General features: G+C 39.0%; 69 protein-coding genes and 3 pseudogenes. 30 read left to right on the top strand and 42 right to left on the bottom strand.

The features are described 5' to 3' along the window. Positions 1–534, bottom strand: a 534-nt coding sequence (locus tag QX565_RS18805; protein ID WP_289293937.1) for a type I glyceraldehyde-3-phosphate dehydrogenase, incomplete at its 3' end; no start/stop codon positions are given. Between the two features lie 137 nt (positions 535–671). Between QX565_RS18805 and mscL the strand changes: the two genes are divergently transcribed. The 4 genes and pseudogenes from mscL to QX565_RS18785 all read left to right on the top strand — a co-directional run. Beyond that, on the top strand, positions 672–1,115 hold the full coding sequence (gene mscL, locus QX565_RS18800) for a large-conductance mechanosensitive channel protein MscL (RefSeq protein ID WP_221650579.1): 444 nt from the start codon (positions 672–674) through the stop codon (positions 1,113–1,115). Between the two features lie 75 nt (positions 1,116–1,190). Next, entirely contained in the window at positions 1,191–2,714 is a 1,524-nt protein-coding gene (gene guaA / locus QX565_RS18795) for a glutamine-hydrolyzing GMP synthase (RefSeq protein WP_221650580.1), read from the top strand. A 717-nt stretch (positions 2,715–3,431) separates the two neighbouring features. Continuing rightward, complete coding sequence (locus QX565_RS18790; protein WP_221650581.1) at positions 3,432–4,118, top strand: DUF4468 domain-containing protein; 687 nt, start codon at positions 3,432–3,434, stop codon at positions 4,116–4,118. Between the two features lie 217 nt (positions 4,119–4,335). Beyond that, a pseudogene (locus QX565_RS18785) lies at positions 4,336–4,610 on the top strand (DDE transposase); the annotation flags it as partial. A 35-nt stretch (positions 4,611–4,645) separates the two neighbouring features. Here QX565_RS18785 and QX565_RS18780 read toward each other — a convergent pair. The 4 genes and pseudogenes from QX565_RS18780 to QX565_RS18770 all read right to left on the bottom strand — a co-directional run bounded on the left by QX565_RS18780 (position 4,646) and on the right by QX565_RS18770 (position 8,078). Continuing rightward, entirely contained in the window at positions 4,646–5,689 is a 1,044-nt protein-coding gene (locus QX565_RS18780) for an alpha-L-fucosidase (protein ID WP_221650582.1), read from the bottom strand. Positions 5,690–6,028: 339 nt separating this feature from the next. After that, a complete protein-coding gene (locus tag QX565_RS18775; protein ID WP_255586027.1) occupies positions 6,029–6,904 on the bottom strand; it encodes an AraC family transcriptional regulator in 876 nt (291 codons plus the stop codon). A 153-nt stretch (positions 6,905–7,057) separates the two neighbouring features. After that, a pseudogene (locus QX565_RS20610) lies at positions 7,058–7,171 on the bottom strand (transposase); the annotation flags it as partial. A 223-nt stretch (positions 7,172–7,394) separates the two neighbouring features. Continuing rightward, a complete protein-coding gene (locus QX565_RS18770; protein ID WP_221650617.1) occupies positions 7,395–8,078 on the bottom strand; it encodes a Crp/Fnr family transcriptional regulator in 684 nt (227 codons plus the stop codon). Between the two features lie 175 nt (positions 8,079–8,253). Between QX565_RS18770 and QX565_RS18765 the strand changes: the two genes are divergently transcribed. After that, a complete protein-coding gene (locus tag QX565_RS18765) occupies positions 8,254–8,859 on the top strand; it encodes a MarC family protein (protein WP_289293933.1) in 606 nt (201 codons plus the stop codon). 141 nt (positions 8,860–9,000) lie between these two features. Here QX565_RS18765 and QX565_RS18760 read toward each other — a convergent pair whose 3' ends face one another. Beyond that, positions 9,001–11,565, bottom strand: coding sequence for a hypothetical protein (locus tag QX565_RS18760; RefSeq protein ID WP_289293931.1), 2,565 nt, complete (start codon positions 11,563–11,565; stop codon positions 9,001–9,003). Between the two features lie 252 nt (positions 11,566–11,817). On the opposite strand from QX565_RS18760, the gene QX565_RS18755 reads away from it, so the two are divergent. From QX565_RS18755 to QX565_RS18695, 13 genes are all read left to right on the top strand, one after another. Then, a complete protein-coding gene (locus QX565_RS18755; protein ID WP_289293940.1) occupies positions 11,818–12,828 on the top strand; it encodes a glycoside hydrolase family 43 protein in 1,011 nt (336 codons plus the stop codon). 801 nt (positions 12,829–13,629) lie between these two features. Continuing rightward, the gene (locus tag QX565_RS18750) at positions 13,630–15,930 is read left to right on the top strand and encodes a GH92 family glycosyl hydrolase (RefSeq protein WP_289293930.1); all 2,301 of its coding nucleotides are present in this window, start codon (positions 13,630–13,632) and stop codon (positions 15,928–15,930) included. Between the two features lie 8 nt (positions 15,931–15,938). Then, positions 15,939–18,161 (top strand): GH92 family glycosyl hydrolase, encoded by a 2,223-nt coding sequence (locus tag QX565_RS18745; protein ID WP_289293928.1) that lies wholly within the window; start codon positions 15,939–15,941, stop codon positions 18,159–18,161. A gap of 80 nt (positions 18,162–18,241) precedes the next feature. Beyond that, entirely contained in the window at positions 18,242–21,319 is a 3,078-nt protein-coding gene (locus QX565_RS18740) for a SusC/RagA family TonB-linked outer membrane protein (RefSeq protein WP_289293927.1), read from the top strand. 11 nt (positions 21,320–21,330) lie between these two features. Next, on the top strand, positions 21,331–23,199 hold the full coding sequence (locus QX565_RS18735) for a RagB/SusD family nutrient uptake outer membrane protein (RefSeq protein ID WP_289293925.1): 1,869 nt from the start codon (positions 21,331–21,333) through the stop codon (positions 23,197–23,199). Between the two features lie 22 nt (positions 23,200–23,221). After that, positions 23,222–23,950 carry a DUF3823 domain-containing protein gene (locus QX565_RS18730; RefSeq protein WP_289293923.1) on the top strand — a complete coding sequence of 243 codons (729 nt, stop codon included), beginning with the start codon at positions 23,222–23,224 and terminating at the stop codon, positions 23,948–23,950. 11 nt (positions 23,951–23,961) lie between these two features. Then, positions 23,962–26,526 (top strand): glycoside hydrolase family 3 protein, encoded by a 2,565-nt coding sequence (locus tag QX565_RS18725; protein WP_289293922.1) that lies wholly within the window; start codon positions 23,962–23,964, stop codon positions 26,524–26,526. Positions 26,527–26,534: 8 nt separating this feature from the next. Next, on the top strand, positions 26,535–29,279 hold the full coding sequence (locus QX565_RS18720) for a carbohydrate-binding protein (protein ID WP_289293921.1): 2,745 nt from the start codon (positions 26,535–26,537) through the stop codon (positions 29,277–29,279). A gap of 33 nt (positions 29,280–29,312) precedes the next feature. After that, positions 29,313–30,998: a T9SS type A sorting domain-containing protein gene (locus tag QX565_RS18715; protein ID WP_251235588.1), complete on the top strand. Its 1,686-nt coding sequence runs from the start codon at positions 29,313–29,315 to the stop codon at positions 30,996–30,998. Between the two features lie 98 nt (positions 30,999–31,096). Then, complete coding sequence (xyl3A, locus tag QX565_RS18710; RefSeq protein ID WP_289293919.1) at positions 31,097–33,688, top strand: xylan 1,4-beta-xylosidase; 2,592 nt, start codon at positions 31,097–31,099, stop codon at positions 33,686–33,688. Between the two features lie 67 nt (positions 33,689–33,755). Then, a complete protein-coding gene (locus QX565_RS18705) occupies positions 33,756–35,642 on the top strand; it encodes a GxGYxYP domain-containing protein (protein WP_289293917.1) in 1,887 nt (628 codons plus the stop codon). A 218-nt stretch (positions 35,643–35,860) separates the two neighbouring features. Beyond that, positions 35,861–37,813, top strand: a complete 1,953-nt coding sequence (locus QX565_RS18700; protein WP_289293916.1) for a GDSL-type esterase/lipase family protein — start codon at positions 35,861–35,863, stop codon at positions 37,811–37,813. Positions 37,814–37,845: 32 nt separating this feature from the next. Next, on the top strand, positions 37,846–41,562 hold the full coding sequence (locus tag QX565_RS18695; RefSeq protein ID WP_289293915.1) for a pectinesterase family protein: 3,717 nt from the start codon (positions 37,846–37,848) through the stop codon (positions 41,560–41,562). A gap of 61 nt (positions 41,563–41,623) precedes the next feature. On the opposite strand, the gene QX565_RS18690 is transcribed toward QX565_RS18695, so the two are convergent. Continuing rightward, positions 41,624–41,788 carry a hypothetical protein gene (locus QX565_RS18690; RefSeq protein ID WP_221650597.1) on the bottom strand — a complete coding sequence of 55 codons (165 nt, stop codon included), beginning with the start codon at positions 41,786–41,788 and terminating at the stop codon, positions 41,624–41,626. Positions 41,789–41,886: 98 nt separating this feature from the next. Here QX565_RS18690 and QX565_RS18685 point away from each other — a divergent pair, with 98 nt between their 5' ends. Beyond that, entirely contained in the window at positions 41,887–46,173 is a 4,287-nt protein-coding gene (locus tag QX565_RS18685; RefSeq protein WP_289293913.1) for a hybrid sensor histidine kinase/response regulator transcription factor, read from the top strand. 82 nt (positions 46,174–46,255) lie between these two features. On the opposite strand, the gene QX565_RS18680 is transcribed toward QX565_RS18685, so the two are convergent. Then, entirely contained in the window at positions 46,256–46,888 is a 633-nt protein-coding gene (locus tag QX565_RS18680) for a rhomboid family intramembrane serine protease (RefSeq protein WP_289293911.1), read from the bottom strand. Between the two features lie 170 nt (positions 46,889–47,058). Between QX565_RS18680 and QX565_RS18675 the strand changes: the two genes are divergently transcribed. From QX565_RS18675 to QX565_RS18665, 3 genes are read left to right on the top strand one after another with little or no spacing between them, the layout of a single operon-like run. Then, positions 47,059–48,999, top strand: a complete 1,941-nt coding sequence (locus QX565_RS18675; protein WP_221650600.1) for a glycogen debranching enzyme N-terminal domain-containing protein — start codon at positions 47,059–47,061, stop codon at positions 48,997–48,999. Positions 49,000–49,013: 14 nt separating this feature from the next. Beyond that, the gene (locus QX565_RS18670) at positions 49,014–50,282 is read left to right on the top strand and encodes a glycosyltransferase (RefSeq protein ID WP_221650601.1); all 1,269 of its coding nucleotides are present in this window, start codon (positions 49,014–49,016) and stop codon (positions 50,280–50,282) included. 15 nt (positions 50,283–50,297) lie between these two features. Further along, complete coding sequence (locus QX565_RS18665; RefSeq protein WP_289293910.1) at positions 50,298–51,695, top strand: glycoside hydrolase family 57 protein; 1,398 nt, start codon at positions 50,298–50,300, stop codon at positions 51,693–51,695. A gap of 270 nt (positions 51,696–51,965) precedes the next feature. On the opposite strand, the gene bamH is transcribed toward QX565_RS18665, so the two are convergent. Together bamH and QX565_RS18655 are read right to left on the bottom strand one after the other, a co-directional pair. Beyond that, the gene (gene bamH / locus QX565_RS18660) at positions 51,966–53,555 is read right to left on the bottom strand and encodes a BamH family beta-barrel-assembly machinery protein (RefSeq protein ID WP_289293909.1); all 1,590 of its coding nucleotides are present in this window, start codon (positions 53,553–53,555) and stop codon (positions 51,966–51,968) included. A 24-nt stretch (positions 53,556–53,579) separates the two neighbouring features. Continuing rightward, positions 53,580–54,404, bottom strand: coding sequence for a glycogen/starch synthase (locus QX565_RS18655; protein ID WP_221650604.1), 825 nt, complete (start codon positions 54,402–54,404; stop codon positions 53,580–53,582). A 246-nt stretch (positions 54,405–54,650) separates the two neighbouring features. On the opposite strand from QX565_RS18655, the gene panC reads away from it, so the two are divergent. After that, positions 54,651–55,499 carry a pantoate--beta-alanine ligase gene (gene panC / locus QX565_RS18650; RefSeq protein WP_289293908.1) on the top strand — a complete coding sequence of 283 codons (849 nt, stop codon included), beginning with the start codon at positions 54,651–54,653 and terminating at the stop codon, positions 55,497–55,499. 22 nt (positions 55,500–55,521) lie between these two features. After that, the gene (gene panD / locus QX565_RS18645) at positions 55,522–55,875 is read left to right on the top strand and encodes an aspartate 1-decarboxylase (protein ID WP_002559520.1); all 354 of its coding nucleotides are present in this window, start codon (positions 55,522–55,524) and stop codon (positions 55,873–55,875) included. Between the two features lie 84 nt (positions 55,876–55,959). On the opposite strand, the gene QX565_RS18640 is transcribed toward panD, so the two are convergent. The 13 genes from QX565_RS18640 to miaA all read right to left on the bottom strand — a co-directional run bounded on the left by QX565_RS18640 (position 55,960) and on the right by miaA (position 71,296). Beyond that, positions 55,960–58,248 (bottom strand): bifunctional dihydroorotate dehydrogenase B NAD binding subunit/NADPH-dependent glutamate synthase, encoded by a 2,289-nt coding sequence (locus tag QX565_RS18640; protein ID WP_221650606.1) that lies wholly within the window; start codon positions 58,246–58,248, stop codon positions 55,960–55,962. 137 nt (positions 58,249–58,385) lie between these two features. Then, positions 58,386–59,660, bottom strand: coding sequence for a serine--tRNA ligase (gene serS, locus QX565_RS18635; protein WP_289293906.1), 1,275 nt, complete (start codon positions 59,658–59,660; stop codon positions 58,386–58,388). Positions 59,661–59,885: 225 nt separating this feature from the next. Further along, a complete protein-coding gene (gene rpmA, locus QX565_RS18630; RefSeq protein ID WP_002559523.1) occupies positions 59,886–60,155 on the bottom strand; it encodes a 50S ribosomal protein L27 in 270 nt (89 codons plus the stop codon). A 21-nt stretch (positions 60,156–60,176) separates the two neighbouring features. Continuing rightward, complete coding sequence (gene rplU / locus QX565_RS18625; RefSeq protein WP_251235571.1) at positions 60,177–60,494, bottom strand: 50S ribosomal protein L21; 318 nt, start codon at positions 60,492–60,494, stop codon at positions 60,177–60,179. A 261-nt stretch (positions 60,495–60,755) separates the two neighbouring features. Then, positions 60,756–61,433: an HAD-IA family hydrolase gene (locus QX565_RS18620; RefSeq protein ID WP_289293903.1), complete on the bottom strand. Its 678-nt coding sequence runs from the start codon at positions 61,431–61,433 to the stop codon at positions 60,756–60,758. A 92-nt stretch (positions 61,434–61,525) separates the two neighbouring features. Then, positions 61,526–62,416 carry a TraB/GumN family protein gene (locus tag QX565_RS18615; RefSeq protein WP_289293901.1) on the bottom strand — a complete coding sequence of 297 codons (891 nt, stop codon included), beginning with the start codon at positions 62,414–62,416 and terminating at the stop codon, positions 61,526–61,528. Between the two features lie 15 nt (positions 62,417–62,431). Further along, positions 62,432–62,944: a C40 family peptidase gene (locus QX565_RS18610; protein ID WP_221650609.1), complete on the bottom strand. Its 513-nt coding sequence runs from the start codon at positions 62,942–62,944 to the stop codon at positions 62,432–62,434. Positions 62,945–62,950: 6 nt separating this feature from the next. Then, positions 62,951–63,724 carry an ABC transporter ATP-binding protein gene (locus tag QX565_RS18605; protein WP_289293899.1) on the bottom strand — a complete coding sequence of 258 codons (774 nt, stop codon included), beginning with the start codon at positions 63,722–63,724 and terminating at the stop codon, positions 62,951–62,953. Positions 63,725–63,858: 134 nt separating this feature from the next. Next, entirely contained in the window at positions 63,859–65,346 is a 1,488-nt protein-coding gene (locus QX565_RS18600; protein ID WP_289293897.1) for a DUF5687 family protein, read from the bottom strand. Continuing rightward, positions 65,343–68,159 carry a M16 family metallopeptidase gene (locus QX565_RS18595; RefSeq protein WP_289293895.1) on the bottom strand — a complete coding sequence of 939 codons (2,817 nt, stop codon included), beginning with the start codon at positions 68,157–68,159 and terminating at the stop codon, positions 65,343–65,345. Before QX565_RS18595 ends, QX565_RS18600 begins: the two co-directional genes overlap by 4 nt. Positions 68,160–68,357: 198 nt before the next feature. Continuing rightward, a complete protein-coding gene (gene kdsA / locus QX565_RS18590; RefSeq protein ID WP_289293894.1) occupies positions 68,358–69,161 on the bottom strand; it encodes a 3-deoxy-8-phosphooctulonate synthase in 804 nt (267 codons plus the stop codon). 112 nt (positions 69,162–69,273) lie between these two features. Next, on the bottom strand, positions 69,274–70,203 hold the full coding sequence (locus tag QX565_RS18585; RefSeq protein WP_007484323.1) for a diacylglycerol/lipid kinase family protein: 930 nt from the start codon (positions 70,201–70,203) through the stop codon (positions 69,274–69,276). Positions 70,204–70,375: 172 nt separating this feature from the next. Continuing rightward, positions 70,376–71,296, bottom strand: a complete 921-nt coding sequence (gene miaA / locus QX565_RS18580) for a tRNA (adenosine(37)-N6)-dimethylallyltransferase MiaA (protein ID WP_289293892.1) — start codon at positions 71,294–71,296, stop codon at positions 70,376–70,378. A gap of 329 nt (positions 71,297–71,625) precedes the next feature. Between miaA and QX565_RS18575 the strand changes: the two genes are divergently transcribed. From QX565_RS18575 to QX565_RS18565, 3 genes are all read left to right on the top strand, one after another. Then, positions 71,626–73,668, top strand: a complete 2,043-nt coding sequence (locus tag QX565_RS18575) for a hypothetical protein (RefSeq protein WP_289293891.1) — start codon at positions 71,626–71,628, stop codon at positions 73,666–73,668. Between the two features lie 392 nt (positions 73,669–74,060). Further along, the gene (locus QX565_RS18570) at positions 74,061–75,479 is read left to right on the top strand and encodes an O-antigen ligase family protein (RefSeq protein WP_279209377.1); all 1,419 of its coding nucleotides are present in this window, start codon (positions 74,061–74,063) and stop codon (positions 75,477–75,479) included. A 51-nt stretch (positions 75,480–75,530) separates the two neighbouring features. Further along, complete coding sequence (locus tag QX565_RS18565) at positions 75,531–76,943, top strand: C39 family peptidase (RefSeq protein WP_195348471.1); 1,413 nt, start codon at positions 75,531–75,533, stop codon at positions 76,941–76,943. A gap of 974 nt (positions 76,944–77,917) precedes the next feature. Here QX565_RS18565 and QX565_RS18560 read toward each other — a convergent pair. From QX565_RS18560 to QX565_RS18485, 16 genes and pseudogenes are all read right to left on the bottom strand, one after another. Then, a pseudogene (locus QX565_RS18560) lies at positions 77,918–78,019 on the bottom strand (tRNA (adenosine(37)-N6)-dimethylallyltransferase MiaA); the annotation flags it as partial. Between the two features lie 54 nt (positions 78,020–78,073). Beyond that, complete coding sequence (locus QX565_RS18555) at positions 78,074–80,728, bottom strand: TonB-dependent receptor plug domain-containing protein (RefSeq protein ID WP_289293887.1); 2,655 nt, start codon at positions 80,726–80,728, stop codon at positions 78,074–78,076. A gap of 30 nt (positions 80,729–80,758) precedes the next feature. Further along, positions 80,759–81,964, bottom strand: coding sequence for a transporter (locus QX565_RS18550; protein WP_289293939.1), 1,206 nt, complete (start codon positions 81,962–81,964; stop codon positions 80,759–80,761). Between the two features lie 11 nt (positions 81,965–81,975). Next, a complete protein-coding gene (locus tag QX565_RS18545; protein WP_289293886.1) occupies positions 81,976–82,620 on the bottom strand; it encodes an ATP-binding cassette domain-containing protein in 645 nt (214 codons plus the stop codon). 10 nt (positions 82,621–82,630) lie between these two features. Further along, positions 82,631–84,187 (bottom strand): DUF4836 family protein, encoded by a 1,557-nt coding sequence (locus QX565_RS18540; RefSeq protein ID WP_289293885.1) that lies wholly within the window; start codon positions 84,185–84,187, stop codon positions 82,631–82,633. 130 nt (positions 84,188–84,317) lie between these two features. Further along, the gene (locus QX565_RS18535; protein WP_289293883.1) at positions 84,318–85,010 is read right to left on the bottom strand and encodes a 16S rRNA (uracil(1498)-N(3))-methyltransferase; all 693 of its coding nucleotides are present in this window, start codon (positions 85,008–85,010) and stop codon (positions 84,318–84,320) included. An 8-nt stretch (positions 85,011–85,018) separates the two neighbouring features. After that, positions 85,019–85,582, bottom strand: a complete 564-nt coding sequence (locus tag QX565_RS18530; protein ID WP_289293882.1) for a bifunctional nuclease family protein — start codon at positions 85,580–85,582, stop codon at positions 85,019–85,021. 2 nt (positions 85,583–85,584) lie between these two features. Next, on the bottom strand, positions 85,585–86,838 hold the full coding sequence (locus QX565_RS18525; RefSeq protein WP_002559541.1) for a nucleoside permease: 1,254 nt from the start codon (positions 86,836–86,838) through the stop codon (positions 85,585–85,587). A gap of 263 nt (positions 86,839–87,101) precedes the next feature. Further along, on the bottom strand, positions 87,102–87,647 hold the full coding sequence (locus QX565_RS18520; protein ID WP_122200931.1) for a hypothetical protein: 546 nt from the start codon (positions 87,645–87,647) through the stop codon (positions 87,102–87,104). Positions 87,648–87,707: 60 nt separating this feature from the next. Next, positions 87,708–88,070, bottom strand: a complete 363-nt coding sequence (locus QX565_RS18515) for a DUF6984 family protein (RefSeq protein ID WP_289293879.1) — start codon at positions 88,068–88,070, stop codon at positions 87,708–87,710. Between the two features lie 58 nt (positions 88,071–88,128). After that, positions 88,129–88,395, bottom strand: a complete 267-nt coding sequence (locus QX565_RS18510; RefSeq protein ID WP_221651544.1) for a hypothetical protein — start codon at positions 88,393–88,395, stop codon at positions 88,129–88,131. An 87-nt stretch (positions 88,396–88,482) separates the two neighbouring features. Further along, positions 88,483–88,989, bottom strand: a complete 507-nt coding sequence (locus QX565_RS18505) for a hypothetical protein (RefSeq protein WP_195448652.1) — start codon at positions 88,987–88,989, stop codon at positions 88,483–88,485. Beyond that, positions 88,979–89,251 (bottom strand): JAB-like toxin 1 domain-containing protein, encoded by a 273-nt coding sequence (locus tag QX565_RS18500; protein WP_289293876.1) that lies wholly within the window; start codon positions 89,249–89,251, stop codon positions 88,979–88,981. The genes QX565_RS18505 and QX565_RS18500 overlap by 11 nt, the downstream gene beginning before the upstream one ends. A gap of 576 nt (positions 89,252–89,827) precedes the next feature. Continuing rightward, the gene (locus tag QX565_RS18495; RefSeq protein WP_002559549.1) at positions 89,828–91,006 is read right to left on the bottom strand and encodes a class I SAM-dependent rRNA methyltransferase; all 1,179 of its coding nucleotides are present in this window, start codon (positions 91,004–91,006) and stop codon (positions 89,828–89,830) included. Positions 91,007–91,050: 44 nt separating this feature from the next. Then, entirely contained in the window at positions 91,051–91,698 is a 648-nt protein-coding gene (locus QX565_RS18490; RefSeq protein ID WP_007484347.1) for a 3'-5' exonuclease, read from the bottom strand. 12 nt (positions 91,699–91,710) lie between these two features. Beyond that, positions 91,711–92,370 (bottom strand): DUF5063 domain-containing protein, encoded by a 660-nt coding sequence (locus QX565_RS18485; RefSeq protein WP_002559551.1) that lies wholly within the window; start codon positions 92,368–92,370, stop codon positions 91,711–91,713. Between the two features lie 167 nt (positions 92,371–92,537). Between QX565_RS18485 and QX565_RS18480 the strand changes: the two genes are divergently transcribed. The 3 genes from QX565_RS18480 (at position 92,538) to trxB (ending at position 96,750) form a co-directional block, all read left to right on the top strand. Further along, on the top strand, positions 92,538–95,030 hold the full coding sequence (locus QX565_RS18480; RefSeq protein ID WP_289293872.1) for an FtsK/SpoIIIE family DNA translocase: 2,493 nt from the start codon (positions 92,538–92,540) through the stop codon (positions 95,028–95,030). Between the two features lie 19 nt (positions 95,031–95,049). Continuing rightward, complete coding sequence (lolA1, locus tag QX565_RS18475) at positions 95,050–95,694, top strand: outer membrane lipoprotein periplasmic chaperone LolA1 (protein WP_002559553.1); 645 nt, start codon at positions 95,050–95,052, stop codon at positions 95,692–95,694. 108 nt (positions 95,695–95,802) lie between these two features. Beyond that, positions 95,803–96,750, top strand: a complete 948-nt coding sequence (trxB, locus tag QX565_RS18470) for a thioredoxin-disulfide reductase (RefSeq protein WP_002559554.1) — start codon at positions 95,803–95,805, stop codon at positions 96,748–96,750. Positions 96,751–96,980: 230 nt separating this feature from the next. Here the strand turns inward: trxB and QX565_RS18465 are convergent, their stop codons facing one another. The 3 genes from QX565_RS18465 to QX565_RS18455 all read right to left on the bottom strand — a co-directional run bounded on the left by QX565_RS18465 (position 96,981) and on the right by QX565_RS18455 (position 102,524). Next, positions 96,981–99,416, bottom strand: coding sequence for a beta-N-acetylhexosaminidase (locus QX565_RS18465; protein WP_289293868.1), 2,436 nt, complete (start codon positions 99,414–99,416; stop codon positions 96,981–96,983). A gap of 42 nt (positions 99,417–99,458) precedes the next feature. Beyond that, positions 99,459–100,160 carry a Crp/Fnr family transcriptional regulator gene (locus tag QX565_RS18460; RefSeq protein ID WP_002559556.1) on the bottom strand — a complete coding sequence of 234 codons (702 nt, stop codon included), beginning with the start codon at positions 100,158–100,160 and terminating at the stop codon, positions 99,459–99,461. A 174-nt stretch (positions 100,161–100,334) separates the two neighbouring features. Beyond that, entirely contained in the window at positions 100,335–102,524 is a 2,190-nt protein-coding gene (locus tag QX565_RS18455) for a glutamine synthetase III family protein (protein WP_289293866.1), read from the bottom strand. Between the last annotated feature and the right edge of the window lie 470 nt (positions 102,525–102,994).

Below are 102,994 nucleotides of genomic sequence, written 5' to 3'. Positions count from 1 at the left end.
GTGAACTGTAGTCATCAAACCTTTAACGATACCGAACTTGTCGTTCAATACTTTAGCGATAGGAGCCAAGCAGTTAGTAGTACAAGAAGCGTTAGAGATAATGTCCTGACCTGCGTAAGTATCGTGGTTAACACCATATACGAACATAGGAGTAGCATCCTTAGAAGGAGCAGACATGATTACTTTCTTAGCACCAGCCTGGATATGTTTGCGAGCTGTTTCGTCAGTCAGGAAGAAACCTGTTGATTCAACAACAACGTCAGCGTCAACTTCGTTCCATTTCAAGTTAGCAGGATCCATCTCTGCAGTCAAACGGATTTTGTTACCGTTTACAATCAAAGCACCGTTTTCTACAGCTACAGTACCATCAAAACGACCGTGTACTGAGTCATACTTCAACATGTATGCCAAATAATCAGCATCCAACAAGTCATTGATACCTACGATTTGAATATCGTTACCAAAGTTCTTAACTGCAGCACGGAACACCATACGTCCGATACGGCCGAAACCGTTAATACCTACTTTAATCATTTTGTTTAAACTTTTAAGGGTTTTATAATATTTGTTCAAATATATTTCTGAACTTGCATTTCTTTTCTAAATGCGGTGCAAAAGTAAGAAAATGTTTTTATATTCGCACATGAAATTAATATTAAATATAAAAAAAGATGGGAAAGAGTACTTTTTTACAGGACTTTAAGGCTTTCGCCATGAAGGGAAATGTGATTGATATGGCCGTCGGTGTTATCATCGGTGGAGCGTTTGGTAAAATAGTGTCATCAGTGGTGGCTGATGTCATAATGCCTCCTCTCGGATTGCTGGTAGGTGGAGTGAACTTTACGGATTTGAAGTGGGTGATGAAGCCTGCTGAGGTGATAGATGGAAAAGAAATTGCTGCTGTGACGTTGAATTATGGAAACTTCTTGCAGGCTACTTTTGATTTTCTGATAATTGCCCTTTCTATATTCTTATTTATACGATTGTTGACCAAACTGACCACAAAGAAAGAAGCTGCTGCTCCTGCAACGCCCCCCGCACCACCGGCTCCTACTAAAGAAGAGGTGTTACTGACTGAAATACGTGACTTGCTAAAGGAGCAAAAAGGAAAATAAATAGACTATTGTTCAAGTAGATTGCATAGTTTTTTATACTTTTGCAGATCATTTATTCAAAATCCAACCATTTATATGCAGGAAAAAATAATAATCCTTGATTTCGGATCGCAGACTACGCAGCTTATTGGACGTCGTGTACGCGAGCTGGATACGTATTGTGAAATTGTTCCTTATAACAAGTTCCCCAAAGGAGATGAAAGTGTAAAAGGTGTTATCCTTTCCGGAAGCCCTTTCTCAGTATATGATGAAAGCGCATTCAAGGTAGACTTGAGCGAGATACGGGGTAAATATCCTATTTTGGGCATTTGCTATGGTGCACAGTTCATGGCTTATACGAATGGCGGAAAAGTGGAACCGGCAGGTACGCGTGAGTACGGTCGTGCCCACTTAGCTTCTTTCTGTAAGGACAACGTGTTGTTCAAAGGGGTGAAAGAAGGTACCCAGGTGTGGATGAGCCACGGAGATACCATTACAGCTATTCCTTCCAACTTCAGGAAAATAGCTTCTACTGATAAAGTAGAAATAGCTGCTTATCAGATTGAGGGAGAACAGGTATGGGGTGTACAATTTCATCCGGAAGTGTTTCATAGTGAAGACGGAACACAGATGTTGAAGAACTTTGTGGTAGATGTTTGTGGTTGTAAGCAAGATTGGTCTCCGGCTTCGTTTATTGAAAGTACAGTAGCCGAACTGAAAGCTCAGTTGGGTGATGATAAGGTAGTGCTTGGTTTAAGTGGCGGCGTTGATTCATCAGTGGCTGCCGTATTATTGAATAGAGCTATTGGTAAGAATCTTACTTGTATCTTTGTTGATCACGGTATGCTTCGTAAGAATGAATTTAAAAACGTAATGCATGATTATGAATGCCTTGGTCTCAATGTGATTGGTGTGGACGCCAGTGCTAAGTTCTTTGCAGAGCTGGAGGGCGTAACTGAACCAGAGCGTAAACGGAAGATCATAGGTAAAGGCTTTATCGATGTATTTGATGAAGAAGCACATAAGATTAAAGATGTGAAATGGCTGGCACAGGGTACAATCTATCCGGACTGCATCGAATCATTGTCTATCACGGGCACAGTCATCAAGAGTCATCACAATGTAGGTGGATTGCCTGAAAAAATGCACTTGAAACTCTGTGAACCGCTTCGTCTTTTGTTTAAGGATGAAGTTCGCCGTGTAGGTCGCGAATTGGGTATGCCTGAACATTTGATTACGCGTCATCCATTTCCCGGACCTGGATTAGCTGTGCGTATTTTAGGTGATATAACTCCGGAAAAAGTATCTATTTTGCAGGATGCCGATGATATCTTTATTCAAGGATTGAGAGATTGGGGATTGTATGACCAGGTATGGCAGGCAGGTGTTATCTTGCTTCCGGTTCAGTCTGTAGGTGTAATGGGAGATGAACGTACTTATGAAAGAGCTGTTGCACTGCGTGCTGTGACATCTACCGATGCAATGACAGCTGATTGGGCACATTTGCCTTATGAGTTCTTAGGAAAAGTTTCTAATGATATAATTAATAAGGTGAAGGGTGTGAATCGCGTAACTTATGATATCAGTTCCAAGCCACCGGCAACTATAGAGTGGGAGTGATTAGTAGTTCCTTTTAGAGTTTATTCAAATGAGGGTGTCCGAAAGGATCCCCTCTTTTTTATTGTGCAAAAGTCCGAGCTTGAGAAAGTTCGGACTTTTACAAAAAAAAACAGGAGGGTACCCTTTTTCGGACCCCCTCATTATTGTATAAGAAAAGAATATACTTAATTTAATGAAAGTTCCTTATGTGTTTTTATGATTATAAGATTAGTATTTTAACACACACTTAAAATTCTAATTAACAGTGTGTCAAATACGTATTTTTTTATAAGAAAGTATGTACTTTCTTGTTTTCTGATTATCAATGTTATAGAATGGGAAATGTGTTTCTAAATAGGGAAAGTTGGTAGTGGTTGGATACATCTTTTTAAACAAATAATTTGTAAATTTTGAGTCTTTATTAAAAAATGTTTATATTTGCATTGTTGTATAAAACAACGAACATATATAGGATGCGTTTAGTTCTTTTTAAAATGATAAACTTAATATATTATCTAAGGTGGTAGAGATGAAAAAAACTCGTTATTAGCGTTATAATGATTTGTAGCATATACGATAATAAGTGTGAGTTGACTTTTTCTATTTTTCCGTTTTAAGGTAGTTGAGAACTTTTATTATTGGAATATTGAACTATTGGTTCACGCTTTCTTTATGTGTTAATAATATTCCTTTATTAATTAAGAGCATTGACGAGCCAGCGATGCATGTTTAACAATTATGAAAAGATTTTTTATTAGTGCACTGGCATGCGTTATGACAGTATGTATAAGTGCTCAAATTATGCGTGCTGAAGAACTTGAGAAGTATGCGGTTGAGAATTTTGGAGATAAATGGACTGAAGCCGCTGAAAACTTAGGAACAAAAGTTTCATTAGACAAAAACAATTCATTGACTTATGTTCAAGTTATAGATTGTGGAGAACAAACAAAAGAACAACTTTATGTTGCCCTTAATTATTGGTTCACTGCTACATTCAACGATGCTGATGCTGTTATTCAACTTAATGATAAAGAGGCTGGTGTGATAATTGCCAAAGGGTTTATAGGAGGAATTGCGTCTCATGCAGGAGGTATGAATTCTTATGTTATCAGCATATATCCTATTATCAGAGTAGATATTAAAGAGGGTAAAATTCGTGTTACTTATACTGTTCAAAACTACGATGTTAATAAATATGTAGGTGGCGGTATAATGGGAGCAATTGGGGGTACCCAGGCTACAAAATCTGTAGAAAAGTGGGCTATTGAAAAATGTTTTCCATTTCAAATGAAAGATGGATATAAGGCTAAAAAGAGTTCTTCTAAGGCACTTGTTATGACACATGCTTATTCAAATGTCATCATGGATAAAATAGAAGAAGCAGCAAAGAATGGTCTGGTAGGGAATGAAAATAATGATTGGTAGTATTCTATTTATTATTTGTTACACTATGGAAAAGAATGATAGATTGTTTCGTTTGATACGGATTCAATATATTTAGGGACATTTAGTAAATAATATAAAATTGGCCAACTGATTCATATTCAAAGTGTTGCGAATTAGTTGGCTTTTTTGTATCTTTAGATATTCCCCCGCAAATAAGGTTTGACGGGCAAAACGGGGGAAATATCCAAATTAAGATATGGCTAAGATACAAAATATTTCAGAAATCCACCCTACTTTGGGCTTTACAGAATTCGATATTCTGGAAAAATATCGTAAGAGTTTTGGTGAGAGTGAACTTGGAAATCTTCATTCCGTGTTTCCATTCGACAGTATAGCCAAAGAGGTCGGTCTGTTACAGCACTGGCTGGGAACAGTTTCAGTCCTCCAGTAAAGATCGCCCTTATGGTATTGAAGGCTTACACCGGATTCTCTGGCAGGCTACTGGTAGAACATCTTAACAGCAACATACACGACTGAGTTCTTAGCATAGTATCTTCCGTATTATCTTATAAATTCAACCGTTTACGTAATTCTTTTAGTATGGCAATATCTTCTGTCCTTATTTCTCCCTTTCTGTTAGGAGGGCAGTTTAGTATTAAGATATTGTTATTTTTTGTACATTGTTTATATATTTTTTCTAATTCATCTATTGATTTAAACTTTGTGTCTTTAGTATGATAAAACCAACGTTCGCTGATGCACACTGTCGATTCCCACGGCATATAGTAGTTTTTACCATCGTGAGTAAATATCTTAGGATCATCATCAATGGGTAAATGAGGATCGAACAATCTAAAGTCACTTGGGAAATAACGAATGGGATAACCTGCTTTTTGATCTTTTGGAAGTACAGCTTTACTTATATCTTCCGGCAGGCCAATGGTATTATTAATACCGATTTGACATTCCGGTTCTTTCGATTTAATAGTTTGGTAAATATCTGTTATTGGCCAACGATAACTTTGCTTCACCCAACTACCATCAAACCAGAATTCCACAATATGTGTGTATTTCTTCACAATCTTGATTAGTTCTTTCAGTTGTTTAATCATATATTCATTGTAAGCCATATCTTGACTTTGATCTTTCACATTACCATTTACTTTGCGATCCCATAATGAATAATATAGCCCAAGACCTATATCATATTTTTTACAAGCTTTAGCAACGGCTTCCACGACGTTGGTAATATTACCTGAATTTGCAACATCATATTCCGTATATTTACTATCCCAAAGACAGAATCCGTCATGGTGCTTAGTTACTAAAATAACATACTTCATACCACTTTCTTTGGCAGTTTTTATCCATTGATCTGCATCAACATTAGTAGGGCAATAACTGGAAACCGGTTTGGAGCCATCCGTCCATTCTTCATCATGAAAAGTGTTGATGCCAAAATGAATAAACATACCATATTTACGTGCTATTTGTTTTTGCTGTGCCTTATTGGGAGTGTTAGAAGGAACAGGAAGAATAAGCCTTTGCCCATAGACGCTTTGCAATACTAATGTAATTAAAAAAATGTAAGTAAAAAATAGTCTTTTCATGTTTTTTAGGATATTTATTTGTTTAAGATGATGCAAAGGTAGAAATGAAGGAGATAAAAAAAATGTCATAAATCGAGTTTTTTTTGACTATTTTAAAGATACTGACCGAATATTACCCAGATTCCTGTCGATATAGCCTATAATGATCCTTAAGAAATAAGCAAATGAATTAATTTGTCATATATCTGCAATTCATTTTTTCCTGTTTTTGAAGAAGAAAAATAAATATATAGTTTCAACTATTTGATTGTCTAAAGATTGTATAAATAGAATATATACTTTGAGGTAATTGGCGAACTTACTATCTAACGTACACATTTTTAGTGGACAGTAATGTCTTTATATATTTAATTGCTTTGCCCGATACTCTTTAGGAGGGCATTGAGATATTTTGGTAAACAGACGGGTAAATTGAGCAGGATTATAAATACCTACACTCTCTGCTATCTGCATAATGCTCATACGAGATGTCAACAATAATGCTTGTGCTCGCTCTATGCGTTTCATTTGAATAAATTCACAGGGAGACATACCCATCACTTTCTTAAAAATCTTAGAAAAATGATTAGGGGTGAGATATACTAATTGGGCTAACTCAGTTACAGCAATGCGTTTGGTTAAATGCTTGTTTATATATTGAACCACTACATCAAGTTTTTCATATGAATTATTGGTTGTGGGTTGCTTTACACTATTTACTGTTACAAAGCGGGAGAACAATTGCAATAGAATGCCGTTACTTTCTATTGATTGAGCCATATAAGAAGAATCTTTTTCATGAAACTCATATATTGTCTTATCATTATCATAATACTGGGGATCTGAAACAACAAGCGACTTTGATGGATTTATATTCAAATAACGTTTAATTAAATTAATATCCGTCGTATGAGCTACTATTTTAAAGTTCATCTGCATAGGGCTCGGTATCCCGACACTTCCTGCCATATCATCAAAAAAACAGATATAATAATGATCCATAAAATCGTCGCACTCATAACTATGAAATGTAAATTTAGGGATTAAGAAAAGAGTACCAGGAGTCAATTCATACAAAAGATTGTTGATATATACTTTCCCTTTTCCTTTTTCTACATAATACAATCGATAAAAAGGACTAATTACATTTTTATAATTCCACCAGGTCCCGACACGTTTGAATCCTGTATAAATCATTGACAAAAAGAGTGTATTATACATAGCTAAAATCATCATAAAATGAATAATACTACAATATTACCGTTTTATTCAGAAAAAACAAAAATTGTGGAACATATAATAAAATGCAAAACTCAAAAAAAGATAATTATTTAACTATCTTCTTCTTGTTTTCTGATATTCCATTGGACCGGATAGATTTATACAAACAGTATTGGCCGTATGTATTTCCAGGTAGGGTTTCCAATATTCAGCTAAAATTTCCTGTAAAGATTCAAGCTCCAGTCTTGAAGCCAGTTCCTGACGGATAGCATTGACGATTTTTATTGATTGCCACCGATTTAGTCGTCAAACTGGGTTTTCGGGGAAATATCTAAAGATAAGAAAAATCCAACTAACACGCTATGAATTAGTTGGATTTAACTTTAGGATTTTAATAATATCCCTGATTTTATGTATTTCCCGAATGTCCCTATTTAAAATTGGAGAAGTTAGTTAAATCTTTAATAGCCTCAACCTTTAAAAGTTGAGGCTATTTTTTTAGCCGTTATTTTCTTTTTTCATTCCATTCCGCCAATAATGCAGCATCCGGAATGATTATTTCTTTTCTGTGCAGTTCCAATAGCTTCTGTTCCTGCAAGGAATTCAGAACTTTGGATACATTTAATCGTGTATCATCTACACAGCGGGCAAAATCATCCATTTTAATCTTCATGATTTTCTCTCCCTGCATCCTTTCCGCATGAATCAGTATGAAATGAATAATTTTATCTTCTATATCCGTATATGCTTCATCCCACAAACGGCCATAGAGATTTTGAGCCCGGTTGCTGATGAAATTCATGTAGTTGAGACGGAATATTTCATATTTGAGCAGACCGGAAAGAACAAATGCTTTGCTGATGCTTATGGTGTGTGACTCCGTATGAGCTATGTAAGATGAAGCGTAGTTTACGTTCATACCAAACAGGGCATAAGGTTCAATCACATAAGGTGCTTCCATGTGCTCTATAAAAGTGAATAAATCATCCTTTGAGGTAGTTTGCAAAGAGAGTTCTCCTTTCAGTAGGAAAACCAACTGATTGCAGGGAGTTCCACTTCTTACAATCACTTCTCCGGCTTTATGCCTGGTGAAATGCAATTTTACCTTCTCCAGTATATTTGTGAAATCCTCGTGGCAAAGTCCTTGAAATAAAGGCAATTGCAACAAAGTGTTAAACATCGTTTCCATACAAGTATAATCTTCTAATTTGAAACAAATGTAGTTATAATCAGAGCTTGCTGTGATCATTTCGCTTCTCTTTTTGTTTTTTTTATTATTTCTTAATTGAACGTACTGATTGAAGAAAAAAAATATTGTAAAATGCATAAAAATAGATTATCTTTGCAGAAAAAAAGGAGGAGCGATGTTTGTAGAATTTAATTTTCAACAGATGATAAGTGCGTTTATCGTACTGTTTGCTGTAATTGATATTATTGGTTCTATTCCTATCATTATCAATCTGAAAGAAAAAGGAAAAGATGTAAATGCGATGAAAGCTACTGTCATCTCTTTTGTTTTGTTGATAGGTTTTTTCTATGCCGGTGATATGATGTTAAAGCTCTTTCATGTAGATATTGAGTCGTTTGCCGTAGCCGGTGCTTTTGTTATTTTTCTGATGTCTCTCGAGATGATTCTCGATGTAGAAATTTTCAAGAATCAGGGCCCTATTAAGGAGGCTACTCTTGTTCCGCTTGTCTTTCCTCTTTTAGCAGGTGCCGGAGCTTTCACTACCCTGTTGTCGTTGCGTGCCGAATATGCCAGTATCAATATAATCATTGCGTTGGTACTGAATATGATTTGGGTTTATTTTGTGGTGAGTATGACGGGACGTGTAGAACGTTTTTTGGGTAAAGGTGGTATCTATATCATCCGCAAATTCTTTGGAATTATTCTGCTGGCTATTTCTGTGAAATTGTTTATGAGCAATATTACATTGATGGTAGAGGCATTACAGAAACATTTGCCATAAAAAAGAATCTTTAAAGATAGAATCTTGTTTTAAAGGAACAGAAATTTTATCTAAGTATCTGAATATCCTATTAGTAGAATGTATGCTTTTGTTTCGTGAAACAGGAGCATACATTTTTTTTACTTTTATCTTGTTGAGAGGTTACAATTGACAATTGATTACTTCATTGAATGTCTTCGTATAATCCGTATTCAACATTGCTTTATATTCATTGCAGAATGTGTCGAATGTTGTTTTAGCCAAGCTGGTTCTGCCATTTTTATACAGTGCCTGGCATTTGAGAATTAATGCATACTCATCTGTTTTGTCGTGTGCAAACATGCTGTTGGCTATCTGAATTAATAATTCGTTGTTTCCTTTTATATATTCCTGTTTGGATAGGCTTATTGCTGTATCCAGTACGGAATTGGCATAATTGGACTTGAAAGAATCCAACCAGTCTGTTTGAACATATGGCAATAATTGTCCCGATAGTAGGTTTAAAGGCAAATCATTGATATTTGTTGCTGTGATAGGTTCGTTGTTTTTTACTTTGTCTATACAATTGCATACTTCTATATAGTCGCAATAAGTTTGGGTAAACTTAACAGACCAATAGGTACTTTCTTTCACAAGTTCGGCACCATCCAGCTTTTCCAGTAAGAGTTTCAATTTCCGAATATTCACCCGTCGGTTATTTTGGGCGCTTTCATCCATTTTGTCAAACCAAAGCAGTTCTCGCAGAGTGACGTTCGAAATTCCTTTTTTGTTATTTACGCTGTATAATATGATAAGAATCAGCAGTTGTTTCAAAATGGGAGTGAATGATTTGGTAATATCTATTCCATTCTTATCCCATACCTGGAATCCATCCAGAAAAAGAATGGATGACTTTCTGTGGACAGTTGGTTTAGGTTTATAATTCTCTTCTTCCGAAGTTGTTTCGTGGAGACGGTCCGTATTTGTAGTGACCGGAGAGTTGGGATTAAAGTTTCTTTTTCTTCTTCTTTTTCGATAACAGAAGTATATACAGCCCATACCTGCAATAATGCAGATTCCTACACTTATGAAGAATCCTATCGTTGCAGAATGTGCTTTACGTCCCGTAGCCGTTTGCAATGTATCTTCTATTTTTAAAGGCGGGTAAGCCAACGAGTATACGTTAATATTTGATTTATTGTTGTGGTTATAATTGGTTACCGCATAAAGTTGTGACTGCAAAGAGTCGTAGTAGAGTGTACAGAATGAATTTACATCGTTAAAGGTGAAAGGGATAGTATCTGCATAGTTCGTACAGTTGTTTCCACTATCCAGGTCGAAAGACTTTAGCAGGATATAACTGTTTGAGCAGTCATTCGGAAAACATAAAGCGTACAGTCTATTATTTTTTTCATCTGCAACGATATTATTACCGATAACGAAATTCTTTGTATCGTTGGGGATAGTCCACAATTTCTTTGTTTTGAATGTGTTGATGTCTATCGCATAAAGATCGTAATAATTGATGATTCCTAACTCTTGTTTTCCTTGTGGGTTACCACATCCTCCGAACACCAGTATCGTGTCTCTGTTTTTGTAACCTGATCCACTCAGATAACGTGGAGGTATTTCTTCACTGTACGATACCGATTTCCAATTATCCTGCGTCCGGCTCTTTTTAAGTATCTGGTTCTTATATTGATAATTACCGTATCCGCCAAAAATATACAAGCACGAGTCATTGGGAGATACAAAAGTATTGTGTTGAGAATATTCCGGATTTTTTATTTCACGGTCATCCCTCGTCCATGTGTTGTCCTTGAAATTGAAAATAGAAATCCATTTTAGGGTGTCAAAATCATATGACCATAACTCATTATAATATGGATGATAAATGAGTTGGTTGTTTATTTCCGTATATGGAGCTCCGTGGGCAGAATAAATCGTATCTAATGTATTATCAATGGTCGAATAAACGAGAACAGATGAACTATTGGCAAAATAGATATTGCTTTTTGAAGGAGCATGACAGATTTGTGTATATATCGGTAATTCCAACGTCTTTTCTTTTACCCATTTGGTATGTTTGTTTATTTCCCATGTGGGGTTGGTTACTGTTGCCGGAATATGATGCAGACTGTCTGAACAGGAATATGGCTGATGTTCTTTCAACGGCCAGTATGCAATTGTTTTATTTTTACCGTCTGTAATTTTTATATTACGTATAGACATCGGAGGGACATCCGAAGAGTGAAATTTATCATGGTCGGAATACCCGAAATAGAATTTCACATTTTGGATATTTATAGGTTTATACCGGTCTTGCAACGTTTGATTATCGAAAACAAGCCGTAGACTGTCCGGATAGATTGAACACCGGATATGCACCCATTTATTCCATGTGTATTGCTTAAGTAGTTCTTCATCGAAAGCCAGATAGATGTTGTCACCTTCTATTAGATTCAGTGTTTTTTTCCCTGGTGTGATATTAGCTATTAAGTCAAAACTTTTTTCATTATCGACTATGATTCTGAAGACGTACCCGTAATTATGTTCTTCTGATCTGAACTTAATGTCGAAGTCTAATGTGAAGCCTTTTGATGCATCAAACTCAGGAGACAGGATAAGTGATGTTCTCTCTTCTTTAATGGCACTATGGGCAGCAAAATATAATCCGGATGAAATATTTTGTGATTTAAATAGTATCGGGTTTAATATTAAGAGCAGAAAAAGGATCGTTTTTTGCATAATACTCACGGTTGTTTCTATGCAAAGGTAATATGGTTTATGAGATTTGCAAAAAAAAGATTTATATTTTTGTATGACCTTTCACGGGATTATAAAAATTAATAAAATGTTAATGCTCAGGTTCTCCTTATTGGGGTCTGGGAGGGATTTGTTAATGAATTATTAATACTATTGTTAACGGTCAGGGGCTATTTTTGCTACTTGTTAATTAAAAAAGGAAATATGAAAAATGTTGTTACAGTATTGGGGTTGATGCTATTATTAGTGGCATGTAGTAATAAAGAAGAGTTTAGCGGCAATCCTATTGTTGAGGGATGGTATGCTGATCCGGAAGGAGTCGTGTTTGATAATGAGTATTGGATATATCCTACTTTGTCCGATCTTCCTCCCGGAGCCGATAGTGTAGATTTTGTCGGCTTGCAAAAGGAAACGCGGGCCATCCATCAGGTTTATAATGTCCAGACCTATATGGATGCTTTTTCATCCAAAGATATGGTACATTGGACTAAACATCCCAAAGTATTGTCTATTGAAAATATAAAATGGTTGGAATTTGCTTTATGGGCACCTTCTGTTGTTCAGGCGAATGGTAAATATTATCTGTTTTTCGGAGGTAATGATATACAGAATGACGAACAGTATGGGGGGATTGGTGTAGCCATAGCCGATCATCCGGCCGGTCCTTTTAAAGATGCTTTAGGTAAACCTTTGATTGATAAAATTGTGAATGGTGCCCAGCCTATCGATCAGTTTGTTTTTAAAGATGATGATGGTAGTTATTATATGTATTATGGTGGTTGGCACCATTGCAATATGGTAAAGTTGAGTCCGGATTTATTGAGTCTTGTTCCTTTTGATGATGGTTCGTATTATAAATCTGTCACTCCTGAGAATTATGTGGAAGGACCCTTTATGCTGAAACGGAATAATAAATATTATTTTATGTGGTCGGAGGGCAGTTGGGGTGGCTCAGATTACAGTGTAGCCTATGCCATTGCAGATTCTCCATTTGGTCCTTTTAAGCGTATCGGAAAAATATTGCAGCAAGATGAAAAAGTGGGTACAGGAGCGGGGCATCATTCGGTAATTCAAATTCCCGGAAAAGATGAATGGTGTATTGTTTATCATCGCCATCCGTTGGGGGATACAGCTCCGAATCATAGAGAGGTTTGTATAGACCGTATGTATTTTGATGAGAATGGGTTTATAAAACCGGTGGAAATGACTTTTAAAGGTGTTGGTGTGAATAGATTGCCGGATTAAGCGCGAAGCGATAGAATATCATTGTTATTAGGGAGTGTTTATTTTGATAGGAGTGTATTTTCCTTACAAAATAAACACTCTCTATTTGGGGTATTTATACCTGCTGTCATATCTTATGACTCTTTGATTGGTTACTCTACGATGAACGCCTCGTTTCTCTACGGAGATCGGGGCGTTTGTCGTAGAGAAACGATCCATTCCTCGTAGAGGAAAATATGCGGTTTTTAATTGTTTGTTAATCAGATCTTTATGTAAGTTATTGTTTGTCCTTAATTTTCAATTGCTTAAACCTGCGATTCTGTTTCTTTTTGGGGATTTTTATTGCTGAATTACTTACATATATGTCTGAGCTGAGGATGACTTTGATTCTTCATTACTAAATCGTTGAAGAAAAAATATACAGAGAACCGTTATTGATAGAGTCTATATCAATAACAGGCTTTTTCAAATAATAATGTGAATCGGTGGTTGGATATTTAGTTCAAACCTGATCCGAAAAGAGCTGAACTCACCACAGAGTTTCACAGAGTCTCACGGAGCACTATTTATCTGCATTTCAATAAAGCTTTAAAACTCTGTGGAACTCTGTGTTACTCTGTGGTGAAACCGTTCATACTTGAACTTATATCCCTATCTCTCGCTGTATCCCTCCTTATGGAAAGCGGTTAATGTCTTGTTAATGTTTTCAATTCGGAAATGTACTCTGAAAGCATTTGTAGCCCCGATTATTAATGTTCTGTTAATGGTTTCGTTAATTGCATCAACCTATTTTTGCATCAAACAAAAAATAAAAACGATACCATGAAAAAAGTTCCTTTAATTGTGTTCTTATCTGTTTTACTTATATCATGTAGAAGTAAAGAGGTGGTTACCGATTCTGCTTCTTTTTCTCCGGTTGATTATGTGAATCCGTTGGTTGGCACATTATCCAAATTTACATTATCTACAGGTAATACCTACCCGGCCATTGCACTGCCTTGGGGAATGAACTTCTGGACACCACAAACGGGAGATATGGGATACGGATGGACCTATTGCTATACTGATGATAAGATAAAAGGATTTAAGCAAACGCATCAGCCCAGTCCGTGGATTAATGATTACGGTCAGTTTTCTTTGATGCCGGTGACCGGGGCTAAAAAGTTTCTTCAAAACGAGCGGGGAAGTTGGTTCTCTCATAAGGCTGAAACGGCAAGACCTTATTATTATAGTGTCTATCTGGCCGATCACGATGTGAAAACAGAGATAACCCCGACAGAACGTTCGGCTTACTTTATGTTCACTTTTCCGGAAAGCGAAGGTTCATATATTGTAGTAGATGCATTTGATAACGGCTCTTTCATTCAGATAGATGAAGAACACAATACGATAACCGGCTATACAACGAAAAATAGCGGAGGAGTGCCGGATAATTTCAGAAATTATTTCGTGATGAAATTTGATAAACCTTTCGTCACGGCAGAAGTGTGGAGTGGAGATAAAATTATAGAAGGTAAAAAAGAGGTAAAGGATAACCATGTCGGAGCTGTATTAGGATTCAAGACAAGCAAAGGTGAAAAGATTGGTGTGAAGGTGAGTTCTTCTTTTATTAATGAAGAGCAGGCCTGGTTGAATTTAGAAGAAATAGGTAATAAAGATTTTAATGAGGTAAAAGGTGCAGCCCGGGATGCTTGGAATGATGTAATGAACAAAGTGAGAGTGGAAGGTGGTACGGATGAACAACTTCGTACTTTCTACTCTTGCTTATATCGTTCCTTGTTGTTTCCACGTAAGTTTTATGAAATAGATAAATCCGGAAATATTGTCCATTACAGTCCTTACAACGGTGAAGTGAAACGTGGATATATGTATACTGATACCGGCTTTTGGGATACGTTCCGTGCTTTGTTTCCATTCTTGAACCTGATGTATCCTTCCGTCAACAAAGAAATTCAGGAAGGGTTGGCGAATACTTATAAAGAAAGTGGATTTTTACCCGAATGGGCCAGCCCGGGACACCGTCACTGTATGGTGGGTAATAATTCAGCTTCTGTTGTGGCAGATGCTTATTTGAAAGGATGTCAGGCAGAAGAGATCAGCCTGTTGTACGAAGCCGTTCTGCATGGAGCGAATAATGTACATCCCCAGGTTCCCTCAACTGGAAGATTAGGATATGAATATTATAACCGATTGGGTTATGTGCCTTATAATGTAGGTATTAATGAAAATGTTGCCCGTACTTTGGAATATGCTTATGATGACTGGTGTATCATGAAACTGGCGCAGAAACTAAATCGTCCACAGGAAGAAATAGACCTTTATCGGGAAAGAAGTAAAAACTACCGGTTCGTTTTTGATAAAGATAGCAAACTGATGCGTGGAAAGAATGAAGACGGCACGTTCCAGTCTCCTTTCAGTCCGTATAAATGGGGAGACGCTTTTACCGAAGGCAACAGTTGGCATTATACCTGGAGTGTATTCCATGATGTACAGGGACTTATCGATCTGATGGGAGGAAAAGAGGGTTTTGTATCTATGTTGGATTCAGTTTTTGTGGTCCCTCCTGTCTATGACGACAGCTACTATGGACAGTGTATCCATGAAATAAAGGAAATGCAGATTATGAATATGGGCAATTATGCACATGGCAACCAACCGATTCAGCATATGATTTATCTCTATAATTACGCCGGACAACCCTGGAAAGCACAATATTGGTTAAGGGAAGTAATGGATAAACTGTATACCCCTTATCCGGACGGATATTGTGGAGATGAAGACAACGGCCAGACTTCTGCCTGGTATATATTTTCTGCTTTAGGTTTTTATCCGGTATGCCCGGGCTCTGGAGAGTATGTAATGGGAGCCCCTCTCTTTAAAAAAGCGATTCTTACGTTGGAAAATGGAAAACAGGTTATTTTGAATGCTCCCGACAACACAAATGGAAATAGATATATACATTCCTTAAAAATAAATGGCAAGGAATACAACCATAATTGGTTGAAACATGAGGAATTAATGAATGGTGCTGTTTTTGATTTCGATATGAGTCATACACCAAATACGCAACGGGGAGTGAATGATGAAGATTTCCCTTATTCTTTAACTAACGAAAATAAATAAGAGCATAAATGAATTTACAGAAATTTTTATTGTTAAGCTCTCTCATGTGCGCTTTCGGGTGTACTGGTGCAGACAAGCTGGAATTTATAAATCCGGTGGCTTATGTAGACCCTTATATCGGAACCGGAGGACATGGGCATACGTTCCTGGGAGTTACCGCCCCTTTCGGAGCAGTACAGGTCGGTCCTAATAATATCAATAAAGGATGGGACTGGTGTTCGGGATACCATTATTCCGATTCCATCGTAATAGGTTTTTCACATCTTCATCTCAATGGGACAGGTTGTAGTGACACCGGGGATATTCTGTTCATGCCATACACCGGTAAAGTACGTACACAACCGGGAACACAGCAAAATCCTTTGTCCGGTTACGCTTCCTATTATTCGAAAGACAACGAGCGGGCGCTACCCGCTTATTACGAAGTTTTTTTGAAGACTCATCGTACAAAGGTGGAGCTTACCGCTTCGGACCGGGTGGCTTTCCATCGTTATACTTTTCCAAAAGATGTGGAAAAATATGTAATGATTAACTTGAAAGATGCAAATGGAGACGATCGTCCGACTGATACATATCTGGAGCAAATCAATGATACGGTCATCAGAGGATACCGGCATTCCACAGGCTGGTCGAAGAAACAGCAGATTTATTTTTCCGCAGTTTTCTCCCAACCTGTACATCTGACTTTGTATCATGATTCGGTGCAAGTATCGGGAAATCACCTTCAGGGACTGGATGTAAAAGGAAATGTTGCTGTCGCACCTGTGGTAGAGGAATTAAGTGTGAAAGTCGGTATTTCTCCCGTGAGCATGGAAAATGCAATGGATAATATCGGGCAGGAAATAAAAGACTGGAATTTTGAGAATGTCGTTGATGAAATAACCGGTAAATGGAATGCGGAATTATCGAAGTTACAGGTAGAAACTACCGATACGGTGGCAAAGCGTATCTTCTATACGGCCTTGTACCACGCATTTATGCAACCGATCATATTTAATGATTGTAATGGGGAGTACCGTGGAACTGATAAGAACATATATGGCGATCCGGGTTTTACCAATTATACTGTATTCTCTTTATGGGACACTTATCGTGCCGCCCATCCTTTGTATACATTGGTACAACCGGAACGTGTTCCTGACTTTATTAATTCGATGCTTGCTATTTATGAGCAACAGGGACGTTTGCCGGTATGGCATTTGTATGGCTCGGATACGAATGAGATGATTGGTATTCAGTCCGTTCCGGTGATCGCAGATGCTATATTGAAAAATGTCAAAGGGTTTAATTATGAGCGTGCTTATCAGGCAATGAAAGCATCCATGATGTCCGATTATAAAGGGTTATCGTATGTCACGAACCTCGAATATATTCCGGCAGACAAAGAGAATGAGTCGGTTGCTAAAGGTCTGGAATATGCTATTGCCGATTGGGGAGTGGCACAGGTAGCCCGAAAGTTGGGTAAAGCGGAAGATTATGAGTATTTCTCTAAACGTGCTTTAGCTTATCGGAATTATTGGGATAAAGATACGCATTTCTTCAGAGGAAAGAATCAGGACGGTTCATGGCTAACTCCGTTTAACCCTGTACATTCTACTCATCGAAATGATGCTTATTGTGAAGGAAATGGCTGGCAATATACTTGGCTGGTACCTCATGACATCGAAGGACTGATATCCTTGTTTGGAAGTAAAGAAGCATTTGTTTCAAAGTTAGACAGTCTGTTTCTGGTAAATGAGGATTTAGGCGATGAGGCTTCTCCGGATATTTCCGGTTTGATCGGGCAGTATGCGCACGGTAATGAACCGGGGCATCACACAGTATATCTTTATTCCTTTGTTGGCCAACAATGGAAGACGGCGGAAAAGGTAGATTATATCCTATCGCACATGTACAGTGATTTACCGGATGGATTGCAGGGCAATGAAGACTGCGGACAGATGTCTTCCTGGTATATATTTTCTGCATTAGGTTTCTACCCGGTTAATCCGTCTGACGGTCTGTATGTTTTCGGTAGGCCGATATTTGATAAGGCTGTGTTAAAACTGCCAGGAGATAAGGTTTTTGAGATACGTACAAACAATAATTCCGCGAAGAATAAGTATATACAGTCTATAGAACTGAACGGACAATCTTATAATAAACTTTATATCTCTCATGCGGATATCATGGCTGGTGGTACATTAGTTTTTACAATGGGAAATCGGCCGAATAAACAGCTTGGAAAGTAGGTATTTAATAATCTGATACTACTTTTTACAGGTTTATATCGAAAATAAAAATCAAATGATGAATTAAATCTATTATAATTATGAAACATCTTAATTTAAAACTGATGCTTCTGCTTTTATTGCAGTTTGGCATAGTGAATGCTCAGAACCAAAAGGTGAAGGGTATTGTGAAGGACACATCCGGAGAGCCGTTGATAGGAGTGAATGTCTTATTGAAGGGCAGTACTGTTGGGGCAATTACGGATTTGGACGGTGCTTTTGATTTGAATGTGAATGGCGATAAAGGTGTCTTGGTTTTTTCTTTTGTAGGTTTTGAAACAAAGGAAGTACCGGTTAAAGGACGCAATTTCCTGACTGTTATTCTTACAGAAGATAATACGCAATTAGAAGAAGTTGTTGTCGTGGGATATGGAACTCAAAAACGACAAGAGATAACCGGTTCTGTAGCCTCTGTCAATAGAAAAGAGATAATGACTGTCAGTACTGCGAATATAACCAGTGCACTTCAAGGTAAAATTCCGGGATTGAATATTAAGCAGAATACGGGGGAACCCGGTACTTATGACAATAGTTTTAATATTCGTGGTTTGGGCGCTCCGATGGTTATTGTCGATGGAATTCCCCGGGATAATTTCGACCGTATCGATCCCAATGAAATAGAATCGGTTTCGGTACTTAAAGATGCTACGGCAGCTGTATATGGTGTTCGTGCTGCCAATGGTGTAATTTTGGTAACTACCCGTAAAGGAACAAAGGGACGGACAGAAATAAATTTAAATGCTTCATACGGTATACAGGGTATCACAAAGTATCCTAAATCTGTAGATGCTTATGGATATATGGAATTATACAATGAAGCAATGGCTAATAGAGGTGAAACGACTCCGACTTATTCTCCGGACTTGATAACTTCGGGTAGTCCTTATGCTAATGTCAATTGGTATGATGAAATTATAAGAAAGAATGTTCCTCAATATCAAGTTAATCTTACCGCTTCCGGAGGTACGGATAGGATTCAGTTCTTTAATAGTATCGGTTATTATTCGGAAGAAGGATTATGGAAATCGAAATCTCTTGATTACGAACGTTTTAACCTAAGATCAAATATTACGGCTCAGATTACCGATCAGCTTACAGCTGAGTTTCAGATAGGAGGTTTTATCGATACAAAGAATGCACCTCCTTATGATCCGGGAGATATTCTCAAATCGATTGGTGCCCAGGTTCCTATTTATGAAATCTATGCGAACGGTAATCCTGATTATCTGGGAAAACAATATAACGATGATAATAATGCATTGATAAAAAGTTCAAATGAATATGCCGGATACCGTAAAACGAGCAATACACAGATACAAGTTACCGCTTCGCTTCGTTGGGATATCCCTTTTGTGAAAGGTTTATGGGCCAAAGCTCTTGTTGCTTATGATCCGAAATTTTACAAGTCTAAACTTTTTAGTAAGCAGTATCGCACTTATCAGTATGACAAAGCTACCGATACTTATTCGGTTGCAAATACGTCAGCCATGTCGAGTGTAACGGAATGGAGAAGTGATACGGCTACTCCCACTACGCAGCTTTCTTTAAATTATGAAAATAAGTTTCAGAATAAACACAATGTGAAAGCTTTACTTTTGTTTGAAACCCGTAAATGGCAGACTTCTGAGTTGAGTGGAAAGCGGAATACTTTGATGGATGCTGTCGATCAGATTTATGCCGGATTGATCGATGATGCCCGTGAAATAAACGGGAGTGCCGATAGAAATGCAAATGTGGGATTGGTGGGCCGTTTTGATTATGATTATTTATCTAAATATTTGGTACAAGCCAGTTTCAGATATGATGGTTCTTCCAAATTTTATAATAAAAAATGGGGTTTCTTCCCGTCTTTGTCTGTAGGCTGGAGAATATCCGAAGAGAGTTTTATCAGAGACAATTTCTCTTTTATTGATAATTTGAAGTTGAGAGCTTCCATTGGCCGTATGGGAGATGATAATGTGGAACCTTATTTATGGATGATGGCTTTTAATTATCCGGGAAGTGATAGTTATATGTTGGGTGACGGTTCTTTAATACCGGGAGTGGGCGTTCCGCAAATACCTAATGCAAATGCAACCTGGTATACTTCGACGACTAAGAACTTGGGTATAGATTTAAGTTTGTGGAATGCTGCTTTGACGGTTGAATTCGATCTTTTCCGCCGTGACCGTGATGGATTGCTGGCAAATCGTATCGTTTCAGTGCCCGGAACATTCGGTGCAACTTTTGCGAAAGAAAATATAAATTCGGATATGCAGGAAGGATTTGAACTTGTCTTGGGACATAGTGGTAAGGTGAGAGACCTTTCTTATCAGATTCGTGGAAACTTCACTTATACTTTAAATAGAAATAAGTATGTAGAGAGTGCACCGTCCGGAAACTCGTATGATAACTGGCGCAATAATAAGAATAACCGGAATAGCAATATTCTGTGGATGTATCAGGCAAACGGACAGTTTGTAAGTATGGATGAGATCTATAATAATCCAGTTTTGGGTGGAGTATATAACAAATATTCTTATCTGCCGGGTGATATAAAATATGTGGATTACAATGAAGACGGTATGATTGACGAATGGGATATGCAACCCTTGATGCGTAATAATACTCCTATTATGAACTTCGGCCTGACACTTAGCGGCCAGTGGAAAGGACTGGATTTGAGTATGTCATTCCAGGGAGCTTCCATGTTTAATGCAAGAATGAATGCAAGTCCGTTACAGTGGGGAGGAAGTGCATGGGACATTTTTATGGATCGTTGGCATAAGATAGATGCCTCGGGTAATGTAAACTCTTTCGATCCTAACGGAGAATGGGTGCCCGGAAAGTATCCGAGTACACGTATTCAGGATCCGCAGAATTATGGAATTGAATCGAGCTTCTGGTATAACAACTGTACTTATCTTAGACTAAAGAACCTTGAAATTGGTTATACATTCCCAAAAAAATGGACCAAATTCGTCGGTGTGAACTCGCTGAGATTATATGCTAATGGATATAATCTGTTTACTATCCAGTCTTCTGACTCTGACTATATCGATCCAGAGAATCCAGGTGGAGGTATTGACAGATACCCTATTATGAGGAATTTTAATTTTGGGATTAATGTGAACTTTTAAAATTTGTCGCCATGAAAAGAAAAATATATTTGATACTTGCATTGATGATGGGCTTGTTTTCGTCATGCAACGATTTTTTGAACTTACCTCCCTTAAATAAAATAACGGAAGATCCGATTTTTGGAACGGAAGCAGGCATTGAAGCTTATATGTCGACTCTGTATAATCGGTTGCCTATCGAAGATTTTAATTATGGTTCGGAATCTGGGTTTAACAATTGGGTTTCCGGTTGTTTCGTTCCGGCGCTTAGCTGTGACGAGGCTATACATTGTGAGTGGCCGCATGAGATAATGGGGCCTACAGGTAATGGAATGTGGAATCAGTGGTGGGCATATGATAATGTTCGTAATGTAAACGAGTTGATTGAGAAGCTCGGTACATCGGTACTATTTACTGAAACAAGAAAAACTGAACTTTTGGCGGAAGCACGTGCTATCCGTGCCTGGTATTATTTTGGTATGGTAAAGCGATATGGTGGAGTACCTATTATAGAGACTCCTCAGGTTTATGATCCCGATAATCTGGAGGCTTTGCTGGTATCCCGGAATACGGAAGAAGAAACTTACAACTTTATCTTGAAAGATTTGAATTATGCCATCGAAAATTTACCGAAAGAGAGGGTTGCAAGTGAAAAATATAGAATGAATCGCTTTTCGGCAGCAGCACTTAAAACACGGGCTATGCTTTTTGCCGCCTCTATTGCTAAGTATGGTACGTATGATAAAAATGGGGTGGTAGGTTTTGATAATCCTGCTAAAGCTAAAAAGTATTATGAAGAAGTGATTGCTGCCGCAGAAATAATTATTGGAGAAGGCAATTATAGTCTGTACAGAGCTAATGCTGATAAAGCGAAGAATTATCAACAATTGTTTTGGGTAAAAGACGATTGTCCGGAAGTTATTTTTGTGAAGAAGTATCAGTATCCGGGTAAAACCCATAATTGGGATTTATGGAATTCTCCTTGGGGATATCGTCTGCCCGAAGGATATGGGTCACGTTTAAGCCCTACATTAAATCTTGCAGAAGCTTTTAAAATGGCTGATGGAACATCGGGAGCATTGAAGACGAATTCATCCGGATGGGTAGTGGATACATCGGGTAAGATTCAGGAATTTGATAAACGGACAGATTTGTTCAAAGGCCGTGATTCCCGTTTATATGCTACTGTTATGATTCCCGGTTCCGAATGGACCAATGCGAAAGGTGATGTGAGTGGAATCATTGATGTTCAGAAAGGAGTAGTTGAACTTAGTGGTCAAAGTGTAAAAGTCCTAAAAGAAGGTGGAGCTTTTACCGATGAGATTCAGTACGGTGATACGGTTTTGAGTGTGATTGGTAAACAGGGAGTAGGCGGAAGTTCCGAATCTACTATTACAGGATTATACATTAAGAAGTTTCTTTTTGAAGGAAATGCTCCGAATGATCCGAAACATAGCAGTCAGGATCAGGATTGGTTGGAATTCCGTTATGCAGAAATCTTGTTGAACTATGCAGAAGCGGCTGCCGAACTTGCTTCATTAGGTGAAACAAAATATGTTTCTAATGGTCTTGCCTATCTGAATGATGTTCGTGACCGTGCAGGAGTGGAAGACGCACCGGCTTTGACCGTTAAAGTGGTTCGTGAAGAGATGCAGGTGGAATTTATGTATGAAAATCATCGTTTCTGGGATTTGAAGAGATGGAGAGAAGCCGACAAGGTGATGAATAATGTAAAGATGAAAGGTCTGTATCCATACTATGTAGCTAATACGAAAAAGTGGATATTCAAGAAAACAGAAATAGGTAATGCACATGACTTTAAACCTTATATGTATTACATCCGAATCAATGATGAACAGATTAATCTGAACCCGAATCTTGTTCAGAATCCCGGATATTAATCGATTAATAAAAAAGAAAGATATGAAAAAGAATATATTGTTTGTATTACTTACCGTATTGTTATCTTCTTGTTTTGAATTAGATAACTATGATGCTCCTAATGCCGGAATTAACGGTAGTTTGATAGATAGTGAAACTGGCGAAGTTGTATATACAGAACAGCCCGATGGTTGCCGTATCAAACTACTCGACCTGGGATATAAAGATCCGACCCCTCTCTATTTCTGGGCGAAAGCGAATGGTACATTTCGTAATGTTGCCTTATTTGGGGGTGACTATAAGGTATCACCGATCGAAGGTCCTTTCTTTCCGGTGGCAGAAGAAGAACTGACTTTAAAAGGAGTAACTGATCATAATTTTAAAGTAACTCCTTATCTGAAAGTAAAATTAGTAGAAGTGATACCCGGAGAGGCTGGAAAAGTGACTGTGAAATTTTCGTTGAAACGTTCTGCAGTTCCCGAAGGAATGGAGATTGGTAAGAAAACAATTTCCGAAGTGTGGCTTTTATGCAATACGATGCCTGTTGTGTCTTATTACAATGGAGGATACAACGATGGGTTGAGTGTGAAGAAGACTTTAAGCCGGACCAGTGACGAAACGATCGAAAGTAAAGATCAGGAAATTACACTCGATAAATTGGAGAGTGGGGTAAAATATTACCTGCGCTTGGCGGCTCTTTCCAGTTGCAGTTATAACTCTACTCTGAAACGATATAACTACTCTGAAATATTTGAACTTGTAGCTCCTTAAACAATATGAAAATGAATAAAAGAAGAATCTTATTTTTTGTAGTAAGTCTGGTTTACGTGTTTACTGTCCAGGCACAGAATGGTAAAGATGTTTATTTGGATATGAATGCCCCCCGGCACGAGCGTATTCTTGATTTATTATCTAAATTGACCATTGAAGAGAAGATCTCATTGCTGCGTGCGACTTCACCGGGTATTCCACGGCTTCATATAGATAAGTATTATCATGGAAATGAGGCGTTACACGGAGTTGTACGTCCGGGAAACTTTACCGTATTTCCGCAAGCCATCGGATTGGCTGCTATGTGGAATCCTCAATTACTGAATGAGATTTCGACGGTTATTTCAGATGAAGCTCGTGCAAGATGGAACGAGTTGGAACAAGGGAAAAAACAATTGGGGCAATTCAGTGATTTACTTACATTCTGGTCTCCTACAGTAAATATGGCAAGGGATCCGCGTTGGGGGCGTACCCCGGAGACTTATGGTGAAGATCCCTTTCTGTCTGGAAAACTCGGTGTTTCATTTGTAAAGGGGCTACAGGGAGATGATCCCCGCTATCTGAAGATAGTATCTACACCGAAGCATTTTGCAGCAAACAATGAGGAACATAATCGTTTTGAATGTAATCCTATCATTAGTGAGAAAGATTTGAGAGAATATTATTTACCGGCATTCGAAAAATGTATTATCGAAGGAAAGGCTGCTTCTATAATGACTGCCTATAATGCTATTAATGATGTTCCTTGTACGCTGAATAACTGGTTGTTGAAGAAAGTTCTCCGCCATGACTGGGGATTTGACGGGTATGTGGTTTCCGATTGCGGAGGACCCGGTTTTTTGGTAACACATCATAAATATGTGAAAACATTGGAGGCTGCTGCGGCCTTATCTATACAGGCTGGTCTTGATCTGGAATGTGGAGATAATGTTTATATGGAACCTTTGCTTAATGCCTATAAACAGTATATGGTAAGTGAAGCGGAAATTGATTCTGCTGCTTATCATGTCTTGAGAGCTCGCATGCGTCTCGGTCTGTTTGACGATCCGGCTTTGAATCCTTACAATAAGATATCTCCTTCTGTAGTAGGATGCGAGAAGCATAGTAAGTTGGCTCTTGAGGCTGCTCGTCAGAGCATCGTCTTGTTGAAGAATGAAAAGAAATTCTTGCCACTTGACTCTAAAAAGATAAAATCGATAGCTGTAGTTGGGATAAATGCAGGAAATAGTGAGTTTGGTGATTATAGTGGTACGCCGGTTAATCAACCAGTGTCTATACTCGAGGGAATTAAAAAGAGAGTGGGAGATCAGGTCGAGGTAATGTATTCTCCCTGGACTTCATCTGCTTTGGGATATGAGATGATAACGAAATCTTATTTTCCGAATGGTCTGAAAGCTGAATATTACGATAATAAGGACTTGGCAGGTACTCCTAAAGTACGTATAGATGATAACATCAATTTTGAGCCGGCCAATCAGGCACCGGATCCTTTCTTGCCAAAATCTCCATTGTCTATCCGTTGGAGCGGTGATCTTGTACCTACTGTTTCGGGAAAATATACATTGGCTTTTGCTACCGATGACGGTTGCCGGTTGTATATCGATGGAAAGAAGATGATAGATTCATGGCATAACAGAGGCGTGCAGTCAGATAGTATATCTTTATTTCTGGAAAAAGGAAGAAAATATGAATTGGTTGCTGAATACTTTGACAATGGAGGTGAAGCATCTGCCAAACTGTATTGGCATGCACCAGACACCAATAAAAAAGAATTGATAGATTTATATGGAGAGGCTGGTGACATCATGAGAAAATGTGATTTGACGGTTGCTGTATTAGGAATAAATAAATCCATTGAGCGTGAAGGACAAGACCGTTACTCGATTGAGTTACCGAAAGACCAACAGATTTTTATTGAGGAAGCTTATAAAATAAATCCAAATACCGTAGTGGTTCTGGTTGCCGGTAGTTCATTGGCCATAAACTGGATGGACGAACATATTCCTGCTATTGTCAATGCATGGTATCCCGGAGAAGCGGGAGGTACTGCTGTGGCTGAAGTTCTGTTTGGTGATTACAATCCCGGAGGAAAACTGCCTTTAACCTATTATCGCAGTTTGGATGAATTACCTGCATTCGATGATTATGACATCCGTAAAGGACGTACTTACCAGTTCTTTGAGGGTGATCCCCTGTATGCGTTCGGACACGGACTGAGTTATACTACTTTCTCTTATAAAAAGCTAAGTATCGATTCTGCCGGTGATGTAGTGAGAGTAAGTTTTACTCTGAAAAATACCGGAAAGTATGAGGGCGATGAGGTAGCTCAGTTATATGTGAAATATCAGGGAAGTGACTCTCAGGTAAAACTGCCTTTAAAACAACTGAAAGGTTTTGAACGGATACATCTGAAAAAAGGAGAAAGTAAGCAGATAAATTTGACTGTTCCAAAGTCTGAATTACGGTTCTGGAATGAAGAGAAAGGGGAGTTTTATACTCCTGCCGGCGATTATCTGTTTATGGTTGGTACAGCCTCTGATGCTATACAACTTCAACAAATCGTTACTTTAAAATAAACTAAGGTATGAAGAAAACAATAATGATATCGTTATTATTGCTTTGTGTCTGTACTTTCACTCAGGGAAAAGAGTTTCCAGCTTTTTTCCCGAAAATGAAAGCTGTACAGGAAGCTGTATACTTGAGTATTTCGACCGATCAAACCGAAGCAAAGTTAATATGCAGGGTATTTCAGGGAATAATTAACCGAGACTCTGCAGAGCTCTTTTTAGGGGATGATTCACATGAGATAACCTGGTTTAAGTATACTAAGAAACCGTATAAACGTCCGGCTTATAATGTTAATTCCGGTGAGAATAGAGCACTGCGTACTTTGTTTCGGAATTATAAAGACCGTTTGGACAAACTTATCGTGTGCGATTTTAAGGTAAACGGGTTTAATTGGAATATGGCTGTAATGATGGCTTGTGCCGAGAATGCTTTGCCTGTTAGTGAAGAATTAAAAAATACATTGGTGGAAGAATTCGGTTGGGACAAAGAAATTGTCGATATACGCAATCGTTGGTCTACGTTGTCGGAGGCTTATGACTGGGCTTTGACGGAACTTATGCCTAAGCTGAATAAAAAAATAACCTTCAGCCTTGGACTGCGCGATGACTGGAAAGGTTTTCCATGGCGGTTATATGACTATGCCGTTGCGACTCGTTCTTTTACTTTCTGGCTTGACAACCATTCTACAGAAGGGAAAAATATCATTAAGCGTATACTTAATACGGAGGGTTACCCTAAAAATTCGTTTGTACTGGGATACGGAATGCACGGCGATGATTTGAATGATGCTATTAATCCTGAGGGATGGGGCTTTCTGGTAGGGGATATTTTCCCGAATGCAAGTTTTTATTCTTCTTTTCCAACAGAAACATTTAAACAACCTGAACCAAAGGCTGTAACTGCCGAAAAAGGAAAAGTGTACGTAGCATTACATTGGAGTGATGGCGATAATATTCAATTTAACCACAATGCCACATATGATATTTTTAATCAGAAAGGTAGGGGAAAGGTTCCGGTTTCGATGACATTATCGCCTGCATTGATGGAGATTGCTCCATTTATTCTGCGGTATTATTATGAGAATGCAACGGAAAATGATGAATTCATCGGTGGTCCGTCCGGTGTTCAGTATATTCAGGAAGCTCTTTATAAGCCGATGGATTATGTACGTTGGTGTGAAATGAATGGTGAATGGCTTTATCAGGCAGGTATGTCTGTCACGGCTTCTTCTCTTCGTTGGCCGGTACAATCATTCTTTAATAATGGTTTTGTGAAAACCGGAGTACTGGGAACTATTGCATGGACTAACGGTGCCTATCGCGATGCTTATAGTTGGCTGGGGATGCCTGTAGTATGTACCGGAGGAATTGTTTCTAATAAGAAGGAATTGTATAATTATCTTTCCGGTATTACCGTATCAGAGAATTATCCGGTTTTCACAGGAGTTTATATGGTACAGGCAGGAATGGGAGGAGATGGTTATCCGGGCATTAACAGCGTAGTAGAACAGTTGAATGCGGAGTTTCCCGGCAAGTATGTCTTTCTAAAGGCCAGCGATTTAATGGCAACTTCACGTCAATATTTTGAGAGTGTACATGCCCCTTATAAAGAATTGAGTATTCCGGGACGTATAGAAGCCGAGGATTTTGATAGAGGTGGTCAGGGAGTCGGTTTTTATGATACTTCTAAAAGTAATCAGGGAGGGAAATACCGGACAGAACCCGATGATTTTGTGGGTATAGGAGAAGGTGGAACGGGATATTATGTAGGTTGGACCGCAACTGGAGAATGGTTGAATTATTCTGTTGATGTACAGGAAGCCGGTGTTTACAGAATGGATATTAACTATTCATCTACCTCTTCTAAAACAGGAGTTACCGTGATGCTTGGCGATAAGGTTCTGACTACCGTTGAACCACAAAAAAAATCGGAATATTCCGATTACAGTGTATATGTTAATCTGTCCGAAGGGAAACAGATGCTGAAAGTCTTGTTTCTGGATGGTAGTATGAATCTTGATTACATAGATTTTACTCGTACGGAGTACAATTTACCCGAAATTCAGTCTGATAAAACATATAAAATAGTGGCAAAACATAGCGGGAAAGCGATTGGATTATCTGTCGATAACCAGGTGAATGGTACGAGCATTGTGCAAAAAACTTATGTAGACGAGGGCTCCTTATCATGGAATTTACATTTGGTTGGCGATGCTTTTTACGGCTTTCAATCGGGTAGTTCGAAACTTTTTATGACTGTTAGAGGGAATAAGTATATTCAGCAGTTCCCGTTTGATACGACTGTCGATGTGGCTAAGTGGGGGATACAATGTGTAGATGAAAACTATTACTGTATCACTGCAAAAGGTACGGGTACTGTTCTTGAAGTGGTTGATTCTTCTGATAAAGAAAATGCAACTCTTGGTCTGGCACTTTTTACAGGTGCGGATAATCAATTATTCTCAATACAAGAGATTGGTGATGCTACCGGAATAGAAGGTGTTGAAGTTGTAAAAGCTATTACTTATCCGAATCCTTTTACCGATTATATTAATATATCAGTACCTGCTAAGGAAGGTGGAAAGTTTACACTGTACATTTACACCCCTTCCGGTAATCTGGTCTATAGTGATTCACAGGTCGTAGCTGAAAATGTAGCGACCTTTACCTGGAGTCCCGGTTTAAGTATTCCTAAAGGTCTTTTTATCTATTCTCTTAAAGGAGATATTTTCTGTGCCGGTGGGAAAATAGTGAAACAATGAGATACTTTAATTTATTAACTTAAAAAGAATGTTATGAAAAAAGAGATTTTTACTTTGATGATTATGTTATTGTTCGGTGCGAATTTATTTGCACAGGATCTGGTCTTCAAAATGACTGAAGACAGTGGAGTTGAAATTATTAACGATGCGCGCTTTGATGTGATTAATAAGTGTGTCGGTAATACCAAAGAAGGTACTACACTGCGTTTAGGAGAAGTGGATTTTGCTGATGGACAAAAATATGCAGGTTGTTCTGTTGAAATTGCTCATGAGGATAAGGCGATGGAAGGTTATCTGGACTTTTATCTTGGTAATCCGGACAATGGTGGTGTTCTGATTAATGACGTACAAGTGAACGGAACAGGTGCATTTCAGTATTATCGTACCTTCCGTTATAACTTTTATGCGGAAGGAGGAGATGTGGCTCGTCCGACAGGTAAGGGGGATGTGTATGTAAGATATCGTGAATGTGAAGGTAATCTTAAAAAAATTGTTTTCTATACGGAGGAATTAAGTGATTCCGATATGGGTGAAATGAAAGATCCGGTATATCAATATCAATCGTTATTGGCAAAAAATGCAGAGATTGTGGAAAAAGCAGATTCTGATCCTCACCTCAATGATGAGGGAGCTATTGGATGGACCGGAGAAGGTGTTGTAGCAAAGTTTGCTGATGTTGACTTTAAAGATGGTAATACTTATCAGCAAATAGCAGTGGTATCTACACATGGTGGTGGTACTAATCCGTCAGGTTTTCTTATGCTTTATATTGACGATGTGAATAATGAGGATAATCTGGTAGCTAAGATCTGGACAGCAAGAGATTTCTTCTGGACGATGTATGGCACTTTGGCTAAGAATATCACTAAAAAGATCAGTGGGAAACATGATTTATATGTGAAATGGACGGCTGCGACTAATTTGAAAGAAGTTCAATTGATTGAAGGAACACCCTGGGAAATGGAAGATGACGAACCGGAAGAGATAGAGTTGATTGATGAAAAACTGACAGAAAGTGCATATACTATGACTTTCGATGCTATGGGTGGTGTTGAAAATCCTGCTGAAATTATAGCGGTTGGTACTGATGGAGATGGAGCACGGTTTGAAGGTTCAAATATCGGTTATACTTCAAGAGGAGTAGTGGTGAAACTGAGTGGAGTTGACTTTAAAGACGGAATGTTCAAACGTATTCTTGTTAAACACTCTTCCGACCAGGCTAAAATCAATAACAGCTCATTTGATTTTTATCTTGATTTGCCTTTTAGTAATGAAGAATTTGCCGATTTATCGATATTGGAAGGCCAATCGGTTTTGGCAAGTGTTGTTGCACAAGGAACTAACAATTGGAGTGATCCGAAACGTACGGGAGCTGATATGAGCACAACGGTAACGGGTATTCATGATTTATACATGGTTTTCCAAATCGAAAGTGGTTGTAATGTATTTGAGGTATCTCTTGATGTTCCTGCCGGTGCATCTTCTCTTGAGAAGAACATGCTTGGAGATATTGTGAGCGTTTCGGCGGATAAAGGGATGATAAGAATCAATGCGACTCAAGCATTGGAAATGTCTATCTATAATATGTATGGGCAGATGGTGGAAAAGGCATTTGTAACGAATGGAATTTCAACGTTTAGTCAATCACAAGGAATATACATGTTGAAGTTTGTGACAGAAAAAGGTGAATCAATCACTACGAAAGTAATCGTAAAATAAATTCTCTTAGATATTTAATTATCGTCCGGTAAGGAACATCCGATTCTTATCGGACGATATTTTTTAGATGTAGTTCAAAAAAATGTAAAAATAGAGCAATGAGGATCTATCTCTTTTTTTGTTTGTTCTTATCTTCTCTTTCGGTAGGAGCACAAGGCATATTACCATTCAATAACCCTGATCTACCGGTTGAAGAGCGGGTAGAAGATTTAGTACGGCGTCTCACTCTTCACGAAAAGGTGTTGTTGATGTGCGATTATTCATCATCGGTTCCGCGTTTGGGTATCAAACAATACAATTGGTGGAATGAAGCATTGCACGGTGTGGGGCGGGCAGGCTTAGCCACTGTTTTTCCACAGGCGATCGGCATGGCTGCTACCTTTGATGATTGTGCTGTAAAGCAAGTTTTTGAATGTATTTCTGATGAGGCGCGTGCTAAATATCATCATTCCGAAAATAAAGATGGAAGCGAACGTTATCAGGGATTGACTTTCTGGACTCCTAATGTGAATATTTTCCGGGATCCCCGTTGGGGAAGAGGGCAGGAAACCTATGGAGAAGATCCCTATTTGACTTCCCGGATGGGATTGGCCGTCGTTCGTGGGCTACAAGGGCCTCCGGAAAGTAAATATGATAAACTTCATGCATGTGCCAAACATTATGCATTACATAGCGGTCCGGAGTGGAATCGTCATAGTTTTGATGTGGAGAACATTTCTCCCAGAGACTTGTGGGAAACTTATTTGCCGGCTTTTAAGGCTTTGGTACAACAGGGAGGAGTTAAAGAAGTAATGTGTGCCTACAATCGTTTTGAAGGTGAGCCATGTTGTGGCAGTAATCGTTTACTATATAATATTCTCCGTGAGGAATGGGGATTTGACGGGCTTGTTGTATCTGACTGTGGTGCAATCAGTGATTTTTATCTTAAAGGACATCATGAAACACACTCTACTAAAGAATCTGCCGTTGCTGCTGCCGTGAAAGCCGGAACGGATCTCGACTGTGGTGTGGATTATCAGTCTTTGGAAAAGGCAGTTGAAAAAGGAATAATAACAGAGAAGCAGATCGATGTTTCACTTTCCCGTTTATTGAAAGCCCGTTTCGAATTGGGGTTGATGGATGAAGAGCATTTAGTTTCCTGGTCTGATATACCATATACGGTTGTTGATAGTGAAAAGCATCAGGTGAAAGCTCTTGAGATAGCACGTAAATCGATGACTTTACTGAAAAATAAGAATGGAACGTTGCCTTTATCTAAGCATTGTGGTAAGATAGCAGTTATAGGTCCTAACGCAAATGATTCGATTATGATGTGGGGAAATTACAACGGTTTTCCTTCTCATACAGTCACTATCCTTGAAGGAATTACCCATAAGTTACTTACAGGACAGGTGATTTATGATAAAGGGTGCGAATTGATTACTGGGGATACTTTTGTCAGTTTATTCAATCGATGTTCTTGGGAAGGAAATATCGGTTTTAAGGCTTCTTATTGGAATCAACTGGAGTTTGCAGGAAAGGAAGTGACCGAAACGCAGGTAGGTTCTCCTTTTAATTTCCATACGGGTGGGGCTACGGTTTTTGCTCCGGGAGTAAATTTAAACAACTTTACAGCATGCTATCAATGTATATTTTGTCCGGAAGAAGACAGGGAAGTAACTTTTAATATAAATGGGGATGACGGTTACCGGGTATTTGTGAATGGTAAAAAAGTGATTGATTATTGGGGACAACATGGTGCCGAATCCCGATCCTATACTTTAGACGCACGTACCGGAATGAAATATGATATCAGAATTGAGTATATGCAGGCTGAAGGAGAAGGTATATTACAATTTGATTTAGGATATACAAAGCACTTTAATCCGAATGAAATAGCAGCAAAGGTGAATGATGCTGAGGCTATTGTGTTTGTCGGAGGGATATCTCCGAAAGTGGAAGGAGAGGAATTACCTGTTTCTTTTCCGGGATTTAAAGGAGGAGACCGGACAGTAATCGAATTACCGCAAGTACAGCGTGATCTATTACAAGAGCTACATAAAACAGGGAAGCCGGTAATTTTGGTTTTATGTTCGGGAAGTGCAATTGGGTTATCTGCCGAAGTAGATCTGGTAGATGCCATTATTCAGGCTTGGTATCCGGGGCAAGCAGGAGGTACAGCAGTAGCTGATGTTTTGTTTGGAGATTATAACCCTGCCGGACGTTTACCTGTCACATTTTATAAAGCAACGGAGCAACTTCCTGATTTTGAAGATTATAATATGCAGGGACGTACTTATCGCTATTTTAAGGGAGAAGCTTTATTCCCATTTGGGTATGGACTGAGTTATACCTCATTTGAAATTGGAAAAGCTCAATTGAGTAGGAAAAGGATTTATGCGAATGAGCCGGTAAATCTGGATTTATGGATTAAAAATACAGGAGAACGTGATGGTGATGAAGTAATACAGGTCTATATACGTAAGTTGAAGGATAAAGAAGGGCCGTTAAAAACATTGAGAGCTTTTAAGCGTGTTCATGTAAAATCTGGTGAGAAGAAACAAATTTCTATTCATTTGCCAAATGACAGCTTTGAATTTTTTGATCCCGAATCTAATGTAATGCGGGTAATGGCAGGAGAGTATGAGGTTTTGTACGGAACATCTTCCGAGCGAAAAGATTTGAAGAAGATAAAGGTTAGGATTCAGTAAATGAATTGGTAATATTATTAATAACTTGACTACGATTTATGGGTAGACTTATAATGGATATTGAAAAATGACAAATAGATATTTAAAAATCTTAGCTGTATTATTGTTGATGACATATACTGCTTTTGCCGGAAATAAAATTGGTATTTATGATTTGCGTTATACACTCCATGCTGATTTGAATACAACGCAAGGACTCGATTTGGCTTGGGATGATGTTCATGCAGTATCTACCTTACAAGGAGTGGTAAATAGGGACGCTGCTCAGTTGTATGTTTACTTTGTGATGGAGGGCGATAATGATATCGATGGTTATTGGTGGAATAAATATAGTCGGAAGGGAGAATGGTTGTACGGACGTGAAACACGGGCGTATCGGACAATGGAGGATTTATTCACAGCATATGCTCCATATATAGAAGGTGTAGTTGTTTATGATGGTAACGTTCCCTCTACCAGTAATGTAGCATCTTCTGTAGCAGGTATCGAAAATTTGGTGGCCATTCGTTATGACGATACTCCGGGAAGTTTGTATGATCGTCTTGTGCTGCACGGACCGAAGCTACCAGTGAAAAGATGGTTGTTAAATCCCGATGGCACTTCTATGTTTACCGGTAAGAAAGGAACAAAGATTCCGGAAACAGAACGTTACTCTACCGGTTCTTTGAAGAACGATCCTTATGTTTGGTTTATAGAGAAATACCTTAAAACAGGTAAGTGTAATACGGAGTTTGCCGCTTATTATATTGACCAATATTGGAAGCAAAGACCTTTTGCTGCTGTAAAAAATCATCATACCTTGAGTAATCATGACTTTTTTGTGAGTAAACGAGCTTTCTTTTTCGATTTATCTCCCTGGGGAGACGAACCGGCTACTGATGATCCTTCTCAACCTGTCGGTACAGATTTGAATACTTTGAAAGAAATGTTGTTATTGGCTTATCAACAGAATAAGAATGAAAAGATGTGTTATGTCGGAGGGTTTCCTTCTTGGGCCTATAAGTATACAATGCATGCTTTTGGTATTCACGACGATGTGCCTACGGAATGGGAGTTCAGCCGTATCATCAGTGCATACAATGCTTTTAAGGATGCGGACGCCATCAGCTATGGTGCGTTGGCGAATGCTTCTTTTTGGCAACACTTTCCTACAAAAAAGAAATATGCTCAAGATTGGATTTCTCGTAAAGAACTACAAAAAAGAGGATTACTGACAGCAGATGGTAAAGTAAACGTGGACGGCAGGAATTTTATTATCTTTTATGTCGGCGATTATGATGCTTCCGCATGGATATCACAACGTACACCTTCTATTTGGGATGATCCTAACCGGGGGAAATTACCATTGATGTGGTGTATCAGTCCTGTATTGGCCGAACGTGTACCGCATATTATGCATAACTTCCGCACAACGGCTACCCCAAATGATTATTTTGCTTCGGCCGATAACGGTGCGGGATATATAATGCCGGGTATGTTGCAAGAACCTCGTGGATTGTCAGGACTTCCGTCTGGTCTGGAGGTATGGGGCAGGCATTGTAAGAAGTATTATGAGAAGTGGGGTTTATCCGTTACCGGTTTTGTTATCGACGGACAGGCTCCGGGATTGAATAAAGAGGGTTTGGACTGTTATGCTTCTTTTAGTCCGAATGGCATTGTACCTCAGAAGGTCGTAACTGCCTCATTGCATGGTAATATGCCTGTAATTCGTGCCGATTTGGATATAAATGACGATGATCCTAAAGTTGCTGCCGCAAGAATCGTGAAACGTGTGAAGGAACGTTCGGCATTACCTTTTCATTGGTTTCGTAATATTCTGAAGCAACCTACCTGGTATTGTGAAGTGATGGATGAGGTGAAATCACAGGATGAAAACATTGTGTTGTTGGATGCTCCTGCGTTTTTCGAACTGTTACGTATTTATCTGAAAGAACATGATTCAGTGATAGAATAAAAACTGTTTGAGTTTGTCTGAAAGCAATACAAAATATTGTATATAAGTATTTTGTGTGGTGCTTTTTGATCGTAATGTGGAAAAATTGATTGGTTGGATATCGATTGTTATTCGATTTTATTGCACAATTTGTTCAATCGGGAGATTGAATAGAATGTGCAATAAAAAAGAAAAGGCTTGCATTAGCTTTGTCTTTCGAAAAACAATTCATATCAATCATGAAAAACGAATTCAAATCTTTTCTTCTGGCTGCTGTTTGCAGCCTTGGGCTTGCTTCTGCTTTTGCGCAAGCCCCGACAGTTCATACCATCGGCGATTCTACGATGGAAGAGAAATCAACTGACCCTTCTGTTAATACTAACGGCCAACGGGGATGGCCTCAGATGCTCCCACAGTTTATGGTTAACGGTGCTACACTGAATAACCGTGCTAAGAGTGGAACAAGTTCTAAAACATTTTATGAAGAGAGCCGCTTCTGGACAACTGTAAAACCACAGATTAAAGAGGGAGATTATGTTATTATCCAATTCGGGCACAACGATGAAAAGCATGCAGGAGCGGATGGAGAAGTCGGAACTTACCCATGGACTACCTATCAGGAGTATTTGAGAAAGTATGTAAATGAAGTTAGAGAATTGGGGGCTAATCCAATTTTGTTTACTCCTATTGTACGTGGTTATTTCAGTGGAAATAAAATAACGGATAAAGGAGCTCATAACTTAGGAGCAGATGTAATAATGTCTTCCGGCAAAGATCTGGATTATGTAGCTGCCATGAAAGAGGTTGCCCGGGAACTGAATTGTCCATTGGTGGATCATACTGCTCTGACACGTGAAATCTGCGATGAATACGGAGAGGAGAAAGCAAAAGAACTTATATATAATGTAGGAGATGGTACCCATATCGGAGAATACGGAGCCACTCTTTACGCTCGTCTGGCTGTACAAGGACTGGTGGCAAAAGGATTATTGACAGAGTATTTTAATGCCAATCCGGATGTATTGATTAATCCGACGACTCATCATTTTGGAAAGAGTTATCTGAATGCAGGTTCTGTGTATGCCTTTTCAATCAGTGGCATTGATTTAACACCGGGTAGCGGTAAAGTAACAGTCTCTGCTTCAGAGGGATTTGAAATCTCTTTGAATGCTATCGGAGGTTTTGCTTCTGTAGCAGAGATTGGGTATGAAAATGGAAACCTGCCCATGACTTCTGTTTATGTAAAATTCCTGCCAACAGAGAAAGGTGTAAAAAGCGGGACGCTAACTGTGAGTAACGGTACAAGTACTAAAACTGCAACTCTGACTGGTGAGGGAGTCTCTTTTGAGGGCGGAGTAGAAGCTCAGGCTTATTGGCAGTTAAATCAGGATACCAAGGCGGTTGTTACCGGTCCGATATTGGCTGCAGAAGAGGTTTTTAGCCGGATGTACGCTGATCGTTATGCTAAACCGGGTAATCCGACTATCTGGATGGATGGATTGGTAGATCCGGAGACAAAAACACAACGAAACATTATTGAAGGTGATGACTGGCCGGAGAATGAAATCGATGTAAACTATAGTCGTTATATTGAATTTTCTGTAACTGCCAATGCAGGAACTACTTTCAATATCGACTCTATCGGGTTGTATGCCGGTGGTTCCGGTGGTAATGGTATGTGTTTCCGGGTAATGTGTTCTAAAGATCCGGGATTTGGTGAGTATACACTGATAAGTAACCGTCCCTCTAATGTATCCAATACTATGTATCCCATTTCTCTGAAAGAGATTATAGAACTTCAAGGAGAAGAAACACTTTATTTACGTGTATATCCCTGGTATAGCAGTAAATCCAATCGGAAATCAATTTGTCTTTATGGCGTCACAGTGAAAGGAGTTGTAACAGAAGGAGAGATTACTTCTATAAGAACTGTAGACAGTATGAAGAAAGCTTATTGTACTCCGGCGATAACTGCTGACCGGACTACTTTGTATTACGAACTTTCCGAGCCAGGCTTGGTAGATATTACTTTATACAGTATAGAAGGACGTACTATGCTGAATTATAGTAAGAATCAGGAAACCGGAATTCACACACACGAAATTGATCTGAGAGGATTTTCTGATGGAGTTTATCTTTGTAAGTTAGTTACGGGAACTCAGATGCAAACAATACGTATCGTTAAAAAATGAAATGAGTTTTATGAATAATAAAATAATATATCATGAATAGGAATTTTTTATTAAAAGGCTGTCTGGCTGGAATATTGGGGCTTGCTACACAAATGGTTATAGCTCAAACTTTTGATAACGAAAAAGTGACAGCGACATGGGGAATGTCCGGTGGAGCGAATGAACCATCGCAGGCTATTGTCAGTAATGAACAGGCTTTTAGTACAACTGCTTTTGTCTTGAGTGGAGAGATGACCTTCTCCAAACAACAAGAGTATAAAGGGCTTGACGAAAATCTGAGTATGAATACTTATAAGCCGAGCGCTCAAATGAGTGGGGCAACAGATGGACATGATCTGATTTACTCTATAAAACCAGCTAAAGGATTGACCTTTCAGCCAGGACAGATTTCTTTCAAAATGGGTGTATTTGGCACAGGAGGTGGTATGGTCGATATTTATTTGAAGTACGCCGATGGGACTAAAAAAACGGTGGCAGGTACTATCAAACCCAATCGTTCCGGAACCTCTGTAAATGCCACTGAATGTACATATGATTTAGGTAGTATGTCGGCAACTGATGAAGAACTATCATTGATTATCAGTGTATATAGTCTGGCAAATAATAAAGAAATAGGTTTTAGTAATGTGATGGTTACAGGTACAGTAAATGGTACAGCCGTAGAAGTTCCGCAATATAATGTAGCAACAAGTATGGAACCGGAAAGTGCAGGTACTGTTAATCAGATGCCGGCAGGCAGTTTGATGGATGAAGATACGAAAGTAACTGTTACAGCTTTTCCAAAGTTTGGTTTTCATTTTGTTAATTGGGTGGATAATAGTGGTAAAGAAGTGTCGGCGGAAAATCCATATTCATTTGCAGTAAGAAGTAATACTTCATTGAAAGCTGTTTTCCGGGAAGTGAACACTTATACATTTTCTACCCGTTGCATCAATGATCTGGAAATGCAGATTGGTTCTGTTACATTGAACCCGGAACCAACTGAAGGGAAGTATGAAGAAGGTGTGATAGTAACTGCTACAGCAAACGAACTTCCAATTGCACGATTTTTGAATTGGGAAGATGATTTTGAAAATTCCAGTGTTACAACTGCCGAGCGCAGTGTGACGGTAAAACAAAATACGGAACTTATTGCAAATTATGAGATTCAGGATTTCATTGCCGCTTATAATTCCGATAAAGCAGAGATTTGGGCAAACAAAGGGAATTATCCGTTTGCTGCCGATTATACCTGGGATTCAGAACGTAATGCTACTGCTTCTGTTGTGAAAGTGAATGCCGGAAGTTCATTGAACGGTAATTCGAGTGGTACTCCGGTAGTACGTATGCGCAAGGGAGCTGTCATAAGTTCGGTCAATGGTTTGTATATGAACGGATATCGCAGTACGGATGTGGCAATGCAGATTCAGTTTTCAACCAGGAACTTTACAACCGTTCGTTTCACTGCAGCTTTGGTTGCAAAGAATGCCGCAGCTGTAAACTGGAAGGTGCTTTATTCCACAGATGGTACTATTTATAAACCTGTTACGAATAATAACGAAGAGTTGATTTATAAATTGGTCAACGGACTGGCTACAAGTGTTGATTTTGAATTGTCGGGTGAGGAGTTTGCTGATAAAGAAATGGTATACATTCGCTTTACCGGTACAGGTGATGAGGTTCTTAATGATAACAATGGTGAATATAACTTCGATAAAGTCGATTCGGAAAGTGGTTTGAATTATACCGACCATAGTGAAACCGGTTTGGGTAATATTTATGTATTTGGCACTCCGGTTGTTGAGGAAGATCATGAGGCACCTGCTATCAAAGCTATTGCTCCGGCAGATAAAGCTACTGGTGTATCAGCCAGTGGTAAGATTACGATTTCTTATAATGAACGTATCCAGGCTGGTACAGGAGAGGCTACATTGACTGGAAACGGTAAAACGATTACACTCGAACCGGAATATGGAAGTTCTTCCGTCTCTTTCCGCTATGTAAATTTGGCTTATACGAGCACATATACTTTGGAGCTTCCGGAAGGGTACGTGACTGATCGTTCCGGCAATAATGCACCAGCTGTCAGCAGTAATTTCGCTGTGATGGAGCGTATTAAACCGGAAGCCCGTCTTTTTAATGCGATAGTAGATCAAAGTCTGGAAGTTAGTGTTATGCCGACCTCAACTGCAATAGGTCAATATAAAACGATTCAGGAAGCTATTGATGCTGTGCCGGTGACTAATAACAAACCCTGGCTTATTTTTATAAAAGCCGGATATTATAATGATTTGAATAACCGTACATTCTCTACCGGGAAATATACCTGGGAAGATCAGAGTGGCAAACTATCTGCTTCGGAAGACAGCCGTATTATAGTGGTAGATCGTCCGTTTGTGCATCTCATTGGTGAAGATGTAAATAAAGTAACGATCGCACAAGACCGTATTGCAGGAAGTAATGCTACTGATAAGAGTCAACCTTGGTATAATGTGGCAGAAGGTGCCACACTGGTAATTAAGTCAAATGACTTCTATGCAGAGAATCTGACGATTGATAATGAGTGGTGGACTAAATATGAAGGGAATGAAACACGTGGTCCGCAAGCATTGTCTCTGTATGTAGAAGCAGATCGTGTAGCTTTCAACAACTGCCGTATCCGTTCTTATCAGGATACATATCTGAGTCCGAAAACAGGAAATACGAATACGGGTAATAATCGACCTCACTATTATGACCGTAACTATTTCCGTAATACGATGATTGAAGGTGCAGTCGATTTTATTTATGGAGGAGGTGATGTTTACTTTGATAATTGTACGCTGAATATTGTACGTGAATCGGGAGGTTACATTGTTGCTCCGTCGCATTATACTGATCTTAAAGACAATCAGGGTAATATTACACAAGTAAGTACGCGTTGGGGATATGTATTCAAAAATACAAAGATTACTGCTCCCGATGGTAAGGAAGATAAAACACAGGTATATTTTGGACGTCCCTGGCACAATGAGCCAAAAACTGTATTTATTGATACGGAATGCCGTGTGAAACCGTATGATGGTTATTGGTATCCTACAATGGGTGCTGTGCCTGCTCTTTGGGCTGTGTACAATATATGGGACAAGAACGGATATAAAATGAGCGAAACATCTATCGAAGACTATTGGTACGAAAGCAATGGTGAGACGATTCGTGGTAAAGCCAAAAATTTCCTTACAGATGAAGAAGCTGCTTCGTATACAATAGAAAATGTATTGAGCGGTGACGGAAGTGGTGCTGCTACCGGTATCTGGAATCCGTTACCAATGGTAGAACAAACTGCCAAACCTGTTATTAGTGGGATAGAAGGAACTGCTACATTCGGTTGGATTGCTGATGAATATGCTATCTGCTATGTAGTAAACATTAATGGTAAAGTAGCCGGATTTACTACTGAAACCCACTATGAGGCTAATTTGAATGATGTAGTCACTGTGCAGTCTGTTAATGAATACGGTGCATTGAGTGAGGCTTCTGATGAATTTATAGTAGGAAGCATTGGTACTGGTGTTGAAAATACTACTTTGGAAAACAATATTAGTGTCATAGGGGGTAAGGGAATCATCTCTGTACGTGGTATTGAAACAGCAACAGATATCAATATATACGGTATAAACGGTACTTTGGTACGAAGTCTGGAGGTTTATCGTAATGCATCACTCTCTGTTCCGGCCGGACAATATATCTTGAAGACAAATAATTCGGTATTCAAGGTGTTGGTTTACTGATGAATAGTATAGGTCATCTTGAGGGAGAGAGGGGGCATTGAAAAAGATGTTTCCTCTCTCTTTATACTGTAGCCATACTTTTTAGATTAAGCCCTGTATTTCTCTGTACTGCCATCCTATTGGCAAGGTGTTGCCAACAGAATGGCAAGGTGTTGCCAATGGGATGGCAAAGTATTGCCAACAAGGTGGCAAAACAAACAGTTTTACCCTTTTTGTTTTTCTTCATATAGTATAACTCTATCACGAATTATAAGTGCTTATCCAACAATAATTTTATCATTATTACAGGAAATACGTTATCTTTGTCTATCTCAAAGATTCGTTATGTTTAGATTGCCTCTTATACTTATATCTTTTATTTATCCGTTTATGCTTTCTGCTCAGAGCTTGATGCATATACGTTACTATTCGGCTAAAGATGGATTATCTCAGAATACTGTGACGGATTTTTTGCAAGATGATAAAGGATACATCTGGATATCTACCTGGAACGGGTTAGAAAAGTTTGACGGTTATACATTTCAGAATTATAAATCTTATCCTACAGATGATACCCGCCTGGAATACAATCGTATTCAACAGATTGCAGAGGGCAAAAAAGGGAATATATGGTGTGTTACTTATAATAATTTACTTTATTTGTTTAATACCCAGACTGAAACTTTCCAGAATATCTTTTCCGGATATTCGCATCTTGCTGATTATGGACGGGTAGCGCGATTATATAAGCAGGAGGGTAGCTTACTTTGGTTCAGTAATCAGGCCGGAGATTTATTCAGGCTTGATGAAGACCGATTAGGAGAAACGGATGGAATTGTACACTTGCCTTGTCATTCTTGCGCGGAACACGGAAAGAAAATATATTCTGTTCACAAGGATAAGAAAGGATATGAGTGGATATTGACCGACCGGGGAACTTTCGTTTACGGTCATCCGGAAATACGTACAAAGGTAGAATTGAGGTATATAAAGGAAGTTGATAAGAATACTTTTTTTATCACTCAGAAAGGAGAATTATACGCATTTACACCGCAGATCGGTATTCAGAGTGTCTCTAACCCTTTCCTCATGAAGGAAGTCAGTGGACTTGTTACTATAAAAACAGGCAGGTTGCTGATTCCGGACCAGGAAAAAATTATTGTTTACGATACCCGGAAAAAGAGCTTTGAACAATTATACAAGCAGGCAACTACCGTACCTTTGCATATAACGGGAGCCTTTCATTCAAAACAGGATCAGATTTGGATGTTGGATGGACAAAGAGTGTTATGTTATTCATTTACTGATAGAAAAATGACTGTTTTTCGGGAGAACCTATCAGGTGAAGATACATTTCGCCATATACATGAAGATGAATTCGGAGGAATCTGGTTGATGACCCGTGACGGGAGTTTTTATACTTATAATTCCGGAAGTAACCGATTAGAACCGGCCTACTGTTATACAACAGGACAAAAGGAACCTTACCGGACGGAAGGCAGAGCTTTTTTGCGGGACTCTCATAAGAATCTGTGGGTAAGCCGTAAATATGGCTTTGATAAGATTTATTTTACAAATCGTAATTATGATTATCTTGCTACTACCGGTGGACAGGAAGTGCGGGGCGTATTTATCGATTCAAAAAAACGTCTGTGGATTGCTTCCAAAGAGAATCGGGTAGAGGTGTATGATGCACAGGGTAACTATATAGGTAATATGGATTCCGGAGGTAGATTGCTGAAAGATCAGAATGTATCGTTCGGTAAAAAGGTTTATACTTTTTTTGAGGATAACGAACAACGTATCTGGTTGGGAACCCGTAATCATGGAATTGTAGTAGCGACAGAAAAAGAGGGATCTTTTACTCTTCAGAATTTCCGGCATGATGCACGAAATTCTTATAGCCTCAGTAATGATGCAATTTATACGATTTGCCAGGATACTCGAAACCGTATATGGATCGGGACATTGGGAGGAGGAATTAATCTATTCACCGGATTTCCGGATAATTTCCGTTTTATTCATCCGGGGAATCTGTTGAAAGGATATCCCGATGGATTATGTCATAAAGTACGTAGTTTGCATTGTACACGGGAAGGTGTTATGCTTGCCGGTACAACAGAAGGTTTATTGAGTTTTTCGGATGATTTTCAGAAACCGGAGGATATTGTATTTTATCACAATGACTGTACTGACGGACTCAGTAATAATGATATTATGGACGTGTTGGAAAGTAGGGATGGTAAATTATATATTGCAGCCTACAGTGGAGGGATTTGTTTGGCAAATACAGATTCATTGTTGAATACACGAATTCATTTCAGCTATCTCAATAAAAAGAACGGGCTTCCATCCGACTTGCCACAAGCCATACTGGAAGACAAAGATGGGAATATCTGGATATGTTTTGAGAATTATATTGGTAAATACTGTCCGGAGCGGGGAGAGTTCGAAACGTATGATAGTACAAATCTGCATACAGATTTGCAGGTAAGTGAGGCACATCCGGCTATTGACGAGCAGGGAGCGATGTATATCGGTACGAACCAAGGTGTTTTACGTCTTCGATTGTATGATTTGAAAAAGAGTAATTTTATTCCCCGAATAGTCTATACCGGAGTAAATATTCAAAATAGCGACGGTACTGCCTATACTTCTATTCTTGTGGCAGATTCTCTGGTATTGAGTAAGAAGGAGCGTAATGTGACGATTACTTTTTCGGCACTGGATTATACAAACTCGGAGGCGCTTCAGTATGCTTATCGTTTGAAGGGTATCAATGATCAGTGGGGATATATCGGAGAGAATCATTCCATAGGTTTTGCTAATCTGCCCGCTGGTGATTTTGTATTGGAAGTAAAGTCTACCAATGGAGATGGAGTGTGGCATGATAATATCGCTCCTCTTCATATACATATCCAGCCTCATTTTACAGAGACAATCTGGGCGTGGGTACTTTATGTGTTTATAGTTATAATACTTATTCTGACGGTGTCCGGTATTATAATCTATATTACTAATCTGAAACGGAAAGTAGGCTTTGAAGAACAACTGAGTGACTTGAAGCTACGATTCTTTACAGATATTTCGCACGAACTTCGTACTCCGTTAACTTTGATTTCTGGTTCAGTTGAGGAGATTGTAGAACGGAGACAAATACAGGAAAGTGGAACGGAGAACATTCAGGTGGTCAGGAGGAATGTGAACCGTATGCTAAGGCTTGTTAATCAAATTCTGGACTTCAGAAAGATACAAGGGAGAAAGATGAAACTAAGTATAGTGCAAGGCGATGTGATTGCTTTATGCCGGCAGGTCTGTGAGAATTTTGCACAGTTGTCTCACGAACGTTCTATTCATTTCAACCTAATTCATGAAATGCAGGAAATGCGTTGTTATACGGATATGGATAAATTGGAAAAGATACTTTTTAATTTATTATCCAACGCTTTTAAGTATACAGCTAATGGTAAGGCCATTACTATGACAATCTGTATGAAGTCCGGTAGTTTCTCTATTTGTGTTCGTGATGAAGGTAAGGGGATGGATCTTCGGAAGATTGATAACTTGTTCGAACGTTTTGCTACCTTTGGTAAGGCCGATCCGAATCGTTCCTCCGGTATAGGACTTTCACTGGTGAAAGAATATGCAGATTTACTACATGGTACAGTACAAGTTGAAAGTATACCAGAACAAGGTACAGCTTTTACTATAACTTTGCCTTGTACATATGAAACCTATGCCAATGATCCGAAGGCTGAGTTTATTCTGAATGATGAAATACAGTTTGACTATCACCCGGAAGTACATTCGTCTAATGGGGGAGAGAAGGAGAGAAGTATATTAATAATAGAGGACAATGATGAGCTTCGTCGTTTTCTGATTACTATTTTGAGAGATCGTTACAGTGTGTTGGAGGCTGCTAACGGAAAACAAGGGCTGGAAATTATATCAAAAGAACTGCCGGATTTGATTGTTAGTGATGTGATGATGCCCGAAATGGATGGCATTGAACTGTTGGAGGCAGTAAAGGCGAATCGTGATACTAGCCATATCCCTGTAATTTTACTTTCTGCAAAGGCTTCTGTTGACGATCGTGTCAAAGGATTACAATATGGTGCGGATGATTATATTGCTAAGCCTTTTAATTCTGCTTATCTGAAGGCACGAATTGAATCATTGATACAACAACGTAATTCTCTGGCTGCTTATTATCTCCGGAAGCCCTTGAAAAGATTAGGGAAAACAGTCGATAAACAACCTGATACACAACTTGAACAAATATTAAAGACATTGCCTGCTTTCAATAATTCATTTATTCAGGAAGTCCTCCGGCTGGTTGATGATAATTTGCAAAATCCCGATTTTAAAATTGATGATCTGGCAGAAACAATGAATATGAGTCGTGCTGTATTTTATAGGAAGATTAAAACCTTTACAGGAGCTTCTCCCATTGATTTGGTTAAAGAAATGCGTTTAAAGCGTGCTTTGGAATTACTAGATACCAGTTCATACAGTTTATCAGAGGTCGCTTATCAAAGTGGATTCTCTTCACCTCAGTATTTTAGTCGCGTATTCAAAGAACAGATGCAGTGTACTCCGAATGAATATAAGAGGCGGAAAGTCTTAATTTAGTTGAAAATTGAAAGTTGAAAATTGAAAGTTAGCTGCGCTATCACGCTGCATAGTAACTTTCAATTTTCAACTAAATAAGCTTTCAATTTTCAACTTTCATCTCTTCTTCATCATCGTCATTCTCTTCTTCTTCAAGTGGTTCCGGGCGTTGTGGCCCATAACCTACGAAAGCAAATGCGCAAAGTGTTCCCATTATCGCTCCACTCAGATGCCCTTCCCACGAAGTGTTGGCAGGTGTGAAGTAGGGAATCATTTGCCATACCAGGCCACCATATAGAAAAGTCACCAACAGTGAAATTGCAATTAGGGGGGTATACTTTCTCAGTAACCCACTAAAAAAAAGGAAAAATGCCAGTCCATAGATAATACCACTTGCCCCGATATGCCATCCGGGTTTCCCGATGAGGTATGTGATGGCCCCGCAACCCACCCAGATTATAAAGAATATATATGGAGCAATGCCACGATAAAAGTAAAACAAGCACCAGGATAGAAAAAAAAGTGGAAGTGTGTTGGCTAATAGATGAGGGAAGTTGCTGTGTATCAGTGGATGTGCGAAAATGCCAAACAATCCTCTCTTCTCCATAGGATATACTCCCAGGCGTGTGAAGTCCCAGTCCATGCCAACCTCTAATATTTTTATTATGTAGAGGATAAAAATTAGAAACAAGGGGAGCATCATGGACAGAATGATTTTTCGTAAATCCTGTTTCATATCTCTTCTTTTTCGTTAATTCTTCGCAATGCTACGAATATTTTAAGGAAAATGGAAAATAAAAACCGTTTTTATTTTTGTTTTTACCTATAATTCGTATTTTTGGAAATCATACTATTATATATGTTATGATAACAGAAATATAATTAACCTTTAAATAATGCACAACTATGAGTTATTTACATTTTGACAAGACTCTTATGGTCAATCTTGAGGAATCTTTGCCGAGAGAGATTCTTCGGACAAACCGTTCGGGAGCTTATCATTGTACAACGATTGTGGATTGTAACACACGCAAATACCACGGTTTGCTGGTGATCCCTGTCCCCAACCTGGACGATGAGAACCATGTGCTGCTATCTTCTCTTGATGAAACGGTAATTCAACACGGCGCGGAGTTTAACTTGGGATTGCACAAATATCAGGGTAATAATTATAGTCCTAACGGGCATAAATATATCCGCGAGTTTGATTGTGAACATATTCCGGCTACAACTTACCGTGTTGGAGGAGTTATCCTTCGAAAGGAGAAAATTTTTGTACATCACGAAAACAGGATATTGATTCGTTATACTTTATTGGATGCCCACTCGGCAACTACTTTACGTTTCCGTCCTTTTCTGGCTTTCAGAAGTGTAAGGGAGTATACACACGAAAATGCACAGGCAAGTCGTGAGTATCAATTGGTGGAGAATGGTATAAAAACCTGTATGTATCCGGGATATCCGGAGCTTTTCATGCAATTGAATAAAAAGAATGAATTTCATTTTGATCCGAATTGGTATCGCGGCATTGAATATCCCAAAGAACAGGAAAGAGGTTATGATTTTAATGAAGACCTCTATGTACCGGGTTATTTTGAAGTGGATATAAAGAAGGGTGAAAGTATTGTTTTTTCTGCAGGAATATCAGAAGTATCTCCCCGTCGTTTGAAACAAATTTTTGAGGCAGAGGCTGAAGATCGTACCCCTCGTGATAGCTTCTATCACTGTCTGAAAAACTCAGCACATCAGTTTCATAATAAGCAAGAAGATAATCATTATATACTGGCCGGATACCCGTGGTTTAAATGTCGTGCTCGGGATATGTTTGTTTCGTTGCCCGGATTGACGCTGGCTGTGGACGAAGTCGATGAGTTTGAAGATGTAATGCAGACTGCTGAAAAAGCTATCCGTAATTATATAAATGATGAGCCGATAGGGTGTAAAATTTATGAAATGGATGATCCGGATGTATTGTTGTGGGCGGTATGGGCATTACAACAATATGCCAAGGAAACTTCGCGTGAACAATGCCGTACGAAATATGGTTCTTTGTTAGAAGTTATTATGGAATTTATCCGTCAGCGGAAGCATGATAATCTTTTCCTTCACGAGAATGGATTGCTTTATGCAAATGGTGCGGATAAAGCTATAACCTGGATGAATTCCACGGTAAATGGACATCCGGTAGTGCCTCGTACGGGATACATTGTAGAAATAAATGCACTGTGGTATAATGCACTTCGTTTCGTTGCCGATCTGGTACGCGAAGGAGGAAATGTGATTTTGGCCGATTCGTTGGATGGACAAGCTGCAATAACCGGTGCATCATTTGTGGAAGTATTCCGTAATGAATATGGTTATTTGCTTGATTACGTAGATGGGAATATGATGGACTGGAGTGTACGTCCCAATATGATATTTACTGTAGCCTTTGACTATTCTCCTCTTGATCGTATGCAGAAAAAGCAAGTGCTGGATATTGTAACGAAAGAGTTACTTACTCCGAAAGGGCTTCGTACATTGAGTCCAAAAAGTGGTGGTTATAATCCGAACTATGTTGGTTCCCAGCTGCAGCGTGATTATGCTTACCACCAGGGAACAGCCTGGCCGTGGCTGATGGGATTTTATATGGAGGCCTATCTGCGGATTTATAAGATGAGTGGTATTTCGTTTGTAGAGCGCCAGTTGATTGGTTTTGAAGCTGAAATGACCAGTCACTGTATTGGCTCACTACCTGAGTTATTCGATGGTAACCCACCTTTTAAAGGTCGTGGAGCAGTATCATTTGCGATGAACGTAGCCGAGATTCTGCGTATTTTGAAGTTATTATCGAAGTATAATTTATAAGAGGAGGGACGAAGATGAAAGTTTTAATGTTTGGATGGGAGTTCCCCCCGCATATCTTGGGTGGTTTAGGAACTGCCAGCTATGGTCTGACGAAAGGGATGTCTTTACAAGAAGACATGGAAATTACTTTCTGTATCCCTAAGCCATGGGGAGATGAAGATCAGAGTTTTTTGAAAATTATCGGCATGAACAGTACCCCGATAGTATGGAGAAATGTTGATTGGGATTATGTTAAAAGCCGTGTTGGTTCTTATATGGATCCGCAACTTTATTATGACTTGCGTGATCATATCTATGCTGATTTCAATTATTTGAATACCAATGATCTGGGATGCATCGAATTCTCTGGGCGTTATCCCGATAATCTGCATGAAGAGATTAATAACTATTCCATAGTGGCTGGTGTAGTAGCCCGTCAGCAAGAGTTTGATATAATCCATTCGCACGACTGGCTGACATATCCGGCGGGGTTGCATGCCAAGCAGGTATCTGGCAAACCACTGGTGATTCATGTACATGCTACTGATTTTGATCGTAGCCGTGGAAATGTGAATCCTACAGTATATGCCATTGAGAAGAATGGGATGGATCATGCCGATCATATTATGTGTGTGAGTGAGTTGACTCGTCAGACGGTAATTCATAAGTATTTCCAGGATCCCAAAAAGGTATCTACCGTACATAATGCAGTTTCGCCTTTATCGCAGGAGATACAGGATATAGTTCCGAAAAAGAATCCCAAAGAGAAGGTCGTTACTTTCCTGGGACGTATCACTATGCAGAAAGGTCCGGAGTATTTTGTAGAAGCTGCTGCTATGGTGTTACAGCGTACTAAAAATGTGCGTTTTGTGATGGCTGGCAGTGGTGATATGATGAATCAGATGATTCGTTTGGCTGCCGAGCGTGGTATTGCTGACCGTTTCCACTTCCCCGGATTTATGAAAGGTAAACAGGTATATGAGGTGCTGAAAGCCAGTGATGTGTATATCATGCCTTCTGTTTCTGAACCTTTTGGAATCTCACCATTGGAAGCTATGCAATGCAGTGTGCCGACTATCATTTCTAAACAGTCCGGCTGTGCCGAGATACTGGAAAAATGTATCAAGACAGACTATTGGGACATTCATGCCATGGCAGATGCGGTTTATTCTATTTGTACTTACCCTGCGATGTACGAATATCTGCGTGATGAGGGTAAAAAGGAAGTAGACCAAATCAAATGGGAAAATGTCGGATATAAGGTTCGTGGTATTTACGAAGAAGTAATAAAGAATTATAAATAATAAAATAATATAGATATGAGAACAATCTGTCTTTATTTTGAGATACATCAAATTATTCATCTGAAACGTTATCGTTTCTTCGATATAGGTGCCGATCATTACTATTATGATGATTATGCCAATGAAAATGGTATGAATGAAGTTGCCGAACGCTCTTATATTCCGGCTTTAAGTGCATTGATTGAGATGGTGAAGAACTCCAATGGAGCTTTTAAAGTGGCATTGTCTATTTCGGGAGTTGCGCTTGAACAGCTTGAAATTCATGCACCGGCCGTAGTCGATTTACTGCATCAACTCAATGATACCGGTTGTTGTGAGTTTTTGGCAGAACCTTATTCACATGGTTTGTCATCGCTGGCCAATGAAGACTGCTTTAAGGAAGAGGTGATGCGTATGAGCGACAAAATCAAACAGATGTTTGGTAAAGCTCCGAAGGTATTTCGTAATTCCAGTTTGATATACTCTGATGAAATTGGTGCACAGGTGGCTGCTATGGGATTTAAGGGTATGCTGACGGAAGGAGCAAAATATATTTTGGGTTGGAAGAGCCCTCACTATGTATATCATTGTAATCAAGCACCAAGTCTGAAGCTATTGTTGAGAGATTACAAACTATCTGACGATATTAGCTTGCGCTTCTCTAATTCTGATTGGAGCGAATATCCATTGTTTGCCGATAAGTATATTAGTTGGATTGATGCTTTGCCGCAAGAAGAGCAGGTGATTAATATTTTCATGGAGTTGAGTGCATTAGGTATGGCTCAACCGCTTTCCTCTAATGTATTGGAATTCCTTAAAGCGCTTCCGGCTTGTGCGAAAGAGAAGGGGATTACATTCTCTACTCCAACGGAAATTGTTACCAAATTGAAATCGGTATCTCAATTAGATGTTCCATACCCTATCTCATGGGTAGATGAGGAGAGAGATACAAGTAGCTGGCTGGGTAATATTATGCAGCGTGAAGCTTTTAATAAGCTGTATAGTGTAGCCGAGCGTGTACATATGTGTGATGATCGCCGTATTAAACAAGATTGGGATTATTTGCAAGCAAGTAATAACTTCCGTTTCATGACTACAAAGAATACGGGTATTTATTTGAACCGTGGTATATATGATTCTCCGTATGATGCATTCACTAACTATATGAATATTTTGGGTGACTTTATAAAGAGAGTAAATTCTTTGTATCCGGAAGATATTGACGATGAGGAACTGAATTCTTTGCTCACTACTATTCATAATCAAGGTGAGGAAATAGCAGAACTGCACAAAGAATTGGATAAGTTACATGCAAAAGCTGAAAAAACAAAAGTACCTAAGGCATCAGCCAAGTCCAAAGTGGCTGAAGAAAAGGAGGTAAAGACTGCTCCTAAAAAGGCAGCAACAAAGAAAGTAGCTGCAAAGAAGAAATAGTGTAATTATTTTAGATCTGGAATATTCCTTATATTGCCTCTCTAAGTAGCCAACAGCTCTGAGAGGCAATTTTTTTTATAGAGCTTTGTGGAGGAAAGGATGTTACTTTTTAGTGGTTATTTAAAGTGCACACTTTTACAATATAAATCCGAGACGTTAAAATTTGCATTACAATATCAACGAATAATGCATTTTTCGAATGAGTCAAAATAAAAAGGTGTCTCGAAGTTTATTCCGGACACCTTTTTACATCAGTGATATGTATCTTGGTTATTTTTTATCTTTGTCATCGAAGGAAGTATAGATGATTTCCATTGATAAGCGATCTCCTTCTGATCCACCTTTCAGTTTGGTATATCCTGGCTGTAAATCATTGAGTACACTGATAATGCTACCCAACGCAGTACTGGTATTCTGATCTCTTGTGATAGTTACCGGAACAAGAGCTACTTTATTCCATTGTGTAGCTTTCTCCCACGCTTCGATAGTGGTAACGGGTGTCCCTGTATCAACGTCCAAAATACCTTCTATCTTTCCATCGTTTGCGAGTGCTATGACTGCTGCATCTCTTTCAGCACGACAGGTATTAATCAATCTCGAGATATTGGGAAATACATATTGATTCGTATTAATGGCATTATGTTGGGCAATATAGGATGTAATATCATCATTGACTTTATTCTTTTTAAAGAAATCATCCTTTTCTTTTTCGCGCACCAATAAAACATAACTGGGAGCACCCATACTAAATTTATTCTTATCATTGGTCTGATTGTAATTAGTAAAAGTTAATCTAACTACATTTAGTGTATCATTACGCAATGAATCCAAAATGCCCTTTTGGCTATTATTATTGTTGTTTAGTAACGGTAATGTAGCCTGGGTATAAATTCCTGCTGGAGTTTTAAGATATGTACAACCTGTTTCTTTTACTTTCTCCTTGATTTTATCTTCATCACTTCTGAAAGAATTGGCTTGAATGATTTCTTTGGTTGCAGCAAATGTTCGATAACTATAATAGGTGGAGTCTTCTTCGCTGTTGTACTTCTTAATGTTTATGTAACTATCTTTATCTTTCGCATAGCATTGGTATATGACATGCATTTCTATCTGGTCAATATAAAGGATAGTACCGTCTCCATAATCGTTTTTAACATAGATACCTTTGAACAGGTCTCTGAATATATTTGCGAAATTTTTGCCTCCTTTTTCCGCTTCTCTACTTGCCTTGTAAATTTCTTGTCCTAATTCATAAGGTAAAGTAACGGTTACAGAAGGAATATATCCGCTTAGATTTCTAATAGAATCTTTTACAGATTTATCTACAGCTGTATAAGCCTTTCGTCCTAATAAAAAATTAGGATCGTTTTTAGGATAGAAGTCTTCCGGATTAATATCGGTGTAGTATGCAGCTTCTTTGTCTGTTGCTAAGTCTTTATCTAATCGATAAACACTCAGGCGGGAAGCTGTTAAAGAATCACCGAAATAAGTTCTGTAAGCTAACGTTAATTCAGTACGATAGGTTTTATCTTCGACCATGATTGCATCCGGGTCATCAGGTTTTTCCGGATTGTATACTGCCGGGAAACTGAAGTTGTCAGTACAATGTAGCTGCGTTAGAAATCCGGCTTCGTAATAACCAAATTCCTGATCTGTAAATTTCCCTAAATAGCCAGTACTTGTTTTAGCGAAAACCTGTTCGGCAAGCTTAGACTCGGTTGCTACTTCAAACGTTGCCAGTTTTCCGTTAATAGTCTGGTCACCACCCGGAAACATTCCTAATCCTAATGTACCGGTATTATCATCACATCCAAAAAAAGTGAGAGATAATAGGGCTACCCATAGATATTTTACTTTCATGATCGTCGTATCTTGATTCTAATTTTATTTTTGTTCAGCTTCCCACACCTTGTCGTAAAACTCGTTACAAGCATTAGCATAAACGTCCGGGCTCTGATAATCAAGTACCAGTTTTCCGGATTGACGGGCATAATCCATGATGTCTTCATTGATGTGTTCACTGTTTTGTATCACTCCGTCGGAGTAATCAACTGCAAGTTTGCACAAAGTAGCGTAGTCTACGGGTTCTTTTAGTGTAGTTACATCTTTCTTATTAATACCCTTCAACATGAGTTTGGTTGCAAAGTCATTGCTTAAAGTGCTTTTGAAATCATCCTCATATACAGAGAATATCACTTTTGCATCCCGGAAGGAGGGTTCGTCTTTATATGCTTTCTTGATATATAATGGAGCCAGTGCAGTCATCCAACCGTGACAGTGAATAACATCCGGAGTCCAGCGCAATTTTTTTACAGTTTCCAATACGCCTCTGGCATAAAAGATGGCTCGGCTGTCGTTGTCATCGTATTCTACTCCGTTTTCATCAGCTGTTTGCATTCTATTCTGGAAATAATCATCATTATCAATGAAGTACACTTGCATGCGGGCTGATTGTATGGAAGCAACTTTAATAATCAATGGATGGTCGGTATCATCAATAATCAGATTCATACCGGAAAGACGTATCACTTCGTGCAGTTGATTTCTACGTTCGTTGATATTTCCCCATTTGGGCATGAATGTTCTGATCTCTCTGCCTTTTTCCTGAATAGCCTGAGGTAGGTTTCTGCCTATATTAGCCATCTCAGATTCTGAAACGTAAGGAGTAATCTCTTGTGTAATAAATAAAACCTTATTCGCCTTTGTCATAATAACAATCCTTCTCGTAAATATTCTGCAAAGATATAAAAAAAAAAGGGCATTAAAGCAAGCTATTGCGCGGTATAATTCCTTATGAATTGTTAAGTTGTTGATTATCAGTTGTTGTTTACCGCTTGCCTGTTCTGCTTACCTCTCTTCCTTTTGCATTAATTTGCGATATTTCTTCTTTATATGGTAAATAATGGTTTATTTTGCACAGTTTTTTAAACAAGATAGAATAATAAACCAATTAAAATGAAAATAATACATACGATCAAGGACTTACAGGCCGAATTGTCGGAACTGAAAGCCCAAGGGAAAAAGGTAGGTTTGGTACCTACTATGGGTGCTTTGCATGCAGGGCACGCATCACTTGTGAAGCGTAGTGTAAATGAGAATGATGTAACAGTAGTGAGTGTTTTTGTAAATCCGACTCAGTTTAATGATAAGAATGATTTAGTGAAATATCCGCGTACGCTGGATGCTGATTGTAAGTTACTGGATGCTTGTGGAGCTACTTTGGTATTTGCTCCTTCGGTAGAGGAAATATATCCGGAGCCGGATACGCGCCAGTTTAGTTATGCGCCGTTGGATACAGTAATGGAGGGTGCTTTTCGGCCGGGACATTTCAATGGGGTATGTCAGATTGTGAGTAAGCTGTTTAATATAGTGGAACCGGATTGTGCCTATTTTGGTGAAAAGGATTTTCAGCAATTGGCTATCATTCGCGAAATGGTGCGTCAAATGAAGTTTGATCTTAAAATAGTAGGCTGTCCTATCGTTCGTGAAGAAGATGGATTGGCATTGAGTAGCCGTAATGCTCGTTTATCGGCAGAAGAACGTGAAAATGCTTTAAATATTTCTCAGACATTATTTAAAAGTCGTACCTTTGCAGCCACTCATTCGGTGAGTGAGACGCAAAAGATGGTGGAAGATGCTATTGCTGCTGCACCGGGACTTCGCCTGGAGTATTTTGAAATAGTAGACGGAAACACTTTGCAGAAAGTTGGAGATTGGAATGATACTTCGTATGTAGTAGGTTGTATAACTGTTTTTTGCGGAGAAGTGAGGCTGATCGATAATATTAAATACAAAGAAGTTTAAACCTAAAAAAGACCAAATCCCTATGATGATTGAAGTGCTAAAGTCGAAGATTCATTGTGCACGTGTCACAGAAGCAAATCTGAATTACATGGGTAGCATTACGATTGATGAAGACTTGTTGGATGCGGCTAACATGATTGCTGGTGAGAAGGTGTATATCGCTGACAATAATAATGGTGAGCGTTTTGAAACCTATATTATCAAAGGTGAACGTGGTTCGGGTAAAATTTGCCTGAACGGTGCTGCAGCGCGGAAAGTGCAACCGGATGATATTGTAATTATCATGTCGTATGCATTAATGGATTTTGAAGAAGCTAAATCGTTTAAACCGACAGTGATCTTTCCGGATCCGGTAACGAATAGCGTAGTGAAGTAAAAAGAGAGTGTTACTCTTGATATATAAAGAAACGCCGTTTACTATTGTGTAAGCGGCGTTTCTTTGTTCTTATTCGGGCAGATCTTAGTTTTTTAGTTGTTTGTTCATAGCTGCTGCTGCTTTACGTCCATCACCCATGGCAAGGATTACTGTAGCACCACCACGTACGATATCACCACCAGCATAAATTGTAGGGATAGATGACTGCATATTATCATTTACCGTGATTGTTCCTCTGCGGCCTACTTCCAGTCCCTTGATGGAACTAGGTACAATCGGGTTAGGCGATACTCCTACACTGACAATGGCGAGGTCAATATCAATTGTTTCTGTTGCACCGGGAATCGCTATCGGACTACGACGCCCAGAAGCGTCCGGTTCTCCAAGTTCCATTTTTTGCAAGATTACCTGTTTCACGCGTCCTTGTTCGTCGGCCAGATATTCAATTGGATTATGTAAGGTAAGGAATTCTACCCCTTCTTCTTTGGCATGCTTAACTTCTTCCAGACGGGCAGGCATTTCTTCTTCCGAACGGCGGTAGATAATCATGGCACGTTCTGCGCCGAGGCGTTTTGCTGTACGGACAGAATCCATGGCAGTATTGCCACCGCCGATAACAGCAACATTTTTACCAAAAGCAACCGGAGTGTCAGAATCAGGACTGGCAGCGTCCATCAGGTTAACACGAGTCAGATATTCATTGGATGACATAATGTTGATCGAGTTCTCTCCGGGGATATTCATGAAGTTTGGTAATCCTGCACCGGAAGCTACGAAGATACCTTTGAAACCTTCTTCTTCCAATTGTTCAACACTGATTGTTTTGCCAACGATACAGTCTTTGATAAATGTTACACCCATTTGTGCCAGATTGTCAATTTCAACATCCACAATTTTATTAGGTAGACGGAATTCGGGGATACCATATTTCAATACGCCTCCTATTTCGTGCAATGCTTCGAATACAGTAACGTCGTATCCGTATTTTGCCATATCTCCTGCAAAGGAAAGACCCGCAGGGCCGGAACCGATTACAGCTACTTTGACGCCATTCTTTTCTGCTATTTCAGGGACAGAGATTTGTCCGCTTTCCCGTTCGTAGTCAGCAGCAAAACGTTCAAGGTGACCGATGGCAACTGCTTCTTTGCCCATTTTCAGATGAATACATTTTGATTCACACTGTTTCTCTTGAGGACACACACGACCACATACGGCAGGCAATGCACTGGTTTCTTTCAGTGTTTTGGCTGCTTCCAGGAATTCACCACGTTCAATGTTTTTTATGAAACGGGGAATATCGATTCCAACCGGGCAACCACTCATGCATCCTGGGTTAGCGCAATCCAGACAGCGTTTGGCTTCCATAACAGCCTGTTCTTTGGTCAGCCCCTGGTTCACTTCTTCTTTACGGCTATGCGAACGATATTCGGCATCAAGCTCGTTCATCTTGCAACGTTCAATGTTAGAACGCTCTTTTGCTTTTATACTTTTACGTAGTTCTTCACGCCAGATAGCATTACGGCTGTTTTCGTCTGTTGCTTTGGTGGCTTCACAATGTGTTTCAAGTTTGTGCATTTCTTCCCGTTCTACACTTTTGAAAGCACCCATACGTTTTAGCATTTCGTCGAAGTCTACCTGATGTCCGTCAAATTCCGGTCCATCTACGCATACGAATTTAGTCTTTCCACCGATAGTAATACGGCAGGCACCACACATGCCAGTACCATCTACCATGATAGTATTTAATGATACATCTGTCGGGATTTCATATTTCTTGGTCAGCAGACATACGAATTTCATCATGATGGCAGGGCCAATAGCGAAGCATTTATTTACTTTTTCACGTTTGATTACTTCTTCTACTCCTTCTGTCACAAGACCTTTGCGTCCATAAGAACCGTCATCTGTCATAATGATAACTTCATCAGAACTTTCGCGCATCTCTTTTTCAAGGATAATGAGCTCTTTGCTACGTCCTGCAAGGACAGTAATCACACGATTTCCGGCTGCTTTTAGAGCTTGTACGATGGGCAACATCGGGGCAACACCTACACCACCACCGGCGCAAACCACAGTTCCGAAGTTCTCGATGTGTGTAGCTTGTCCCAACGGACCTACAACATCGGTAATGTAATCACCTTCTTTCAGTTCGCAAAGGCGGGTAGAAGAGAGACCTACTTCCTGTACAACCAGCGTGATGGTGCCTTTCTTTACGTCAGCGCCTGCGATGGTTAACGGCATACGTTCTCCTTTTTCGCCTACACGAACAATAACGAAATGTCCTGCTTTACGTGATTTTGCTATCAGAGGAGCTTCTATCTCCAGTTTAAACACTTTCTCAGAAAAATGTTCTTTGCTAATGATTTTGTTCATTATCTAATTAATTTGTTGGAATTACTACGTAACTGCTATCAGAATGATATTTTGGCAAAGATACAGCTTATTTGGGAAATAATAAAAGAAAAGCTGCCTTTTTGGGGCAGCTTCCTTTTTATCTATACTAATTCCTTTTAATTGATCATTTCAAATCCGCAGTATGGAACCAATGCTTTTGGAATTTTGATTCCTTCCGGTGTCTGATTGTTTTCGAGCAATGCGGCAACGATACGAGGCAATGCCAGAGCCGAGCCATTTAAAGTGTGGCAAAGTTCTGTTTTCTTTTCTCCACTGCGATAACGACATTTCAAACGATTTGCCTGGTAAGTATCAAAGTTAGAGACAGAGCTAACCTCTAACCATCGTTTTTGTGCTTCTGAATATACTTCGAAGTCAAAACAAAGAGCGGCTGTGAAACTCATATCACCACCACAGAGGCGGAGAATACGATAAGGAAGTTCTAATTTTTGTAACAGACCTTCTACGTGATTCAGCATTTCCTGATGTGATTGTCTGGAATGTTCCGGTTTGTCGATGCGTACCAGTTCTACTTTAGAAAATTCATGCAAACGATTCAGTCCACGAACATCTTTACCGTAAGAACCGGCTTCGCGACGGAAACATTGTGTATAGGCACAGTTCATAATAGGAAGCTGCTTCTCATCTAAAATAACATCACGGTAAATATTGGTAACCGGCACTTCTGCTGTTGGTATAAGATAAAGATCATCTACTTCACAATGATACATTTGGCCTTCTTTATCAGGAAGCTGTCCTGTTCCATAACCGGAAGCTGCATTTACTACTGTCGGAGGCATGATTTCCGTATAACCAGACTTGCGTGCTTCGTCCAGGAAGAAATTAATGAGGGCACGTTGCAATTGTGCACCTTTACCTTTATAAACAGGAAAACCTGCTCCGGTGATTTTTACACCGAGATCAAAATCGATAAGGTCATATTTTTTTGCCAGTTCCCAGTGAGGAAGAGCGTCTTTGGGAAGCTCAGTTTCCATACCACCTATTTTTTCCACTACATTATCTTCGGCTCCTACACCTTCCGGAACTTCATCATAGGGTATATTGGGGATAGTATACAACAGGTTCTGAAGTTCTGTTGCAGCTTCTGTCATAGTAGTATCTAATGCTTTGTTACCTTCTTTCAGTTCGGCAACACGCGTACGGGCAGTTTCTGCTTCTTCTTTTTTTCCTTCTTTCATCAGCTGACCGATAGTTCTCGACAATGAGTTAACTTCTGCCAGATTTTTATCTAATTCATTCTGTGTATTACGTCTCTTGTCGTTCACTTCAATCACCTTGGCGATAGTTGCAGCGGCATCTTTGAAGTGCTTCTTTTCCAAACCGCGGATTACCGCGTCGGTATTTTCTGTAATTTGTTTAATAGTAAGCATATCGATACTTTTTTATGAACATTTATCTTTGAGTGCACAAAGATAATGCAAACCGAGAGCAAAATAAAATGAACTCGTTCATTTTTTATGCCAAGGTGCAGCTTATTTTCGCTTTTCTGCAAAGATAAATAAAAATACATAGATGGTGTTCTTTGGATACATAAAAAAGAAAGGAGATACAATCACCTGGATTGCATCTCCTTCTTTATTTCTTAAATGTAAACTTTATGCTTCTGTCTTTTCAGCAGGGATGATAGATACATATCTTCTATCTTCTCTGGTTACTTTGAAGCTAACAGTTCCGTCTACTAAAGCGAAAAGAGTGTGGTCCTTACCCATACCGATGTTTTCACCCGGGTGGAATTCAGTACCTCTTTGACGAATGATGATATTACCTGCTTTGCAAGCTTCGCCACCAAATATCTTAACGCCTAATCTCTTGCTGTGTGATTCGCGGCCGTTCTTAGAACTACCGACACCTTTTTTATGTGCCATTTCTTCTTACTTTTAAATTGATTAAGCTACTACTTCTGTGATTGTTAACTCTGTGAACTGTTGGCGATGGCCATTCAGTTTTCTGTGACCTTTTCTTCTTTTCTTATGGAAAACAAGAACTTTATCACCTTTTACCAAATTTGAAACAACCTGGCAAACAACTTTTGCACCTTCTACAGTAGGAACACCTACAGTAATGTTTCCGTCTTTGTCTACCAAAAGAACCTTGTCGAATTCTACTGTTGTACCGTTTTCTGCATTTTGGATGTGGTGTACAAACAGTTTTTTGCCAGCTTCTGCTTTGAACTGCTGACCGTTAATTTCTACAATTGCGTACATCTTATATTAAATGTATAAGTTAGCTCCGTCGGGTGGTCTTTAATCACTTAGAGAACACTTTGTCGAACCCGGTGCGGAATAATCGGGCACAAAAGTACAGAAATAATTCTTATCGGGCAAATTTTTCTTTCTTTAATTTCTATGCAATCTCTATTAGCTCACCGTCTATTACTGTCAATGAGAAAACTTTATGTTAATTACAGTACAAGTATAGCTAATAAGATGATGGTAAACATACAACGCATGTTTCAGGTCATGAAGCTATCTGTCGTGTATTCCGGAGGAGAAAAGTGTTTTCGGCAAATCTGTTAGTTCACGGAGGTTACTGATTATTTTCACATGTGGATATTGAGCCAGCTCTTCAGACCGGGTTACTCCACTTGTTATTCCCGTGAAACTGACGCCTGCTGCCTGGGCTGTTTTAGCGTCAACGGTACTGTCTCCTATGTACATTGTTTCTTCCGGTGTGACATTCAGCTTTTTCATGGCAAACAATAATCCTTCGGGGTTAGGTTTGGGATGACTTACGTCTTCGCCTCCGACAATGATATCGAACCATTCTTCAGGGAGCTGCTTTCTCATAAAGTCTTGAATGCGGAAACGATATTTGGTGGAAATAATTCCGAGGCGATTCCCTTCTTCTTTTAGTTTGAGTAGGGTAGGAAGGGTGTCGTCAAAGAGATGAGTATTGATATTCATATATTGGTCTGACTCTTTGGAATACTCTTTTCTAAGCGCAGCCAATTGCTTGGTATCCATAATTCCGGTGAGTATACTAAACGACTCTTCAAGAGTTTTACCAATCGTACGTTTGATAGCATCATCCGTAACGTCTGTATAGTTATGGCGCTGAAGTACATTTCTGAAGCAAAGAATAATGCCGCAGGATGAATCTGCCAATGTATAATCAAAGTCGAATAAGTAGGTCGTGTAGCTCATTTGTCCCATTTTTGGGCAAAGGTAGAAAGATTAGTTTAAAAGTGTACACTCGGTAAGGTGAAAGTGTACACTTCCTATTGATTATCAGGTTTCTATTTAACTGGGTCTACAGTATATCCCTGTTGCTTTAGCAGGTTCAGTATTCCATTTTCTCCCGGTAAGTGTAAAGCACCGACGGCAATAAACGTCGGAGCTTCTTTCATAATGGCAGGTAATTGTTTCGCCCATTTTTTATTACGGTCATCAATCAGCGTTACTTTTTCTTGTGGAGTCATTTCACATTGTGGACCTCCTAACGATTCATCTGCAATTTTACTCATTGCGTCTAAATCCTGTGCCATATAGGTAGCAGTCATTCTTTGGGTTTGATCAATGGTTGGTTCCACATTATTCAACATGCAGAGTAATTGTTCGGCTTGACGTCTCAGGGATGTTTGGTTATATAGCAAATTCATTTGGAATTCGATCGTTTCAAGTCCGTCTGTTTTCTTCCCTTTTTCGGTGGCTTGTGTCTGAAAATAAGTGTCCAGTTGCTCCTGTGGATTATAGCCACCTACGTGCTTCATATAGAGAATTACTACCAGATTATTACTGAGAAAGGCTGGTTTAACTTTAGGCATCATGGCTATGTCAAACATCAGATTCTCTTTTGCAAACTTATTGATTTGTTCGTATTCTTCCTCTGTAAATAGTGATTTGAAAGTAGTATCTGTTTCGATGGTCATATACTTCTTCATCATTTCGGCTACCTTGGTGGGGCTTTGCATTTCGCTCATTTTCAATTCGCCATATACTTGCTTTGTATTATCAAGTGCTGCTTGCAATCCCTGGATACTATCTTTGATACTGAGTGAGGCAAGGTGATGTGTTCCCATAACATAAGAGGGTTGTGTCAGTCCGTTACCAGATATTTTCCACAATAACTGCGCGTTCGCACTCAGTGCGAAACAACAAATGAGAAGGCTTCCTAATATTTTCTTCATATTTATTATTTTTGATTAGCGAATTCTACCACCGGATATCCAGTGCTTTGTGTAATACGGTTCATTTAGACGGCTAATGATAACTCCCTGACTGGTGCTGGCGTGAATAAACTTACCATCTTTGAGATAAATGCCTACGTGTGCTACCTGTTTTCCGGAGCGACTGCTGGTAAAGAACACTAAATCACCTTCACGTAGATTACGTTTGGTTATCTTGTTGCTTTCTTTCTTTTGAGTATCTGTGCTACGCGGTAATTTTGTGTGATACACTTTTTTATATAGCTGGCATGTCAATCCGGAACAATCAGTTCCTCGTTTATTGTCTCCACCGGCACGATAGGGAGTACCTATCCATTCGGAGGCTTCAAGGTAAAGTTTATGATTGTCTTCCAGGTTGATGTCCATTCCAAGACGAACGGAAGCTTTGGCCAGTGCCTTATAGTCAAGTCGTGGAGCAACCGAACGGCAGGAGCTAAGACTTAATATCAATCCTAACACAGCACATGTATATATAAAGTGTTTCTTCATCTGCATTTATTCTTCTGTTCTGGCAGTTGCTTCTTCTGTTTCAGGATTGGCTACTTCCTTCTCTTGAATAAAATCGTCTATATTAATATTGAAGTAATCTTCCAGTTCTTTTTCTGCGGAATTGTTCTCATTTTGGATGTCACGAATAATGATTCCATGTTCAAGTAATGCAATGCGTGGGCATACATCTACCGTATGGTTTAGATTGTGACTGGATATGATGACGGTAGCATTATGCTCTTCGTTGTATTTCTTTAGCAAGTGTTTGATGACAGACTGTGAACTCGGATCGAGGAAGTTGAATGGTTCATCCAGTATTAGTAGTTGCGGGTAGTGTAGCATAGCTGAGATGATACCGATTTTCTGTTTGTTTCCGGCAGAGAAGTTACGGATAAATTTCTTTTGTCCTACTACTTCGCCGTTCATGAAGCGTTCAAACTGTATCAGGCGTTCGTCTACTTCTTCTTTCTTTAGCCCATACATTTTGCCAATGAAATAGAAATACTCTTCTGGTGTGAGGTAGTCTATCAAAAAGCCATCATCAATAAAGGCACCTGTGAATTTCTTCCACTCCTCACTCTTGCTTACATCTATATCGTTAATAGTGACATTACCTGCATCTGCTTTGAGCAAATCTAGTATTAACCGGAAGAGAGTTGTTTTTCCAGCTCCGTTATTTCCCACCAGACCAAGCATTTCACCTTGGTTAATGATGTAATTCTCAATATCTACGGCTTTCTTTTCACCGAAGTTCTTTTGCAGTTTATTTATGGTAATCATGTCTTTTAGTGATTAGTTTTTAGTGATAAGTAATAAGTCTCTGGTGTTTAGTGATTAGTGATAAGTGATTAGTACCATGCATCTGAATGGCGCAGTCTGCTAATCATTTATCACTAAAACGCTAATCACTATTTTTATTCTCTACTGTCTCTGAATCCTTCCATGTTTTTATAGCGGCGTTTCATGAATCGGTTGTACACATTTTTTAGCCAAATGCGTGAAGTAAGTACAAAGCCTAATCCGATGACAAGCAATACCCATGAAGTAGCTGTTTCTCCCAGACCTATTTTCAACAATGCATAGAGTAACAGGGGGATACCGAAAGTGGCAGCGCTAATTAAGCTTTGCAGTCCTGTACCAGCATTTTGGCGACCGGTGATTTTGGCATTCAATGGCATTGTTTTGACATTGTAAACAGCCATTTGGAACAGGCAGAAATAGATGAAACCTATTGTGAATACTGCCCATGAGATAGAAGTCAGTACACTGATTTTACCCATTACCATTGCTGGTATAGTCAGAATAAGCGGGATAAGGATTCCGATACTATACAACATGTATTTTGCACGAAGCAGGGTATAGATAGACTCTTTGCGACTCATAAGTCCGTCAATATAATTACCTTCATAACTCATTATTTGCAGAAGAAATAGGATACCGAAGATTGCAAAGTTGTAAACGGTAATGAAGTTCTTCATACCAGTTCCGTCATATACCTCCGTAAAGCTGAGTAATAAACTGAAAGCAATTACGACCAGAATTACCATGCGGAGTGAGTTTTTACAGGCCTTATTACGTAATAACATTTTCAATTCTAAGCGCATGTATTCACCTACCTCGCCATATTTTTCGAAAAACTTATATTCCGAGGCATTTACTTTCGTGTCTTCCACTTTGTTGAGTTCGGCGTATATCAGTCCGGCCATTAGTTTCCGGTTGATAAACCACATTCCAGTAATGGCTGCCAGAGTAGCGATGAAAGCCAGCCAATTGCCTTCAATATAACCTTCACCCAAATTGATAAAGAAGTTAGTAACTATACTTTTATCTTCAGGAATAAGGATCGCAGCCGCAATACCGCCATATACTAACAGGGGAAGTATAATCCACCAGATACGTTCACTTATGAGTGTTCGGCATAGAAGAAACCAATAATTATTGAAAACTATTAGTAACCAAATACCTGTGCAATAAGTAAATACTCCCCAAAGTCCGAAGAATTTCGGAATTGTGATGATGGCGAACGGCACAAACATAAAGAGCCAGATGAGGTTATAACTACTCAATCCTGAACGGACAAGCAGGAAGTCTATCACCTTATTCCGCCGGACCGGCATCAGGAGGTAGGGCTTTACCTCCTGTGTCGGTGTTTTTTGCAGCGGAAAGCGCAAGATGAAGTCAAGTGCAAGGATAAATACCAGACCACTGTTCAGTACGTGGTAAGGTTCCATGCTATTCGTGTCGAGAGCAAAAGCAAACGTTGTTCCGAAGAATATCAGATATCCTGCCCAGAAAATCGCCATGGCATACATGGCGTATTTTCCGAACCGGTTTTTATCATACATCGGATGCCGCTTGGCAGCCAGCTTACCGTGTTTGCGCAATTCGTTAAAAAGCATCATTTCTTTTCTGGGCTAACCATGGTTACTTCTATTTCATTTTTCTGTTTTAACAGTTCATCAGCAAACTTCTGAATGTCTTTTGTTGTGATACTGTTAACAATGTTTTCATAGTCTTTCACCATATCAACTCCTGTGAAGAGATATTCGTCGATATTTCCCAACCAGTAGTTGTTTTCTTTCAGATCTTCTTTATGCTTTTTCAGCATATACTCTTTTACTTTATTGAGATTAGCTTCTGACGGACCATTTTTAGCCAAATTTGCAGCTTCAGCAAAAATGATTTCCATTAATTTGTCTTTCTTTTCGGGGGCTGTCTCGAAGATGATTTGTAAGAAAGCTTTTTCTTTTGGATATTTGGAAAGGTTGCCACCTACATATACACCGTAAGTACCTCCTTCGTCTTCACGAACTTTCTCTGTATATATCAGATCAAGAATCTGGCTGGTCATACTCATCAGAAGGTTGTTCTTCTGATCGTATTTACATTTTCCATTATATAACACAAGAACAGAAGCTTTGGGAGTTTCCTGTTGTCTGGTGAATTCATTTTTGCAGGTTCCCTTGCGCATTTCCATTTTGGTATCTTTGAATGTCTCTTTACGGTTGATGGCAGGAAGAGCTCCCAGATACTCGGCAATCAGTTCTTTGTCTTTGTCGATGTCTATATTACCAACGAGGATAAAAGTAAAATCACTTGCATCTTTATAGCGGTCTTTGTACATTTCCAAAAGCTTGTCGTAATCAATTTGGTCAATCATGTCAGCTTTCATACGAATGGCTCTTGGATGATGATTGTATACAGTGGCTTGGATAGAATCGCCGAATGCAACAGATGGATTCAACTCCTGGTTTTGCAAAGATGCTTTGCTACGGTTTTTGTAAGATGCGAATGCATCGTCGTCTCTGCGTGGAGCAGTGAATGTCAGATAAGTAAGCTGTAACATTGTTTCAAGGTCTTTCGGAGAACAATTTCCAGTTACACCTTCTGTTTTGTCACCGATACTGTAACTTATTGATGCCTTCTTTCCGGCCAATACTTTTTCAAGGTCTACAGCACTGAAATTACCTAAACCACCCGTACTGATAGCGTCCAATGATTTGATATTGATGATTTCAGAATCGGGGAATAATGAACTACCACCCAGACTAACACCTTTCATACGTATTTCGTCTGCTTTAAAATCTGTTTTTTTTAAGATTACTTTTGCGCCATTGGATAAAGTAAGTTCAGTAGTACCAAAAAGTGGATTTATCTTTTCAGAAACAATCTTACCGCCCTGAGGCTTTTCAGCCATTAATGGCTCATCGGATACTTTGTCAACATAAGCTGTTAACTTTTCTGTTTTAGCATCGTTAAGCATTTTAAGAACGGCATCTTTTGTCGGCAGTTTGAGCCCTTCTTTTTCGGGACCGAAAATTGCTACTACCTGGTTGCTGTCTGTAACCAAAGCTTGCATCATTTGATTCAATGCTGCTACAGGTATGTTCGGAGCTATCTGATTGATGATAGCATATTCGTTCTCAATACCCGGAATAGGTTCTTTGTCGAGGAAGTTACGAACATATTCGTTCACATATGTTTCGTTTTTACGTTTATCACGTTCGTTGTATGCAGATTCCAACTGGCGCAGATATTCTGCGCGGGCACGGCCGTACTCTGTCTCTGTGAAACCAAATTGGCGTGCACGTTCCATTTCGCGTAACAAATTAGCAATTCCGTCTTCTACCGATCCTTCTTTACAGACAACTACACCAGTGAAAGCGCTTTTGGTTTTGGCAACAAAGAATTCACCTTCAAAAGTTCCGGCATAAATAAAAGGAGGGTTAGCGGTTTGCGTAAGTTCGTTCAAGCGGGCGTTCAACATGCTGCTGATGAGATTGGTGGCATAGTTTTGTACCATGTATCCCATGTTGTTCTTCTGATCGTCCGGAGTAGCATCGTGCTTGTTGAAGATAAGTGCCTGGATATGGGGCTGTTCTTTATCCTGCTCGATGATTACAATAGGTTCTTTATTATCATTTACCGGATAGTAAACACGTTCGGCTGCTTCAGGTTGTGCAGGAACATCGGCAAACATTGTTTTGATTTTAGCTTCAATTGCATCTACATCAATATCACCAACTACAACGATACCTTGCAAGTCGGGACGATACCATTTCTCGTAGTAATCTCTTAAAGTCTGATACTTGAAGTTCATAACTACGTCCATTGTACCAATTGGGAAACAAGTTGCATATTTAGTTCCGGCAAACATTTGTGGAAGCATTTTTTCCTGCATACGCTGCATGGCACTCATACGCGTACGCCACTCTTCATTGATTACGCCACGTTCCTTATCAATTTCTTTTGGATCCAGGGTTAAATCATTAGACCAGTCATGTAGAATCAATAAACAGGAATCAATAGCTCCCGGAACAGTAACCGGGACATTTGAAATATTATAAACCGTTTCGTCTACGGAAGTGTAAGCATTTAGATTTTCACCAAACTTCACACCGATACGTTCCAGATATTGTTTCAATGCATCACCGGGAAAGTGAGTGGTTCCATTGAAGCACATGTGTTCAAGGAAGTGCGCCAAACCACGTTGATTTTCTTCTTCCTGGATAGAACCGACTTTCTGAGCAATATAGAAATCGGCACGATTTTCCGGAAGTACATTTTTACGGATGTAATACGTCAGTCCGTTATCGAGTTGGCCGATGCGTACGTTCGGGTCGACAGGGATAGGAGGCAATTGAGCAAATGCCTGCTGAAAGCTGCAGCATATAATTACTGCTGCAACAAATAAACCACGAAATAAATGTTTCATATCTAATGAGTTTTAATAAATGTTTTGTACTATCTGTCGGAGGAGGGAAAGATAAATCACAAAAAGTTGTGAATTAGTGATTAATGATAAGTGATAAGTGATTAGCTGGCTTGCGCTATCACTCTGCAAAGTACTTATCACTAATCATTAATCACTTATCACTAACTTACTTATCACCTATCACTAACCCACTTATCACTATTTTATCGCTTCTCTGATTCTTACCAGTTTAGTCAGCAGACCTTCAAGTAAGTCCAGTTTCAGCATATTGGCACCGTCACTTTTGGCTACTGCCGGATTCTCATGAGTTTCTATGAAAAGGCCATCCACACCAACAGCAATCCCAGCTTTGGCTACAGTTTCTATCAATTGGGGCATCCCACCTGTGACTCCGCTGGTTTGATTAGGTTGTTGTAAAGAATGGGTTACATCCAGAATGACAGGGAAACCGAAAGTTTGCATTTCCGGAATACCACGATAATCGACTACAAGATCTTGATAACCGAAAGTTGTTCCACGTTCAGTCAGCATAACCTCTTTATTACCAGCTTCTATAACTTTATCTGCAGCAAATTGCATTGCCATCGGAGAAAGAAACTGTCCTTTCTTTATGTTCACCACTTTTCCTGTTTTAGCAGCAGCAACCAGAATGTCTGTCTGTCTGCAAAGAAATGCAGGGATTTGGAGTACGTCTGCATATTCAGCAGCCATTGCTGCTTCCTCAGCCGAGTGAATATCTGTAACGGTGGGTACTCCGAATGTATCATGTACTTTCTTTAATATCTTCAATGCTTTTTCGTCGCCTATTCCCATAAATGAATCCAGGCGTGAACGGTTGGCTTTACGATACGAGCCTTTAAATACATATGGGATTTTTAGAGTCTCAGTGATATTTACTACTTTTTCAGCAATACGCATTGCCATCTCTTCACCCTCTATTACACAAGGACCGGCAAGCAGGAAAAAGTTACCGGAGGGATTGTTCTTTAATTGTTCTATCATAATAAATAATTAGTTAATTTGCCAATACGGTAATTTGTCAATTGTTATGCGTCCTGTTTCTTCGATAGCGCAGGCAATTGGCACATTGGCATATCGGCACATTGAATCATTATTAATTCGGTATAATCAGAGTTATCTTTTCCGGCAGGATACCTATTTCCAGCGGAAAGTGTTTGGGTAAGATTCGTCCGTCCAGATCAACGGCAGCATTCTTTGCACGGAGTACTTTAACTTTCTTTGTCCGGTAACTTTTTACTACTTTATGATTTAGTATTCGTCCCTGAATCAGCATCCATAGTCCGGACATGGTCTGCAAGAGTTCCGGACGGTAGATGACCGAAACATCCAGCCATCCATTATAAGGTACAGCACTCGGGGTTTGCCCGTAACCATAGGCACTACCCACGCATACGGTCATAATACGCCCACGGATGTGTTCGTCATTGATGCGGAGATGCATTCTATACAGATTTCGTTCAAAAAATAGCAGGAAGAAGGCTGCCAGGTATGAGAGAAATTTGACTCCTCCCCAGAAACGTTTGGTTCCGTCGGTCACTTTCACAATACGTGCACCAAAGCCGATGTTTATGGCATTGAGAAAGTAACGGCGTTGGTGTTGTTCGCCATCGTAGAAATTACAATATCCTACATCAATTTTTCTCCGGCGGTTGTTGATAATCCAGTCTACTGCCTGTTTGTAGTCCATGCCGATATCCCAGTATCGGGCAAAGTCATTTCCTATACCATTGGGTATGATGCCAATAGCGATACTTTCTTTATGAGTAGCGTTGGAAAGCATTATACCATTGATTGCGTCATTCAGAGCACCATCACCGCCTACTACTACAATGGTAGTGTAGCCATTATTTGCCAGAATTCCGGCAAGTCGTTCTACTGAACCGAAACCTTCGGACTGTACATAGTCGTATGACACACCTTTCTGGTCCATGTACTCTTTGATTTCTTTCCATCGTTTTTGCACCTTCCGTGTTCCGGCTTTGGGATTGTATATTACACCCCATTTTCCTGGTTCTACGCTCATCTCTCTGATCTATTATTTAAAAATCATCTCTTCTGATTAAAAAACTTCCTGCTTAGAGGTCTTTTAATGGAATAGTTCTCGTACTTTATCCTTTTCTTTGCCTTGATTTATATACTTTCTTGCAAAGATAGTATGTGGTTAAAGTATCTGTTTTTTTCTGTTGCCAAAGATACTAAATACCTTTGAGCTTTTGCTTTACAAAAGCTATCTTTTCTTCTGTAGGCAACGTTGCATCCACCCAGTGAATGGTGAATCCTCTTCTTTCCATTCCCCGAAACCAGGTCATTTGCCGTTTGGCAAATTGGTGGATAGCGGTTTCCAGTTGGGTGAACATTTCTTCATAAGTAAGTTCCCCAATGGCGTATAGTGTCAGGTATTTATATTCCAGTCCGTAATAAATCAAATCTTCTGCTTTGATCCCTTGTGCAAGCAACTGTTTTACTTCGTCTACCATACCCTCATTCAAACGTTGTCTCAATCGCCGGCTGATTTTTTCCCGACGTAATTCCCGGTCAATATCTACTCCAATGATCAGACTATTGAGTTGTGGAAATTCCCGTTCAGCTATTGGATGCGCGGCATAATACTCTTCTATCTCTATGGCCCGGATCGCACGTTTCACTGTATCTACATCAGTCGAATTGTGCAATGTCTTGTATTGTTGCAGAATTCCGGTCAGTGTTTCCAACGATTTATCTGCCAATCGTGTTCTCAATTCCGGGTTCTCGGGTACCGGCATTAACCGGTATCCTTTCAATACAGACTCCAGGTACATGCCTGTCCCTCCACATAAAACGGGCAGACACCCTTTTTGTTTAATAGTCTCATAAGCTTTCAGGAAATCACGCTGATACTCAAAAACATTGTATTTGTAACCAGGTTCCACTATATCAATCAAGTGATAAGGTATTTCTCTACCATTAATAGTATAGTCGGCAATATCTTTACCTGTACCCAGGTCCATGCCCCGGTATATTTGCCGTGAGTCTGCACTAATGATTTCGGTATTTAGTTCTGCAGCCAGTGCGGTAGCAAATGGAGTCTTTCCCGAAGCGGTAGGACCAAGAATGGTAATTAATTCATAGTCTGGCATAGTTGTATTTTTATTGATATATAGATGTCGGCAAAGATAGAAAAAAGGCTGTAAAAAATAGAGTGAAGGAGATAAAATCCTGTTATAAACCTTATAAATATCCTTCCGAACAATAGGGGATAGTGTAACTTATTGAAATTCATGTTGTTGAGTGTGCTTCTGGATGCTTTAGGTGGACAATTTGATTTTACCCATCCATCGTTTCTTCTATTTTACACCCAATATAGGTAGAATCGGTATGTTTTTAGAAAAAGAAAGAATATTTTCGAACATGCCACTGTTAGAATGTATCTACTTTTACCGTATAAAAAATTGATAAATCTAAGGCTATGATTTATAATAATAGAGTACTGTTTATCTTCAATGCAGTATGTATATTCTTTTTTTTGTCCTGTTCCTCTTATCCTAAAGAAGTAGAAGAAGCTCTTTCTATGTCGGGTAATAACCGAAAGGAATTGATTCGGGTATTAGAGTACTACAATACTAACGACCGTTTGAAGTTTAAAGCGGCTTGTTTTCTGATAAGTAATATGCCTTATCATAGGAGTAGATATAGCTTGGAATTGCCCGGATCATATTTACAGTACTTTAAAATGGTCGATTCCATAGGACACGTAATTCCTGACGCTAACCACAACGATTCATTGACGAGGGCGCTGAGCCGGCAATACGCCCTGCTGTCTCTTCCAACCGGAAAAGTTAACCAGATTAATGATGTTCAACAGATTACAGCTGAATTTCTGATAGAAAATATAGACGAGGCTTTTTATGAATGGCAACATTCTCCATTGCTTAAAGATAAACCTTTTGATGATTTTAAGGAGTGGATTTTACCATATCGTACAGTAGATGAGTCTTTTGTCGGGAATAAACCAATGTTAAAGTCTGTCATTCATGATAAACTGTTGGTTAGTAATAGTGGGAATATTTATGCTGCTATTGAGAACTATAAGAAATACGTCGGATGGCAAAAAGAAATGAATAAACATGTAACTTCTGAAAAACATATAGGACCATTCGATCTTTTTATTCCTGCATTCAAGATGGATTGTAATAATCTGGCTGCCCGTACCTGCAACTATTTTCGTGCCTGTGGTATACCCACAGTGTATGAATTCACACCGCAATGGCCTGATAAAGACAGCAGTCATTATTGGTGTGCATCTCCTGATTCTACCGGTATACTTTGCCCCTATACTCCTCCGTATAATAATTTATGGGAAGACTGGCCATTGGACTTGAAATATACTGGGAAGGTGTATCAACGAACATTTGGTGTAATGAAAGATTCTCCTTATTTTCTAAAAAATGAGACTGAGATGCTTCCTTCTGTGTTTGATACTCCCACTATAAAAGATGTGACGGAAAGATACCATACGTGTATTGAGATTACTTTGCCAATGAACATACATACTTCTAATAATCTGGCTTATCTCTCTTTTTTTAACACTCAAGGAGAGTTGTCTCCTGTGGCATGGGGTAAGGTTTCCCATTGGAGGCATCGTGTAACTTTTCGTAAAGTACCTGTTAATATGCTTTTCTTTCCATCTTATATGTCGGAAGACGGACAAATGGTTCCTTTCGGAAAACCTTTCATTTTAAAGAAAGATAGTGTTTCCAAGCATATTGTTAGAGAAGAGTTGCAATCTGATACGAAATCTACTGTCCGGATGCGTTTGCTACGCAAATATCCTTCCAAACGACATTTGGCAAATGACAGGAAAAATCTGAAAGGTACACGAATTCTGGGTTCTGACCATTGGACGGGCCCTTTTGATACTTTACAGATCATTCGTGAAGTTCCGGATTCATATTGGCAAGAGTACTTATTGAATAATGATAAGAAGTATCGTTATTACCGGCTTCATCGTGACAGTATGCCAGTTGATATAGCTGAATTGGAATTTTTGGGAGAGGAAATTTCCGGGTATCGCACCGATATTCCGTCGGCATTGCCGATACTCACAATTACCTATGCACCTGTGGAAAACAAACCGTTGAAGAAAATAAATGGTGAGCCGATGCATACGGGAGTTTTGTATTATAAGGCCTATGATAGTGATCCGGAAACTTTTGCAAGATGGGGTTTCTTTGGTATGGACTTCAAACGTCCTGTTTGTATAACCCATATTCGTCTTTTGCCACGTACTGCAACGAATATCATAGAGCCAGGATACCGTTATCTGTTATTGTATTATCACGAAAATCAATGGGTTGAATTGAAAGAGATAGTTTCTAAATATAACTTTTTAGAGGTTGATTCTGTTCCCGCTGGTACCATTTACTGGTTAAAGAACTTAGATAAAGGTAAAGAAGAATTACCTTTCTTTTACATGGACGGACGGCAGGTGTTTATAAATGAATTTATGTGATTGTATTGATCTCTTTTATAAACTGGCAAACTTATATATTGTGTTTATTAAACCAACTTAATGTAATACTGATGAAAATTTGTATAGAATCATGTTTACAACAAAATCGTAATTATTGTTTTAAGATGATATTCGCTTGTATCTGTTTTCTATTTATAGGCGCTGTTTATTTTATGCCAGATTTATGTGCCGACAGATTTCATACTCCGGTTCTACTATGGACCGGATGCTTGTTGGGTATATTGGGGATTATTATATCTATTTTGGAATACAGAGGGATAGTACTTTATATACCTGTTTTTTTGATTATTTTATATCTATGTTGGGGAGTTGGTTGGCTGTTTACGTCTTCTTTAAATTATTACTCTGTCAGTCTCTTTTTTATTGATAATATGATGTTATTACTGTTGTATTATTATTTTTCACATTATCAATATTACCTCCCTTTTTGTTTCTTGTTAGTAATTTTGGCCGGTAGTTTATCTTTAGTAGCTTTCTTACAACTATTCGGTATTTGGCAGTCTTATAGTTCTGTGTTTATCATAACAGGTACATTTGATAACCCTGCTGGTATTTCAGCTATATTAGTTGCTCTGTTACCATTTACTTTTTACTTTTTTTCCGTAAAAAGCAAATTACAACGAAGACTGTCTGTTATAATTTGTGTAATGGTGGTGATTATTATTCTATTGTCTAATGCCAGAGCGGCTATATTGGCAATGGTTGTTGTTTTGGGATATTTTTTTAAGAGAAAATTTCTGTTTATATGTTGCATTGGATTATTATTGGTGTTGCTCTATTTATTAAAGCCCGATTCTGCCAATGGAAGATTTGTAATCTGGCGATGTTGTGTTCAGGCAATTATTGATAACCCTCTGTCAGGAACTGGAGAGTTTAATGTTTGGTATATGCTAAATCAAGCGAATTTTTTTGTAGCACATCCCAATGAAATATGGGCGATTTTGTTAAGCGATAATATTCATCATCCTTTTAATGAATATCTAAAAGTTATGGTGGAAAGAGGACTGATTGGTTTGGTTCCGATTATCGGCATTATGGTATATTCTGTTAGTAACTATTGTAGACACATCACTCCAGAAAAGAAGTGTGCATATTGGAGTCTTGTTGCAATAGCAATATGCTCTTTGTTTTCATATCCGTTTGAATATGAGATTATAAAAATAGTGTTTATATCTTCATTCTTTATACTGGTAATTCATCCTTTTATATCAGATAATAACAGAAGAGTGAAAGTAAAAGTATGTAGATGGGGGATATTTCTTCTTTCATCCTTTCTTTTTGTAAATGTATTCTATCAAGGATTCTATGACATTCTATGGACTAATTTATTAAAGTGTGGAAATTCCTGTGATGCAAAAATGGAGAGTGAATATGATAAACTGTATCAAAAATCTTTTTTAGGTCAACAGTCTGCTTTTCTATATAATTACAGTGTTGTGTTATATCAAGCCGGGAAATACAAAAGAGGCAATGATATTTTGTTGGAATGTAGTAAAAAAATGAATGATTATGATGTGCAGCTACTTCAAGGATATAATTATTTGGAAATGGAAGATCTGCCTCGTGCAGAAGAGTCTTTTAATGTAGCATCTAATATGATTCCTTGTCGCTTGGTACCTTTATATGAACTTTTTCGAATATATGTGTCCACTGGAAGAGACTATTTGGCTCTGGAGACTGCACAACATATCATTAATATGCCTGTTAAAATAGTTTCGACCAAAACTAACTTTATAAAGAAAAAAGTTGGTAATTATTTGGAACAGGCAAAGAAAGGAGGTGCTTTATGATGTAATCAAGAAGTTACAATATTAACCTATAATTAATTAAAAATAAAAAACATGAATCATTTAAGAATTTTAAAAGGAGTATCTTTAATTATACTACTATTGTGTGCATGTACGGAGGACTATGATATTCTGACAAATAAATCAAAGGATAGCAATATAAAGTCAGATCTTGATATTGCGAGAAACTGGTATAATCAGCAGCAGATAACTCATGAAGCGGAAACTCGCAGTGACAATCTTAATGTGAATCCTATTCCGGTTTTATCGGGGAGTCCCAGTTGGCAATATTATGCTATAAGCAGGAATGATTCCTTATTAGTTGTGGATGTAGATTTAACGGATCGTGTATGCCAGGATTTTGTTACGAAAGAAAATTGGGATTTCTACCAACAGACAAAAGAATGGAAATATCGTCGTTCATATACTCATTTTGTATATGTAAAAAACTATAAAACAAATACAGAAACAGGATTTTTGATGACTATTATTCCGTCTAAATTTTATACGAAAACTCATGCCAATAGGATAAATAAGAATACATATCTCCATCGTGATAAATATTTGTTCGGTTCTGTTTTATTCCATGACTTAAATGGTAAATTTGTAAACGGATGGAAATACGAAAGAGGGAAAGTTGTGGGTAAAATACGTAAAAAACGTTGGGATGACTTTCCGAACGCGGATAGGTTGGTTTTCCGGTCAATACCTGCACGGTATGAGGTAGCTCCTCAACTCTATACTCCACCTACTACGAGAGCTGGAATGGAAGATGATCCGCTCTATGATGGTGGAACATTCCCGGACATAATTGTGACACCTGATCCTAAACCGAATTGGGGTGATTTTCCTCCTGGTGGAGGTTGGATTGATCATAATGATGACAATATCCCTCATAATAATGAGGATGGCTATAACCATGATAATGACGGGTATATCAATGAACCTCATGATGGCGGTTCTGGAGGTTATAATCCTCCTCCACTTACTCCACCTGCAAAAGGAAAGGATTTTGAATCTAAAATTGGAGATAAAATTGTGGTTGGAAAATTACCGGCAACGATGGATAAACAGTTGTTTAATACTTGTGTTACTTCTATAATGAGCTATATAGAACAACTATTTGGAGGAGAATATAATCCGGGTACATATCTTCAAGCGTATCTTCAAGAGTTCGGCATTTGGGCAACTGAAAAAGGAGTTGCATTGACAAATTTATCTAAGTTTGTCAATACACATTTTATAGTATCTCCATTTACAGGATTTCAAGAGGCAATTGATGCAGGGAATGTTATTATGACAGATGTACCATCTGATATGTCTGACTCCAGGCATAATGTAGTGGTTATTGGGTATCATACAAATGGTGATCTTATATATATGGATCCTGAAGCAGGGCATTGGAAAGAAGCACCAGAATCTTTTTTTGTTGGAGACTATTATTTTAATATTTCTGGAAATAAATAGAAATAGATGAATTGTGACTTTTGTATAGGAACAGGAGAATATATTTATGTAGAATAAATATAGCTTTGTTGGCTAAACTAATGTGTGGTTAAGTTTAAGAGTCTACTTTCATGAAAAATGATATATTGTAATTGCAAGTGTTGATAATCGTTAATGAGTGAAAGTGGATTCTCTACTCCAAATATAGATTAATAGGTAAAAAAGTGTGAACATTAAATTGTTGTGCTATTTGAAATCTAAAAAAATATTTCAGAATTTCTGTGTGTGTTAAATTTAAATTAATAGTAATGAGTAAGAGTTATATATGTATTTTTTTTATGGTTGCATGTTCAATGTGTCTTTGTTTGCAGAATTTGTGTGCTCAGAAACCTGCTCCTACAACAATGGATTTATTGCAAAATAAGTATTGGGTATTTAAAGAATCTCTCAGGATAGGTAGTCTTATGTATAAGCAGTATGAACAAAATGAATGTTGTAATTTTTATTTTTTTAAAAAGGAAGAGTTAAGTCAATGCCGTGATTATTATCTTTCTGATACAATTGTACGCTCCTATCAGGAGGATAGTGTCGGGATGGTGAAGAATGGAAAATATATAGTACAAAAAAGAGAGAATATTGACACAAACGTTTTTGAGATAATGAAATTAACATCCGATTCCCTTGTTATAAAGCTTTGCCTGGACTCTTTACACAAAAGTATTGGCGGGGGGCATCCGGTAGTTTATACGGCTGAGAAGAAAAGATTTATAAATAAAATGAAAAGGAAGGTGAGGGCGAGAAAGTAAAATCCTCTCTGTATTTCGGATTTAAAATGAATAAATAATGAAAAATGGATTCATCTTTTTTGTAATTGCTTGTACGCTGTGTTTTTGCAGCCCAAGTTTGTATGCTCAAAAGAAAGAGTAGTCTACAATGAAAAGTGTGACTCATCGGAATTGGATATGGTAAGTAAATACTAATTTTCCAATCTATTCACTAATGATTTCGGTATTTAGTTCTGCAGCCAGTGCGGTAGCAAATGGAGTCTTTCCTGAAGCGGTAGGACCAAGAATGGTAATTAATTCATAGTCTGGCATAGTTGTATTTTTATAAAATAGACATGTACAAAGATAAGAAAAAGTAATAACTAATCAATTGGAAGGCTGATTAATCGTTTTCGTAAAACGACAGATTTTGCCGTTCTTACTAACTCCTTCGATAACAATATCCTGAGGAACTGTACTGTCTGGCATATAATATTCAATGGTAGCTGTTCCATCAGCATTCAATTGTAGTCCCGGATTCCAGTAGATTGTGGTACGTAGATCGGTTGTAGTGTTCTCTTTCTTCTGTGGGGTGTCATAAGTGGGATGATAAAACTCTACGGACTGGCTATAACCCAATGGAGTGTATGTGATGATACCACGTGCGGGAGGAGGCGGAATCTTTCCAGGATCCTTCATCGTAATGACAATAGCCCCTCCCGCTCCTTGAGAACCGAAATAGCTTGCTCCTGCGTCTCTGATAAGATTCAGCTCCTCTATATCATCAATTTGTATCGCTTCAAGTCTATTATAATCCGATTCAATCAAATCGTCAATAACAAAAAGGGCTGCTTGTGAGTTGTTGCGCAGGTATATTTGACCGTTATTTTGGCTTACTCCCGGTAGTTCAGTTATGGCGGTTAGTAAAGGTAGCCCTCCTTTTTGTGCCAATCGTTCACCTTTGAGTGTGTAATCGGAAATGCCTGAATACAAATTTTGTTGAGTTGATAGATTGCGGTTGGCCGTCACAACAACTTCTTTAAGGTTATATACTCGCATGCCTCCTTCCATATAGTATTTCTCACGGGTATTTATCAGATAGTCATCCATAGATAGATTAGAAGTTTGAGGATAAGGGTGCAGGTTATAAGTTTTAGGCAGTGGTGGGTTATCTACTAATATATCCACTCCGGCGAATCCTCTTTTGGTACGTGCCTGTATGATGAAGGTGGTGCTGTCTCTAAAAGAAGTGTTAACAATGAACTCTCCTTTTTCATTGGTTAGTGTTGTCTTTATAATTTTATTTTGAGGTGCAAGTACATAGATCGGTCCTTTCTTGATATTTTTTCCGAAAAGTCCTTTTATTCGTCCACTGATGGTTTGGCCTGCTTCTATATAATTGTCTATGTGTATAATTGGTTTACGAAATACATTTTCTATCTGATGCCTGCGCCAGCCATGTGTTAACATTATGAGATCCAGATATCGTTGAGTCTTTGCATCTTGTTTCAGGAAATAGTAGCCGGGGTTTTCAATATGCCCTTTCAGGTCGGAAGTCAACAATAAGTTTGATAATATATTGTCAGCCAGTGAGTCTGTTTGTATGTCTTTGTGATTGGTAATGCTGATAGAGAAATTCCCGTTTAGTGGGGCGCCTGCGAAATCTGTAGCCTTTACCAGTAAGGATACTTTCTCTCTTTTGTTATAGACTTCTTTGTTCGTTTTTATTTTCCAGTCGGGTGTCTGCCTGTCTGTAATGAATATCAGGCGTTCACTGATGGCTCTACCCGAGCCATCTACAACCAGACAATGGGTGACTCCTTCTGTTAGCAGACCGTTCTTTATCATACCATAGGGCTTTTCCGTATTAATGGATTGGAATATTACCGGTTTTCCTCGGGTATGTGCCAATAAATATAATTCCTTGGGCCATGCAGCCTGTTCTGACTTTTGAACTTCAAACAGTATGTTTTGCTTATGGTGAACTATCGCGAGGGTGATAGCGTCTGTTTTGACAGCAGGAAGATCAAAACGTTTTGTGATACTGTCAGAAGAGGTAATAAGGGCATGATAAGATTCTCCGGCTATCGGACTCATAGAAAATACGCCCATACCATTGTGTTCTGAGCGTATGATTTCAAGAGTATCTCCCTGGCTATTCATCAGATATCCATTAATTTCTCTGGATAGTCCGTCGGTACCCTGGGCTTTGAAAGCAATATTTTGTCGAAGAACAGTTGATAGCGCACCTCCTTCCGGGAAAAAAGTAACATCAAAGTCTTTTGAGAAAACCGGTAGATGAAAGGTTTTCTCAAAAACATACTGAGGATCATCAAATGTAACTTCAATTCTTCTTTGTCCTTCTTCTTTTATTCCGTTGAGTGGGATATAAATTTGTCCATATTCATTCGTCTTTTTCTTTCCCCGTTTTTCTGCTTTTCCATCTTCAAAGTATTGAAACCTTACCTGTATATTATTATAAGGTTTGTTATTGTTATCTGCAAATCGGATTTTGGCCAGATAATTGTTTTTAGTGTCCGGTTGATATTCAATTGTAGAGAGGATAGTGACATCAATAGAGTTACCTATTTGGAGATTACGGGAATAAAAAAATACCGGATCTTCATTCTGCATCCAGTTAGTGTATCCTCTGATGTAATAATCTCCAGCAGGAAGCGTACTTGGTAAGGTGAAGGCATTTTGAAATCCCAGAGAATCCCGTCTGATTTTCTTTCGTAATATGATGGAGTCAGTGCGATTAATTAATTCTGTGATGATAAAGTTACTTTTAGGATTCTCCAGGTGGCTGGTTGCATTTACTAAATAACCTTTGTACCAAATGTTATCTCCGGCTCCATAGTATGGCTTATCTAAATGCAGATATAATTTTTCCTGATGGGTGCCTTGTAACTGATGAAAGTAAGAAACAACACTATCCAGCTTATTTTGTGCTGAAAGCATCTGGAGAGGAGTAAATAATACCTCCCATAAAAAGATTGTAACAGTATATTTGTGTACTATAGGAAGTATTAGACTTTTCATGATAGTTTCTTGTTTTACTTTGTGTGATCTTTAATGGTGTCCTCGCCAGATGGAGTCTACTTTTTTGCGGATAGTAAACAGGTTAAAAGCAGAGACAATAACAAATAAAAGTATCCCGATGGTAATAGCCGGCCAGAGTGAACCAATTTCCAGTTGTGGGAAGAGTAAGCTAAGTGCAGCTATATAAGAATGACGTAACCAAGCTACAAGGCTGATCGATACAGCAAGTACTACTGTATTCAATCCTAAAGTAAGTACTTGATAAGGACGTGCAACCCGTGCAGGACTGTATCCTATCAGTAACAGATTTTCCAGTTTGGTAGTATTCTTTTGCAACAGAAGAAAGATGCTTAACATCAATATATAGAAAGAAAGTACACTGATAAAGAGCCCCACACCCAATACAATGCCAACAATGAGGCGGAGAAAATAGGTTGTTTTCCCTGCATCAAGTTTGCTATCTTCAGTTTCGTATCCTTTTTGCTGGAAATATTTGGCAATGGAGGCATCCGCAGGATTTCTTACTTCGATGATGAGGCGTGACGGCTGTGCTTCTGCTTCCGGAGCGAAATTTTTATTCGCCCATACCATAAAAGATTCCGGTACCAATATCGTATTCAGTCGGTTGGAGAAACCTACAATGTTTCCTTTGTACTGTTCTACACGTCCGTTTCCACGCATCATGATGTCCATTTGTACAAGGCTCATTACGCCCTCGGAGAGCTTGGGCAGACTACGGCTTTGAGCAAATCCGAAGTTGTACAGATTCAGATAATTGCGTGGAATGATAATGGGGATGGTATGTGTCTCTTCGTCAAAATGCCATTTGTCGAGTTTTACATCTACGTATTCATCGGGCACTGCTTCAAAGAACATATCTGTAGAAAGCCGGATACCGGCTTCTTGCATCCCCAAACCAGCTGACACTTTAAATTGTGAAGGAGTAAATGCACCTACACTTTTAGTAAAAGGCTGTTTCTTCAGATTCTCTATCTCTTGTGGAGAGAAAGTATTGCTTTTTCCGGCAAAAGCCCCAAGGGTACTTATCTTTTTGGTAGCAATGATATAGTCTTTCTTCATGAAACTATCTCCCTCTGTAAACATAGGGATAATATCTTTATAAAACTGTACGCTGAGCAATACAATAACCATACCAAACAGATTGGCAAGAAAGAAACCGGCAAGCTGGCCGATACTGATATGTTGACGAAGAAGTTTCCAGATAAGTTTCATAATCGTATGATCTGTTACAAGCGTAATACTTGGTTATAAGGCAATTCAATCTGTTTTCCGATGGAAGTAACAATAACTCCCGCACCTTGTTTTCCGGCTTCTTCCGTTAGCAGGCTACTCATAATTTGTCCATTATAATCGTCCAGATGGCTGATAGGTTCGTCCAAAAAGATGAAGTCAAAAGGCTGGCATAGTGCACGGATAAAAGCAACACGTTGCTGTTGGCCAAAAGATAATTTTCCTGCCTTTATATTAGCTTTGTCGGCAATACCCATTGCATCAAAAAGAGCAAGAATCTCTTTTTTCTTTTTGTATCCGGTCAGATTATTTTTTAATTGAATATTCTCGAATGCTGTGAGTTCGGAGAAGATGCGTAAATCTTGAAAAAGCATACTCAGTGAATGCTTGCGTAGGTTGACCCACTGCTCTACTGTGTATGCCTTGATATTAGTCTCGTCGAAATTTATAATACCTTGATAATCGCTTCGATAGCCATATATATAACTACATAATGATGATTTTCCGGTACCGGAGGCTGCTTCAATCAGGTACATTTCTCCTTTACGGAATATAATGTTCGTATGCCAGATATCCGATGTGATAGAATTACGGTCAGCAAACACTTGGGGAAGTGTTTGCTGCAGATGAATTGTTTCCATGTTCAGAAAATTACATGCCGGCAAACTTCTTGGCGAAGTTTACAATCTGTTTCAGCGAGTTGGTGTCTTTGTCTTTCAAAACGAGGTCTATTTCACTGACACCGTCGCTTACGTTGCTTATTTCCAGATAACTAATTTGTGATGCCAGGTTATAGTACATTTGGTATTCTTCACCTCCGAAGCCTACCATCATTTTTACAATCGGGAGTTCGAGGATAGCATCCATATTAACAACAAAGAAGAAGTTCTTTCCTTTCATATCCGAAGCATAGGCAACGTCTTTTATAGATTTATCAGTTGCTTTGTCAATGTTTTTATAAAGTAATTCATCATTTGTAGCATACATTTGCTTGTCTTTAAGCCCAAAGAAGATATTCATAGCTCTTGACTTGTACACATATTCATTTTCACCCAATTGAACGATATCTTCGCCTTTTTTCAGATTCAGTGCTTTTTTATTATCATAAAGAGCTTTTAGTGCATTTCCGTTTTTTACATCTGCATAAGCTACGAAAGCAGGATCTTTGCCCATAGTTACATTGATCAGTCCGGCAGATATATCACCGTTGAATGAAGCGAACAGGGCTTTCACTTCTTCTGCTTTGGAAATAGATACTGTGTTACGGAATTCTTCATTTTCCTGCAACAGGTTGTACAACTCTTCTCCATTGGCTCCTACGCTCATAAATGCGATGGTTGATGCAGGGAAATATTTAAGGAAAGTATTATTCAGTTTGATCGTTGCCTTCTCCTGTTTTTTCAACATGGCTTTTGCCTCTTCATTCTCTGTATAGTATTCAAAAAGTAGAGCAATCTTTCCTTTCTCAAAGCTAAGACTACCCAGAGCCATTATATCTTTGGGATCTATTTTTATACCGGTTAAACCCAGATTCAGTTGGCGTGCGTATTCTTTAGGAAGTGCTGCTAAAGATGCAAAGAAATTAATATCACCTTTCTGTTTTTGCATTTTTTGAAAACCAGCATTGTTAGCGATACTTTTTTCAGTGGTTTGTTTCATTAGCTCGCTGATCATCTTCTGAGCATTTTCCATTTGTGATGTACTGCCCGTCTGTACCAGCATAGCTGTTGTTTCATTAAAAGCAAAGATGTCACGTTGTCCCATTCGTGTATAACTATAACCATCTGCTGCTTCTATGGGTTGGCAGATTTGCTCTTTCACCATTATGTCCAGTGAAGTATGCAGTTTATCCTGATCCAGCACTTTGGCTACCAGGGCTGTATATGGAAAACTGGTTGCAGTGAATGCATAAACAGGTGCATCCACATCTATTCCTGATTCTTTAGGGTTATTCAAGACTTTTTCTAACTGTTGGAAAGTTGCCGCAGTAGTTCCACTTTTCAGTGCCTCTATCATCTTTTGTTTGGCTGCTTCATTCTCTTTGTCTTTCAGTCCGGATTTATCAGCCAGTGATTTCAAATGGATAGATGCTACAGCCGAAGCGTCAGCAGGTATAACATTTGTGTATTCCGATTTCTTTGAACAAGCTGCCATGAATACCATCAGTACTACCAGCACTGAAAGTCGGGAAATCATTCTTTTTGCCATAACTATTTGTTTTTTAATTGATGTATTTTTTAGTGATAAGTGATAAGTGAGTAGTGAATAGTGAGTAGTGATAAGTGATTAGTACCATTCGGTATGATAGCGCAGCCCGCTAATCACTAATCACTGCTCACTACTCACTATTCACTACCATTGTTGCTACCAGTGCTGCCGTTTCCGTTCGTAGCCGGGATTTACCTAAGCTTATGGGCTGAAAGCCTTTCTCTATTGCTTTGGTTACTTCCTCTTCGCTGAAATCTCCTTCCGGTCCGATAAGTACCAATGCATCTTCTCCTGGTTTCAGAATATTTTTAAGCAGTGGCTTTTCACCTTTATAACAGTGCGCGATGAATTTTTGACCGGTAAACTCCTGGGTGATGAATTTATCAAAATCTGTCATTTCATTGAGCTTCGGCAAGCGTGCTTTGAGTGATTGCTTGATGGCAGATACTACTATCTTTTCAATGCGTTCCATCTTAATGACTTTTCGTTCCGAAAAGCGGCAATTAAGAAAGGTCAATTCGTCAAAACCTATTTCGGTCGCTTTTTCGGCAAACCATTCGTTACGATCCATATTTTTTGTTGGAGCCATGGCTATGTGTAGATGTCCTGACCATAAAGGTTCTTGTGGAATTGTTTCGAGTATCTTTACCAGGCAACGCTTGTTGGTTGCGGCAGTTATTTCCGCACGGTAAAAATTTCCATTACCATCCGTCAAGGTTATTTCATCTCCGGCATTGAGCCGTAAAACACGGACACAATGTTGTGCTTCTTCTTCCGGAAGTTCAAGGTTCTTCTGTATATCGGGAGTATAGAATACGTGCATATTTAAATTTATTTTCTTCTGTTTATTTCATCACGTAACCGGGCTGCCAGTTCATAGTTCTCTTCTTTGATGGCTTGCTCCAACGCTTGTTCAAGTGAATTCATATTGTCGGAATCATTTGTCTCCTCTTCCTGTTGTTCTGTATCCGGCTGATCAGAATCATCCAGGCGGATATATTCTCTTTCAAGAATAGACTCATAAATAAAAATAGGGCAATCAGAACGTACAGCCAGAGCAATGGCGTCCGAGGTTCGTGAATCGATACGAATAATTTCTTCGTCTTTCTGTAGGTAGATATATGAGTAAAAAACACCTTCTTTTGCCTTATAGATAAGCACCCTGAGCATTTTGGTGCCCAAAACGTTCAGGCATGTATAGAATAAATCGTGCGTCAGGGGACGCGGCGCTTTTACTCCTTTCAGGCAGATGGCAGTGGCTTGCGCTTCGGCCGGACCTATAATGATAGGCAGTTGCCGTTCACCTCCCACTTCCCCCAATACCAGAGCGTAGGCACCTACCTGCGCCTGACTATTGGAGATATTTAATACTTGTAATTCTATCTTTTTATCCATTGTCACTTTTTACTTAATTCCTCTGGCTGGTGTTTGTATTTGAATACCAGAGCAAACAATATTCCGATAACTAATGCATAACCTGCGAAGATGAACCAGATGTCGGGCCATTCACGGCTTACCAACATACCGTCGGCATATACCGAGAAGGCATCCACCACAGCACCACTGGCATATCCTCCGATGATCGCTCCCAATCCGTTGGTCATCATAAAGAATAATCCCTGTGCGCTGGCTCTGATAGCAGGCTTAGCTTCTAATTCAACAAACAAAGAGCCCGAAATGTTGAAGAAATCGAATGCCATTCCGTAGACAATCATCGAAAGTATCAGCATCCATAACCCCGAACCCGGATCGCCCAGACCGAAAAGCCCGAAACGGAATACCCAGGCAAACATACTGATAAGCATTACGCGCTTGATGCCGAAATGTCTGAGGAAAAATGGTATGGCAAGAATAAACAGGGTTTCACTCATTTGTGAAATAGAAAGCAGGATGACAGAGTGTTTTACACCGAACGAATCAGCGAATTCCGGTATCGAAGCAAAACTACCTAAGAAGAGATCTCCGTAACTGTTTGTAATTTGTAATGCAGCTCCTAATAACATAGAGAAGAGGAAGAAGATAACCATTTTCTTGCGTTTGAATAATACCAGAGCATCGAGTCCGAAAGCAGAAAGCAGGCTTTTGTTTTCACTTTTGGCAGGCGGACAAGCGGGCAGAGTAAATGAATATAAGCCTAAAATAAGTGCTGCTGCACCACCCACATAGAGTTGTGCACAAGAGGATTTGAATCCGGTGAGATCTACTGCCCACATGGCACAGATAAAACCGATGGTTCCCCATACACGGATAGGCGGGAAGTCTTTGACAATGTCACATTTATATTGTTCGAGAGAGTTGTAAGATACCGTATTAGCTAATGAGAGCGTAGGCATATATACCAACAGATTGAGCAACATAGCCCAATACATATGGTTATAATCAGTGGCTGTGGAGGCATAGAAAAGGCTGGCAGCTCCCAGAATATGTAGTATCCCATATAATCGTTCAGCATTTACCCATTTGTCGGCTATAATACCAGTCAGCCCTGGCATAATGAGAGAGGCTATACCCATTGTGGCAAAGATTGCACCTATTTGCCCTCCTTCAAAATGTAAGACACCACCCATGTAGCCGCCCAATGAAATTAACCACGATCCCCACACGAAGAACTGCAGGAAGTTCATAATAATTAGTCGATACTTGATACTCATATTATTTTTATTTAGTTACGAGTTACAAGCTACAAGTTATTACGAATTGTAACTTGTTGCTATTTTATAATAGCTGCAAATATAATGTTTTTCGCCGATTGTGTACCAAAAGAGTGGAGAAAAGAGCCCCTTGTATAGGGAAATTTGAGAAGAAAAAGAAGTCTGATTATAATTAGATATGCAATTTGATTTTTTTAGTTGTTTGATTCTCTGTGTTTAATTGTTATAGTTTCATACTCTAAAGATATGCTCTTCTAAAATATTTAGAAATTACTAATTAATTCCCCGATAAGCTTCTGTTGTTCTTTTGTAAATGGTAGCAACTTGCGGAACTTTCTTGATCTTTGAGCATTTTTGTATGCAGTCATTGTTGATATATTAAATTCTAATTTCTTATTATGGCTTTTATCATATAATACAAAGTAGTAATAAATAGCGAAGTATTTGTCGGATTGAATATTATATGTTACTTTATCATGTTTTGTCCATGCAAATAAAGAACTTAACCGCTTGTCTGCCAAATCAAATTTATAGGTGTTTTGAATTCCTTTGCCTTTTTCTCCTTGATATACTTCAAAAAAAGAATCTCCTTCTTTGATAATGAGAAAAAGAGACTGGCCGATAAAATAACCGCCATAAGCATAACCGGTTAAAGTCTTTTCCAAATTATTATCGGTGATAATTTCTTTAATAATTCTCCTACTAGCCTTATATTCATCATAAATATTAATAGTCTGGGCATTAGCTAACCCAAACGACCAGATTGAAACTACTAAATATATCAATAAAGTGTTTAAAAGTAACTTCATATGGTGATTTTATTTAAACCCCGTTATGCTTGCCTCAATGCAAATAGACTCTTACTCTGATTATTTATTTGAATATTCTACATCCTCAAAATGAGTAGGAATATTTATTAATTTGCTAAAATCAACCTTCCACATATCCAATTCGTAAAGTTTGTCATCTTCATCTAAATATAATGAAGCTACGACCAATACTCCATCGGTATCCCTAAATTGGCATTCACTAACTTGCGAACCAAAATGTCGTACTTTATTGAGTGTATCACAAGGAAATAAAGCCAAACTTCCTATTCCTCCGTCTTCTAAAGAGGCCACTAATAAACCATTTTTCCAATCGGGAGAAATAGTTTTAATTGATCGATATACCAATTCTTCTAAAAGAATTTCTTCTTCTATATTTAATTTTCTGATATTATTTAACTTCATGTATTGTGTTTATAATAGATATGTTGTATCCCTTTTTCTACTTGTATTGGAATGAATACTACTTTTGATTTTGACATATTTCTATCAATTTATCACAAATATTTTGCACCTCTTCAAAATGTTTTTGATTGTATTGGTCGTAACTTAAACCCATATAATCAACAAGCATTTTTCCCAGATGATTTATTAGCTTTTGACGGTCTTGAGCATAATGGATAATCATAGGGATATATTCCTTATATTCATCCATAGCCATTTCTTCTCCAACTCCAATAGGGTCCCACTTTGTTAAAATATCATTTATTATGTTTGTAAGTTCATTCATAATATGAGTACTTTGTTACATTTGCTTCTTCTCCTGTATATGTATTACTTATTCCATACCCATTTTTAATAATGTGTGCCGTGTTTGTTAATAGCAATCACAATCATTACCTTTGAACTCAATATTTCCAGTTTGGGTATGATATATTAAAGTCCAAAAAGGGGGATCGTAGAAAGCAGGAATAGGGTCTTTGTAAGAAATTTTTTTTGGGATTTTAGTTTCCAATATAATATCAGGGGGTATTTCGCCACCTAACCAGTAAAAAAAATCGTTACACTCAAAAAAAACTATAGATTTCTTTGCGGGTATATCCCAAAGGCTCAAACAAATAGAATAATTTGTACTATCTTCCATTTCAAAAATTACATGGAAATTTTTCGACTCTCTACTTTTCTCTACTCCACACCCTTCTTTTTCAAATATTACAGCATTTAAATTAGTAATAAAAGTACTGTCAATTTGCAATTCAGGTAATGCGAATGTATGAGTTTTTTGTGTCATATCGGGAGGGGTAAACCTTTCGTTTTTTTGTGCTTGAATTACGGTTACACCTCCAATGAGTAAAAATAACAAAATCTTTTTTTTAACGTCCATATTGACTCCTTATTGAATTAGGTCCAAATTTGATATATGATTTCTTGCCAGGTAGATAAATATTAAATACTGGCCTGCTTAATCCGCCTGCTTGACGATGATTAGTTATTGAACGAGAAAAAGCAACATCTCCCCATGTACCTATTCCTGCTCCGGAATGAACAAAAGAACTAGATGGATATGTTGTATTGCCAGAATGACTATGATTTAATTCTCTAACTGTATATCCGGAGTATAGTTGTCCGGAATATAAATTATTCATTCCATTTTCCCTGTCTATTTTCAAGTCTATTGATCCTCTAAATTATACTTGTCACAAATAAACCTTGCCATATTATTCCAATACAAAATATATGTTCATAACAAAAATATAAAAAATATTTAAGAAACAATCATTATTGTATCATATATTTTGACCATAATTACTTTTTGTTTGCGCGGAAAATCCACTTTGATGTTTCTTAACCAATTAAGGCCGATAGATATGACTGTTAAAAGAAATTCGTTGTATAATGTATCACGTGTAGGTCTATTTTGAACTACATATCCACTTATGTAAGAAAAGTTATTCTTTTGGATTAATATCAGAAACTTGTTTGGACTAAAATTACTTGATATTTGATTGGTAGTTGTTGTATTGTTTTTGTGTATGGTATATAAAAAAAGAAGGCTATCTATCCCAGACAGCCAATCTTTATTAACCTTAAATCTAATACCATGAAAAACACAGTGCAAAGATAAAGGGATTTATGTTATAAAACATAATGATTTGCTATAAAACCGCTATTTATTAACATTGTTTAGCTTTGATGATTCCTTAATTATGCTACATGGTAGATTATTCTACATACAAAACTAATCCTTTGAGATATTCCCCTTCCGGATGGTAGATGTTTACCGGATGATCTGCAGGTTGGGTTAATTGGTGTAAAATGCGAACACTACGCCCTGATGTAGCAGCGGCAGTAAATACAGCCGTACGGAAATTATCTTTTGTCACTACCTGCGAACAAGAGAATGTAAATAAGATACCACCCGGTTTGATTTTCTCAAAAGCTTTGGCGTTCAGTTTACGGTATCCTTGCAGAGCATTGCGCAATGCATCTTTATGTTTGGCAAAAGCAGGAGGATCGAGAATTATCAGATCATACTGATCGCCCATGCGGTCGAGGTATTTGAAAGCATCTTCTGCGTAAGCTTCATGACGTGGATCTCCGGGGAAATTTAATTCTACATTCTTGTTGGTGAGATCTATTGCTTTAGCAGAACTGTCTACCGAATGAACTTGTTTGGCACCACCGCGCATCGCATAAAAAGAGAATCCCCCTGTGTAACAGAACATATTCAGCACAGAACGATCTTTTGAATAACGTTCCAGCAGAGCACGGTTCTCGCGTTGGTCCACAAAAAAACCTGTTTTTTGTCCTTTTAGCCAGTCTACATGGAATTTTAGTCCATATTCACGGGCTATGTTATCACTGCTTCCTCCTTTCAGGAATCCATTTTCCGGGAAAAGATCGGCTTTGAAAGGGAGGGTAGTTTCCGATTTATAATAGATGTTTTCTATTTTACCTTCCATAACCTCAGACAAAGCTTCGGCGATAGCCATGCGGTCAACGTGCATACCGGCAGAATGTGCCTGCATGACAGCTGTTTTAGCATATATATCAATGACCAGGCCAGGCAGATTGTCACCCTCACCATGTACCAGACGATAGGTGTCGTTGGTGGGATTGGTGGCGATACCGATACTACGGCGCATGTCATAAGCTATCTCCAGTTTGCGTTTCCAGAAATCGTGATTGATAGGTTCTTGTTTGAAGGAGAGTACACGTATGGCAATACTACCTATCTGGAAGTGTCCTTCGGCAATGAATTCTTTCTTGGAGGTATATACTTCCACAACTTCACCCTCTTCCGGTTCACCGTCGAAACGGGCGATAGCGCCTGAAAATATCCAGGGATGAAAACGTTTTAGTGATTCTTCTTTACCGGGTTTGAGATATACTTTGTACATGAAAATATAGGGATTTACAATTTACAATTTTACGATTTACAATTTTAGAGAGGGCGGGTTCCCTGTTCGTCTTCTATAGCTACGGGAGTTTCTTCTATTTCAAAGTTGCCGGTATGCTTCAGCTCTTCCAATAAATTATAGATGTGAAGGCATGCCCAGGCATCTGTTGCCGCATATTGTTTTTGGGCATCTGTTAATACATCCGCTTCCCAATTGGAAAGACGTTGTGATTTTGATATTTTTTCTTTAAATAAGATGCCGTATATTTTTTGCAGACTTTTGTCCAATATGCCGAAAGGACGTACATAATCCTGTAATTCCACACAACCCTGTTGGGTGAATGGTGCACGTTTATGCAGCATCATAAAGTCATCACGCAGTGACAAACCAACTTTTATTACTTCCGGATTTTCCAGCAATCCAATCAGTGACGGAGTAAGCCCCGTCATGTTCAGGCGGAATAGGAAACAGCATTCGTTGGAGGATATTTGTAATAGTGCAACTTTATGAGATTGTCCTTTAGTGAAAGACGGACGGGTCTCACTATCAATGCCCAATACGGACTGGGCTTGTAGATATGCCACTGCCTTGTCTGCTTCTTTCTCGCTTTGAATCACGTGTATCGGTCCTTCAAAAACGGCTTTAGGCAATTCTTTTATTTCTTCCTTACTTATTGTTCTTTTTATGATCATTTTCTTCTTCTCTTATTCGTTGTCATGGCAATGACAGCCATGGTCGTGACAATGACAATCGTCATCCTCTCCACAATGGCAATCTTCATCATCGCAGTGGCAATCATCATTCCCAGGTTCATACTCACCTTCTTCAACTTCTTCTTCCTCCTCTGGCTCCTGGTTATACTTCACATCATGGAGTGCCCGCAAAGTATTTACCAGTTTTTGTCCCCATAGAAGTCCAAAGTTTTCCTGGCAGATGGCAAGGGAGTCGTTCATCGTTTCGTTCAGTCCGAGCTGGAATACAAATATAAAGTCCCGGATGTCCTGATAAATATCAGCAAGGTCTTCCGATATATTTTTCTTAATGGGCTGATCACTGTAGGCCATGTCCGGTAGGAAAACTTCAAGATAATCATCCTTTTCGGCCATGATGTCAGCCAGGTTAATACGCAACACTTCGTACATTTCCTCCGTAACATAAGTTTCGGGTGCTTCATCACCTATCACTTCACACTTAGGAAGCATGGATGCTTTGAGATAAAGCAGAGGGAGTATTTTTAGTGTTGTATCAACAAATGTCTTACGCTTCATGTTCTCGGAACGTTCGAGAAAAGCACAGAATTCTGCGGCTACCGTAACGAATTCTATTACATTTTTATCAAATATTACCAGACTTTCTTTTTTCATATCTGCTTGAATTGAAACGCAAAGGTAAGAAAAAGGATTGAAAGAGTGAGAGGATTAGTAAGAGATTCTTTTTGATGGGTAATAACTTTAAAGGCAACAGTTAGGAAGAAAATTGTTTTTTTACTACTTTTGCGCTTTAGTATTATATAAGGTATAAAAGACGCAATATGGCAAAAAAGAAATCAGATAAAGAGGCAGAACCAAAGGTGCCTTCTACTAATAAGTTCATAGCATTTCTCAAAAATGAAACCATCCACTTTGTTCTTGGTTTGGTGTTGGTGATATTTTCCGTTTATTTATTGTTGGCTTTCTCTTCCTTCTTTTTTACGGGAGCAGCAGATCAGAGTATTATTGATAGCGGAAATCCACATGATCTGTCAACCGTGAACAATCATGTGAAGAACTATGCCGGTTCGCGGGGAGCACAATTGGCCAGTTATCTTATAAATGATTGCTTCGGGATTTCGTCATTCTTTATTCTTATCTTCCTGGCTGTGGCAGGATTAAAACTGATGCGCGTGCGGATTGTGCGTTTGTGGAAATGGTTTATTGGATGTGCATTGCTGCTTGTATGGTTTTCTGTATTCTTTGGCTTTGCCTTTATGGATAGCTATCAGGACTCATTCATTTATTTGGGAGGACGTCACGGATATAATGTAGCCAATTGGCTGACTTCACAGGTGGGACAACCTGGTGTTTGGATGATTTTGCTTGTGACGGCGATCTGTTTCCTTATTTATATCAGTGCCCGTACAGTCATATGGTTGCGTAAACTTTTTAGCCTTAGCTTCTTGAAACGTAGTCGTAAAGAGGGAAGAGAAGAGCAGGAAGAAGGTCCTGCAGCAGAACAGGTAAAGCCTGAATTTGCCAATCCGAAACCCCACGAAGTAGAGTTTTCTATGGATCGGACTTTCCGGCAGACACCAGCTCCTAAAGAGGTTAAAACGGAGCCTGAAAAGAAAGAGCCGGAATTTGTTATACCGGCAGAAATCAATGAGGATCCATCGAAAGAGGAGGAGGGAGTGACAATGACTTTTGAACAGACTACCCCCGATCCGGTTCCTGTTGTGAATGAATTGACTGATAAAGAACCTGCTTTTGAAGTTGAGGCTGCTGCTGACGATGATGAAGATTATCAGGGAAAAGAAACTGAACCTTATAATCCGAAACTTGATCTTGAAAATTATCGTTTTCCTGGCATTGAGCTAATGAGGCATTTTGAGAACAATGAGCCTACCATTAATATGGAGGAGCAGAATGCTAATAAGGATAAGATAATCAATACATTGAGAAGTTTTGGTATCGAGATCAGTACGATTAAGGCAACTGTAGGACCTACTGTAACTCTTTATGAAATAACTCCTGAACAGGGAGTACGTATTTCGAAGATCCGTGGACTGGAAGATGATATTGCATTGAGCCTTTCGGCATTGGGAATTCGTATTATTGCTCCGATTCCCGGAAAGGGAACAATCGGTATTGAAGTACCGAACTCTAACCCTAAAATCGTTTCGGGACAAAGTATTATCGGTAGTAAGAAATTTCAGGAGTCTACCTATGATTTGCCGATTGCATTTGGTAAGACAATCACAAATGAAGTGTTTATGGTAGACCTTTGTAAAATGCCGCACGTGTTGGTAGCAGGTGCTACCGGACAAGGTAAATCTGTGGGACTGAATGCAATCATTACTTCTTTGTTGTATAAGAAACATCCGGCAGAACTGAAGTTTGTACTTGTCGATCCGAAGAAAGTAGAGTTTAGTATTTATTCGGTTATAGAGCATCATTTCCTTGCCAAGTTGCCCGATGGAGGCGATGCCATTATTACGGATGTGACGAAGGTTGTGCAGACACTTAATTCTGTCTGTGTGGAGATGGATACCCGTTATGATTTGTTGAAGATGGCGCATGTACGCAATATAAAGGAGTATAACGAGAAATTTGTCAATCGCCGTCTGAACCCTGAAAAGGGACATAAGTTTATGCCTTATATTGTGGTAGTTATTGATGAGTTTGGTGATTTGATAATGACTGCCGGAAAAGAGATAGAATTACCTATTGCCCGTATTGCCCAGCTGGCACGTGCGGTAGGTATCCATATGATTATTGCCACACAGCGTCCTACAACAAACATTATTACAGGTACGATCAAGGCGAACTTCCCGGCGCGTGTTGCTTTCCGCGTTTCGGCAATGATGGATTCGCGTACAATTCTTGACCGTCCGGGAGCCAATCAGCTGATAGGACGCGGAGATATGCTTTTCTTACAGGGAGCAGATCCGGTGCGCGTACAGTGTGCATTTATTGATACGCCGGAGGTGGAGGAGATCACTAAGTTTATTGCAAAACAGCAAGGATATCCGACTGCCTTTTTCTTGCCCGAATATGTGAGTGAAGATGGAGGTAGTGACCTGGGAGATGTGGATATGGGGCGTCTTGATCCGCTGTTTGAAGAAGCAGCCCGGTTGATCGTTATTCACCAGCAGGGTTCTACTTCTCTGATTCAGCGTAAATTCTCTATTGGATATAATCGTGCAGGGCGTATTATGGACCAATTGGAAAAAGCCGGAATCGTTGGCCCAACCCAGGGAAGTAAGGCACGCGACGTTTTGTGTATGGATGAAAATGACCTCGAAATGAGATTGAACAATTTACAATAAACAAGCGTTAATAAGACAAATGAAGAAGTACATTTTTAACATTTTGATAGCTTTACTTACTACTTTGCCTGTACTTGCCCAAAAACAAGCGCAGGCAAAACTTGTGCTTGATAAAACGGCTGCCGCTTTTGAAAAAGCAGGTGGAGTAAAAGCTGATTTTAGTGTACAGGCTTTTAATAAAGGGCATTCTGTAGGAACGGCTACCGGAACCATTGAGCTGAAAGGAGAGAAGTTTTTTCTGAAAACGGCTGAGACGGTTTCATGGTTTGACGGAAAAACGCAGTGGAGTTATCTTACTCAAAATGATGAGGTAAATATTAGTACTCCTACTGAAGCAGAATTACAGGGCTTGAATCCGTATGCATTGCTCTATCTTTATAAGAAAGGGTTTGATTATGAATTAGGGAAAGTGGCAGATTTTCATGGGAAACAGGTGTATGAGGTGATCCTCACTGCAACAGATAAAAAACAGGACTTGTCCCGTATCGTACTTTATGTAGTAAAAAGTACCTATCAGCCTGTTTATATAAAAGTGGAACAACGTGATGGTAGCCGGAGTGAGATAACCATTACCAGATATCAAACAGGCTTGAAACTGTCCGACTCTGTTTTTGTCTTTAATAAACAACAATACCCTACTGCCGAAATCATAGATTTAAGATAAACAGTAGATTTTTTTAATCGTAAATAGTAAATAAGTAAATCGTAAACGTACCTATGTGATGAAGATAAAATAATAGTCATGACCATAGGGAATAAATAATAAAATAGAATGGTGGAAACAGAAAAAGTAAGATGCCTGATTATTGGTTCAGGTCCTGCCGGGTATACGGCAGCGATATATGCGGGGCGTGCAAACTTATCCCCCGTGCTTTATGAAGGAATACAACCTGGTGGACAGTTGACAACCACCACAGATGTGGAGAACTTTCCCGGATATCCGCAAGGTATCAGTGGTCCGCAACTGATGGAAGATTTGCGCACGCAAGCCGAACGCTTCGGTGCAGATATCCGTTTCGGTATTGCTACTGCTTCGGATTTGAGCAAGGCACCCTATAAAATTACCATTGACGGAGAGAAGGAGATTGAGGCGGAAACATTGATTATAGCAACCGGTGCTACGGCAAAATATCTGGGTCTGGAAGATGAAAAGAAATATGCCGGAATGGGTGTAAGCGCTTGTGCTACTTGCGACGGGTTCTTTTATCGTAAGAAAGTGGTGGCTGTTGTTGGTGGGGGTGATACGGCTTGTGAAGAAGCTGTTTACCTTGCCGGATTGGCTTCAAAAGTATACCTTATTGTTCGTAAACCTTATCTGCGTGCATCAAAAATCATGCAGGAGCGTGTGTTGAACCATGATAAGATAGAGGTGTTATTTGAACATAATGCTGTTGGCCTGTTCGGTGAGAATGGGGTAGAAGGTGTAAGCCTTGTAAAGCGTTGGGGTGAACCGGATGAAGAACGTTATACATTGTCCATAGATGGATTTTTCCTGGCTATCGGTCATAAGCCGAATTCTGATATCTTCAAACCCTATCTTGAAACGGATGAAGTAGGCTATATCATTACGGAGGGGGATACTCCCCGTACAAAGGTACCGGGGGTTTTTGCTGCCGGTGATGTTGCCGATCCGCATTACCGTCAGGCAATTACTGCTGCAGGAAGTGGTTGTAAAGCCGCTATTGAGGCAGAGCGTTATTTGTCTGAAAAAGGACTTTAATAATAAATCCATCATGTATAAAAAAAGCGGATTGTACTGTTACAGTGCAATCCGTTTTTTATTGATAACCAGAGTCAAAAAATGAATGTAAGTTTTCCCACAATGTAAAAATGTACATTCTTGTATGGTAAAGGTGTACATTCTTGTTATATAAGAATGTACATTCCTGTCATACAAAAGTGTACATTCTTATAACTTCTGATTATCAGTTGGTTATGTCGCTTTTCTTCTTAATAAATCTCTATTTCGTCAAGATACAGATTTGCCTGTATGATGTCTTCCGGAGTGTCTTTTCTGCAATCAATACCGTTACGTAAGGTACCTCCATTTTGGATTTTTACTTTTACATAAGTGGCTTCAACAGGATCGAAGGAGATAGAATCAGTATACGCTTTTCTTCCTTTATCCGGAAATTGACGAGTAAATGTCTCTTCTGCAACTTGCCGGTATTCTTTACCATCGGCTGAGATTTCTACCGTAGCAGCACCTGCCGGTAAAATGCGATAGGCCGGGTTAAATAATGAACCAAATACTACCTGACTGATTTGAGTCGGTTTATCGAGTTGTACAATGAATTCTACTTCTTTACGTTTTTCATTCATGGAGAAATTTGTCCATGGAGTATAAGATGCGTTATTTCCACGCTTGCCATTTGTTAGTCCGAAGGTGGTTTTGTCTGCACCGAATAAATCGTTTTCTCCGAAAATATCTCCCTTCATCCATCCTAAAGCAGGATTCACTACAAAGCTTTTTCCGCTAATCAGATTACCATAAAGAGGCTTGTGGCGGATTTTACCCAGCATTTTACCATTTTTGAATGCAGCAGCTTTCAGGTTTATATTTCCTTGAAGTGCGAAAGGGGCTGTGTAAAGCGTTGATTTAATATTCGGTTCACTTCCGTCTGTGGTGTATCGGATTTCAGCATCCGGGTAATAACATTCCAATATCACGTTTAATGTATCGTTATCTACGTGTGTATTGACATTTACATCAAAAAAGTTACGGCACGCTTTGACGTTCAGCATGTCCAGGCGCTCAAACTCTTCAGCCATACGCTTACAGAAATTTTTCCAGTCTTTGTTCTGGTCCAGTGTCCATCCTGTTTCTGAAATAGCTACTGCTTTGGGGAATATCTGATAATCGCGACGATCATTATTTTGCATATATTCTGTCCAGGCATTTCCCTGTACGCCAATAATATGCTTCTTTACCAGTTCATCGGCATCATCTGCCACTGGGTTGTAAGTATAGGTCATTTTCAGCGTGACATATCCGCCGATAGTAACCGGTGCAGTTTCCGGGTCTTCCTGATAATAATCTACGTACATATAAGGACTGGGAGTCATGATGGCATTGTGTCCCAGTTTAGCGGCATTCATACCTCCGTCTACACCTCTCCATGACATGACAGTGGCATTAGGTGCCAATCCTCCTTCGAGAATTTCATCCCAACCAATGATATTACGTCCTTTGCTATTGATATATTTTTCCATACGCGTGACGAAATAGCTTTGCAGCTTTTCTTCTTTTGTATGTAGTTTGCCATCCGCGGGGTTAGGAGTTGTATCATCTTTCAATCCCAACTTTTGGATAAGTCCCTGGCAGTGCGCACAGTTTTTCCATGCTGTCTTAGGGCATTCATCACCTCCTACATGTATGTATGCACTCGGAAATAGCTCAATAACTTCGTCAAGGACTCCTTCCAGAAACTTGAAGGTTTCTTCTTTCGGACAGTATACCTGGTCAAATATTCCCCATGTTCCGGTTACATCGTAAGTGGTGTCGGGTGTGCACGAAAGCTCAGGATAAGAGGCAATGGCGGCAATGGCATGTCCCGGCATCTCAATTTCAGGAATAACCGTAATGTATTTGCTGGCTGCATAAGCCACTACGTCTTTAATTTGTTCCTGAGTGTAATAACCTCCAACTTCTTTTCCATCAAATATTTGCGGATAGTTGGTAAAGTAATAATCTATAAGTGTCTCTTTCCGCTTAGAACCGATTTCCATCAGCTTGGGGAATTTTTTTATTTCAATTCTCCACCCCTGGTCGTCTGTCAGGTGCCAGTGAAAAGTGTTCATTTTGTGCATGGCAAGCATATCAATGAACTTGTATACGTATTCTATGGGAGAGAAGTTACGGCAAACATCGAGCATCATTCCACGATATGCAAAACGGGGAGCATCTTCTATTTCTACAGCAGGTATTGACCAGTCAGCGCGTTTATTGTGCTCTTTTCCATAAACAGCCGGAGGTAGAAGCTGGTAGAGTGTTTGTACACCGTAGAAGAAACCGTTGGGTTGTGATGCGGTAATTGTAATGTAAGTTGGAGTGACAGATAATTTATACCCTTCCTGAGGCATGCCTTCTTGTGTTATAAAAGTAATGGAAGGATTACCGGCGTGCTCCTTGTCCGTCCGTTCTAGCGACAATCCGGAGGTTGTTGCCAAGCGGCCGATGAGACTGTCTGCAATGTTTTGTACCTCCGGTGTACAACCGGCTGTAATAACTTTGACTTTTTTGTTTAACTCAAAACGTCCTTGTTGGGGCGTCATTTGGTTAGGCAACGGAACGAGATTGTACTCGTTCACTGTTTCTTTTGAATCTTTACATCCGGGGGTGATGAATAGCAGAGACAAAAGAAAGAAGGAAATTCCTTTTTTCATGGTACGAAATGTGTGTTAAGTTATATAATTGAGATAAAAAAATTATCCAATTTTGCTGATCTTCTTCAGCTTTTCTTCATCTATTATTTTTATTTTTCTTCCGTCAATGGTGATAAGGCGCTCGGTTGCAAAGTTTGATAACGTACGGATGGCATTAGAAGTGGTCATATTAGAAAGATTGGCTAAGTCTTCGCGAGACAGATAGATACTTAGGGTAGAACCATCTTCTTCAAGTCCATAGCTTTCTTTAAGGAATATGAGAGACTCCGCCAATCGCCCGCGAATGTGTTTTTGTGTCAGATTGACAGTTCGTTCATCTGCAATGCCAAGGTCAATGGACAATTGGCGAATGAAGAACATGGCAAGATCATTGTTTTGGGTTACCAACGTCATAATAGCACTCATAGGTATCAGTCCAATAAGGGACGGTTCGAAAGCTGCTGCAGCTGTAACAAAATCTTCTTTGGCAAAGAAAGCACGGTATGCAAAATATTCGGTGGGTTTGATCATACGTATGATCTGGCTGCGGCCTCCGACTCCTTCTTTGAATATTTTTACTTTTCCACTGAGGAGGCACATTAAATGTGTAGGTGTTTCACCTTCACAGTAGATGACTTCGTTCTTTTTGTAATTTTGTAGAGTAAAATTGTTCGCCAGGAACTCTCTTTGTTCATTGTTCAAGGGAGCCCACATATCGGATAATTTATCCGAGATATCTATGTCTGACAAGTTTATCTTTACCATGAGTGCTGCAAAACTGTGTTATAAAGCACAAATGTAGAAAGAAAAAATGAGAAAAAGAATAAAAGATAAAAATAATGTGCTAATATAATAATATGTCAATTTGCCAATATGCCAATTGCTCTTTAGTATGATAGTGCAGTTTATTAGCATATTGGCGAATTAACACATTATTATTTATTTCGTGAACAGCAATTCCCGGTATTTAGGTAATGGCCATATTTCGTCATCAATTTCCATTTCCAGATGGTCGATGTGATCACGGATACTTTCCAGATAGGGGCGTACGGTTTCTTCATAAGCGAAAGCCTTCTCCTGAAAGTTTTCTTTGTGATTGGCCACTTTACGGGCTTCAGTCATATCTTTAACCAAAACTTTGATTGCAGTAACCCGGCGGGAAATTTCTTTGATCAGTTCTTTCCGGTCGGCACTCATTACTTCGTACTCTTCGGGAGAGAATATTTCTTTCATACCCAGTAAGTTTTCTAACAAACGATTCTGGTAACTTACGGCGATAGGTACAATATGGTTTATTGCGAGATCTCCTAATACACGACTTTCTATTTGTACTTTCATCGTGTATTTTTCTAATTCCACTTCAAGACGGCAGGCAAGTTCTGTTTCGTTAAAAATGCGTTCGCCTATCAATACGGATTTAGATTGATTGTCTACGTAGTGCATCAATGCTTCCGGAACGTGGCAGATATTGGTTAATCCGCGGCGGGCGGCTTCTTGTTTCCATTCTTCCGAATAACCGTCACCTTCAAAACGGATGGGTTCTGAAGCAATGATTGTTTCTTTTAGCAGGCGGAAGATTGCTTCGTCTTTACCGATACCTTCTTCCATTAACTTTTCAACAGAAGCACGAAATTCGTTAAGCTGGTTAGCCATAGCTGCATTGATAGCAATCATGGCAGCAGCACAGTTGGAAGATGATCCGGCAGCACGGAACTCAAAGCGGTTTCCGGTGAAAGCAAATGGAGATGTGCGGTTTCTGTCAGTAGTATCCAGTAAAATTTCGGGGATGCGTCCGATACCGAGTTTAAGCGTTGTTTTTTCTTCCGGTGTCATTTTGCTACTCCCCACCTGGCGCACGATTTCGTCTAATGTAGAGGAGAGTTGTCTGCCTAAGAAGATGGATAATATGGCAGGTGGGGCTTCATTGGCTCCCAATCGGTGACTGTTACCGGCACTCATAATAGAGGCACGCAGCAAGTCCTGGTTTTTGTAAACCATCATTAATACGTTGACCAGGAAGGTAAGGAAAAGCATATTGCCTTTCGGATTCTTGCCCGGAGCAAAAAGATTGATACCGGTATCTGTACAGAGTGACCAGTTGTTATGTTTGCCCGAACCATTGACACCGCTATACGGTTTCTCATGTAGCAATACTGCAAAGTGATGTTTACGGGCAATGCGCTTCATCAGGTCCATGACCAATTGATTGTGGTCATTGGCCAGGTTGGCATTCTCAAAGATGGGAGCAAGCTCAAACTGGTTAGGGGCAACCTCGTTGTGCCGGGTTTTTGCAGGTATGCCCAGTTTATGGCATTCTATCTCCAACTCTTTCATGAAAGCGGTAACACGGGGGGGGATAGAACCAAAATAATGATCTTCCAATTGCTGGTCTTTAGCCGATGAATGTCCCATTAAAGTCCGTCCTGTCAGGCATAAGTCGGGACGGGCATTATATAAAGAGGAGTCAACAAGGAAATATTCCTGTTCCCAACCCAGGTTAGTAAATACACGGGTTATATTTTTGTCGAATAGCTGGCAAACTTCTGTTGCGGCTTTATCTACTGCTGCGAGTGCTTTGAGCAGTGGAGTCTTATAATCCAATGCTTCACCTGTATATGAGATGAAAATAGTGGGAATACAGAGAGTAGTATCTACTACAAAAGCTGGAGAAGAAACGTCCCAGGCTGTATATCCGCGCGCCTCAAATGTATTACGTATTCCTCCGTTAGGAAAAGAAGAGGCATCAGGTTCTTGCTGAATAAGCAACTTGCCGGAAAAACGTTCTATGACTCCGCCATCTTCACTGAATTCGATGAAGCCGTCATGTTTTTCGGCTGTACCATCAGTCAGTGGCTGAAACCAATGGGTGTAGTGAGTCACATTCAGTGATTTTGCCCAACTTTTCATACCATTAGCGATAAGGTCAGCCATTTCGCGATTGATGGGAGTACCTTTTTCAATGGCATCCATTACAGCTTTGTAGGCTTCTTTAGGAAGATATTCCTGCATCTTCTTACGGTCGAATACGTGGGAGCCATAATAATCGGACAATTTGTTGGAAGGAGGAGTAATTTCCAAAGGACATCTGCTGGAAAGTTCCTGTAAAGCTAGAAATCTCATTTTTGACATAATAGTGTCTCTTTTATCAGTTGTTGGGCACAAAATTATATGTTTTTTCTGAAAGTACCCCTATCTTTTAGGGGGTAATTTTGGAAATACTGCTATTTTTTCAGAAGACACCCCTGTCTGAAGAGACTGTTTTTTTATATATCTATATGTTACCGCGCATTGTATCTTTTTAAATTGATTCATTATTCTATAACTTTCTTATTAATAGAATATAGTGTTTGTAATAAATTATAAATATAAAATGGGTAGAAGATAAATGAAAAATAGAGTTTTAGAAAATGAAAAAGTAATACAATGTGTGCGTTTTGTAACTGGTTGTATATCAGTTTGTTAAATTGTATGTTTTTTTGTCTACGAGAAACGGGTCGATCCTCTACCATTATCTTTGCCATGGAAAACATAGTTCTTTATGAACGTTAATAAGAATAAATTTCTTAATATTGTCTCGTAAACAAGAAAGCCTCCATATG

The organism is Bacteroides sp. 41_26, assembly GCF_949740115.1.
Taxonomy (GTDB): domain Bacteria; phylum Bacteroidota; class Bacteroidia; order Bacteroidales; family Bacteroidaceae; genus Bacteroides; species Bacteroides nordii.
This window is presented reverse-complemented; position numbering and strand designations above follow the sequence as displayed.

Coding starts and splice junctions, on each gene's coding strand:
- QX565_RS18700 (WP_289293916.1), top strand. CDS start 35,861: ATGAAAAACGAATTCAAATCTTTTCTTCTGGCTGCTGTTTGCAGCCTT.
- QX565_RS18530 (WP_289293882.1), bottom strand. CDS start 85,582: ATGGATAAAAAGATAGAATTACAAGTATTAAATATCTCCAATAGTCAG.
- QX565_RS18570 (WP_279209377.1), top strand. CDS start 74,061: ATGATGTTATTACTGTTGTATTATTATTTTTCACATTATCAATATTAC.
- QX565_RS18790 (WP_221650581.1), top strand. CDS start 3,432: ATGAAAAGATTTTTTATTAGTGCACTGGCATGCGTTATGACAGTATGT.
- panC (WP_289293908.1), top strand. CDS start 54,651: ATGAAAATAATACATACGATCAAGGACTTACAGGCCGAATTGTCGGAA.
- QX565_RS18575 (WP_289293891.1), top strand. CDS start 71,626: ATGATTTATAATAATAGAGTACTGTTTATCTTCAATGCAGTATGTATA.
- QX565_RS18675 (WP_221650600.1), top strand. CDS start 47,059: ATGAGTTATTTACATTTTGACAAGACTCTTATGGTCAATCTTGAGGAA.
- QX565_RS18765 (WP_289293933.1), top strand. CDS start 8,254: ATGTTTGTAGAATTTAATTTTCAACAGATGATAAGTGCGTTTATCGTA.
- QX565_RS18705 (WP_289293917.1), top strand. CDS start 33,756: ATGACAAATAGATATTTAAAAATCTTAGCTGTATTATTGTTGATGACA.
- QX565_RS18545 (WP_289293886.1), bottom strand. CDS start 82,620: ATGGAAACAATTCATCTGCAGCAAACACTTCCCCAAGTGTTTGCTGAC.
- QX565_RS18565 (WP_195348471.1), top strand. CDS start 75,531: ATGAATCATTTAAGAATTTTAAAAGGAGTATCTTTAATTATACTACTA.
- QX565_RS18680 (WP_289293911.1), bottom strand. CDS start 46,888: ATGAAACAGGATTTACGAAAAATCATTCTGTCCATGATGCTCCCCTTG.
- QX565_RS18480 (WP_289293872.1), top strand. CDS start 92,538: ATGGCAAAAAAGAAATCAGATAAAGAGGCAGAACCAAAGGTGCCTTCT.
- QX565_RS18655 (WP_221650604.1), bottom strand. CDS start 54,404: ATGACAAAGGCGAATAAGGTTTTATTTATTACACAAGAGATTACTCCT.
- panD (WP_002559520.1), top strand. CDS start 55,522: ATGATGATTGAAGTGCTAAAGTCGAAGATTCATTGTGCACGTGTCACA.
- QX565_RS18460 (WP_002559556.1), bottom strand. CDS start 100,160: ATGGTAAAGATAAACTTGTCAGACATAGATATCTCGGATAAATTATCC.
- QX565_RS18495 (WP_002559549.1), bottom strand. CDS start 91,006: ATGTACAAAGTATATCTCAAACCCGGTAAAGAAGAATCACTAAAACGT.
- QX565_RS18685 (WP_289293913.1), top strand. CDS start 41,887: ATGTTTAGATTGCCTCTTATACTTATATCTTTTATTTATCCGTTTATG.
- QX565_RS18605 (WP_289293899.1), bottom strand. CDS start 63,724: ATGATTACCATAAATAAACTGCAAAAGAACTTCGGTGAAAAGAAAGCC.
- QX565_RS18720 (WP_289293921.1), top strand. CDS start 26,535: ATGAAGAAAACAATAATGATATCGTTATTATTGCTTTGTGTCTGTACT.
- QX565_RS18615 (WP_289293901.1), bottom strand. CDS start 62,416: ATGAAGAAAATATTAGGAAGCCTTCTCATTTGTTGTTTCGCACTGAGT.
- rpmA (WP_002559523.1), bottom strand. CDS start 60,155: ATGGCACATAAAAAAGGTGTCGGTAGTTCTAAGAACGGCCGCGAATCA.
- QX565_RS18540 (WP_289293885.1), bottom strand. CDS start 84,187: ATGGCAAAAAGAATGATTTCCCGACTTTCAGTGCTGGTAGTACTGATG.
- QX565_RS18750 (WP_289293930.1), top strand. CDS start 13,630: ATGAAAAAAGTTCCTTTAATTGTGTTCTTATCTGTTTTACTTATATCA.
- QX565_RS18695 (WP_289293915.1), top strand. CDS start 37,846: ATGAATAGGAATTTTTTATTAAAAGGCTGTCTGGCTGGAATATTGGGG.
- QX565_RS18690 (WP_221650597.1), bottom strand. CDS start 41,788: ATGAAGAAAAACAAAAAGGGTAAAACTGTTTGTTTTGCCACCTTGTTG.
- QX565_RS18670 (WP_221650601.1), top strand. CDS start 49,014: ATGAAAGTTTTAATGTTTGGATGGGAGTTCCCCCCGCATATCTTGGGT.
- QX565_RS18735 (WP_289293925.1), top strand. CDS start 21,331: ATGAAAAGAAAAATATATTTGATACTTGCATTGATGATGGGCTTGTTT.
- QX565_RS18585 (WP_007484323.1), bottom strand. CDS start 70,203: ATGAGCGTAGAACCAGGAAAATGGGGTGTAATATACAATCCCAAAGCC.
- QX565_RS18500 (WP_289293876.1), bottom strand. CDS start 89,251: ATGAATAATTTATATTCCGGACAACTATACTCCGGATATACAGTTAGA.
- QX565_RS18485 (WP_002559551.1), bottom strand. CDS start 92,370: ATGAAAAAAGAAAGTCTGGTAATATTTGATAAAAATGTAATAGAATTC.
- QX565_RS18525 (WP_002559541.1), bottom strand. CDS start 86,838: ATGAGTATCAAGTATCGACTAATTATTATGAACTTCCTGCAGTTCTTC.
- QX565_RS18520 (WP_122200931.1), bottom strand. CDS start 87,647: ATGAAGTTACTTTTAAACACTTTATTGATATATTTAGTAGTTTCAATC.
- QX565_RS18715 (WP_251235588.1), top strand. CDS start 29,313: ATGAAAAAAGAGATTTTTACTTTGATGATTATGTTATTGTTCGGTGCG.
- QX565_RS18665 (WP_289293910.1), top strand. CDS start 50,298: ATGAGAACAATCTGTCTTTATTTTGAGATACATCAAATTATTCATCTG.
- QX565_RS18740 (WP_289293927.1), top strand. CDS start 18,242: ATGAAACATCTTAATTTAAAACTGATGCTTCTGCTTTTATTGCAGTTT.
- QX565_RS18760 (WP_289293931.1), bottom strand. CDS start 11,565: ATGCAAAAAACGATCCTTTTTCTGCTCTTAATATTAAACCCGATACTA.
- xyl3A (WP_289293919.1), top strand. CDS start 31,097: ATGAGGATCTATCTCTTTTTTTGTTTGTTCTTATCTTCTCTTTCGGTA.
- mscL (WP_221650579.1), top strand. CDS start 672: ATGGGAAAGAGTACTTTTTTACAGGACTTTAAGGCTTTCGCCATGAAG.
- QX565_RS18595 (WP_289293895.1), bottom strand. CDS start 68,159: ATGAAACATTTATTTCGTGGTTTATTTGTTGCAGCAGTAATTATATGC.
- QX565_RS18505 (WP_195448652.1), bottom strand. CDS start 88,989: ATGGACGTTAAAAAAAAGATTTTGTTATTTTTACTCATTGGAGGTGTA.
- QX565_RS18640 (WP_221650606.1), bottom strand. CDS start 58,248: ATGAACAAAATCATTAGCAAAGAACATTTTTCTGAGAAAGTGTTTAAA.
- QX565_RS18755 (WP_289293940.1), top strand. CDS start 11,818: ATGCTATTATTAGTGGCATGTAGTAATAAAGAAGAGTTTAGCGGCAAT.
- trxB (WP_002559554.1), top strand. CDS start 95,803: ATGGTGGAAACAGAAAAAGTAAGATGCCTGATTATTGGTTCAGGTCCT.
- QX565_RS18775 (WP_255586027.1), bottom strand. CDS start 6,904: ATGATGATTTTAGCTATGTATAATACACTCTTTTTGTCAATGATTTAT.
- QX565_RS18610 (WP_221650609.1), bottom strand. CDS start 62,944: ATGAAGAAACACTTTATATATACATGTGCTGTGTTAGGATTGATATTA.
- QX565_RS18725 (WP_289293922.1), top strand. CDS start 23,962: ATGAATAAAAGAAGAATCTTATTTTTTGTAGTAAGTCTGGTTTACGTG.
- serS (WP_289293906.1), bottom strand. CDS start 59,660: ATGCTTACTATTAAACAAATTACAGAAAATACCGACGCGGTAATCCGC.
- bamH (WP_289293909.1), bottom strand. CDS start 53,555: ATGAAAGTAAAATATCTATGGGTAGCCCTATTATCTCTCACTTTTTTT.
- QX565_RS18600 (WP_289293897.1), bottom strand. CDS start 65,346: ATGATGCTTTTTAACGAATTGCGCAAACACGGTAAGCTGGCTGCCAAG.
- QX565_RS18745 (WP_289293928.1), top strand. CDS start 15,939: ATGAATTTACAGAAATTTTTATTGTTAAGCTCTCTCATGTGCGCTTTC.
- QX565_RS18490 (WP_007484347.1), bottom strand. CDS start 91,698: ATGATCATAAAAAGAACAATAAGTAAGGAAGAAATAAAAGAATTGCCT.
- kdsA (WP_289293894.1), bottom strand. CDS start 69,161: ATGATAGAACAATTAAAGAACAATCCCTCCGGTAACTTTTTCCTGCTT.
- QX565_RS18515 (WP_289293879.1), bottom strand. CDS start 88,070: ATGAAGTTAAATAATATCAGAAAATTAAATATAGAAGAAGAAATTCTT.
- guaA (WP_221650580.1), top strand. CDS start 1,191: ATGCAGGAAAAAATAATAATCCTTGATTTCGGATCGCAGACTACGCAG.
- QX565_RS18535 (WP_289293883.1), bottom strand. CDS start 85,010: ATGCACGTATTCTATACTCCCGATATACAGAAGAACCTTGAACTTCCG.
- QX565_RS18780 (WP_221650582.1), bottom strand. CDS start 5,689: ATGAAAAGACTATTTTTTACTTACATTTTTTTAATTACATTAGTATTG.
- QX565_RS18620 (WP_289293903.1), bottom strand. CDS start 61,433: ATGAGCTACACGACCTACTTATTCGACTTTGATTATACATTGGCAGAT.
- QX565_RS18730 (WP_289293923.1), top strand. CDS start 23,222: ATGAAAAAGAATATATTGTTTGTATTACTTACCGTATTGTTATCTTCT.
- QX565_RS18510 (WP_221651544.1), bottom strand. CDS start 88,395: ATGAATGAACTTACAAACATAATAAATGATATTTTAACAAAGTGGGAC.
- QX565_RS18455 (WP_289293866.1), bottom strand. CDS start 102,524: ATGTCAAAAATGAGATTTCTAGCTTTACAGGAACTTTCCAGCAGATGT.
- QX565_RS18555 (WP_289293887.1), bottom strand. CDS start 80,728: ATGAAAAGTCTAATACTTCCTATAGTACACAAATATACTGTTACAATC.
- rplU (WP_251235571.1), bottom strand. CDS start 60,494: ATGTACGCAATTGTAGAAATTAACGGTCAGCAGTTCAAAGCAGAAGCT.
- lolA1 (WP_002559553.1), top strand. CDS start 95,050: ATGAAGAAGTACATTTTTAACATTTTGATAGCTTTACTTACTACTTTG.
- miaA (WP_289293892.1), bottom strand. CDS start 71,296: ATGCCAGACTATGAATTAATTACCATTCTTGGTCCTACCGCTTCGGGA.
- QX565_RS18465 (WP_289293868.1), bottom strand. CDS start 99,416: ATGAAAAAAGGAATTTCCTTCTTTCTTTTGTCTCTGCTATTCATCACC.
- QX565_RS18770 (WP_221650617.1), bottom strand. CDS start 8,078: ATGGAAACGATGTTTAACACTTTGTTGCAATTGCCTTTATTTCAAGGA.